We start from the raw sequence: 107094 nt of genomic DNA, 5'->3' as shown, positions 1-107094 counted from the left end.
GTAGCCACGGCCACCAAACCCCCCCACACACACCCCCCCCACCCCCCCCCCCCCCCCCCCCCCCCCCCCCCCCCCCCCCCCCCCCCCCCCCCCCCCCCCACCACCTTGTCCGCATACGTTCTTCACGCTGCGAGCCGTCGAGTGAACGACGGCTCCTCACACGGGAGATCGGGGGTGCGCTCGTGCGCATCGGACTGCTTACGGAGGGTGGCTATCCGTATGTGCGCGGTGACGGCACGCTCTGGTGCGACCGGCTCGTGCGCGGGCTCGAGCAGCACGAGTTCGACGTCTACGCGCTCTGCGCCGACGAGCGCCAGGAGGACGAGGGCTGGGTACCGCTGCCGCCGCACATCGGCCGGGTCCGGACGGCCCCGCTGTGGACGGCCGAGGACGACTCCGTCCGGTACGGGCGCCGGGCCCGCCGCCGCTTCGCCGAGTGCTACGGCGAGCTGGCCGCCGTGCTGTGCGCGGCCACCGCAGGTGAGCCGGCCGGCTCGTCCGAGGAGGCGCCGGGCGCCGAGGCGGACCGTTTCGCCAGTGCGCTGTACGGGCTGGCCGACCTCGCCCGCGACGAGGGCGGGCTGGTGGCCGCGCTCCGCTCGGAGGCCGCCGTTCGCCTCCTGGAGAGCGCCTGTCGTGCGCCCGGCGCGCCTCGCACGGCGCGCGAGGCGCGGGTACCCGATCTGCTCGCCGTCGCCGCGCACCTGGAACGCGTCCTGCGCCCCCTCTCCCTCGACTGGTACCGGCACGACGGGCTCGGTGGCGCCGACCTGTGCCACGCGGCCTCCGGCGGCTCGGCGGCCCTGCCCGGACTGCTCGCCCACCACTTCGCCGGCGTGCCCCTGCTGGTGACCGAGTACGGGGTGCGACTGCGCGCGCACTACCTGGCCTCCGTCGACGCACCGCCCGCCGTGCGGTCGCTGCTCGCGGCCTTCCACGGCAGGCTCGCCGCCGAGATCTACCGCCGGGCGTCCCTCCTCACGCCCGGCAACACGCACGCGCGCCGCTGGCAGGAGCGCTGCGGCGCCGACCGCGCCAAGCTGCGCACGGTCTACCCGGGCATGGACGCCTCCCGCTTCGCCGAGGTGGGCGATTCCCCGGACCGCGCCGACCCCGACACGCTGGTCTGGGTCGGCCGCGTCGACCCCGCCAAGGACCTGATGTCCCTGCTGCACGCCTTCGCGGAGATCCGCAAGGAACAGCCGAAGACCCGCCTGCGCGTCATCGGCGCCCCGGCCGGACCCGACGGCGAGGCCTACCTCGGCCACTGCCGGACCCTCGCCGCGCAGCTCTTTCCCGACGAGGCCGACGGCCCGCACGCTGTCGGGGACAACCCCGTCTCCTTCGAGGAGATCGGCGGTCCGGAGATCCCGGCCCTGCCCGACGCGTACGCCGCGGGCGCGGTGACCGTGCTCTCCAGCGTCGTGGAAGGGTTCCCCGTCAGCCTCGTCGAGGCCATGTTCTGCGCTCGCGCGACGGTGTCCACGGACGTCGGCGCGGTCGTGGAGGTCATCGGCGGCACCGGGCTCGTCGTACCGCCGCGCAACCCGCGGGCGCTCGCCGAGGCGTGCGTGGCGCTGCTGCGCGACCCCGAGCGCCGTGAGCGCCTCGGCGCCGCCGCCCGCGCGCGTGCACTGGAACTGTTCACCGTCGAGCAGAACATCGCCGCGTTCCACGGCCTCTACCTGGAGCTCGTATCGCGCGCTCCGGTGTGCCGGGCCGTCCTCGACGACGCCGCGGAGCCGCTGCCCTTCGCGGTCCCCGCCGAGGCGCATCTCCTCGGGGGCTGGCCCGCACCGGCACCCGCGCGGGTGCCGGCCTGGCTGCCGACCACGGAGGGAGCGCGATGAGCGGCCCCGGAGAACTCGGGCGTCCCGGCACGGCGGAGTCCCCACGTGTGCGCGCCGACGCGGACGCCGTCGCCCCGGCCGGCATTCCCGGCGCCGCCGAGCCGCCCGCCGCCCGTCGGCATTCGTCCGCCCGGCCCCGCGCCGCCGATCCCGTGAAGACGTTGCTGCACCGGCACCGCGAGCTGTGCGAGAGTGCCGTCGACGCGCTGGAGATCGCGGCGGGCCTGGAGGCGCACGGCGTCACCGACCGGACCGCCGCACGCTTCCACCACCGGGACGTCTTCTCCCTCGCCGAGGAGATGTACGTCCGCGCCTCCCACGACAAGGAGTCGCCCCCGCGTCCCGCGGCCGTCGCGGTCCCCGGCGCGCGCACCGACTGGGTCCTGCTGACCCTTCTGCCGGGAGCGCTGTGCGCCGCGACCCTGGCCGGCCTGCGGCTCACCCACGGACAGCCCCGACTCACCGTGGCCGCCGTCGGCGCCCTCGCCGTGTACCTCGGCCTGCGGGCGGCGCTCGCCCGCGGACCGCTCGGCGCGGCGGCCCGGACGGGGGCCGGGCCCGCCGCGCACCCGCCCGGTGCCCGCGCCCGGACCTGCTGGCTCGTCGCCTACGCCCTTCTCGGCGACGGGTTCCTCGGCGCGGCCATGGCCGGCGGCCCCGACGGACCGCCCAACGGCGGCCCCGGCGGCCCCTGGCCTGTCGCCACGGCCCCCGTCCTCGCCCTCGCCCTGTCCTGCGTCCCGGCGGCCTGGTGCGCTCACCTCTTCACCGTGCGGGCCGGCCGCAGGCTGGCAGCGAGCCGCGGCCTGGAGGAGTTCGCCGCCTCCGTACGACCGCTGCTGCTCGGCACGTTCGCGCTGTACCTGTGCGCCCTGGCCGCCCTGCTCGCCGTGTGCGGCGCGGTCCTGGGCGAGCCCGCGGCCTACGCCCAGGCCCTCTGTCTCGGTGCGCTCCTGCTTCTCACCCGCCTCCTCACCGTCCACGGCTTCACCCGCGCCCCCGCCCTCGTCCTCACCGCCGCAGCCGCCGCCGAGGCGGCCGCACCGGTCACCGTCCTCGCGGGGCGCCTGCCCGGGGCCGGATTCCTCGCCACCCCGGTGCGGACCCTGGCCGAGGCATGGGGCCCCGGCTCCATCCCGGCGCTCACCTGCGCGGCGGGCGCACTGACCCTGCTCATCCACGCGACGCGCACCGTCACCCGGGCCTCGGCCCACGCCCCCCGAGGAGAGCAGCGATGACGTCCGCGCCCCACCGGCGTCCCCGCCCTGCCGGCAGCCGTGCCGCACCGGGGCCCGCGCCGCGCGGGTGCCTTCCGCCGAACGCGGCGCGAGCCGACAGCGCCGCGGGCATCACATGACCCCACCGAGCAACACCTGCCGACCCACTGAGCACGACCCGTTGATCACGCCCCACTGAGAAGGAGAACACCAGATGATCACCTCCCGACCCGAACCCTCGGCCCCGGGAGCCGCACGATGAGGGTCCTGCTGATCGGAGCCAACGGCTACCTCGGCCGCTTCGTCGCCGACCGACTGCTCGCCGACCCGGCCGTCCAGCTCACCGCGCTCGGCCGCGGCGACGACGCCGACGTCCGTTTCGACCTCGCCTCGGGCAGCCCCGGCGCCCTGACCCGCTTCCTCGACGCGGTGCACCCCGGCGTCGTCGTGAACTGCGCCGGCGCCATCCGCGGCGGCGCCCGCGAACTGACCCGCCACAACACGGTCGCCGTCGCCACCGTCTGCGAGGCCCTGCGCCGCAGCGGCTGCGGCGCCCGGCTGGTGCAGATCGGCTGCGGCGCCGAGTACGGCCCGAGCCAGCCCGGCTCCTCCACGGCCGAGGACGCCGTCCCGCGCCCCGGCGGCCCGTACGGCGTGAGCAAGCTCGCCGCCACCGAACTCGTCCTCGGCTCCGGCCTCGACGCGGTCGTGCTCCGGGTCTTCTCGCCCGTCGGCCCCGGCACGCCCGCCGGCTCACCGCTCGGCCGGCTCGCCGAGGCCATGCGACGCGCCATGCAGTCCGGCGACGGCGAACTCAAGCTCGGCGGTCTCGGCGTCCAGCGCGACTTCGTCGACGTACGGGACGTCGCCCGAGCCGTGCACGCCGCCTCCCTCTCCGCCGCGCAGGGCGTCATCAACATCGGCTCCGGCCGCGCCGTCCGCCTGCGGGACGCCGCCGCCACGCTCGCCAGGGTGGCCGGATACGGCGGCACCCTGCACGAACTCGACGGCCCGCCCGGCCACCTGCGGTCGGCCATCGGCCACCCGCGCGGCGACGCCGACCACGTGCCCCCGGTGGCGTACCCGTACCCGGACGGCTGCGGCAGCTGGCAGCAGGCCGACGTGCGCACCGCCCGCGACCGGCTCGGCTGGCGGCCCCGGATCAACCTCGAAGAGTCCCTCGCCGACATCTGGATGGAGGCGGCATGCCGCATCTGACCAGCGCCACGAACGGCACCGCGACCACCGGCGTCCGCACCGGGTTCGGCGTCCCCGGCTACGCCCACCCCCTCGTCGCGCCCACCGAATGGGACCTGCTCACCCGCCCCGGCACGCCCCTGCACTGGGTCGTCCTCGACGTCGCCGACGGCCCCGGTATCCGCCCCGACCCGCAGTGCCTGGAGGCCGCGGGACGCCTGCGCAACACGGGCGTCCGCGTCCTCGGCCGCCTTGACGCCGCCCACGGGGCCCGCGCCCTCGCCGAGACGGTCTCCGAAGCCCGCCGCTTCGTCGACTGGTACCAGGTCGACGGCTTCCTGCTGGCCCGCTGTCCCTCCGGGCGCGCCTCGCTCCCCGCGATCCGCCGCACCGTCACCGCGCTGCGCGCGGTCCGTGACGGTGGACACATAGTCCTCGGCCACGGCGCCCACCCGCATCCCGGCTACGCCGAGGACGCCGACCAACTGGTGACCTTCGCCGGCCCCTGGAGTGACTACCGCTGGTCGCAGGCGGCCGAGTGGACCGCGGACCATCCGCCTGAGCGCTTCTGCCACTTCGTCCACGGCGTGCCACGCCGGCACCTGGAGGAGGCCTTGCGCATCGCGCGCTGGCAGGGCGCGGCGACCGTCTGGTTCACCGACCGCACGGACCGCGGAGGGTGCTACGACCCCTGGGAGGGCATGCCCGGCTACTGGGACGACATCGTCTCGCGGGTCGGAACAGGTGTCTCGGAATGAAGATGGCCATGGCACTGTTACACGGAGAACAACCGTAGTGATTGACCGATCAACGGAGTCCCCGTGTCGCTGCCACCCCTGGTCGAGCCAGCTTCTGAGCTCACCGTAGACGAGGTCCGCAGGTACTCCCGCCACCTGATCATCCCCGACGTCGGGATGGACGGGCAGAAGCGGCTGAAGAACGCCAAGGTGCTGTGTGTGGGCGCCGGCGGCCTGGGCTCGCCGGCGCTGATGTACCTCGCCGCGGCGGGCGTCGGCACGCTCGGCATCGTGGAATTCGACGAGGTCGACGAGTCGAACCTGCAGCGCCAGATCATCCACAGTCAGTCCGACATCGGCCGCTCCAAGGCCGAGTCCGCCCGTGACACCGTCAAGGGCATCAACCCGTACGTGAACGTGATCCTTCACGAGGAGCGGCTCGAGGCCGACAACGTGATGGACATCTTCAGCCAGTACGACCTGATCGTCGACGGCACGGACAACTTCGCGACCCGCTACCTGGTCAACGACGCCTGCGTCCTGCTGAACAAGCCGTACGTGTGGGGCTCGATCTACCGCTTCGACGGCCAGGCCTCGGTGTTCTGGTCGGAGCACGGCCCCTGCTACCGCTGCCTCTACCCGGAGCCCCCGCCCCCCGGCATGGTCCCCTCCTGCGCCGAGGGCGGCGTGCTGGGCGTGCTGTGCGCGTCCATCGGCTCCATCCAGGTCAACGAGGCCATCAAGCTCCTCGCGGGCATCGGCGAGCCGCTGGTCGGCCGCCTGATGATCTACGACGCCCTGGAGATGCAGTACCGCCAGGTCAAGGTCCGCAAGGACCCGAACTGCGCGGTGTGCGGCGAGAACCCGACCGTCACCGAGCTCATCGACTACGAGGCCTTCTGCGGCGTCGTGTCCGAGGAGGCCCAGGCGGCGGCCGCCGACTCGACGATCACCCCGAAGCAGCTCAAGCAGTGGATCGACGACGGCGAGAACATCGACATCATCGACGTCCGCGAGCCGAACGAGTACGAGATCGTCTCCATCCCGGGCGCCCGCCTGATCCCGAAGAACGAGTTCCTCATGGGCACCGCCCTCGAGGGCCTGTCGCAGGACAAGAAGATCGTCCTGCACTGCAAGACGGGTGTCCGCAGTGCGGAAGTCCTCGCGGTCCTGAAGGCCGCGGGCTTCTCCGACGCCGTGCACGTCGGCGGCGGCGTGATCGGCTGGGTCAACCAGATCGAGCCGGACAAGCCGGTCTACTGAGCCCACCAGCTCCCGGCGGGGGGGGGGGGGGGGGGGGGGGGGGGGGGGGGGGCAGGGGGGGGGGGGGGGGGGGGGGGGGGCCCGCACGGCGGGCATGGTGGGGGGGGGGTGGTGGGGGGGTTCAACGAGGCAAGCCAGACAAATCCGTTTCCCGGCCCCACCCGCCTCCGGGGGGGGGGCGCGGGGGGGGGGGGGGGGGCCCCCCCCCGCCGTCGTCATGAGCAGACCTTGCCGTCCTCCGGCGCCGTGCCCTTGAGCAGGTAGGCGTTCACCGTGGAGTCGACGCAGTCGCTCCCGCTGCCGTACGCCCCGTGGCCCTCGCCCTTCCAGGTGAGCACCACGCCGACATCCTCGCCCAGCTCGTCGGCCATCTTCTTCGCGCCCTCGTAAGGCGTCGCCGGGTCGCCGGTGTTGCCGACCACCAGGACCGGTGCCGCGCCGGGCGCGCTCACCTCCGGGGTGTCGTACTGCCCGGGCACCGGCCAGTCGTGGCACCAGCCGGCCGTGTCCCAGCCGAGGAAGTCCCCGAACACCGGCGAGACCTTCTCGAACTCCGGCAGCAGCTTCTTCGTCTCCTCCGCGGTCGGCCGCTGCTTGTCGTCCAGGCAGGATATGAGTCGTTGCGAGTGGGTCGTCGTGCCGTAGTGCCCCGAGGCGTCGCGCTCGTTGTAGCCGTCGGCGAGGTCCAGCAGCTCCGAGCCGTCGCCCTGCTCCGCCGACTTGAGGGCGCTGGTCAGCGCCGGCCAGCCGTCCTTGCTGTAGAGCGGCAGGACGATGCCGGTGAGTGCGAGTGTCTGGGTCAGCTCGCGCCCGGACGACGTCGGCAGCGGGTGCGCGTCGATCCTCTTCAGCAGGCCGGCGATCTTCCGCGAGCCCTGCGCCGGGTCCTGGCCGGTGGATTTCAGGTAGTCGTCCAGCGCGCGCTGGAAGCCGCGGGTCTGGTTCATCGCGTGGCCCATGGTGTCGGCGCTCGGGTCGACGACCGCGTCGAGGACCAGCCGCCCCACGTTCCGGGGGAACAGGTGGGCGTACACGCCGCCGAGTTCGGTGCCGTAGGAGATGCCGAAGTAGTGCATCTTCGTATCGCCCAGGACCTGGCGCATCAGGTCCATGTCGCGGGCGGTGTCGGTCGTCGAGACGTGCGCCATCAGCTTCCCGGCGGTCTTCTGGCAGCCCTTGCCGAAGTCGGCGGCGTCCTGGAGGTACGCCTTCTCCTCGGCCGGGTTGTCGGGTGTGACGTCCACGTCCTCCGCGGCCTGGATCTCCTTGTCGCCGCGGCAGCGCACGCCCTCGCTGGCGGCGACCCCGCGAGGGTCCCAGCTCACCAGGTCGTACCGCTCGCGCAGCGGCGAGACCGTGGAGGCGTACGAAGGCATCATGGACACGCCCGAGCCGCCCGGCCCGCCGAAGTTGAACAGCAGCGAGCCGATGCGGTGCTCCCCGCGCGCCTTCGCCCGGATCAGCGCGAGGCCGATCGTCTCGCCGTCCGGCTGCGCCCAGTCCAGCGGCACCCTCAGGGTGGCGCACCGCCAGTAGCCGCCCGGGGCGGGGGAGTCCGCGGTGGCCTTGCAGCGCCCCCAGGCGAGCCGCTGCCCGGTCAGCGAGGAAGGCAGCGCGGCGCTCGCGCCGGAGGCGCCGTCCGACGCGGAGGCCGTCGCGCTCGTGCGGTCGCCGCTCCTGCCGTCGTCGGACCAGCCGCCGCCGCAGCCCGCCACCAGGAAGACGGCGGCGGCCCCGAAGGCCGTCCACCGTGCGAGACGCGCCATGCGCATACCCCCCTCACGAGCCGTCCGCACCGGGCAGCAGACGGCGGTCAGGCCATGGTAGGCGGATCGAGCCGACCCCGTCGGACCCTGTGGATAACCCTCTGACCTGCGCCTTCTTGCGCGTCCGGGCTGGGAGCTAGGAGCAGACGGTCCCGTTCGGCGGGACCCTGCCGTCCAGCAGATAGGAGTTCACCGCCCGCTGCACGCACTTGTTCTTGCTGTCGTAGGCGCCGTGCCCCTGGCCCTTGTACGTCAGCTCGACGCCGACGCCATCGCCCAACGCGTCCACCATCCTCTTCGCGCCCTGGTACGGGGTCGCCGGGTCGCCGGTGTTGCCCACCACCAGAATCGGCGCCGACCCGGGTGCCCTGACGTCGGGGTGGTCGGCGGCGCCCGCGACGGGCCAGTCGGTGCAGCTGATCATGGACCAGGCCAGGAAGTCCCCGAACACGGGCGAGGCGGCGCGGAACGCGGGCAGCCGCTGTTCCACCTGCGCGGGCGTGTAGCGGGGTCTGGCGTCCGCGCAGTTGATGGAGATGTTGGCGGCGGTGAGGTTGCTGTACTCGCCGTTCTGGTTGCGCCCGTTCATCGCGTCGGACAGCAGCATCAGCACCTCCCCGTCACCGTCGTACGCCTGCTGCAGACCCTCGGTGAGGTAGGCCCAGAAGTCCTTCGAGTACAGGGCCTGCGCGATGCCGTTGGTCGCGGCGGTCCGGGTCAGCTCGCGCGGGAAGACGCCGGGGATCGGCTTGCGGTCCAGGGCCTTCAGCAGGCCGGCGATGCGGGCCTCGACGTCCTGGGCGCTGTCGCCGATCGGGCAGGGCTCGGGCTTCGACGTGCAGTCCGCGGCGAAGTTGTCGAGCGCCAACTGGAAACCCGCGGCCTGGCCCAGGGAGCTCTGTTCCGGGTTCTGCGTCGGGTCGACGACCGCGTCGAAGACGGCCCGGCCGACGTGTCTGGGGAACAGGTGGGCGTAGACGCCGCCGAGTTCGGTGCCGTAGGAGATGCCGAAGTAGTGCAGCTTGTCGTCGCCGAGGACCTGGCGCATCAGGTCCATGTCGCGGGCCGCGTCGGTGGTGCGCACGTGCGGCAGCAGCTTCTTGGAGTTCCGCTCGCAGGCGTCGTTGAACCGCCTGGTGTTGTGCAGCAGCTCGGCGCGCTCACGGGTGTCCTCGGGGATCGCGTCCTGCTGGAAGTAGGCGTCGAGCTGCTGGTCGTTCTCGCACTCGACGGGGGCGCTGCGGCCGACCCCGCGAGGGTCGAAGCTGACCAGGTCGTAGCGGGTGCCCAGGGCCGTGTAGTCCTTGGCGAAGGCGGGAAGCGTGGTGACCCCGGAGCCGCCGGGCCCGCCGAAGTTGAACACGAGCGAGCCGATGCGCCGGCTCTTCCCGCCGCTCGCCTTCGCCCGGATCAGCGCGATGCCGATCCTGTCGCCCTTGGGCTTGTCCCAGTCCAGCGGAACCCTCAAGGTGGCGCACTGCCAGCGTTCGCCGTTCGGCAGCGGCGAGGGGGCGCCGCCGCCGCCCTCGGCCTCGGACGGGGCCGGACAGTCCTTCCAGTCGAGCTTCTGATCCGTCAGGTCCGCGTCCCGGGAGTCGCCGCAGCCCGCCAGCACGCAGGACAGCAGTACGGCGGTGGCGGTCACGGCAGCGGCGCGCCGATGGAGCGGGTTGGGCATGAACCCATCCTGCGGTCGGACACGCGTGCGTGCTCGGGGCGCGGGCCGTACGAGGTACCGCCCGCGGCTACAGCGAACCCTTGCGGGTGAGCTGGTTGAAGGCCAGCCAGCCCGGCAGGACCGGCAGCCACAGGGTCAGCAGCCGGAACAGCAGCACGGCCGGGGCCGCGACCTCCTTGGGCAGACCCACGGCGATCAGGCCGACCGTCAGGGTCGCCTCCACCGCGCCCACGCCGCCCGGAGTCGGCGCCGCAGAACCGAGCGCGTTGCCGGCGAGGAAGACGACGGCGACGCTGGCGATGCTCAGCGAGGTCGAGCCGTCGCCGAACGCGCGGATCGAGGCGTCCAGGCACATCACGAAGCAGGCGGTCAGCAGCAGCATGCCGCCGATGCCGGTGACGAGCTTCTGCGGCCGCTGCAGCACGTCCAGCATGCGCGGCACGACACCGGCGAAGAGCGACCGCACACGCGTGACGACGAATTTCCGCAGGAACGGCACCGACGTGACGACCAGCACGAGCACCGCGACCGTGAGCAGACCCGCGATCACCGTCCGGGACGGCGACAGCGACGGCGTCTTCTCGGTGCCGGTCAGATAGCCGAAGGACAGCAGCATCAGGATGTGCGCGCCGAGTCCGAACAGCTGCGACGCGCCGACGCTCGCCACCGCGAGCCCGGGGCGCACCCCCGAGCGCTGCAGGAAGCGCGTGTTCAGGGCGACACCGCCCACCGCGGGCGGCGCCACGATCTTCACGAACGACCCGGCGACCTGCGCCGCCACCGTCCGCAGGAACGGCACCCGCTCGGGCACGAACCCCAGCAGCGCCATCGCCGCCGCGAAGTAGCTGCCCGCCGAGAACAGCACCGCCGCGAGGACCCAGCCCCACTGCGCGCCCGCGACCAGCGGCCCGAACTCGATGTGGGTGAGCTGCGTCAGCAGGAAGTACGCGCCGATGGCGCCCGCGATGAAACTGATCAGGGTGCGCGGCCGCACCCGCTCCAGGCGGGCCGGCTCGACCGGCGCCTGCGGCCTGATCCGCAGCACCTCGTAGCGGATCTGCGTCAGCAGATCCTCCTCGCGCGCCTCTTCCAGCGCCTCGTCGAGGGCCCGCTTCTCGGCCCTGGCCTCCGCGCGCACGGTCTTCTTGTCCGGTTTGCCCGCGGGCTCCGCGTCGCCCGAGCCTTCCTCCAGACGGGCCTGCTTCGCCTGCTGCGACGCCTCCAGGACCGCCTCACGCTCGCGCTGGGCCCGTTCCCGGGCCAGTTTCCGCAGCGTCGCGCGCGTGGAGCGGCTGAGCGCGATGGGCTGCAGCATCGGCAGGCAGTCGGCCACGGCGTCGGGGCCGAGCACGCTCACCGCCGAGGCCACGGCGCGTTCGGCGCCCACCCGCAGGCCGAGCGTCACCAGCAGCTGGGAGATGTCCATGCGCAGCAGCAGGTCGCCCGCCGCGATCTCGCCCACCCGCAGATCGGTGAGGATCACCGCGCCGGACGGATCCACCAGGACCGCGTCGCCCACGAGCCTGCGGTGCGCGATGCGCCGGGACTGCAGCGCCCGCACCTGGCCCCAGGTGTCGTGCAGCAGGTCGTCGGTGATCTCCTCGTCCGGCAGCGAGTCCAGGGTGCGCCCGCCGATGTGCTCGTAGACGAGCATCACCGCGTCGGGGCCGAGTTCGGAGGTCGCGATCAGCTTGGGCGCGTTGGCGCCGGCCGCGATGGCCGCGTACGCCAGCAGCGCCTCCTGCTCCAGCGCCTGGCGCAGCGACTGCAGGCTGCTGCGGGTGGCGAAGCCGCGCAGCGTCAGGTTGCGCCACGCCCGGTAGAAGAACCCCTGCGCCTGCTGTTCCCGGTCCACCACCGTCACGTCCAGCGGCGGGCCGTCCTCGAGCGTGACGAAGTAGCGCCGGCCGCGGTCACCGGTCTCCAGGGTGTCGTGGACCTCCTCGCGGGCCGCGGTGACCGGGTGGAAGCCGACGTGCCGCAGGCCCGCCATCAGCGTCCGTCCGGTCGGCCGGACGTTGGGCGAGCCGACCGCGTACAGCGTCCCGTAGGCGACGGTCCAGCCGATCAGCACCGTGAGGATGATCGAGAACGGGGTCGTGTACCCGGTGACCAGCATCGAGAAGGCGTCGAGGAGGAGCACGATCCACAGCACCGCCCGCCAGCGCGGCCGCCGCGACATGCCGACGGCCGTCATGTACGCGATGACGGGCGCGAGGTAGCCGTGCACGGGGTCGGTGAGGGCGTGGATGTCACCGGGGGAGGGCTGGGTGAGCGCCTCCTGGATGGAGCCTGGGGCGCCTTTGGCGACCCACAGGTCGGTGGCGAGGGTCACTCCGTGCGCGAGGACCGCCGCGAGCACGCCGTCGGCGATGCGGAGCCCGTCGCGTTTGATCAGCCGTTCGATCGCGAAGGCGACCGGTACCAGCAGGATCGCGATGCTGGACGCCAGGCCGGCGATCTTGATCAGCAGGTCGGGCGCCTGACCGGTGCCCTTGTTGATGTCCTGCTCCAGCCCGGAGGTGGTGCCGTGCGCGAACGCGGAGATCGCGAGCAGCACGGCGATCGCCAGCACGCCCACCAGCAGGCGCATCAGGTCGGAGGGGCGGTGCACGCGTGCGGGAAGCAGCGGTTCGTCGCCCTCGACCTCGTCGATGTGCGTCTGCTCGGCCAGACCGGGGCCGCCCCCGGAGGCCGCCCGGCAGGCCGCCTCGCCGCCGTCCGCGGTGCCCGGGCGCGACGAAGCGTCAGAGGTGTTCTCCGCATCCTCCGGGTGCGCACCCTGCTGCTTCATCGTCTCTTCTTGATCTCGTATCACCAGTCACCGCCCGCATGATGGTGGCATGCCCCGCCGACACACGGGGGCATCAGGGTGCAAACGCGGGGGCGCACAGTCTGCCGGACGCGCCGCCCGAGGGCGAGGGCTACGCACGGTCGCGAGCCCGTCGCACTGTCGGTGGGGTGGTGCAGGATGGGCCGGATGAGCGAGGAGAGCCTTTCCCCGGACGCCCGAGCGGAGCACGCCGAGGCGCTGCCGGACTATGCCGAACGGGTCCTCGAGGTGGCCGAGCTCATCCCGCCCGGGCGCGTCATGACCTACGGCGACGTGGCCGAGTGGCTGGAGGAGGGAGGCCCCCGCCAGGTGGGCCGGGTGATGGCCCTGTACGGGGGCGCCGTGCCGTGGTGGCGCGTCGTCCGCGCGGACGGCGTCCTGCTCCCGGGGCACGAGCTGAGGGCGCTGGACCGCTACCGCGCCGAGGGCACACCGCTGCGGGAGGCGAGCCGGGCCGCGGAGGGGCACCTGCCGCGTCTCGACATGAGACGGGCGCGCTGGGACGGCGGCGAACGCACGGAAGGTCACACTTGACAGCTTCCGGCATCCGGCGGGCTCCGGTGTGACGTTTGCTCCGTACGGGTGAAGTGGGGCACATCCGTGACATGACGTACGTTCGTGAGGTGAGGGGCATGCGTGCCCTGAGTGCCCCGGGTGCCTCGTGGGAAGAAGCGGAAGCCCTGCCTCCGGGCCGTCCGTCGGCGTAGCGTCGGCTGCGCGTTTCCCGCTCACCCCCCGACCACCGCCGTGCACGCGGGGTGGCCCGACCACCAGTACGACCACCAGGACCGGCGAACCACGTGAGCTCCTCTTCCTCCACCAGGCACCTGCCGCATCCCCGGACGCGACAGGGGAGCCGTGGCGCTTACCGACTGGTTCGTACCCCGCCGGCCCCGCCGGATCCCCCTCGTCTGGACGCGCCCCAGCGCGCCGTGGTTGACCACCGGACCGGTCCGCTGCTCGTCCTCGCAGGTCCGGGCACCGGCAAGACCACCACCCTGGTGGAGTCCGTGGCGGCGCGGATCGCCCGTGGCGGCGACCCCGGGCGCATCCTGGTGCTGACGTTCAGCCGCAAGGCGGCCGTCGAACTGCGCGACCGCATGGCGCTGCGCATGGGAGCGGCACGCGCCCCCCAGGCGACCACCTTCCACTCGTTCTGCTACGCCCTGGTCCGCGCCCACCAGGACACCGACCTGTTCGTGGAACCGCTGCGCCTGCTGTCGGGCCCCGAGCAGGACGTGACCGTCCGCGAACTGCTCGCCGGCCAGCTCGACCTGCAGCGCCTCGGCCTGGCGCACGTGCGCTGGCCGGACGAACTGCGCGCCTGCCTGACCACCCGCGGCTTCGCCGACGAGGTCCGCGCGGTCCTCGCGCGCAGCCGCGAACTGGGCCTGAGCCCCGGAGCCCTGGACTCCTTCGCCCGCCGCATCGGCCGCCCCGACTGGAGCGCCGCGGCCGCGTTCCTCGCCGAGTACCTGGACGTGCTCGACCTGCAGGGCGTCCTCGACTACGCCGAGCTGGTCCACCGCGCGGTGCTGCTCGCCCACCGCCCCGGTGTCGCCGAGCGGCTGGCCGCGCAGTACGACGCCGTCTACGTGGACGAGTACCAGGACACCGACCCCGCCCAGGTACGGCTCCTGCACGCCCTCGCCGGCGGTGGACGCACCCTGGTCGCCTTCGGCGACCCCGACCAGTCGATCTACGCGTTCCGGGGCGCGGACGTGGGCGGCATCCTCCAGTTCCCGGCGTCCTTCCCACGCGCGGACGGCAGCCCGGCGCCCGTCGAGGTCCTGCGCACCTCCCGCCGCTCCGCGGCCGCCCTGCTCGCCGCGACCCGGCTGCTCACCCAGCGCATGCCGCTGACCCGCCTCCCGGCCGACCGGGTCCGCGCGCACCGCGAGCTCGTCCCGGTCCGCGACGGGGGCCGGGTCGAGGTCTACACGTACCCGACACCCGGCACCGAGCTGGACAACATCGCCGACATCCTGCGCCGGGCACACCTGGAGGACGGCGTCCCCTGGCGTGAGATGGCCGTCCTGGTGCGCGCCGGGTCCCGCACGATCCCGGCGGTCCGCCGCGCCCTCACCGCCGCCGGCGTCCCCCTCGACATCGACGGCGACGACCTGCCGCTGCGGCACGAACCGGCGGTCGCCCCGCTGCTGACGGCACTGCGGGCGGTGGCGGAGGCGGAGGTGGCGCGCCGGCCCGGGGCCGGGCAGACCGGTCGTGGAGCGTCCGGTTCCGAGGGCCCTGGTCCTGAGAAGCCCGGAGCGGGGGAGTCCGGCTCCGAGAAGCCCGTAGCCGGGGAGCCCGGTTCCGAGGGCCCCGGTTCTGAGGAGCCCGCAGTGGGGGAGTCCGGCTCCGAGAAGCCCGTAGCCGGGGAGCCCGGTCCCGTGGGCCCCGGTTCTGAGGAGCCCGCAGTGGGGGAGCCCGGTTCCGAGAAGCCCGTAGCCGGGGAGCCCGGTCCCGTGGGCCCCGGTTCTGAGGAGCCCGCAGTGGGGGAGTCCGGAGCGCGGGACCCCGATTCCGGGGAGTCCAGAGCCGGGGAACCCGGTTCCGAGAGCCCCGGTCCCGGGGAGCCCGGTCCCGAGTCCGATTCGGAGGGCCCCGGTCCTGGGGAGCCCGGTCGCGGCGAGCCCGCTCCCGAGAGCCTCGGTCCCAGCGAGCCCGGTTCCGGGGAGTCCGGTCCCGAGCCCGGGCCCCGGCCGGAGGCCTGCTGGCTCGGCACCGAAACCGCCCTCACCCTTCTCACCTCCCCCCTCGCCGGCATGGACGCCGCCGACCTGCGCCGCCTCGGGCGCGCCCTGCGCGACGAGGAACGGGCCAGCGGCAACCCGCTGCCGCCGCCCTCGGACGAACTGCTCGCGCGGGCGCTGGCCGAACCGGAGCGCCTGGCCGTGCACGATCCCGCCTACGCGCGCGGCGCCCAGCGCCTCGGCGCGCTGCTGCGCACGGCCCGCGAACGCCTCGCGGGCGGCGGCACGGCCGAGGAGGCGCTGTGGGACCTGTGGCAGGGCACACCGTGGCCGACGCGTCTGGAACGGGCCGCCCGGCGCGGCGGCGCGGCCGGCCGCAACGCCGACCGGGACCTCGACGCCGTGTGCGCGCTGTTCGCGACGGCCGCGCGCGCGGAGGAGCGCACCGGCGGCCGGGGCGCCCTGAACTTCCTGGAGGAGATCGAGGCCGAGGACATCGCCGCGGACACCCTCACCCGCCGCGCCGTGCGCCCCGACGCCGTGCGCCTGATGACCGCGCACCGCTCCAAGGGCCTGGAGTGGCGGCTGGTCGTCGTCGCGGGCGTCCAGGAAGGACTGTGGCCCGATCTGCGCCGCCGGGGCTCCCTCCTGGAGGCTGACCGCATCGGACGCGACGGACTCGCCGAGCCGCTGACCCCGGGGGCGCTGCTGGCCGAGGAGCGCCGCCTGTTCTACGTCGCCGCCACGCGCGCGCGTGAACGCCTCGTCGTCACCGCGGTGAAGGCACCCGCCGACGACGGCGACCAGCCTTCCCGCTTCCTCACCGAACTCGGCGTCGGACCCGAGGACGTCACGGGCCGCCCGCGCCGACCGCTGTCGGTCGCCGCGCTCGTCGCCGAACTGCGCGCCACCACGGTCGACCCGCGCGTGTCGGACACCCTCAGGCGGGCCGCCGCCCACCGGCTGGCCCGTCTCGCCGCGCTCGCCGACGAGGACGGCCGCCCGCTCGTCCCGTCCGCCCACCCCTACCGCTGGTGGGGCATGTTCGAGCCGACCGAGAGCAAGGTGCCGCTGCGCGACCGCGAAGAGCCCGTCGTGCTCTCCGGCAGCGCCCTCGACCAGCTCGCCAACACCTGCGCCCTGCAGTGGTTCCTGGGCCGCGAGGTGAAGGCCGACGCACCCGCCACCGTCTCCCAGGGCTTCGGCAACGTGGTGCACGTGCTCGCCGACGAGGTGGCCTCCGGCCACACCCCGGCCGACCTCGCCGTCCTCATGGAACGCCTGGACTCCGTGTGGAACGCGCTCGCCTTCGACGCGCCGTGGAAGTCGGCGCAGGAGAAGGAGAACGCGCGCGTGGCGCTCGAACGCTTCCTGAAGTGGCACGTCATGGATCGCGCCGGCCGCACACCGGTGGCCAGCGAACACGACTTCGACGTCACCCTAGAAGCGGGCGAGTACGAGGTCCGCATCCGCGGCCAGATGGACCGCGTGGAGGCCGACGGAGAGGGCCGCGCGTACGTCGTCGACTTCAAGACCGGCAAACAGGCGCCGACCGCCCGCGAGGTGGAGCGCCACCCCCAGCTCGCCGTCTACCAGCTCGCCGTCCGGGAGGGCGCCGTCGACGAGGCCTTCGGCGGAGCCCGCCCGGAACCGGGCGGGGCCGAACTGGTCCAGCTGCGCCAGGGCGCCGCCGGGCGCGACGGCGGAGAGACGCTGCCCAAGGTGCAGGCCCAGCAGCCGCTGGAGGGGGAGTGGGTCGGCGACCTGCTGGCGACCGCCGCCGGCAAGGTGCTCGACGAGCGGTTCACGCCGACCACCGGCCAGCACTGCACGCACTGCGCCTTCCAGGCGTCGTGCAGTGCCAGGTCCGAGGGACGGCACGTCGTGGAGTGACCCGGCCGGCGGCTCCGGGGCCGGTGACTCGCGTGACATATCGCACCCCGTGGGCTGACCTGCGCTTCTCAGCCCACGGAGCCCGATCACCGCATCCACTGTCAGTACTCGCCGCTAGCCTCTCTGACGTGCCGCCCCGTATCACCGACCCCGAGCAGCTCAAGCAGCTCCTCGGCATCCCGTTCACCCCGGAGCAGACGGCCTGCATCATCGCGCCGCCCGCCCCGCAGGTGATCGTGGCCGGAGCCGGGTCCGGCAAGACGACGGTGATGGCGGCGCGCGTGGTGTGGCTGGTCGGCACCGGCCAGGTCGCCCCCGAGCAGGTGCTCGGTCTGACGTTCACCAACAAGGCCGCCGGTGAACTCGCCGAACGCGTCCGCAAGGCCCTGATCAAGGCGGGCGTCACCGACCCGGACGTGATCGACCCGGACAACCCGCCCGGCGAGCCGGTGATCTCCACCTACCACGCCTTCGCGGGCCGCCTGCTCAGCGACCACGGACTGCGCATCGGCCTCGAGCCGACCACCCGCCTCCTCGCCGACGCCACCCGCTACCAGCTCGCCGCGCGCGTGCTGCGCGAGGCCCCCGGCCCCTACCCGGCGCTGACCCGCTCCTTCGCCGACCTGGTGAGCGACCTGCTCGCCCTCGACTCCGAACTCGCCGAACACCTGGTCCGCCCCGAAGACCTGCGCGGGTACGACACCACCCTGCTGCACACCCTGGAAGGCGTCCGGCTCAGCAACGCCGACCTGCGCAAGGTCCCCGAGGCGGCCGCGGCGCGCCGGGAACTCGCCGAGCTTGTGGTCCGCTACCGGGCCGCCAAGCGCGAACGCGATCTGCTCGACTTCGGCGACCAGATCGCCCTGTCCGCCCAGCTCGCCCGGAACGCCGACGTGGGCCGCATCCTGCGCGAGGAGTTCCGCGTGGTGCTGCTCGACGAGTACCAGGACACCTCGGTCGCCCAGCGCGTCCTCCTCGCCGGCCTCTTCGGCGGCGGCACCGGCCACCCGGTGACCGCCGTCGGCGACCCCTGCCAGGCGATCTACGGCTGGCGCGGCGCATCCGTCGCCAACCTGGACGACTTCCCCGAGCACTTCGCCCACCCCGACGGCCGCCCCGCCACCCGGCAGGCGCTCAGCGAGAACCGCCGCAGCGGCGGCCGCCTCCTCGACCTCGCCAACGGCCTCGCCGAGCCCCTGCGCGCCATGCACGCGGGCGTGGAGGCGCTCCGCCCGGCGCCCGGCGCCGAACGCGACGGCATCGTGCGCTGCGCCCTGCTGCCCACCCACGCCGAGGAGATCGAGTGGATCGCCGACTCGATCGCGCACCTCGTCGGCACCGGCAAGGCCCCCGGCGAGATCGCCGTCCTGTGCCGCACGGCGACCGACTTCGCCGAGATCCAGGGCGCCCTGGTCGCCCGGGACGTCCCCGTCGAGGTGGTCGGCCTGTCCGGGCTGCTGCACCTGCCCGAGATCGCCGACCTGGTCGCCGTCTGCGAAGTCCTCCAGGACCCCGGCGCCAACGCCTCCCTGGTCCGCCTGCTGACCGGCCCGCGCTGGCGCATCGGCCCGCGTGACCTCGCCCTCCTGGGCCGCCGCGCCCGCCGGCTCGTCACCCACGCGCGCGTGGGCGACGACGCCGACCGGGACCGCAGGCTCGCCGAGGCCGTCGAGGGGGTCGACCCGTCCGAGGTGATCTCCCTCGCGGACGCCCTCGACACGTTCCTGGAGATGCCGCTCGACGCCGGGCGCGAGGACGACGGGCTGCCGTTCTCGCCGGACGCGCGCGTGCGCTTCGCCCGCCTGGCCGCCGAGTTGCGCGACCTGCGCCGCTCCCTGGCCGACCCGCTGATGGACGTCCTGCACCGCGTCCTCGCCGTCACCGGCCTGGAGGTGGAACTGTCGGCGTCCCCGCACGCCCTGGCCGCCCGCCGCCGAGAGACCCTGTCGAACTTCCTCGACGTCGCCGCCTCGTTCGCCGCGGGCGACGGCGAGGCCACCCTGCTGGCCTTCCTGGCCTTCCTGCGCACCGCCGCCCAGTACGAGAAGGGCCTCGACAACGCCCTGCCCGGCGGCGAGAACACCGTGAAGGTGCTCACCGCCCACAAGTCCAAGGGCCTGGAATGGGACGTCGTCGCCGTGCCCGGCCTGGTCAAGGGCACCTTCCCCAGCAGCCAGGGCCGCGAGAAGTGGACCGCGCAGGGCAAGGTGCTGCCCCACGGACTGCGCGGCGACGCCGACACCCTGCCCGACGTCGAGGCATGGGACGCGCGCGGCCTGAAGGCCTTCCACGAGGCCATGAAGGAACACCAGCTCACCGAGGAACTGCGCCTCGGCTACGTCACCTTCACGCGTCCCCGTTCCCTGCTCCTCGGCTCCGGCCACTGGTGGGGCCCCAGCCAGAAGAAGCCGCGCGGACCGTCCGACTTCCTGCGGGCCCTCCACGACCACTGCGCGGCCGGACACGGCGAGATCGAGGCCTGGGCGGACGAGCCCGCGGAGGACGAGGAGAACCCGGCCCTCCACCGGGCGAGCGCCGACCAGGTCTGGCCGCTGCCGCTGGACGAGGCGGCCCTCGCCCGGCGTCGGGCGGCCGCCGAGACGGTCCTCGCCCACCTGGACGACCTCGCCTCCCACGACGCGGCCCACCCGCCCGCCACCCACGACCCGGACAGCCACCACGACCCCGAGTGGCCACCGCCGCCGGAGGACGACGAGCCGCCGTACGCGGAGGAACCCCCTTACGAGGAGGAACCCCCTTACGGGGAGGGCCCACGGCACGAGGAGGACCCGGCCGACTGGGACGCCTGGTCCACCGACCGCCCGACCGTCCCGCACCAGGCGGCCGCACCGGACGACACGCAACCCCCGGACCGTCCGAGCGCCCGAGCACAACCGGAGCGCCCCACCCGCCGGACGGCGGACCCGGAGCGGCCGGTCGCCGTAACCGCGCACCCGGAGCGGCCCATCCGCGAACCCGCCCCCGCGCACACCCGCCTCACCCCCGAGGAGGCCCGCACCATAGCCTCCTGGGACCGCGACCTCGACGCCCTCACCGGAGAACTCCTGCGCGCCCGCGACGCCGTCACGGACGTTCCGCTGCCGGCGTCGCTCACCGCGTCCCAGGTGCTGCGCCTGGCCGCCGACCCGGACGGTTTCGCGCAGGAACTCGCGCGCCCCATGCCACGCCCCCCGCAACCCGCCGCACGCCGCGGCATCCGTTTCCACGCCTGGGTGGAGGCCCGCTTCGAAGAGCTGACCCTGCCCATGCTGGAGCCGGAGGACCTGCCCGGCAGCGACGCGGAGATCGCCGACGAACGCGATCTGGAGTCCCTCAAGGCCGCCTTCGAGCGCACCGAGTACGCCCACCGCACCCCCTACCGCGTCGAGGCGCCGTTCCAGATCGTCATCGCCGGCCGCGTGATACGGGGCCGTATCGACGCCGTCTACAAGCACGACGGCGGCGACCGGCCGACGTACGAGATCGTCGACTGGAAGACCCACCGCGCCCTCACCGCCGACCCGCTCCAACTCGCCCTGTACCGGCTCGCCTGGGCCGAGCAGCGAGGCGTCCCCCCGGAGACCGTCGACGCCGCTTTCGTGTACGTCCGCAGCGGCGAGGTCGTACGGCCGGACGACCTGCCCGACCGGGCCGCGCTGGAGCGGCTGCTGCTGGAGGGACCGGCCGCGCAAGCAAACTGTGAGGAACCGCCCAACGAGGATGTCCCCGCGGGCCGATAGGGTCGTGACCATGAGCCAGCCCGTTGACAGTGCCGTCAGCGCCGTCCGTTCGTACATCGAGCAGCACCGCGCCGCCTTCCTCGACGACCTCGTGGAGTGGCTGCGCATCCCCTCCGTGTCGGCCCAACCCGCCCATGCGTCCGACGTGCGACGCAGCGCCGACTGGCTGGCCGCCGCACTCGTGCGGACCGGCTTCCCGGCCACGGAGGTCTGGGAGACACCGGGCGCTCCGGCGGTCTTCGCCGAGTGGCCCTCCGCCGACCCCGAGGCCCCCACCGTCCTCGTCTACGGCCACCACGACGTGCAGCCGGCCGCCCGCGAGGACGGCTGGGACAGCGAGCCCTTCGAACCCGTCGTCCGCGGCGACCGCCTCTACGCGCGCGGGGCGGCCGACGACAAGGGCCAGGTGTTCTTCCACACCCTCGGTGTCCGCGCCCACCTCGCCGCCACCGGCCGCACCGCCCCGGCCGTCAACCTCAAACTGCTGATCGAGGGCGAGGAGGAGTCGGGCTCCCCGCACTTCCGCGCCCTCCTCGAACGGCACGCGGACCGGCTCACAGCCGACGCCGTGATCGTCTCCGACACCGGTATGTGGTCCGAGGACACCCCCACGGTGTGCACCGGCATGCGCGGCCTCGCCGAGTGCGAGATCCGGCTGTACGGCCCCGACCAGGACATCCACTCCGGCTCCTTCGGCGGCGCCGTCCCCAATCCGGCCACCACCGCGGCCCGCCTGGTCGCCGCGCTGCACGATGAGCACGCGCGCGTGGCGATCCCCGGGTTCTACGACGGCGTCGTCGAACTCACCGACCGCGAACGCGAACTCCTCGCCGAACTGCCCTTCGACGAACAGCGGTGGCTGCGCACGGCCAAGTCGTACGCCACGCACGGCGAGGCCGGGCACACCACCCTGGAGCGCGTCTGGGCCCGCCCCACCGCCGAGGTCAACGGCATCGGCGGCGGCTACCAGGGGCCCGGCAGCAAGACGATCATTCCGTCCTCCGCGATGGTGAAGCTGTCCTTCCGCCTCGTCGCGGGCCAGGAACCCGACAACATCGAGAAGGCCGTCCGCGCCTGGGCCGCCGAGCAGATCCCCGACGGGATCCGGCACGAGATCACGTTCAGTGCCGCCACCCGCCCGTGCCTGACGCCGCTGGACCATCCCGCCCTGCAGTCCCTCGTCCGTGCGATGGCCCGCGCCTTCGAAACGCCCGTCCGCTTCACCCGCGAGGGCGGCTCCGGACCGGCCGCCGACCTCCAGGAGGTGCTTGGCGCGCCCGTGCTCTTCCTGGGCATCTCCGTCCCCTCCGACGGCTGGCACGCGCCGAACGAGAAGGTCGAGCTCGACCTCCTGCTCAAGGGAGTCGAGACCGCCGCGTACCTGTGGGACGACCTTGCCGACAGCAGGCGCCGTGCGCCCTGAGCGTCCCGCGCCGCCCGGAGCGGCATCCCCCGCGAGGCACACTGGAAGAGCCGCTCCGCACCACCCGGTCCCCCGGGACCGGGCCGCCTCCTGCCCCACGTCCCGCCGAACCGCCCGCCGAAACAATCCGTTCCATCGGGGGAGTTGCAAGCACCCGTGACCACCTGGACCGACCACACCGCCGACCGACCCATCTCGCTCACCGCCCCCAGCGGCATCGACCGGGCCGCCCACCACCGGCTCGACGAGGCCTGGCTGGCCGCGGCGTGGAGCCACCCCTCGACGCGCTGCTTCGTCGTCTCCGGCGGCCAGGTCCTGATCGACGAGACGCCCGACGGCCGGACCGAACTCGTCATGACCCCTTCCTTCGAGGCCCCCCTCACCGAGGCGCACCGCTACTTCCTGGGCACCGACGCCGACGGCGTCAGCTACTTCGCCCTGCAGAAGGACTCGCTGCCCGGACGCATCGACCAGTCGGCCCGGCCGGCAGGGCTGCGTGAGGCCGGACTGCTGTTGTCGCCGCGGGATGCCGGGCTGATGGTGCACGCGGTCGGCCTCGAGAACTGGCAGCGCACGCACCGCTTCTGCTCCCGCTGCGGCGAGCGCACGGTCATCGCGGCGGCCGGCCACATCCGCCGCTGCCCGGCCTGCGGCGCCGAGCACTACCCGCGCACCGACCCGGCGGTGATCATGGCCGTCACCGACGACGAGGACCGCATCCTCCTCGGCCGTCAGGTCCACTGGCCCGAGGGACGCTTCTCGACACTCGCCGGCTTCGTCGAACCCGGGGAGTCCATCGAGCAGGCGGTGCGCCGCGAGGTGTTCGAGGAGGCCGGCGTCGCGGTCGGCCCGGTCGAGTACGTGGCCAGCCAGCCCTGGCCCTTCCCCTCCAGCCTCATGCTCGGCTTCATGGCCCGCGCGACCTCCACCGAGATCGATGTCGACGGCGACGAGATCCACGAGGCCCGCTGGTTCTCCCGCGAGGAACTCCGCGCGGCGTTCGAGTCCGGCGAAGTCCTCCCGCCGTACGGCATCTCCATCGCCGCCCGCCTGATCGAGCTCTGGTACGGCAAGCCGCTGCCGACGCGGAGCTTCATCTGACGCCGTCGGACCTCGACTCCGACTCCGACTTCGACCCCGCCCGAGAAGAGCGCTGTCCGCGGCGGCCCAGGTCGACGAGAAGGCGGCTCCCGGGAAACCCCGGGAGCCGCCTTCCGCACGCGGAGCGCGAAGCGCTCACACGCCGATCTTCTGCTTCACCTGCGCCAGTGACGGGTTCGTCAGCGTCGAACCATCGGGAAAGAGGACGGTCGGGACGGTCTGTAGACTTCCCTCTTACCTTGTGGCGGCCGGGGAGGGCTGCCCATGTCTTGGGGAGGGGCAAGGGTGAACGACAAGCCCAGGGCGCTTGGTGTGGTCCGTCTGTCCGTAGGTAACGAGAACCAGACCGGTGAGGAGACGCAGCGGACCCGCATCAGCAAGCGGGCGGACGCGGAGGAAATGGAGCTGGTCGACTTCGCCGTCGACATCGATGTATCGGCGTCCATCTCGCCGTGGGTGCGCCCGTCGCTGGGGGACTGGCTCAACAACAAGAAGGACCAGTTCGACCACATCATCATCCTGAAGATCGACCGCATCGCGCGGTCGGTCCGCCACCTCTCGGACATCATCGAGTGGTGCGGGGCGAACGGTAAGGGCCTCATCTCCTGCGAGGAGGGATTCGACCTCTCGAAGCCGTGGGGCAAGACCATCGCCAAGATCCTGGCCGTGGTCGCAGAGGCCGAGCTGGACGCCATCAAGGCCCGCAACAAGGCTTCCCGGGAGACCATGCGGAAGACCGGCCGTTGGCCGGGTGGCCTTGTCCCGTTCGGACGCAGAGCGGTGAAGGGCGATGCAGGCTTCACCCTCGAACTCGACCCCGAGTACGGCCCGACGCTGATCGAGATGATCCGGCGCTTCATCGAGAAGCCGAGCTTCTCGGCCGTCGCCGACTGGCTGAACGAGCAAGGCGTGCCCACGGCTCAGGACATCGCTCGTATCCGCGCGGCGGCAGGCGAGAGCACGACTCGGCTGGCGGACCCGAAGCCTCGGGGAGCCAGGTGGACGCCGACCACAGTGCAAGCCGTACTGGTCAGCCGCTCTCTGCTCGGGGAGTACGTACGCGCCAATGGTGCCGTTGCCCGCAACGACGACGGCACCCCCGTCATGCGGTCTGAGCCGGTGCTGAACGAGGAGGAGTGGGCAAAGCTGTCGGACGCCGTCGCCTCGGTCAAGTACAAGAAGCAGAAGGGCTCCACGTCGCCGACGGTGGGCGTGACGTTCTGCATGCTGTGCGGCAGCTCCCTCTACTTCGTGAAGGGCGACCCGGCCAAGGGCAAGCGCGAGCGGTACCGGTGTCACGGCAACAAGAGCAAGGGCATCCAGGCATGCCCTAAGCAGAGGTTCTGGGCAGAGGACTTGTACCCCTGGCTGGAGTCGGCCCTGTTGGGCGAGATCGGCCACCTGGAACGGATGGAGTCGAAGACGACCATCGACCACAGCCGTGCGGCGAAGCTCGCCGTGATCGACGGCAAGATGAACCAGCTCCTGAAGGAACTCCAGCAGGACGAGATCAGCGCCGTCGCGTACGCCTCGCAAGTTGCCAGCCTTGCCCAAGATCGAGAGAAGGTCACCAGCCAGGAGGGCCCGAAGCCGGTGACCGTGTGGACGGGCACGGGTGAGAGCTACGCGGAGTGGTGGGAGCGGTCGAGTGTCGACGAACGGCGCGAATGGCTGAAGAAGCACAAGGTCAAGGCGCACTTCGGACATGACGTCCTGGCCATTGATCCCGGCGACCTGATCGAGAACATCAAGCAACAGGGCATCTCGTACTGGGACCTGCCCTCCAAGTCATCTCAGGTGCTCTCACCGATCACGCCGATCTCGTTGCACGGAAAGCCCTACGAGAAGCCGAAGCCGCTTACGGGTGCGGAGTGGGAGATCGTCAGCCGCTGGGAGGACTTCGAAGCGGAGCGGACAGCACGGCGGGCGAAGGGCCAGGAGGAAGCCCAGAGGGCAGGGGAGTCCACGGTGGGGGTCTGTGTAGCGAACGGTGGAACTCGGTCGGTTTTCTTCAGCGTCGTCCGGCGGTGAGCCGGCCGTCGAAGGTGATGTCGAAGGCTTGGAGTGCGGCCTTCCAGCGCATGGTCCAGCGTTTGCGTCCGGTGCCGGTCGGGTCCAGGCTCATGACGGCCAGGTAGACGCATTTGAGGGCGGCCTGTTCGGTGGGGAAGTGTCCCCGGGCCCTCACGGCCTTGCGGATCCGCGCGTTGATGCTCTCGATCGCGTTGGTGGTGCAGACGATCTTTCGGATCTCCACGTCGAACCGGAGGAAGGGCACGAACTCCGCCCAGGCCGATCCAGAGCCGGACGATCGCCGGATACTTCCCGCCCCAGGCGTCGGTGAACTCCACGAACCGCCCCAGCGCGGCCTCCTCGGTCGGCGCCGTGTAGACGGGCCGGAGCACCTTCGCGATCTTCTCCCAGTCCTGCCGAGCCGCGTAACGGAAGCTGTTCCTCAGCAGGTGAACGACACAGGTCTGGACGATCGTCGCAGGCCAGACCGTGTTCACGGCGTCCGGGAGACCGGTCAGGCCGTCGCAGACCAGCATCAGCACGTCGGCCGCGCCGCGGTTCTTGATCTCGGTCAGGACCTGGAGCCAGTACTTCGCGCCCTCCCCGCCATCGCCGATCCACAGGCCCAGGATGTCCCGGTGCCCCTCGGCGGTGACCGCCACCGCCATGTAGACGGGCCGGTTGGCGACCTGACCGTCCCTGACCTTCACGTTCACACAATCGATGAAGACGACCGGATAAACGCTGTCCAGCGGACGGTTCTGCCATTCCGTCATGCCGGCCATCACGCTGTCGGTGATCGTGAAGATCGTGGACTTGGAGATCTCCGCCCCATAGACCTCGGCGAGATGCGCGGAGATCTCCCCGTGCGTCAGCCCCTTCGCCGACAGCGACAGGACCATCTCGTCCACCCCGCCCAGACGCCGCTGCCGCTTCTTCACCAGCTGCGGCTCGAACGACCCTGCCCGGTCCCTCGGCACAGCGATCTCGACCGGCCCAGACTCGGTGATCACCGTCTTGGACCGGTGCCCGTTGCGGTAGTTCTCCCGGCCGCCCTCGGCCCGCTCACCGGGCTCGTGCCCCAGATGATCGGTGAGCTCGCCCTCCAACGCGGACTCCAGCACCCGCTTCGTCACCTGCTGCAGCAGGCCGCCCTCCCCGGTGAGCTTCACCCCGCCGGCCTGAGCCCGGGCAACCAGCTCGGCGACCAGCCCGTCATCCACGGCGCTCGCCCCACTCACAGCGGCCTTCCCGGCCTCGGTGTCACTCGTCACGTCAGTCATCAACTGTCGCTTCCAGCTCGGGAGTTACACCACTCACCGTACAGACCCCGGCGTGGGTGTGGCCCCGGTAGTCCTCGGCAGGTGTGAGGGGGATCAGCGCCCGAGCACGTCAGTCCAGCAGCGCGACAGTGAACGTCTCGCGGTGGTCGGCCAGCCAGGCCTGCATGCGGTCCCAGCGTTCCCATCCGCCACGGTCGGCCAGCGCTTGGAGGTAGAGAGGATCACCGTCAGCCACGCGGCGGGCGACGAAGGCCCGGCAGATCTCCGTGGCCTGTTCGATCACGCCGGGCAATGCGGCGCGCTCTCCCGCCGAGAGGCCGTAGCTGTCGGCGAGGATCCGCAGCCGTGCAGGCGCATCCAATCCGGCGGGATATAGGACAGCTGCGGATACCGGATCAAGCATGGGAACCCAGTAGCGGGCGGCCATGGCCACGTCCCAGAGAGGACGGCCCGGAGCCGCCAGGTCGAAATCAATCAAGGCGGCGGCACGACCGTCGCGGAAGACGACGTTGTCCGGGCACACGTCGTTGTGGCACAACATCGTTCCGCCATCCGGGTCGGCGAGGTTCTGGGGCCATTCGACGTCTGTGTCGACGGCGATGGTCGCGCTGGCCCCATGCAGGCGGCGCAGCAGGATCCCCACTGATTCGAGAGCGGTTGTTGTCAGCACCCAGGGCGGGAACGGTGGCAGAGCGACGTCGCCAGGAATGAAGGTCAGCTGCTCACGACCGTCAGCAGTCAGACCCACGGGAGTCGGAGCCGCGTCGAAGCCGTGCTCTTTCAGCGCGAGGAGGTGGGCATGGAGGGCGTGTGCGTTGTGCGGTGCCGGGCGTTCCACCAACGCACCCCGGCGGAAGATCGCGCCCGCGTTCACCATGCCTCCGACCAGCGCCTCGCAGTCCGCCTCGTCCTCGGTCGTCATGTCGATCACGCTACCGCCAGGCCGCCTCGTACAGGCTGGGCACACAAAACCCCCGATCCGGCGCCAGGCCGGTCGGGGGTCGTGGGCGTCATGTGAGTCAGACGCCGAGCGCCTGCTTCACCTGGGCAAGGCTCGGGTTCGTCATCACGACCTCGGCGCCACCAGTGGAGGGAACTACCTGGACAGTCGGAACCGTCTGGTTTCCGCCGTTCGCCTTTTCCACGAACGCGGCGGACTCCGGGTCCTGCTCGATGTTGATCTCGTTGTACGTGATGCCCTCGCGGTCCATCTGGCTCTTCAGCCGGCGGCAGTAGCCGCACCACGTGGTGCTGTACATCGTCACAGTGCCCGGCATGTCTCTGATGCTCCTCAGCTGCGGGGGATGAATACTCGCAGGGGTGGAACGTAGGTGAAACGGCGACCATTCCCGCCCGCGGCGCCTCACCGGACGTGATACCCGCCGCATTCGTACGACTGTCGGACCGTGCCTGTGGACAACGGGCTCACCCGTCTCGGGCGACCTGGCAGCATGGCGGTGTGACAGCAGCAACGCACTCCACCTTCTTCCCGCAGGTACCGGACTCGGCCGACGCGGTGCTCGACGGGCTCGACCCCGAGCAGCGCGAGGTGGCGACCGCCCTGCACGGTCCGGTGTGCGTGCTGGCGGGCGCCGGCACGGGCAAGACACGGGCGATCACCCACCGCATCGCCTACGGAGTGCGCGCCGGCATCCTGCAGCCCTCCAGCGTGCTGGCAGTCACCTTCACCAACCGTGCCGCGGGCGAGATGCGAGGCCGGCTGCGCCAGCTCGGCGCGCAGGGCGTCCAGGCCCGCACCTTCCACTCGGCCGCCCTCCGCCAGCTGCAGTACTTCTGGCCGAAAGCGATCGGCGGTTCCATGCCCCGGCTCGTCGACCGCAAGATCCAGCTCGTCGCCGACGCGGCCGCCGCCTGCCGTATCCGCCTCGACCGCGGTGAGCTGCGGGACGTCACCGCGGAGATCGAGTGGTCCAAGGTCACCCAGACCGTCCCCGCCGACTACGCGCTCGCCGCCGCCAAGGCCGGCCGTGAGGTGCCGCGCGACCCGGCGGAGGTCGCCCAGCTCTACTCCGTCTACGAGGACCTCAAACGGGAGCGGGCCGTCATCGACTTCGAGGACGTCCTGCTGCTGACCGTGGCCATCCTCCAGGACCGGCACGACGTCGCCGAGCAGGTCCGCTCCCAGTACCAGCACTTCGTCGTCGACGAGTACCAGGACGTCAGCCCCCTCCAGCAGCGCCTGCTGGAGCTGTGGCTCGGCGACCGGAACAACCTGTGCGTGGTCGGCGACGCCAGCCAGACCATCTACTCGTTCACCGGGGCGACCCCCGACCATCTCCTCGACTTCCGCACCCGCCACCCCGGCGCCACCGTCGTCAAGCTGGTCCGCGACTACCGGTCCACCCCCCAGGTGGTCCACCTCGCCAACGGCCTGCTCGCCCAGGCCCGCGGACGCGCGGCCGACCACCGCCTGGAGCTGGTCTCCCAGCGGGGGGCGGGCCCCGATCCCGTCTACACCGAGTACACCGACGAACCCGCCGAGGCCGAGGGCGCCGCCCGCCGCATCCGCGACCTCCTCGACGCGGGCGTCCCCGCCAGCGAGATCGCCGTCCTGTTCCGCACGAACGCCCAGTCGGAGACCTACGAGCAGGCCCTCGCCGACGCCGGGGTCCCCTATCAGTTGCGCGGCGCCGAGCGGTTCTTCGAGCGGCCCGAGGTCCGCAAGGCGAGCATCGCCCTGCGCGGCGCGGCCCGCTTCGGCGGCAACGACTCCCTCCTCGACGACACCGTGGACCTGCCCTCCCAGGTGCGCGCCGTGCTGTCCGGGGAGGGGTGGACGCCGCAGCCGCCGGCCGGTTCCGGCGCCGTCAGGGAGCGCTGGGAATCCCTGGCCGCCCTGGTCGGCCTCGCCCAGGACTTCGCCGCCGCCCGGCCCGGCGCCACCCTCGGCGACCTCGTCGCGGAACTCGACGAGCGGATGAGCGCCCAGCACGCCCCGACCGTGCAGGGCGTCACCCTTGCCTCCCTGCACTCGGCCAAGGGCCTGGAGTGGGACGCCGTCTTCCTGGTCGGCGTCGCCGAGGGCATGATGCCGATCAGCTACGCCAGGACCGACGAGCAGATCGAGGAGGAACGCCGCCTCCTCTATGTCGGCGTCACCCGCGCCCGGGAGCGCCTGTACGTCTCCTGGGCCCTTTCCCGCTCGCCCGGCGGTCGGCCGAACCGTCGCCCCAGCCGCTTCCTCGACGGCCTGCGCCCCGGGTCCGGCGCCACCGTCGGCCGTTCGGCGGCGGGCGTGTCCGCGGGCGTCGAGCGCGGCACGACGCGCCGGGCCGACGCCACGCCGCGGCGCACCCAGCGCACCCCGGCCCGCTGCCGGGTGTGCGGACGCACGCTCACCGACGCGGGTGAGATGAAGCTGATGCGCTGCGAGGACTGCCCCTCCGACATGGACGAGGGTCTCTACGAGCGACTGCGCGGCTGGCGTGCCGTCCAGGCGCGGCGCAGCGGACAGCCCGCCTTCTGCGTCTTCACCGACAAGACCCTGATGGCGATCGCGGAGACGGTGCCGGACGACGCGTACGAGCTGGCCCGGATTCCCGGGGTGGGCAGACGCAAGCTGGACCGTTACGGGGCCGAAGTTCTGGCCATCTGCGCCGGTCAGGACCTCGTAGAGGACGGCGACGACGACTGATTCGAACTCGTCGAAAAAATAGTTTGCGCATGCCCGGGCGATCCCCATAGGTTCATAGCCACGGGGACAGAGGCCTTCTCGTAGGCCCTGAATCCGTGATGTACTTGCATTTCCGTCGGACTGGATCACCCCCAGTCCCCCGAGACGCCGAGAGGAGGCGAGTCCAGTGATCAACATCAACGCCGGTTTCATCAGCACCGTCAAAATGACCGATCGCTCGGTCGTCGCCTCCCTGTGCATGCTCGGCGCCTCGAACCAGGGCACCGGTCTGTCCGGCATTCGTGCCGTCCGTCCGGCGTCCTCCGTGTCTCTCGCGGGTCTTCCCGTTCGTGAGCGCGATGAGCGACCGACCAAGGCACTGGAAGCAGTAGCGGCACAGGCGCAGGCCTATGCCTTTACGGCAGCCGGTGCCGGCAGCCGGAAGCAGACGACGCAGCACCACCTGATGTGGGCCTTCCGTGGGCCAGAACCCTGGAGTGATCCAGCCTGATCGTCGATCAGGCCGGCGCCTTCAGGGCCGCGGAACCCCATCCGGGATCCGCGGCCCTTCTGTTTTCCCTCAAGCGGGACGACGGAGCCGAAGGGGCCTCGGGACAAGAAAAGAACCCGGTACCAGCCGCCACCCGGCCCAACAGGGCCGGAACGACCAGACGAGGAAGACGAACCGTGCAACTCGAAGCGCACGCCCCGTCCGTACCGCCTTCCGAAACGATCCCCCCGCCCGGCCTCACGGAGGACTCCGCCTTGACCCCGCTCACCGCGCTCACCGCGCTCGACGACGCCATCGAGAACCTCGGCGTACCCGTCCCCTGCCGTTCCTACGACCCGGAGGTCTTCTTCGCCGAGTCGCCGGCGGACGTCGAGTACGCCAAGTCCCTCTGCCGCACCTGCCCGCTGGTCGAGGCCTGCCTCGCCGGTGCCAAGGAGCGGCGTGAGCCCTGGGGCGTCTGGGGTGGCGAGCTGTTCGTGCAGGGTGTCGTCGTCGCCCGGAAGCGGCCGCGTGGCCGCCCGCGCAAGAACCCGGTCACGGCATGAACACCGCAGGAACCATCGACCGTCCCCTCACGCACGACCCCAAGAAGCAGGCCCCGATGAAGCCGTCCACCACCGAGCCCGCAGGCTCCGCGATCGAAGATTTCACCACCACCGGCGCGACCGACTCGCGTCAGAACAGGACCCGAGAGATGCAACTCATCCAAGAAGCCCTGGCTCGTGCCCATATGCACGACCGGCTGCACGAGGCGGAGCGGGAACGCCGGGCGGTGCGCCTGGCGGCCGCCCGCCGGATGCAGCGCCGGGCCGAGCGCGCCTCGCTGCGCGCCCGCCGGGCGCTCGCCATGGCGGTCATGCAGTGACCCGCCTCGTCTGAGGCAGCGGCCTCCCCGCCAGGGGAGGCGGAGTTTCCCGCGGGGGCCGGTCCGTCCGAACGGACCGGCCCCCCCGGTGCTGTGTCCGCGGGATCCGATCCGCCCACGGCGGCGTGGCGGCGTTATCGTCGCCGGATGACGAGTCCTTCCGGAGACAGTGACGGCGCGGGCTCCCGTGACACGGGCTTCCCTGACACCGGCTCCCTCGACGCGGGTTCCCCCGAGGAGCCGGGCGTGCTGGTGTGCGCCCGCTGCGGCGCCCGGGCCGACGCCCCGCGGCCCACCTGGACCTGCTCCGTGGAGAACGGCGTCCGCCAGTACCTCTGCGACGCCTGCTCCCGGGAGAACCTCAGAGCCATCGAAGGCAGGCTGGACTCCGCCTGGTGGTGAGCCGGGGACATCAGGCCGGGAGAGGTCAAGGCAGGGGAGCCCAGGACCGGCGAGGCGGCCGGAGCCGGGATGCCGGGATGCCGGGATCAGGAGTCCGCGGCCGTGACCTCATGCCTCCGCGGCAGTCTCCTCCTCGTCCAGGTCGTCGTCGGGCAGGAATCCCGGCAGCCACTCCTCCAGTTCCTCGCGCAGCCGCACGGTCGACCCCAGCTGACACAGCACGCCGATCGTGCTGAGCGTCACCCGGTGGATCAGCAGGTAGGCCGGGGGCAGGTTGAGCTGCTTGCCGAGCTGATAGGCGGGGGAGCGGGGGTCCGCGATGCGGGCCGCCTGGCTGCGCATCCAGCCGCGGGTGAAGGTGAACTCGTCGACCTGGGCGGGTTCGATGATCGGCAGGAGGTAGTCGAGGACGGCCGCGGGGTCCAGCTCTATCGAATTCTTGACGAAACCCTCCGCGCAAAGCAGCTCGTAGACGGCCTCCGCCTCGCCGTCGAGGGTCATGCGCAGGGAGTCGCCGATCGGGGCCGGCAGACCGCCCGGGAGGCGGTCGACCGTGCCGAAGTCCAGGACGCCCAGGCGCCAGTCGCCCTCGCCGGAGGGATCGCCGGGCAGCAGGCGGAAGTTGCCCGGATGCGGGTCGGCGTGCAGGAGGCCGGTGCGCGCCGGACCGGAGAACAGGAAGCGGGCCAGGAGCTGGCCGGCGCGGTCGCGCTGTTCCTGCGTGCCCTCCGAGATGATCTCCGACAGCGGGATGCCGTCGATCCATTCGGTGATCAGCACCTGTTCGGACTGGTGGACCACGCCGGGCACCACGACGTCCGGGTCGTCCGTGAACTCGACGGCGTGGACCTGCTGCGCCTGGGCCTCCAGGCCGTAGTCCAGTTCCTCCGAGACACGGTCCCTGAGTTCCGTGATCAGCGGCTTGATGTCCATGCCGGGGATGAGGGGCCCCAGCAGGCGGGCGAAACGGCTCAACTGGTTCAGGTCGGACAGCAGGGCCTCTCCCGCGCCCGGGTACTGCACCTTGACCGCCACCTCGCGACCGTCGTGCCACACCGCCCGGTGCACCTGCCCGATCGAGGCGGCGGCGGAGGGCTTGTCCTCGAACTTCTGGAACAGGTCGCGCCAGTTGTCACCGAGACGTTCGTCGAGCACCGTGTGCACGGTGCGGGTCGGCATCGGGGGCGCCGCCTCCTGCAACTTCGTCAGCGCCGCCCGGTAGGGGCCGGCGACCTCCTCGGGCAGTGCGGACTCGAAGACGGACAGGGCCTGGCCGAACTTCATCGCGCCGCCCTTGAGCTCGCCGAGCACCTTGAACAGCTGCTCGGCGGTGCGCTGCTGCAACTCGCGGCCGACCAGCTCGGCGGACTCGCCGACTATCCGCTTACCGAGGCCCCAGGTCGCCCGCCCGGCGAAGCCGAGCGGGAGCGCGGCGAGCTTGGCGGTCCGGGTGACCGCCTTGCGGGGAAGATCAGACATGCGCCCTCCAGGTCCCAGCCGGCCGCGCCGCGTCCGCCTCACGGCGTGGCTCCTCCGACGACCGTAGCCCCGCCATTGTCTCGTGAGACCCCTCGTCCTTGGAGATGTGTTCCCCCTTACCTTTCTCCGCGGCCCCGCACGGGCATGCCGGGTGCGCGCGGATCCGCCGCCCGCGCCAGCTCAGGTCGGTCAGGGAGACCTCCCAGCGTACGTCGGCGCTGGACGGAACCCGGTCGGTCAGGAAGGCGAGGGCGTGCGCCGCCGCGAGGCCGGCGACGGACGACGCCAGCGTCAGATCGCAGGGCCGCACCTGCCTGGAGCGCCCCGACCCCGAGCGCCATTGCGCGACCAGCCGGGGCCAGACGGGGTCCCGGTCAGTGCGCCTCTCGTGCAGACAGCCCGCGCAGGCTGTCTCACCGGGCAGCACCAGGGGGCCCACGACGCCGGTCCCCTCCACCACACCGGCGTACAGATGCGGTATGCCCGAGGAGACGAGGGGGCCGGCGGTGGCCGGGTCGGGCGCGTGGACGGCGACATCGTCCCGCGGCGCCAGGATCACCAGGGAGAAGCCGGGCTCGCCGGAGCCGGCGGACGAGGACCGGCCGCGGCGCGGGCGGCCGGGCGCGCACCGGCGTACCGCCTGCCGCACCGCCTCGTCCCTGCGGTCGCCGACGGACTCGGCGGGCAGTCCGCCCGGAGCGACGTCCCAGGGCTCGACCCGGCCGGTGTCGCGCACGTCGACCTCGCCGATGCCCGCGCCCGCCAGCAGGCAGGCGATGAGCGCACCGACCCGGCCGGCGCCCCGGACCTGCACGCGCAGTGCGCCGCGGGCGGCCAAGCGTCTGATCGCGTCGCCCGGTGCGGAGGTGACCAGGGACATCGACGCCAGATCCGGGCGCAGCCGGTCGAGGACCGGCTTCCTGGCGCGCAGGGCGTCGGCGGCGGGGCCGCCTCCCTTGGCGTCGTCCAGGAGGCCGGCTCGGGACAGCCGGTCCACCAGTCCGTCGACATGACCGTCGGGCAGGTCCATGCGGCGGCCTTCCTCGCGCAGCAGCGGCATGCCGCGGGTGCCGTCCAGGAGGTCGAGGAAGCTGCCCGTCGCCGTGTCCATCGGGCCCAGCGTCATCGCGTGCGCCGGGGTCATCCCGAACTGCACGGTGTTCAGGTCGCGCCAGCCGCGCCTGAGCGCGGGTTTCACGAGAGGAACCAGCGACCCGGGCGGAGCAGGAGAACCGACCGACTCCGCCGCGTCCACCGCGTCCGCCGACCCCATGGCGTCCATCGCGTACACCGAGTCCGTCGAGTCCGTCGAGTCCGTCGCGTCCACCGCGGTCATCGACGTGCTCGTCCCCGTCGGATCCCTTCCGTCGGTCAGCTGCATGACAGGCCCCCGTAGCCCTCGAAGAACATTCCGGTCTGCCGGTGGAGCCCGGTCGATGGTGGCCGGTCGGGCTCCACCGGCGAGAGCCAGCATGCCCGGGCGGGCCGGCAGCCGCCGAAAGTTGTCCACAGGCGGTGGGTATTCGTCGTACGAATCAGGCGCTCGGTGGGCGCCGGCAGCGAACCGTTCCGGAGTCAGGACTTCCCCCGCGTGCAGCGGGTACGGTCAGGGCGTGCCCGCCGACCCACCGCACCGCGCCGGAACACCACAGCGCAGCACGACGAGCCAGCCGCCGAACGGCTCGGGGACGAGCGCAATCGAGGTCCGCAGGAGCGACCGTCGCCGCAGAACGGTCTCCGCGTACCGCGAGGGCGATCGCACCGTCGTGCTCATCCCCGCCCGGATGTCCGAGGCGGAGGAGCAGCGCTGGGTGAGTGTCATGCTCGACAAGCTGGCCGCGCAGGAGAGCAAACGAGTCCTCGGCGACGACGAGCTGACCGAACGCGCCGCACGGCTGTCGGAGCAGTACCTCGGCGGGCGGGCGCGGCCCGCCTCGGTGCGCTGGGTGACCAACCAGAACACCCGCTGGGGCTCGTGCACCCCGGCCGAGGGCAGTATCCGCCTGTCCCACCGGCTGCAGGGCATGCCCGAGTACGTCGTCGACTACGTCATCGTCCATGAGCTGGCCCATCTGCTGGTGCCAGGGCACGGGCAGCGTTTCTGGCGGCTGCTGGAGGCGTACCCGCGCACCGAGCGGGCCCGCGGCTACCTCGAAGGGGTGGCCGCCGCCGGCCGGCTGCCGCACCCGCCGGCCGCTCACGGCGAGTGAGAGTCACCGCCGGCACCTCGGCCGCGGCGCTGCTGTTGTGTACCGGGTGTGTACCGACCTCCTCCGGTGTCCGAGTTTGCCGTTAGCCTGGCGCGACGCACTCACATTCGGGATGGGGGACGGTCGTAACGCATGGCCAGGGAATTCCAACGCGGCCACAAGGCCAGGATCAGTGACCTCACCGCGGGCACCGATCTGTACGTAGGCGTGCAGATCTCCGGCCCGGGGCTGACCTTCGACATCAGCTGCTTCGGTCTCGACGCCGACGAACGGCTCTCCGACGACCGTTACTTCATCTTCTTCAACCAGCCGAAGTCCCCCGAGGAGTCCATCCAGCTCCTGGGTGCCCAGGCGGGCGACACGGAGTCCTTCCGGGTCACCCTCGACAGGATCCCGCCGCAGATCCAGAAGCTGTCCTTCACCGCGACGATCGACGGCGCCGGCCAGATGTCGCAGGTCGGCCCCGGCTACCTCCGCATCGTCGCGGGCGGCGAGGAGGTGGCCCGGTACTCCTTCAACGGGTCCGAGTTCTCCACCGAGCGGGCCGTGATGCTGGGCGACCTCTACCTGAAGGACGTGTGGCGGTTCGCCGCCGTCGGGCAGGGCTTCGACGGCGGCCTGGAGGCGCTGCTGAAGAACTTCGGCGGCGAGGTCCTGGAGGAGGAGGCCCCCGCGGCTCCCGCGGCTCCCGCGGTCCCGCAGCAGCCCCAGGCCGCCGCCCCCAGCTTCGCGCCGCCCGCGTTCGCCGCCCCGGCCGCCCCGCCGGCCCCGGCGCCCGCGCCCGCCGCCCAGGGCTTCGCGCCGCCGCCCGGCGCCACCCCGCCGCCGCCCCCGGGAGCCACCCCGCCCCCGGCCCCGGCCCCGGCGCCCATGCCCTCGGTGCACGCGGCGCCCACCATCGTCGGGCCGCTCACCCCGCACGGCGGCTCCCCGGTCCCGCCCCCGGCGCCCGCCCCGTACGGCCAGCCGCCGCAGCAGCAGCCGTACGGCCAGCCCCCGGCTCCCGGCCCGGCCGCACCACCGCCGCCGCCCGGCTACGGCCAGCCTCCGATGCCCCACGCGCCTCAGGCCCCGACCCCGCCGCCCGGCTACGGTCAGCCGCCGCAGCCTCCGGGCTACGGCCAGCAGCCCCCGTTCGGCCAGGTCCCGGGCCAGCAGGCGCCCTACGGTGCTCCGCAAGGCGTGCCGCAGGGCCCCGGTGTGACCGCCGCCCTGTCGCAGTACAAGGAGACGCCGACCGGGCAGCGCTGGACGCAGCAGAACCAGAAGCTCGTCCGCGTCGACCTCGGCATCGGGGGGCAGCCCGTGCTGGCCCGGCAGGGCAGCATGGTGCTCTACCAGGGCAAGGTCGACTTCAGCTACAAGGGCGCGGGCTTCGCCGGCCGGATCGTGGGCAACGCGACCGGCCAGGAGATGCAGCTGATGCGCTGCACCGGTCAGGGCCAGGTCTTCCTCGCCGAGAACTCGACCCACCTGCACCCGGTCGAGCTCCAGGGCGACGCCATCTGCGTCTCCGCCGAGAACGTCCTCGCCTTCGACGAGAGCCTCCAGTACGAGGTCCGCCGCATCGAGGGCCACGGCATCCCCGGCGGCGCGCTGTTCACGATGCAGTTCCAGGGCACCGGCACGATCGTCGTCAAGACGCACGGCACGCCGGTCGTGCTGCCCGTCACGCCCACCACGTTCGCCGACGCCAACGCCGTCGTCGCGTGGTCGGCCGCCGCCCAGGTGATCGTCTCCAGCCAGGTGCGGATGCGCCGCAACGCCTACCCCGGCTCCACCGGAGAGAGCGTCAACCTCCAGTTCCGGGCCGCGCCCGGCAGCTTCGTCGTCGTCCAGCCTTACGAGATCTGAGGGAGAGCCCGTCATGAACCAGCCGCTCGCGGGCTACGCTCCCGCACCCGTCACGGCCCGCATGGAGAACCACGGCAACCACATGCTGAAGGTCGCCATGCAGACCGGCAACGACCTCCTCGCGCGCGTGGGGTCGATGGTCGCCTACGAGGGCTTCATCCAGTACGAGCCCAACCCGCCGGCCGTGCGGCAGATCGCCCGCGACTGGGTCACCGGCGAGGGCGCGCCGCTGATGAAGTGTTCCGGCGACGGCCTGCTCTACCTCGCCGACTACGGCGCCGATGTCGTCGTCATCAACCTCAACGGCGACGGGATCTCCGTCAACGCCACGAACCTGCTCGCCTTCGACGCGCACCTGCAGTGGGGCGTGGAGCGGGTCAAGGGCCTGGCGAAATTCGCCGGTCAGGGCCTGTGGAACACCAAGATCTCCGGGCAGGGCTGGGTCGCGCTGACCTCCCGGGGCAAGCCGATCGTCGTCGACTGCGGCGGCGGCGAGGACGAGACGTACGTCGACCCCGACGCGCTCGTCGCCTGGTCCCCGAACCTCAAGGTGAAGGGCAAGCGCAGCTTCAAGGCGCAGTCGCTGATCGGCCGCGGCAGCGGCGAGGCCTACCAGATGGCCTTCTCCGGTCAGGGCATCGTCGTCGTCCAGCCCAGCGAGGACAGCACCGACCGTCTCCGGTTCCGGGGCTGAGGGGGAGCCAGAACAACCATGCAGAGCTCGCTTTTCGCTCACAACGACCAGCAGACCCAGGACCGCTGGAGCCTGCAGAACAACCAGATGCTGCGCGTCACCCTTGCGGGCCAGGACGACGTCCTCGCCCGCAAGGGCACGATGGTCGCCTACCAGGGCCTCGTCGAGTTCGACGCGGAGTACCGCAGCAGCCAGCAGTCACGCGCGCGTGCGCGCACCGGCGAGGGACTGGACCTGATGCGCTGCCACGGGCAGGGCACGGTCTACTTCGCCAACCTCGCCCAGTACGTCCACCTGATGGACGTCGAGCAGGACGGGCTGACGGTCGACAGCAGCTATGTGCTGGCGATGGACTCCTCGCTGCACCACGAGGTCATCGCCGTCGACAGCCAGTACGGCATCTCCGGCTCCGGCAAGTACCAGCTCAACATCACCGGCCGCGGCAAGGTCGCCCTGATGACATCGGGCGCGCCCCTGCTGATGCAGGTGACGCCGGACAAGTACGTCAACTGCGACGCCGACGCGATCGTCGCCTGGTCGACGAGCCTGCGGGTGCAGATGCAGGCGCAGACGCACTCGTCCGGGGTGTTCCGCCGCCGCGGCAACACCGGCGAGGGCTGGGAGCTCAGCTTCATGGGCTCCGGTTTCGCGCTCGTCCAGCCGAGTGAACTGCTGCCGCCGCAGAACGCCCAGATCGGGCAGGGCATCGCCGCCCAGTACGGCATGGGGCAGCAGGGCGTGCGCAGCCAGAACCAGGGCAACGCCTGGAGCTGACCGTGGTCAGGACGTGTGAGGGGTGACCGCCACGGGCGGCCACCCCTCACCTCGTCAGGCCCCTGGACCCGTCACAGCCTGGCGAGCGTGGCCTCCAGCAGGCGCAGGACCGATGCGTCGGCCACGCCCGCCACGTCGTCGTAGGCGAACCAGCGCACGTCCAGCGACTCCTCGCTGACGGCGTGCCGCGCGTCCGCGGGCGCCAGCACCGCGTACTGGACGTCGAAGTGGCAGTGGCACGGCGGCGGGATCGGGTGCCGGTCCAGACGCACCGGGCCGCCCGGCAGCGGCGTCAGCCCTGCGATGCCGGATTCCTCGGTCGCCTCGCGCAGCGCCGCCGCCTCCAGCGAGGCGTCCGCCGGCTCGCAGTGGCCACCCGTCTGCAGCCACATCCGCAGCTTCCTGTGCAGCGTCAGCAGCACCCGGCCGCGCGACGGGTCGACCACCAGGGCGCTCGCCGTGACGTGCCCGGCCGTGCAGGCCTTCCACACGCCGTCGGGATGCGCCGCGAGGTGGTCGAGGTAGGCCTGGCGCAGCTCTTCCTGGCCCTCGTACCCCTTCAGGACGAGGACCGCGTCGTCGTGCAGGCTCACTCGGCGTCGTCGTCCTCCGTGTCGCCCGCGTCGCCCTTCTTGTGCAGGTCGGGCTTCTCCGCCGCCTCGCCGAGCATCTTGTCGAGCTCGGAGAAGTCGATCTGCTCGCGGTGCACGAAGCCGTCCGGGTCGTCCAGGTCTGAGGCCGTCGGCAGCATGTCGGGGTGGGCCCACAGCGCGTCGCGGCCGTCGACGCCGCGCGCGTCCGTGAGCGAGGCCCACAGGCGGGAGGCGTCACGCAGCCGGCGGGGGCGCAGTTCCAGACCGATCAGCGTGGCGAACGTCTGCTCGGCGGGACCACCCGAGGCACGGCGGCGGCGCAGGGTCTCGCGCAGCGCGTCCGCGGACCCCAGACGCGGCTTCGCGGCCGCGTGGACCACCGCGTCGACCCAGCCCTCGACGAGGGCCAGCGCCGTCTCCAGACGGGCCAGGGCGGCCTTCTGCTCGGGCGTGTCCTCCGGCTGGAACATGCCCTGCTGCAGGGCGTCCTGCAGTTGCTCGGGGTTCTGCGGGTCGAACTGGCCGACCACGTCCTCCAGCTTCGCGGTGTCGACCTTGATCCCGCGCGCGTACCCGTCGACGGCGCCGAAGAGGTGCGAGCGCAGCCACGGCACATGGGCGAAGAGACGCTGGTGGGCGGCCTCCCGCAGGGCGAGGTACAGCCGCACCTCCTCCTTCGGCACGCCCAGGTCCTTGCCGAACGCCTCGATGTTCACCGGCAGCAGCGCGGCCTTGCCGACCGGGCTGAGCGGGAGGCCGATGTCGGTGGAGCCGACGACCTCGCCCGCGAGCACGCCCACGGCCTGCCCGATCTGGGTGCCGAACATGGCGCCGCCCATGGAGCGCATCATGCCGATCAGCGGGCCCGCCATGGCCTGCATCTCCTCCGGCAGGACGTCGCCCATGGCCGCGCCGACGCGCTCGGCGACCGGGTCGACGAGCTCCTGCCAGGCGGGCAGCGTCGCCTCGACCCACTCCGCGCGGGACCAGGCCACCGCGGAGCCGGCGCCCGAGGGCAGCGAGGTGACGTCGTCCAGCCACAGATCGGCCAGACGGACGGCCTCCTGCACCGCGGTGCGCTCGGCGGGACCGATGCTCGAGTCCTTCGAACCGTCCGCCGCGCCCTGGGAGACGGTCTGGCGGGCGATCTGCTTGGCCATGTCCCAGTTCACCGGGCCGCCCTCGTAGGAGAGCATCTGGCCCAGCTGCTGGAACGCGGCGCCCAGGTCGGTGGGGTTCAGCGAACCGAACATGGCAGCGAGCGGATTGTCCGCACCGGGGCCGCCGAAGCCCCCGGCGCCGGGCAGCCCGAAACCGAACGGGTTGGCCGGGCCCTGACCACCGCCGCTCTCCTGGTCCTTCTGCTTGCCCTCGTCGCCGTCTTCCGGCTCCTCCGGCGGAAGGCCGAATCCGAATGGGGTGTCACTCACGGGATTCCTCGGCTGGTAAGGCCGCCGGTTGTCCCGACGGCGCGACTGCCCGATAACACCACCCAGCGTAGACACCCCGAGCCGTTCGGGCCTCGGTGCTTCGCCGACTGTCCGCCTGCGGCAGGATGGATGCCACCTGGTACGGACGCGTCACTCGCATCCGTACTGAAGACAACCGCTGGAGACGCCCGGTGAGTTCCCCAGATCCGCAGGTTCGCGCAGCGCGAAACCGGTCAACCAGTCCCGCGACACGCGGGCCCGTCGTCGCGGTCACCGGCGCCGCGTCGGGGGTGGGCGCGCTGCTCACCGAGCGGCTCGCCGCGTCCGACGAGATCAGGCAGGTCGTCGCCATCGACGAACGGCGCGGCGAGTGCGCGGCGGCCCAGTGGCACATCCTCGACGTGCGGGACCCGGCCATCGCCGACAAGCTGCGCGGGGCCGACGCGGTGGTGCACCTGGCCCTCGACCTGGACCTGGAGACCGACTCGGCGGCCCGTTCGGCGTACAACGTGCGCGGGACGCAGACCGTCCTGACGGCCGCCGCGGCGGCCGGCGTCCACCGGGTCGTGCTGTGCACCTCGGCGATGGTCTACGGGGCGCTGCCGGACAACGAGCTGCCGCTGTCGGAGGACGCGGAGCTGCGGGCCACCGCGGAGGCCACCGGGGTGGGGGACCTGCTGGAGATCGAGCGGCTGGCGCGCCGCGCTCCCCGTGCGCACCCGGGGCTCAACGTCACCGTGGTACGCCCCGCCGTGCTGGTGGGCGGCACGGACACCGCGCTGACCAGGTACTTCGAGTCGCCGCGGCTGCTCGTCGTCGCCGGGTCGCGGCCGGCGTGGCAGTTCTGCCACGTCGAGGACCTGTGCGGGGCACTGGAGTACGCCGTTCTGGAGAAGGTCGAGGGGGAGCTCGCCGTCGGCTGCGAGGGCTGGCTGGAGCAGGAGGAGGTCGAGGAGCTCAGCGGCATCCGGCGCATGGAGCTGCCGTCCGCGGTCGCGCTGGGGGCGGCGGCCCGGCTGCACCGCATCGGGCTGACGCCGTCCCCGGCCGGAGACCTCGCGTACACGATGTACCCCTGGGTGGTGAGCGGCAGCCGGCTGCACGACGCGGGGTGGCGGCCGCAGTGGACCAACGAGGAAGTCCTCGCGCAGCTCCTGGAGGAGGTCTCCGGGCGGCACACGGTCGCCGGCCGGCGGCTGGGACGCAAGGACGCGACGGCGGCCGGGGCCGCGGGCGCGACGGTGGCGCTGCTCGGCGCGGCGGCCGTGGTGCGACGGGCACGCAAGGCGCGACGGCGGATCTGAGCGGTGGGTCCCGTCGTCCGCCGCGGCGGGTGTCCGCCGGAGTCGCGGGGCCGTTCCGCGTTGTCGGAGCCGTGAGGCACGATGGGGCCCATGGAACCCACGCACCAGCACCCCGGTGAGCAGGCCGCGGACGACCCCGTCAAGCTCATCGGCGTCCGCGAGACGCCCCTGTCCGTGGACGAGATCTTCCGCGCCGTAGGGGACGACGCGGCCGGCGGGACCGCGCTGTTCGTCGGGACCGTGCGCAACCACGACGGTGGAGCCGACGTCGACAGGCTGGGCTATTCGTGTCATCCGAGCGCCGAGGCCGAGATGCGGCGGATCGCCGAGAAGGTGGCGGCTGAGTATCCGGTGCGCGCCCTCGCCGCGGTGCACCGGGTCGGGGACCTCGCGGTCGGGGACCTGGCGGTCGTCGTGGCCGTGTCGTGTCCGCACCGGGGGGAGGCCTTCGACGCCTGCCGGAAGCTGATCGACGACCTCAAGCACGAGGTGCCCATCTGGAAACACCAGACGTTCTCCGACGGAACCGAGGAATGGGTCGGCGCGTAGCTCGGTCCCCGGCAACGTGTCGTGAATCCTTTTGTACGACCTCGGGTTGCGTGACCCCACCCCCGCCGTGAGCGTTGTCAGTGCGCATGGTTAATCTGCTGATCAGTCAGTTGTTGCGGTCGCTCATCGGGGTCGGGAGGTCGGCATGGGCGTGCTCGTCTGGTTGTTGATTCCTCTGGTGGCTGCGATCGCCGCCGGGCTGTGGGGCAGTTGGGCCAACCGGACCAGAAAGACGCGCAGCGACGGTCCCGAGCTGGACGGGTACGCCCGGTTCCGGGAGGCCATGGAGAAGTCCCACTCGGGTACATGACACTCCGGTACATGACAGGGGTGGGGCTGACGGTGCGCTGACAGAGGCGTCCCGTACTGTCGTGGCATGCCACGCCGCACCGCGACGATGCTCGCCTCCACCCTGATGCTGATCGCGCTCCTGTGCGCGGGAGTGTTCATCCCCGTGCCGTACTCGGAGATGTCGCCGGGACCGACGGTGAACACGCTCGGGGAGCACGGCGGCGAGCCGGTGCTGCAGATCTCCGGTCGCAAGACCTACGCGACCAGCGGTCACCTGAACATGACCACGGTGCGCGTCACCAGCGCCGACTACAAGATGAACCTCGTCGAGGCCGTGTACGGCTGGCTCGCGCACGACAACAAGGTCGTGCCGCACAACACGCTCTACCCGGACGGCAAGACCGAGGAGCAGTCCAACCAGGAGAACGCCGAGGAGTTCAGCCAGTCGCAGGAGAGCGCCAAGGTCGCCGCCCTGAAGGAACTCGGCGTCCCGGTGGCGTCCTGGGTGATCGTCTCGACCGTCGTCAAGGACTCCCCGGCCGAGGGCCGGCTGCACGCCGGCGACGTCATCAAGGCCGTCGACGGCACGGCCGTCAAGGCGCCCGCCGACGTGGCGAAGCTCGTGACCAAGCACAAGCCCGGCCAGAACGTCGTCTTCACGATCGTGCCCGCCAAGGAGCAGGCCGCCGCCGAGAAGCAGCACAAGACGGCGACCCGGACGAAGAACGTGACCATCACGACCAAGGCCTCCGACGACACCGGGGAGAGGCGCGCCATCGTCGGGATCTCCGCGGGCACCGACCACACGTTCCCGTTCACCATCGACATCAAGCTCGCCGACGTCGGCGGGCCGAGCGCCGGCCTGATGTTCGCGCTCGGCATCTACGACAAGCTCACCCCGGGCAGCCTCACCGGCGGCGCGTTCGTGGCCGGCACCGGCACCATCGACGACGCCGGCAAGGTGGGCCCCATCGGCGGCATCGAGATGAAGACGGTGGGCGCGCGCGACAAGGGCGCCCGGTACTTCCTCACCCCGGCCGACAACTGCTCGGCCGCCGCGAAGGACACCCCGGGCGGGCTCACGCTGGTCAAGGTGAAGACCATCGGCGACGCCCTCGACGCGCTGAAGGACATCCGTACCGGCGAGACCTCCGACCTGCCGAAATGCGCGGCCAAGGGCTGACAGCCCAGAAACGCTGGGAAACGCCGAGCAGCGCCGAGAAACCGACGGCCGGGGAAGCGCCGGGAAACGCCGGGAAACCGGCCGGCCCAGAGCCGGCGCACCCGTTCCGGACGGGGCCGGGAGCGCCCCCGCGCTTCCCCGGCCCCGTACCGCGAGACCGTGCCGGGCGCGGTCAGTCCCCGGCGGTCAGTCCTCGAACGTGGCGGCCAGCGCCTGCGCCAGCCCCGGCACCAGGTCGGAGCCCGTCAGAACCTCCGTGGGCGAGTCCTTCTCGCGCAGCCGCAGCGCCGACTCGCGGGCGCCGTCGCGCAGCACCGCGACCGTCATCCGGACCTCCTGGCGCTCCGGGTGCTCGGCCACCCAGCGGGCCAGCCCCTTCTCGTCCAGGTCCTGGGGGACGGACGCCTCCGCCGACGGCGGCAGCATCAGGCGCTCCACGGTGAGCGCGCAGCCGGCCACCGCGTCCGGCCAGGCGATCGTGCCGAGGAACTCGTCCAGCGGCCGGCCCGCGGGGATCTCGTCCTGCTCGATCGGGGTGAGACCGGTGGTCTCGGGCTCGTCCTCCAGGCCGAGCTGGGCAGCGAGGGCAGGTTCATCAGCCCGCAGCCGAGCGGTGTCTACGAGGGCGAAGAGGCGGGCGGGCTGGTCCCAGCCGAGGCCGGAGGCGTACTCGTCGATCTCGAGCACGGCCCGGGTGAGCGGGCTCGCCGCCATGGGTGTGTTGGACATGGTCACAATCCTGCCTCGTTCCCGGGCGGAATCGGGAACCGAGTAAACGGTGAGTAAGTTGCATAGGTGTGGGCCCCCGGATCACGGGGGCCACGCCCGGTCCACGAACACGCGGGCCTGAATTGACGACAGCGACTTCGAGGTGCGCACCTTGGCTTTCCAGATGCCGGACCGCGGCGGAGGCCCCACGGGGCCGCGGATGAGAGTGGGCCGCCCGTCCCGGCGCGTCCGGACCCTGCTCATGACACTGGGCGTGCTTGCCGTTCTCGGCATGGCGTTCACCATGTTCGCGGGCTTCTGGACGGACTGGCTGTGGTACCGGTCGGTCAAATACTCGTCGGTCTTCACGACGACCATGTCGACCAAGATCGGCCTGTTCTTCGTCTTCGGCCTGCTGATGGCGCTGGCGGTCGGTGTGAACATCTGGCTCGCCCACCGCCTGCGCCCGCCGCTGAGCGCCATGTCGATGGAACAGCAGAACCTCGACCGCTACCGGATGGGCATCGCGCCGTACAAGAAGTGGCTGCTGCTCGGGATCACCGCCCTGGTCGGGCTGATCGCGGGCGCCTCCGCCTCCAGCCAGTGGCGGACCTGGCTGATGTGGGTCAACGGCGTGCCCTTCCACCAGAAGGACCCGCAGTTCCACCTTGACGTCTCCTTTTACGCCTTCGACCTGCCCTGGTACCGCTTCCTGCTCGGTTTCGGCTTCGCCGCCGCGATCCTGTCCGTCATCGCCGCCGCGCTCACCCACTACCTGTACGGCGGCCTGCGGATCACCTCCCCGGGCGCGCGTGCCACGTCCGCGGCGACCGGCCACCTGTCGGTGCTGCTCGGCATCTTCGTCGCCCTGAAGGCGGTCGCCTACTGGCTGGACCGGTACGGCCTGGCGGTGAAGTCCAGCGACTTCAAGGCCACCGACAACTGGACGGGCCTGCGGTACGTCGACGCCAACGCCTACCTGCCGGCCAAGACGATCCTGTTCTGCATCGCCGTCATCTGCGCGGTGCTGTTCTTCGCGACGCTGTGGCGGCGCACCTGGCAGCTGCCGGTGATCGGCTTCGGCCTGATGGTCCTGTCGGCGATCCTCATCGGGGGGCTGTACCCGGCGATCGTGCAGAAGTTCCAGGTCCAGCCCAACGAGCAGGCCAAGGAAGCGCCGTACGTCCAGAAGAACCTCAAGGCGACCCGCGACGCGTACGACATCGACGACGCGAAGGTCACCGAGTACTCGGGGACCAGCACCAGCACGAACAAGACCAAGCTGCGCGACGACGTGGACTCCACGGCGAGCATCCGGATCATGGACCCGAACATCGTCTCGCCCACGTTCCAGCAGCTCCAGCAGATCAGGAACTACTACGCGTTCCCGACCAATCTGGACGTCGACCGCTACAGCAAGGACGGCAAGGACCAGGACACCGTCCTCGGTCTGCGTGAGCTGAACCTGAACGGCATCCCGAAGAACAACTGGATCAACGACCACTTCCGTTACACCCACGGCTACGGCGTGGTCGCCGCCAAGGGCACCGAGGCCGACAGCGAGGGCCGGCCCGTCTTCACCGAGTCGGACCTGCCGTCCAAGGGCGACCTCGGCAAGTACCAGCAGCGCGTCTACTACGGCGAGAAGACCACCACGTACTCGATCGTCGGCGGTCCTCAGAAGGAGATCGACTACTCCGACGACAGCGGTGAGAAGACGATCAGCTACACCGGCGAGAGCGGCGTCAACCTCGCCAACCCGGTCAACCGGGCCGCGTACGCGGTGGCGTTCAGCGAGCCGCAGATCCTGTACTCCGGGGCGATCGGCGAGGGCTCGCGGATCCTGTACAACCGCACGCCCAAGGAGCGCGTCGAGGCGGTCGCCCCGTGGCTGACCATCGACGGCGACGCCTACCCGGCGGTGGTGGACGGCCGCATCCAGTGGATCGTCGACGCCTACACGACGACGAACGGCTACCCCTACGCCTCGCGCACGACCCTCGGCGACACCACGGCCGACTCGCTGACCGCGACGAACAACTCCCGCGCGGTGGTGGCCCAGCAGAACCAGGTCAACTACATCCGCAACTCGGTGAAGGCGACCGTCGACGCCTACAGCGGCGAGGTCAAGCTCTACCAGTGGGACACCAAGGACCCCGTCCTGAAGACGTGGATGAAGGCGTTCCCGGGCACGGTGAAGCCCAAGCAGGACATCTCGGGCGACCTGCTGGCCCATCTGCGGTACCCGCAGGACCTGTTCAAGGTCCAGCGTGAGCTGCTGACCCGCTACCACGTCAGGGACGCGCAGACCTTCCTGAGCGGCTCCGAGGTGTGGCAGGTGCCGGACGACCCGACCAACAAGTCGGGCGACGCGGTGCCGCCGTACTACCTCAGCATGAAGATGCCCGACCAGTCCTCCCAGGCGTTCTCGCTGACGACGACGTTCACACCCAACGGGCGTGACAACCTCAGCGGGTTCATGGCGGTCGACGCCGAGGCGGGCACGCCCGACTACGGCAAGATCAGAATCCTGAAGCTGCCGACCAACACGACGGTCAACGGGCCCAAACAGGTGCAGAGCCAGTTCAACTCCGAGCAGAACATCGCCGAGACCATCAGCCTGCTCAGCCGCGGCGACTCCGAGGTCGAGTACGGCAACCTGCTCACGGTGCCGCTCGACGGAGGACTGCTGTACGTGGAGCCGGTCTACGTGCGCGGCGGTGGGCTCAAGTACCCGCTGCTGCGGAAGGTGTTGGTCACCTACGGAGGCAACACCGCCTTCGAGGACACCCTCGACCAGGCCCTCGACAAGGTCTTCGGAGCGGAAGGCGCCACCACCACGCCACCGGACGAGTCCACGACCAAGCCGCCGACATCGGGTAACCCGACGGTCCAAGAGGCGCTCACCGACGCCCAGAAGGCCTTCGACGCCGGCCAGGCGGCCCTGAAGAAGGGCGACTGGAAGGCGTACGGCCAGGCGCAGAAGGACCTGGAGGACGCTCTGCGGCGGGCCGAGGCGGCGCAGGCCAAGGCCGACAAGACCAGCGGCGGCTCCAAGAGCAGCGCCACACCCAGCCCCAGCGGCAGTCCCAGCAGTAGCCCCAGCGGCAGTCCGAGCGGCGGCTGATCGAACGCCCCTCCCGCGCCGTGGTACGGTTGCAACACAACGGCGCGGGGTGGAGCAGCTCGGTAGCTCGCTGGGCTCATAACCCAGAGGTCGCAGGTTCAAATCCTGTCCCCGCTACTGAAGACGAAGGCCCGGATCCTGAAAAGGATCCGGGCCTTCGTCGTGTGCGAACACGTGTGCCGGGGGGCAGGTGACGGCCGCGCCGCCGTGGGGAGTTGGCCGATCTGTGTTTGACTTGTCTCTCTGTGGGCATGTCGACAAAACGCTGAAGTGACCTCACTGGCTGCGGTATACCAGGTGTACCGGGGTAGCAGGTGGTGCGACGATGGACGTTATGGGGGAGAAGGCAACTCTGTTCGAGTCAGGGCGATTTGTGCAGCCTTCCGACGGTGGGGAGGCCGGTGAGGCAGCCGAGGAGGCCGCCGAGGAGGTGCGTCGGAGGCTCGCGGCCGAGGCCGGTGACGTCGAGGCGATGAGCGTCCTCGGGGCCATGCTGCTGCGCCGCGGCGATCTCGACGGAGCCGAGCCACACCTGCGTGCCGCCACCGCCGCCGGCGACCGTGCCGCCGCCAACAACCTGGGAGTCCTCCTCCACCAGCGCGGATACCCCGAGGAGGCAGCCGGCTGGTGGCGCATCGCCGCCGTCGCCGGGTCGGCCGCGGCCGCGCACGCGCTGGGGCGCCACCACCGCGAGCGCGGGGACGAGCCGGCCGCCGAGTACTGGCTGCGGCAGTCCGCCGAGCAGGGGCACGTGCTCGGCGCCTACGCGCTCGCCGACCTGCTGGAACACCGTCAGGACTCCGCCGCCGAGCGGTGGATGCGGGCCGCGGCCGAGCGCGGGCACCGCGAGGCGGCGTACCGGCTGGCCCGCGCGCTCGACCGGAAGGCCGCGCTCGCGGAGGAGTGCGGGAGCGACGGCGGTGCCGCGCTGATGGCGCAGGCCGCGCAGTTCTACCGGCAGTCCGCCGCGCGCGGGCACCGGCGGGCCGCGCTGCACCTCGGGGCGATCCTGGAGAAGCGGGGCGAGCTGAAGGAGGCCGGGCGCTGGTACCTGACCTCGGCCAAGGACGGCGAGGCGCGGGCCGCCTGCGCCCTGGGCTTCCTGCTGCGTGACGCCGGGGACACGGAGAGCGCGGCCGTGTGGTGGCTGCGCGCCGCCCAGGAGGGGGACGGCAACGCGGCCAACGCGCTGGGGGCGCTGCACGCGGAGCGCGGCGAGACCCAGACCGCCGAGCGCTGGTACCGGGCGGCGATGGACGCCGGGGACGACAACGGCGCCTACAACCTCGGGCTGCTGTGCGCCGAGCAGGGGCGGACCGCGCAGGCCGAGCAGTGGTACCGGCGGGCGGCCTACGCGGGGCACCGGGAGGCGGCGAACGCGCTGGCGATCCTGCTGCTGCAGGGCGGTGACGCGACGGGCGCCGAGCCGTGGTTCTCCAAGGCCGCGGAGGCCGGGAGCGTCGACGCCGCGTTCAACCTGGGCATCCTCTACGCCGGCCGGGGCGAGGACGAGGCCGCGCTGCGCTGGTACGAGCGTGCCGCGGCCGCCGGCCACACGGAGGCGGCGCTGCAGGTGGGGATGGCGCGGCTGCGGGAGAGGGACGACCTCGCGGCGGAGCGGTACCTCAGATGCGCGGCCGGGGGCGGCAGCGCGGAGGCCGCCTACCGGCTGGCGACCGTGCTGGACGCGCGCCGGCCGCCGACGGCCGCGCACGAGCTCGGGGAGCCGGTGCACGTCAAGACCGAGTGCGAGGAGTGGTACGAGCGCGCCGCCACCCAGGGGCACCGGCGGGCGCAGGTGCGGGTGGGGATGCTGGCCGCGGCCCGCGGGGACGTCGTGGAGGCGGCCCGCTGGTACCGGGAGGCGGCCGAGGCCGGGTCCCGCAACGGCGCCTTCAATCTCGGGCTGCTGCTGGCCCGGGAGGGCAGCGAGCCGGAGGCGGCGCTCTGGTGGACCCGGGCCGCCGATGCCGGGCACGGCAGGGCGGCGCTGCGGCTGGCCCTCGTCTACGCGCGTCGGGGCGAGCTGGTGGAGGGGCAGCGGTGGGCCGATCGCGCGGTGTCCCTGGGGCCCGGCGAGGTCGCCGAGCGGGCGGCCCGGCTGCGGGACGCGCTGCGTGAGGAACTGTCGGCGTAACGGCCACCGGACCAGCCCCGTAGCGACCGGCCCGCCACGGAGCGCGCGCGGTCTGCCGTGGAGCGCGCCGGCCGCTACGGGAGCAGGCCCGGCGTGCGCCGGGGCGGGCCCGGCCCGCGCCGGAAGTGATTTGCCTCTGTGCACGTCCTTCACGTAGTGTTTCATTCATCGCCGCGGGGTGGAGCAGCTCGGTAGCTCGCTGGGCTCATAACCCAGAGGTCGCAGGTTCAAATCCTGTCCCCGCTACTGAAGGCCGAGGGCCGGAATCCAGATCTTGGATTCCGGCCCTCGGTGCGTTCGGCGGGCGCGTGCGGGTGTGGCTCCCGGGCAGCACAAAGCCCCGGCGTCCGCGAGGGGCCGGGGCTTCGGGAAGGAGTTATGCCGCCGCGCAGCTCGGGCACAGGCCGCGGTAGGTCACCTCGACGTCCGAGACCGTGAAGCCGAAGCGCTCCGAGTCGGGCAGGTCGGCGAGCGGGTTGCCGCTCGGGTGGACGTCCCGGATCGCGCCGCACCCGGCGCAGACCAGGTGCTGGTGCGGCCGGTGCGCGTTCGGGTCGTAGCGCTTGGCGCGCTTGTCGGTGGCGACCTCGAGCACCTCACCGAGGGAGACCAGCTCGCCCAGCGTGTTGTAGACGGTCGCCCGGGAGATCTCGGGCAGCTTGGCGACGGCCCGGGCGTGGACCTCGTCCGCGGTCAGGTGGACGTGCTCGCCGTCGAGAACCTCGGCCACGACCCGCCGCTGTGCGGTCATGCGCCATCCGCGTCCGCGCAGCCGTTCCAAAAGGTCACTCATGCGGGCCAGTTTAACAGCAAGATGCCCAGATCCTGAATAGATGTGACTTTGGAGCCGTGCTTGACTTGGATTTAGTCCAATGTAGGATCAAGCCTGGCTTTGGCCGAGGAACAGAAACAGCAGGAAGTCATGCAGGAGGCGCACGTGACGCAGGGACCGCTCACTACGGAAGCCGGTGCACCGGTGGCCGACAACCAGAACAGCGAGACCGCGGGCGCCGGCGGCCCCGTGCTCGTGCAGGACCAGCTGCTCCTGGAGAAGCTGGCCCGCTTCAACCGCGAGCGCATCCCGGAGCGCGTGGTGCACGCCCGCGGCGCCGGGGCCTACGGCACCTTCACGGTGACCGCCGACGTCACGCCGTACACGCGCGCCGCCTTCCTCTCCGAGGCCGGCAAGCAGACCGAGGTCTTCCTGCGCTTCTCGACCGTGGCCGGCAACCTCGGCGCCGCCGACGCCGTCCGCGACCCGCGCGGCTTCGCGGTGAAGTTCTACACCGAGGAGGGCAACTACGACCTCGTCGGCAACAACACCCCGGTGTTCTTCATCAAGGACGCCGTCAAGTTCCCGGACTTCATCCACACCCAGAAGCGCGACCCGTACACCGGCAGCCAGGAGGCCGACAACGTCTGGGACTTCTGGGGGCTGTCCCCTGAGTCGACCCACCAGGTGACCTGGCTGTTCGGCGACCGGGGCATCCCGGCGTCCTACCGTCACATGGACGGCTTCGGCTCGCACACCTTCCAGTGGAACAACGAGGCCGGCGAGGTCTTCTGGGTCAAGTACCACTTCAAGACCGACCAGGGCATCAAGAACCTCACCGCCGAGGAGGCCGAGGTCCTCGCGGGCCGGGACCCCGACTCCCACCAGCGCGACCTGCGCGAGGCCATCGAGCGGGGCGAGTACCCGACGTGGACCGTGGGCGTGCAGATCATGCCGGCGGCGGACGCGGCGGCCTACCGCTTCAACCCGTTCGACCTGACCAAGGTCTGGCCGCACGCCGACCATCCGGTCGTGGAGATCGGCAAGCTGGAGCTCAACCGCAACCCGGAGAACGTCTTCGCCGAGGTCGAGCAGAGCATCTTCAGCCCCGCGCACTTCGTGCCGGGCATCGGCCCGTCGCCCGACAAGATGCTCCAGGGCCGCCTCTTCGCGTACGGCGACGCGCACCGCTACCGCGTCGGCATCAACGCCGACCACCTGCCGGTGAACCGCCCGCACGCCACCGAGGCGCGCACCCACGCCCGTGACGGCTACCTGTACGACGGCCGCCACAAGGGCGCGAAGAACTACGAGCCGAACAGCTTCGGCGGCCCCTTCCAGACGGACCGGCCGCTGTGGCAGCCGATCCCGGTCAGCGGCGTGACCGGCGACCACGAGGCCCCGGTGCACGCCGAGGACGACGACTTCGTGCAGGCGGGCAACCTCTACCGTCTGATGTCCGACGGCGAGAAGGAACGCCTGATCGGCAACCTGGCGGGCTCCCTCGCCAAGGTCTCGCGCGACGACATCGCCGAGCGCGCGATCGGCAACTTCCGCCGGGCGGACGAGGACTTCGGCAAGCGGCTGGAGGCCGCGTTCCAGGCCCTGCGCGGCTGACAGTGCTGGACCACCGCTTGCCGTAGTGGACGGGCCGGGACATCCCTGCGAAGGGGCCCGGCCCGTCCGTCATGGAGCGTCATGGAGCGTCATGGGGTGCCGCTCGGCGCCGTGTCAGGCCGGCACCTGCTGCCGCGCCGGAGCCCAGCAGCGGATGATGTCGCGGACCGAGACGATGCCGACGGGCTCGCCCCGGTCGCAGACGATGAGATGCCGGAAACCGCCGTGCGCCATGGCGCGGGCCGCCTCCTCCAGCGTCCATGACGGGGCGGCGAACACCACGTCGGTGGTCGTGTGGGCGTGGGCGCGCTCCGTGTCGGGATCCTGGCCGAGGCCGACGGAGTTGAGGATGTCGCGTTCGGTGAGGATGCCGATACCGCCGGCGTCGGGGTCGAGGACCACGGCCGCGCCGATGCGACGGGCGGACATGAGGGCCGCGGCCTGACGCAGGGTGTGCGCGGGGCCGATGGTGAGGACGACTGTGCTCATGGCGTCACGGACGAGCATGGAATGAGCCACCTCCTGAGGGTGCCCCGCAGTTTGTTCATGGATTCACAAATGCACAAGCGGGGGGACTTTCAGAGTGACAGGCAAAGCGCGGGTCAACAAGAGGGCGCGGGGCAGTCATCCCCGAACGGGTGATGGGCGGCCGGCGCACGGTCAGTGCACGGAGAAGCCGCCGTCGACGAAGATCGACTGACCGGTGACGTACGCGGAGGCACGGCTCGCCAGGAAGACCGCCGCGCCCGCGAAGTCCTCGGCCAGGCCGTTGCGCCCCACCATGGTCCGCGCGGCCAGCGCCGCCACCTTCTCCGGGTCCGACGACAGCCGGGCGTTCAGCGGCGTCATGACGAACCCCGGCACCAGCGTGTTGCAGGTGACCCCGTACGGCGACCAGGCCTCGGCCTGGGAACGGGCCAGCGACTCCAGCGCCCCCTTGGACACGCCGTAGGCGCCGCTCTGCACGAACGCCCGGTGCGCCTGCTGGGAGGAGATGTGGATGATCCGGCCGAAGCCCCGCTCGGCCATGCCCGGCCCGAACCGCCGGCCCAGCAGGTGCGGTGCCTCCAGGTTCACGGCCATCGTGGTGTCCCACACGTCGTCGCCCAACTCGCCCAGCGGAGGACGCAGGTTGACCCCGGCGGAGTTGACCAGGATGTCGGGCTCCCCGAACACCCCGGCCGCCTCCTCGGCCGCCGCGCGCACACCCTCACGGCTGCTCAGATCGGCGCTCACCCAGGCCGCCCGGCAGCCGTCGGCCGTCAACTCGTCAACCGTGGACGCCAGTTCCGCCTCCCTGCGGGCCACGACCACCACGCTCGCGCCCGCCCGTGCCAGCGCCCCGGTGATGGCCCGGCCGATGCCGGAGCTGCCGCCGGTCACCACGGCGACCCGGTCGTCCAGCGAGAACAGTTCGGAGAGGTACGTCCGCGAGCTCATGCCCGCACCTTAGGGCCTGTCGTTCGGATCATGCCGCCGACGTCAGTAGCGCTGGTTGAGGTAGCCCAGCAGTTCGTCGTGGAGCAGGCCGTTGGAGGCGGCCGCGTTGCCGCTGTGCGGGCCCGGGCGGCCGTCGAGTCCGGTGAAGGTGCCGCCGGCCTCGGTCACGACGATCGCGTTGGCGGCCATGTCCCACAGGGACAGCTCGGGCTCCGCGCAGATGTCGACCGAGCCCTCGGCGACCATCATGTACGGCCAGAAGTCGCCGTACGCGCGCGTGCGCCACACCTCGCGGGTGAGGTCGAGGAAGCCGTCCAGCCGGCCCTGGTCCTCCCAGCCGGACAGCGAGGAGTACGCGAACGAGGCGTCCGACAGCCGAGACACGCGTGAGACGTGCAGCCGGGTCGCCGAGGACAGGCTGCGCCCGCTGAACGCGCCGTGCCCCTTCGCGGCCCACCAGCGGCGGCCCAGGGCGGGGGCGGAGACGACGCCGACGACGGGTTCGAAGCCGGTCTCGCCGGCCTCCATCAGGGAGATCAGGGTGGCCCACACCGGCACCCCGCGCACGTAGTTCTTGGTGCCGTCGATGGGGTCGATCACCCAGCGACGGGGCCCCGTGCCCTCGACGCCGTACTCCTCGCCGAGGATCGCGTCCCGGGGACGGGCGCGCTGCAGCTGGCCGCGGATCAGCTCCTCCGCTGCCTTGTCGGCCTCGCTCACCGGTGTCATGTCCGGCTTGGTCTCGACCTTGAGGTCGAGAGCCTTGAAGCGGTCCATGGTCGCCGCGTCGGCGGCGTCCGCGAGAACGTGGGCGAAGCGCAGGTCGTCAAGGTAGTCCGGCATGGAACGAACGCTATCCGGCCAGGTCGGTGAGGGGCCACCGGGCCCTGTCGTAGGAGGGGCGGCACCTGGTGTCCGAAGAGTGCCTCCGCCTGCCCCCGCGCACCCTTGACAGTGCTCCCGCACGCGTCAAATCTGGGCGCAGAGCCGCTCGCCCCAGGGAGGCGATGATGCCTGCAGCGCGGGAATCCCTACTGGACGCCGCGTACTCGGCGCTGGCGCGCCGGCCGTGGTCCACCGTGCGGATGGTGGACGTGGCCGCGGCGGCCGGAGTGTCCCGCCAGACGCTGTACAACGAGTTCGGCAGCAAGGAGGGGCTGGCCCGCGCGCTTGTGAGACGCGAGGCGGACGGCTATCTCGCCGGGGTCGAGCGGGCGCTGACCGGCTGCTCCGACGCCCGCGACCGGCTGGTCGCCGTCGCCGAGTGGACGGCGTCGGCGGCCCGCGGGAACGCGCTCGTGCGGGCCGTGCTCACCGGCTGCTGGAGCCCGTGGCTGCCCTCTCCGACGCTGTCGGCGGTGCCCTCGACCTCGGCCGTGCCGGCGCAGCGCCGGGCGGACGGTCCGCTGCCCTCGCCCGGCGACCTGGTGGCGACGGTCCGCGACCGGGCCGTCGCGGTCCTGTCCGGCCCCGGAGCGCCGGGGCCGGACACCGCGGACCTCGCCCGCTCCTGCGAGCTGGTGATACGCGTGGCCCTGTCCTGCGTGACGGCCCCGCCGGGAGAGGGCGGCGTCGCGGACCTCGTACGGACCACGATGCAGCGCCAGTTGACGGCGTGACCGTGTGACGCCGTGACGCCGTGACTGCCTGTCAGGCCGCTCGAGAAGCAGTTCGAGACGTCCAGGCTGTTCAAGCTGTTCAAGCTGTTCAGGCGGTCGGAGAGGGGAGACCGGGCGGCCTCCCGGCCCGGTGTCTCAGTGCGCCGAGCCCGACAGCTGCAGGCCGATGACGCCGAGGATGACCAGACTGATCGAGACAATCTTCAGGGTGGACACCAGGTCGCCGAGGAAGATCATGCCGTAGATCGCGGTGCCCGCCGCGCCGATGCCGGTCCACACGGCGTAGGCCGGGCCGACGTCCAGCTTCCGCAGCGAGAGGGTGAGCAGGCCGAAGCTGCCGAGCGCGAAGACGCAGAAGGCGATCGTGGGCCACAGCCGGGTGAAACCGTGGGACAGCTTGAGGCACACCGCGAAACCGGTCTCCAGCATCCCGGCCACGATGACCAGCAGCCACGCCATGTGCTGTCCTCCCGTTGGTCCGGTTCGGCGATTATGCACTTGCCGGACTCGTGTCCACCCAAACAACGCGGTGGTCAGTCGCCTTCGGTGTGCTCCCGGCTGGCCAGCAGCCGGCGCAGCGAGTACAGGCGGGCGGGATCGGCGTGGCCCTCGGCGACCCACTGGTCCAGCGCGCAGTCCGGCTCGTCGTGACTGCAGGCGCGCGGGCAGTTCTCCGTGCCGGGTCCGAGGTCGGGGAAGGCGAGGATGACCCGGGACGGGTCGACGTGGGCCAGGCCGAAGGACCGGACGCCCGGGGTGTCGACCACCCAGCCGTCCGCCCCGGCGAGCGGCAGGGCGAGCGCCGAGGTGGTGGTGTGCCGGCCGCGGCCGGTGACCGCATTGACGTGTCCTGTCAGCCGCCGCCGGTCCTCCGGGACCAGCGCGTTGACCAGCGTCGTCTTGCCGACGCCGGAATGGCCGACGAACGCGGTGATCTTGTCGGCGAGGTGCTCGCGCACCCGGTCCGCCGCACCGCCGCTCTCCAGTTCCTCGCGGCTGGTGACGACGTAGGGAATGTCGAGGTCGCCGTACAGCTCCAGGAGCTTGTCCGGCGGGGCGAGGTCCGACTTGGTCAGCACCAGCAGCGGGTCGAGTCCGCCGTCGTACGCCGCCACCAGGCACCGGTCGATCAGGCGCGGGCGCGGCTCCGGGTCGGCGAGGGCGGTGACGATCGCCAGTTGGTCGGCGTTGGCCACGACCACGCGCTCGTAGGGATCGTCGTCGTCGGCCGTGCGGCGCAGCAGCGAGGAGCGCCCCTCGATGCGGACTATGCGCGCGAGGGTGTCCTTCTGTCCCGACAGGTCACCGACGATGGCCACCCGGTCGCCGACCACCGCCGCCTTGCGGCCCAGCTCGCGCGCCTTCATCGCCAGTACGGTCCTGCCGTCCACCAGGCAGGTCAGCCGGCCGCGGTCGACGGTGAGGACCATGCCCTCGGCCGCGTCCTCGTGCTTGGGGCGGATGTTCGTGCGCGGCCGGTTGCCCTTGCGGTTCGGGCGGCTGCGGATGTCGTCCTCGTCGGTGTGCTTGCCGTAGCGGCGCATGCCGTCAGCCCCGGCTCTCCACGCCGCCCAGCATCCCGGTCCACAGCTCGGGGAACTCCGGCAGGGTCTTGGCCGTCGTCGCCACGTCCTCGATCTGCACGCCCTCGACCGCCAGGCCGATGATCGCGCCGGCCGTCGCCATGCGGTGGTCCTCGTAGGTGTGGAAGATCCCGCCGTGCAGGCGGCGCGGGCGGATGTGCAGGCCGTCGGCGGTCTCGGTCACGTCGCCGCCGAGTTCGTTGATCTCCTTGGTCAGCGCGGCCAGCCGGTCCGTCTCGTGCAGCCGCAGGTGGGCCACCCCGCGCAGGGTCGACGGGGAGTCGGCGAGGGCGGCGACCGCGGCGATGCCCGGAGTCAGCTCGCCGACCTCGCCCAGGTCCACGTCGATGCCGTGAACAGCACCCGAACCGGTGAACACGAGTCCGTAATCGGTGAGCTCGCAGGAACCACCCATTTCGGTGAAGATCTCGCGGAGCCTGTCGCCGGGCTGGGTGGTGCGCTCCGGCCAGTCGGGCACGACCACCTTGCCGCCGGTGACCAGGGCCGCCGCCAGGAACGGCTGCGCGTTGGACAGGTCCGGCTCGATCGTCAGGTCCCGCCCGAGCAGGGCGCCCGGCGTCACCCGCCAGACGTTCGGCTCGCCGCCCGACTCCGGGGTGTCCACCTGGGCGCCGACCGAGCGCAGCATGTCGACGGTCATCCGGATGTGCGGCAGGGAGGGCAGCGAGGCGCCGACGTGACGGACCTCGACGCCCTGGTTGAAGCGCGGACCGGACAGCAGCAGGGCGCTGACGAACTGGGACGAGGAGGAGGCGTCGACCTCCACCGTGCCGCCGTCCAGCGCTCCGCCGCCGTGCACCGTCAGCGGCAGCGCGCCGCGGCCGTCGTCGTCGATCCGGGCGCCGAGGACGCGCAGCGCGTCGACGACGCCGTTCAGGGGACGCTCGTACGACCTCGGGTCGCCGTCGAAGCGGACGGGGCCGTCGGCCAGCGCGGCGACCGGCGGCAGGAAGCGCATCACCGTGCCGGCGTTGCCGACGTCCACCGTGGCCGGGCCGCGCAGGCCCGTCGGGAGCACGCGCCAGGCCTCCCCGGAGCCGTCGGGGCCGACCCCCTCCTCGATCTCCACGCCCATGGCGCGCAGTCCGCCCGCCATCAGCAGCGTGTCACGGGAGCGCAGCGGGCGGCGCAGCCAGCCGGGCTCGGAGGCGAGCGCGGCGAGCACCAGGGCGCGGTTGGTGACCGACTTGGACCCGGGCACGTGGACCGTCGCGTCGACGGCCCCGCTCGCGTGCGGGGCGGGCCAGAGGGCGGTGGGTGCGGGGTTCTGGGCCATGGGCCCACTCTATAAGCAGCCCGTGCTTCTGGTGCGGCGCCGTTGTGGCTGGTCGGGCCCGCGGGACGCGGTCGTACGGGCCTGCGGGCGCCGTCACGCGGGCCCACGGGGCGCCGCCGCGCAGCCCCACGGAGCGCGCCGCCGCGCGGGCACCTACGAGGGCGCTGATGAGGGCACCGACGAGGGCGCCGACGAACGCGTCGACGGGGACGCCTGCGGTGCGCCCACGCGCCGCGGTAGCCGAGCGGTCGTGCGCCGCCGCGCGACGGCGCGCGGGCGCGCGCTCAGAGCTCCAGCAGCCAGCGCCCGCCCCCTATCAGCGAGCACAGCGACACCGCGTGGAACAGGAACAGCCACAACCCGGCCGGCACGTTCGTCAGCCGGGACAACTGGTCCGCGTCCGAGTCCCCGGCGCCTCCCCGCCTGCGCTTGGCCTGCAGCTCGAACGCCGGACGCACGCCGCCCGCCAGCAGGAACCACACCACCGCGTACGCGAACGCCGCCTGCACCTGGGCCCCCGCCAGCCAGGACACCAGCAGGAACGTGCCGCCCGTCAGCACCACCGTCAGCACGCCGTAGGCGTTGCGGATCATCACCAGCATCGCCAGCAGCAGCGCCGTCGCCAGCCACAGCAGCAGCGTGATGCGGCCGGCCGCCAGCAGCGCGGCGCCGCCCAGACCCAGCAGCGGGGGAGCGGTGTAGCCGGCCGCCGCCGTCAGGATCATGCCGAGACCGTGCGGCTTGCCGCGGCTGACGGTCAGGCCGCTGGTGTCCGAGTGCAGACGTATGCCGGTCAGGGTGCGGCCGGTGAGCAGCGCGACCAGTCCGTGCCCGCCCTCGTGGGCGATGGTGATCGCGTTGCGCGACACCCGCCACAGGCCCGGCGGGACGGTCACCGCGAGCGCGGCGACGAGAGTTGCGATCACCACCCACAGGTCGGGGTCCGGCTGAATGCCGAAGACCTCGTCCCACAGGGACGCGAGCGAGGCGGGTGCGGTGCTGGCGGCGCTGTCCATGGTGGCTCGGTGGCTCCCTCTCCCGGTGCGGAATCTGGCAGTGTGGCACGCATGTGCGGACGGTATGCAGCGAGTCGTGGGGCCGAGGATCTCGCAGGAGTCTTTGAGATCGAGAAGTGGGAGCCCGCGGAGGCTCTCGAGCCGGACTACAACGTGGCCCCCACCAAGGAGGTCCACGTCGTCCTCGACCGCCCGCTGAAGGACACCGGCGACCCGCGCCCCGTCCGCCAGCTGCGCAGGCTGAAGTGGGGCCTGGTGCCGTCCTGGTCGAAGACGCCCGAGGGCGCGGCGCGCATGATCAACGCCCGCGCCGAGACCGTCCACGAGAAGCCGTCCTACCGGCGGGCCTTCGCCACGCGCCGGTGCGTCGTCCCGGCCGACGGCTACTACGAGTGGGTCACCGGCCGGCAGGAGCGGGACCTGGAGGTCGAGGGCAAGCGGAAGCGGCCGCGCAAGCAGCCGTACTTCGTGCTGCCCGCCGACGGGTCGGTGTTCGCGATGGCCGGGCTGTACGAGTTCTGGCGGGACCGGACGCTGCCGGACGACCACCCGCAGGCCTGGTGGGCGACCTGCACGGTGATCACGACCGAGGCGGAGACGACCCCCCTCGCCGTGGCCCCCGCCGAGGGACCGGGCTCGCTCGCCGAGATCCACCCCCGGATGCCGCTCATGCTCACCCCGGACCGCTGGGACGCCTGGCTGGACCCGGCTCGCACCGACCCCGACGAGCTGCGCGCGCTGCTCCAGCCGCCCCCGCCCGGCCTGATGCGCGCCTACCCCGTCTCCACCGCCGTCAGCAACGTCCGCAACAACGGACCGGAGCTGCTGAAGGAGCTCGACGGACCCGAAGCGGGCACACTCTTCTGATGTGACGACCGAGATCATTGGCACGGAGACGGGGGACGCCCGCATCACCTGGCACGAGGCCGGGGAGGCGCGGCTGGTGCTCGCCCTCGGGCACGGCGCCGGCGGCGGTGTGGAGGCCCCGGACCTGCGGGCCCTCGCCGAGGTGCTGCCGGGGCACGGGGTGAGCGTCGCCCTCGTGGAACAGCCCTGGCGGGTGGCCGGCAAGAAGGTGGCGCCCGCGCCGAAGACGCTCGACGCCGGCTGGCGGGGCGTGTGGCCCGCGCTCGCCGCCCCCGGACTGCCGGTGGTCGCGGGCGGTCGCAGCGCCGGCGCCCGCGTCGCCTGCCGCACCGCCGCAGAGCTGGGGGCGCGCGCCGTGCTCGCCCTGAGCTTCCCGCTGCACCCGCCGGGCAGGCCGGAGAAGTCCCGGGCCGGCGAACTGCTCGGCGCGGGGGTGCCCGTCCTCGTCGTGCAGGGCGGAAACGATCCGTTCGGCAGGCCGGAGGAGTTTCCCGAGGGCGACTACGAGCTGATCGAGGTGGAGTACGGGGATCACGGCTTCGCCGTGCCGAAGCGGGCCGCGACCGGACAGGAGCACGCCCTGGAGGTCATCACCGACGGCGTGGCGCGGTGGACGGCCGCACTGGTCTGAGGGGCCGGGAATGCCGCGCGCGCGGCCACTGTTGAGCGGACAGACGTGCTGGACCACCAGCACCGATGTCTCAGGAGAGGAAGTCCGCCGCATGGGTTCGACCTACTGCCCGAGCCGCAGCAGCCGCGCTGACCTGGACTGGACGGTGCTGCATGCGGCGAAGGCCGCTCCTTTTCGAGGGGCGGCGGAGCCGGGTAGTCGTCTATCCTCCGATTCTGGTGGCATCGGTTTCGGTGCTGCCCGGAATCTTGAGGAGGTGGGTCCGGTCACTGGGATCGACGCAGGGACCGACAACGGCCAGGCGGAGCTGCCCGAGGGCCAGGGCATGAGCGCGGAGTCGACGTCGGAGCGCAGCGCGCGCTTCGAGCGGGACGCGCTCGAATTCCTCGACCAGATGTACTCGGCCGCCCTGCGCATGACGCGCAACCCGGCCGACGCCGAGGACCTGGTGCAGGAGACGTATGCCAAGGCGTACGCGTCCTTCCACCAGTTCCGCGAAGGCACCAATCTGAAGGCGTGGCTGTACCGGATCCTCACGAACACGTTCATCAACTCCTACCGCAAGAAGCAGCGGGAACCGCAGCGCTCCGCGGCCGAGGAGATCGAGGACTGGCAGCTGGCCCGCGCCGAGTCGCACATGTCGACGGGTCTGCGCTCGGCGGAGTCGCAGGCACTGGACCACCTGCCGGACTCGGACGTGAAGGAAGCCCTCCAGGCGATCCCCGAGGAGTTCCGCATCGCCGTCTATCTCGCGGACGTCGAGGGCTTTGCCTACAAGGAGATCGCCGACATCATGGGGACACCCATCGGTACGGTGATGTCCCGGCTGCACCGGGGCCGCCGTCAGCTGCGCGGCATGCTCGAGGACTACGCCCGCGAGCGAGGCCTGGTCCCGGCCGGCGCCGGAGAGTCGAACGAAGCGAAAGGCTCGGGCTCATGAGCTGCGGAGAGCCGCACGAGACGGACTGCGGTGAGGTCCTCGACCACCTCTACGAGTTCCTCGACCGCGAGATGCCCGACGTGGACCGCAACAAGTTCGAGCAGCACTTCCAGGAGTGCTCCCCGTGCCTGGAGAAGTACGGTCTGGAGCAGGCCGTGAAGAAGCTGGTCAAGCGGTGCTGCGGACATGACGACGTGCCGACCGACCTGCGCTCCAAGGTGATGGGGCGGATCGACCTGATCCGCTCCGGCCAGGCCGTCCCCGAGCACGACGTGACCGCTTCCCCGGTCACCCCCCAGGAGTCCTGAACCCCCGCCAAGACGGGCCGTCGTCACCCGAACGTGCTAATCCGCGGGCCAACAGCCCGCGGACTCCCCCTCCCCGCCCTAGGCTCCTCAGCCTGAGCAGGCTCGGCCGGGGGGAGAGGCGTGATGGAGGCGGTGTCGGCACGCGCACGCGTGTACGTCGCCTGTGCGGTCCTCGGCGCCGCGTGCTGTCTGCTCCCGCTGTCCGGCCCGCGCACGCCCTGGTGGGCGGTCGCGCTGCCGGCCGCGCTGTACGCCGCCGGCGAGCAGGCCGCCGCCCGATGGCCGTTCGCCGGGACGTTCTACCCCGTGCTCCTCGCCGGGGCCTTCCTGCTCCCGCCGCCCGCCGCCGCCTTGGTGCCGCTGCCCGGCGCGCTGCTCTCGCCGGTCGGCCGGCGCTCACCGTGGCTGCGCCGGACCTGGCGGGCCGCCCAACTGCCCCTCGCCCTGTGCGCCGCCGCCCACGTGCACCGGGCACTGGGCGGACCGGACGCCGTCGCGGCCTCCGACTTCCCCTACGCCCTGCTCCCCGCCGGGACCGCGGTCCTCACCTTCTGCCTGGCGCTGACCGCGCTGGACGGGGGGATCCTCGCGCTGGCCGAGCGGGTGCCGGTGCGGCGGGCCTGGCGGGGGCTGTTCGTGCGGTCCCTCGCGCCGGTCGCCGTGCACGGCCTCGCCGGGCTGATGATGGCCGTGCTGTGGCACAGCCCGTACGGGCCGGTGGCCGCGCTGCTGGTGCTGCTGCCGATGTGCGTGTCGGGGTGGGCGTTCGCGCAGTACCACCGGGAACGGGCCGCCCACCAGGCGACGATCCGGGCCCTGGTGCAGGCCGTCGACATCAAGGACGGCTACACGCGCGGGCACAGCGAGCGGGTCGGGCAGGCGTCCATGATGATCGCGCGCGAACTCGGCATGGACGAGGCGCGCGTCGAGGTGCTGCGGTTCGCCGGGATCCTGCACGACGTCGGCAAGCTCGGCGTCCCCACCCGGCTGCTGCGCAAGGACGGCCCGCTCACCGCACAGGAACGGCGGGTGATCGAACTGCATCCGGAGTACGGGCACGAGATGGTGCGCGGCATCGGATTCCTGGGCGAGGCACGGGCGGCGGTGCTGCACCACCACGAACGGCTGGACGGCAGCGGATACCCGTACGGGCTGGCCGGCGGCCAGATCCCGGAGTCGGCGCGGGTGGTGGCGGTCGCCGACGCGTTCGACGCGATGACGTCCACCCGCTCCTACAGCAGGGCGCGGCCGGTCTCCGCGGCCCTGGAGGAACTCCAGCGGTGCGCGGGCGCCCAGTTCGACCCCCGGATGGTCGGCGCGCTGGTCCGGGCGCTCGCCCGGCACGGCTGGCGCCCGACGGTCACCGCCGAGGAGGACCGCGCGGCCCCGCCCGCGCCGCGCGTCGGCGGCAGGCCCCGGGCGCGCCGGTGAGCCCCCGCCCGCCGCTGACGCTCCTCATCCACACCGCGGCCGCCCTGGTGGCCGCCGGTTCCCTCCTCGCCACCTGCTGGACCGGCCTGGTCGAACGCCCCACCGCCCTCGCCTTCGGCCTGCTCGTCGCCGTCGGCGAGCTCGCCCGGTGGACCGGCGCCCGGGTCCGGGAGGCCGCGCCGCTCGGGGCCGCCGCGGCGCTGTCGTACGCGCTGCTCGGGGACAACGCGGGCCGGCCCACCACCCACGGCGCCGTGCAGGTCGTCACCGTCGTCCTCGCCGCCGCCCTGGCCGGCAACGTGCCGCACATCGCGCGCGGACAGCGGGCGGTGACCGACCACCTCGCCCGGCGGGTGCTCGCCGTCGCCTTCGCCGCCGTGTGCTTCCAGCCGCTGTACGACCGCGGGATGTTCGACACCTGGGTCGGCCCCGCGTACGCGCTGCTGCTGCCGGCGCTGCTCGCCCTGACCGCGCTGTGCGACGCCGTCCTCGCCGCCGCGCTCGCGCACTCCCGCACCGGCTGGCCCTTCGGCCCGCTGCTGCGGGACGAACTGCGCGCGCTGCTCGGCATCGGCTCCGCGGTGTGCGCCACGGGCGCGGTGACCTCGCTCGCGGTCGCCGTCGCGGGACTGTGGGCGCTGCCGGTGTTCTCGCTGCCGCTGCTGCTCACCCAGATGTCCTTCCGCCGGTACGCGGCCGTGCGGACCACCAACCGGCAGACCATGGCCTCCCTCGCCCGCGCCACCGAGATCGCCGGGTACACCCCGGCCGGGCACGCCCGGCGGGTGGCCGCGCTCAGCCGGGCCGTCGGCCGGGACCTGGGGCTGACCAGGCCGGAGCTCGCCGTCCTGGAGTGCGCCGCGCTCATGCACGACATCGGCCAGCTCAGCCTGGTCGACCCGGTCCCGGCGGGCGCCACCGCCGGCCTGCCGGCGGCCGAGCAGCGCCGGATCGCGCTGCTCGGCGGGGCCGTGGTCCGCCAGACCGGCGTCGACCGGGCGGTCGCCGTGGTCGTCGAGCGGCAGGCCGACCCCTACCGGGAACAGCCGGTCGCCGCCCGGATCGTGCGGGCCGTCAACGCCTACGAGGAGAAGGCGCGGGACGCAGGGCCCGGCGGGCCCCTGACGGCGCTGGAGGAACTGCGGCTGGCGACCGCCGCGGACTACGCGCCCGAGGTGGTGGAATCCCTGGCCCGCGTCCTGGCCCGGGACTGTCTGACCGCGTTCCCGGCTGGGTAACCCATGGGTAATGAGCGTGCTTCCAGCCACACGTGGTTGGATGCGAAGAGAGAGAGTGTCCAGGGGCACTGGCCAGCCCCCTGAACGGAACCGGCGGGCGGGAATCGTGAGGATCTTCGGCAAGGGACGGCACCGGCCCTCCGCCTCCTGGCGGCAGGCCACCGACCGTGCGTTCACGCTGATCGGCGACGGCCGGTACGAGGACGCGGGCGCGCTGCTGACACGGGCCGCCGACCTCGAGCCCTGGCTGTCGGAGTCCTGGTTCAACCTCGCCCTGCTGCACAAGTTCCGGCACGACTGGGAGCAGGCCCGCGCGGCCGGTCTGCGGGCCGTGGCGCTGCTCGACCGGGAGACCGGGGCACCCGATTGGTGGAATGTGGGCATCGCGGCCACCGCCCTGCAGGACTGGCCGCTGGCCCGGCGGGCCTGGCAGGCGTACGGGCTGCGGGTGCCGGGCACGGCCACCGCGTCCGGGGAGCCGGTCGGCATGGACCTCGGCAGCGCGGCCGTGCGGCTGTCCCCGGAGGGGGAGGCCGAGGTGGTGTGGGGCCGCCGGCTGGACCCGGCCCGCATCGAGGTGCTGTCGATCCCGCTGCCGTCCTCCGGGCGGCGCTGGGGCGAGGTCGTACTGCACGACGGGGTGCCGCACGGGGAGCGGACCACCGCGGCCGGGCATGCCTACCCGGTGTTCGACGAGATCGAGCTGTGGGCGCCGTCCCCGGTGCCGACGTGGGTGGTTCTGCTGGAGGCCGCCACCGAGGACGACCGGGACGCCCTGGAGCAGCTCGCCGCCGACGCGGGCTTCGCGGCGGAGGACTGGTCGTCGTCCGTGCGGCTGCTGTGCCGGATGTGCTCGGAGTCCCGGATGCCCTCGGACGAGGGCGACGGCGAGCACCTCGACCCGCACGACCACAGTGAACCGGGGCACCCCGGCCCGCTCGGGCACCGCACCGACGGCCAGCTGTGGGTGCCGGAGCGGGAGTGCGGGGTCGCGGCGCCCGCGTCGCTGGTGCGGGGGCTGCTGGACGGCTGGGTCGCGGACAGCCCGGACTCCAGGGACTGGCGCGACCTCGAAGAGGTCTGCTGAACCGGAAGAGGCCGGCCGGACCGGAACCGGAACAGGTCTGCCGGACCAGGGGTCTTGGAACGGGCCGCCTTCCGGTGCACGGCTCCCTTTAGGCTGTACCCGCAGAATTTCCCAGGCTTGCAGGAAGGCGTACGTCGGTCATGGCGCAGCAGGACACCGATCAGCAGCACGCGGGCGTGCTCCCCGTGGACGACGAGGGCTTCGTCATCGACACCGAGGACTGCGAGGAGCGCGAGAACGCCTGGCGCGAGCGCGGCACCTCGCGGCCGATCACGGTGGTGGGCAACCCGGTGCTGCACAAGGAGTGCAAGGACGTCACCGAGTTCGGCGAGCAGCTCCAGCAGCTGGTGGCGGACATGTTCGCCTCGCAGCGCACCGCCGAGGGCGTGGGCCTGGCCGCCAACCAGATCGGCGTCGACCTGAAGGTCTTCGTCTACGACTGCCAGGACGACCAGGGCGTCCGGCACGTCGGCGTGGTCTGCAACCCGAAGCTGGCCGAACTGCCCGCCGATCAGCGCCGCCTCGACGACAGCAACGAGGGCTGCCTGTCCGTGCCGACCGCCTACGCCCCGCTCGCGCGCCCGGACTACGCGGAGGTCACCGGGCAGGACGAGAAGGGCAACCCGGTCAAGGTGCGCGGCACCGGCTACTTCGCCCGGTGCCTGCAGCACGAGACCGACCACCTCTACGGCTACCTCTACATCGACCGCCTCTCCAAGCGGGAACGCAAGGACGCGCTGCGGCAGATGGCCGAGAACGAGCCCCGCTACCCGGTCGTCGCCAACGACTGAGGGCGCACCGCATCCGTCCCGGCACCGCACACGTCCCGGCGCCCGCCCGGCCCGTCGGCGGACGCGCCGGGGGCGTGCCGTGCCGGGGCTCCGGGTGACGGGTCAGGCCACCGCCTCGGACCCCCGGAACGTGCGCCGGTAGGCGTTCGGGGTGGTTCCCAGGGCCCGCATGAACTGGTGGCGCAGCGCGGCCGCGGTCCCGAACCCGGTCCGGCCCGCGATCGCGTCCACCGTCTCGTCCGTCGCCTCCAGCAGCCGCTGCGCCAGCAGCACCCGCTGGCGCAGGATCCAGCGGTAGGGCGTGGTGCCCGTCTCCTGCTGGAACCGGCGCGCGAAGGTGCGCGGGGACATGTGGGCGCGGGCGGCGAGTTGCTCGACGGTGACGTCCTCGTCTAGGTGCCGCTCCATCCACACCAGCACCTCGGCCACCGTGTCGCCCTGGGAGCGGGGCAGCGGGCGCTCGATGTACTGGGCCTGCCCGCCGTCCCGGTGCGGGGGCACCACCATGCGCCGGGCGATCTTGTTGGCGACCTCCGGACCCTGCTCCTTGCGCACGATGTGCAGGCAGGCGTCGATGCCGGCGGCCGTGCCGGCGGAGGTGATCACCGGGTCCTCGTCGACGTACAGGACGTCGGGCTCGACGGTCAGCCGCGGGTACGCCCGGGACAGCTCCTCCGCGTGGTGCCAGTGCACCGCGCAGCGCCGGCCGTCGAGCAGTCCGGCCGCGGCGAGCACGAAGACGCCGGAGCACACGCTCAGCACCCGCGCCCCGCGCTCCACCCCGCGCCGCAGGGCGTGCAGCAGGTCGGGCGGGAACTCACGGGACTCGTAGCCGGCGCAGGCCGGCACGGCGATCAGGTCGGCCGACTCCAGGCGTTCGAGGCCGTGGTCGACGTGCAGGGCGAAGCCGGCCCGTGAGGAGAGCCTCGGGCCCTCGGCGGAGACGACCGCGAAGTCGTACACCGGCAGTCCGTCGTCGCTGCGGTCGATGCCGAACACCTCGCAGACCACGCCGAGTTCGAAAGGGTTCACGCCGTCCAGGACGACGGCGGCCACGTTTTCCAGCATGCCGCCAGTCTGCCTCACCGTTGGCAGCTTTTCGAGGGTCTACGGCAGTCCTGCCACTGTTTGTCAGGAGTCACCGGCGCGACAGTGGTGTCCATGGATACGACACGCATCGAAGGACTGATCGGAATGCTGACCGTTCTCGGGATCCTCGTCCTGCTGATCCTGCCGTCCGTGGCCGGCATCCTCCACGACCGGCGCGTCGACCGGCAGATCCGGGAGGCCGAGCGGGCCCGCGCGGAGGCGGGCGCCCGGCGTCCGGCACGGCGGCCGGGCTACTTCACCACCACGGTGACCCACCACTCCTGAATCCCCTTGCAGGCGATCCGGCCGGTCCGGTCGGCGCACAGCGGCCGCTGCGAGGACAGCCGGGACCGGCCCGCGGAGACGGCCTCGAAGGCGGCGCTCGCGTCGCCCGGCCGCAACACGAAGCCGGCGTTGGTGGCCCGCAGCCCGGTACCGCTCACGGCGACCGGCTTCCAGGGCCGCTCGGCGGTCCCGTCCAGGCTGATGCGGACCGTGCCTCCCACGGCCAGGCAGACGGTACGGCCGCTGTCGGCGGCGTCGAGCCGCGCGGAGTCCGCGCAGCCGGCCGGGGTGGCCGTGGGGGCGGACGGCGAGACCGTGTCACCACCTCCCCCTTTCCCGCTCCCCGCCCCGCTGCCACCGCCACTTCCGCTGCCGTTGCCGCAGCCGGCGACGGCAGCGGCCAGGGTCAGTGCCGCGAGGGCGAGAGCGGTGCGCTGGGTCGTTCGGCCCATGGGTGGCCTCCTTCCCGGTCCTCCCGGTGTTCCCGGTCCTCCAGGTCCTTCCGGTCCTTCAGTCCTCCCGGTCCTCCCGGTCGGACCTCGGTGGGACGTACCACCCGCGTTCCCGGATCCCGGTCAGAAGTCCTCGTCGAGGTCGACCGTGCCCTCCACCGCGACCTGGTAGGCCGACGGGCGCCGCTCGAAGAAGTTGGTCAGCTCCTGGACGCCCTGCAGCTCCATGAAGGGGAAGGGATTCTCCGAGCCGTACACGGGCGCGAAGCCGAGGCGGGTGAGGCGCTGGTCGGCGACGCACTCCAGGTACTGGCGCATCGAGTCGGTGTTCATGCCCGGCAGCCCGTCGCCGCACAGGTCGCGCGCGAACTGCAGCTCCGCCTCGACGGCCTCCCGCAGCATGTCCGTCACCTGCTGCCCGAGCTCGTCGTCGAAGAGGTCCGGCTCCTCCTTGCGCACGGTGTCGACCACGTCGAACGCGAACGACATGTGCATGGTCTCGTCGCGGAACACCCAGTTGGTGCCGGTCGCCAGGCCGTGCAGCAGGCCCCGGCTGCGGAACCAGTAGACGTACGCGAAGGCGCCGTAGAAGAACAGGCCCTCGATGCACGCGGCGAAGCAGATCAGGTTGAGCAGGAAGCGGCGGCGGTCGGCCCGGGTCTCCAGGCGGTCGATCTTCTCCACCTCGTCCATCCACCGGAAGCAGAACCCGGCCTTCTCGCGGATCGACGGGATGTTCTCCACCGCCGCGAAGGCGGCCGTCCGGTCGTCCGGATCGGGCAGGTAGGTGTCCAGCAGGGTCAGGTAGAACTGGACGTGCACGGCCTCCTCGAACAGCTGACGGCTGAGGTACAGCCGCGCCTCGGGAGAGTTGATGTGCTTGTACAGCGTCAGCACGAGGTTGTTGGCGACGATCGAGTCGCCCGTCGCGAAGAACGCCACCAGGCGGCCGATCAGGTGCTGTTCGGCGGGCGTCAGCTTCGCGAGGTCGGCCACGTCCGAGTGGAGGTCGACCTCCTCCACGGTCCAGGTGTTCTTGATCGCGTCCCGGTAGCGCTCGTAGAAGTCCGGGTAGCGCATGGGGCGCAGCGTCAGCTCGAAGCCGGGGTCGAGCAGGTGGTGGGAGCGCATTACTGGCAGGCCTCGCAGGACTCGGGGTTCTCAAGGGAGCAGGCGACGGCTTCGGGGTCGGCCGCCTGCTGTGCGGGGACGGGGGCGGTGGCCGCCTGGGCCCGGGCGGCGCGGGCGATGCGGGTGGCCGGGCGCGAGCGCAGGTAGTACGTCGTCTTCAGGCCCTGCTTCCAGGCGTACGCGTACATCGAGGAGAGCTTGCCGATCGTCGGCGTCTCCAGGAACAGGTTCAGGGACTGCGACTGGTCCAGGAACGGGGTCCGGGCGGCGGCCATGTCGATCAGGCCGCGCTGCGGGATCTCCCACGCCGTGCGGTACAGCCGCCGGACGTCCTCGGGGATCCACGCGAAGTCCTGGACCGAGCCGTTCGCCTCGCGCAGCGCCTCGCGGGTGCGGGAGTCCCATACGCCCAGCTCCTTGAGGTCCCTGACCAGGTACGAGTTGACCTGGAGGAACTCACCGGACAGCGTCTCGCGCTTGAACAGGTTGGACACCTGCGGCTCGATGCACTCGTACACGCCGGCGATCGAGGCGATGGTGGCGGTCGGGGCCACGGCCAGCAGCAGGGAGTTGCGCAGGCCGACCGCGGCGATCCGTTCGCGCAGCGCCGCCCAGCGCTCCGGCCAGGCGAACTCCACGCCGTAGTGGTCGGGGTGCAGCACGCCCCGGGCGGTACGGGTCTGCTCCCAGGCCGGCAGCGCGCCGTTCCGTTCGGCGAGGTCGGCGGAGGCTTCGTAGGCGGCGAGCATGACGCGCTCGGCGATCCGCGTCGAGAGCTCCCGGGCCTCCGCCGAGTCGAAGGGCAGGCGCAGCTTGAAGAAGACGTCCTGCAGGCCCATCACGCCCAGGCCGACCGGGCGCCACCGGGCGTTGGAGCGGGCCGCCTGCTCGGTCGGGTAGTAGTTGACGTCGACGACGCGGTCGAGGAAGGTGACGGCCGTGCGGACGGTGGCGTCCAGCCGCTCCCAGTCGATTTCCCCGCCGGTCTCCCCGCCGTCGACGAAGGCGCCGAGGTTGACCGAACCGAGGTTGCAGACGGCCGTCTCCCCGTCGTCGGTGACCTCCAGGATCTCCGTGCACAGGTTGGAGGAGTGCACGACGCGGCCCGGCTCGGCCGTCTGGTTGGCGGTGCGGTTGGCGGCGTCCTTGAAGGTCATCCAGCCGTTGCCGGTCTGCGCGAGGGTGCGCATCATGCGGCCGTACAGCTCGCGCGCCGGAAGGGTCCTGCGCGCGAGCCCCTCGGCCTCTGCTTTGCGGTAGGCGGCGTCGAAGTCCTCGCCCCACAGGTCGACCAGTTCGGGCACGTCCGACGGGGAGAACAGCGACCACTGCTCGTCGGCGTTCACCCGGCGCATGAACTCGTCCGGCACCCAGTGCGCGAGGTTGAGGTTGTGCGTGCGGCGGGCGTCCTCGCCGGTGTTGTCCCGCAGCTCCAGGAACTCCTCGATGTCGGCGTGCCAGGTCTCCAGGTAGACGGCGGCCGCGCCCTTGCGCCGGCCGCCCTGGTTCACGGCGGCGACCGAGGCGTCGAGGGTCTTCAGGAACGGGACGATGCCGCCCGAGTGCCCGTTGGTGCCGCGGATCAGCGAACCCCGGGAGCGGATGCGGGAGTAGGCGATGCCGATGCCGCCGGCGTGCTTGGAGAGCCGGGCGACCTGGTGGTAGCGGTCGTAGATGGAGTCCAGCTCGTCCAGCGGGGAGTCGAGGAGGTAGCAGGACGACATCTGGGGGTGCCGGGTGCCGGAGTTGAACAGCGTGGGGGAGGAGGGGAGGTAGTCGAGGCGGCTCATGAGCGCGTAGAGCGCGGCGACCTCGTCGGCGGAGCGGACCGTGTCGTCCTCGGCCAGACCGCTCGCCACCCGCAGCATGAAGTGCTGCGGCGTCTCGATCACGCGGCGGGTGATCGGATGCCGCAGCAGGTAGCGGCTGTGCAGGGTGCGCAGGCCGAAGTAGCCGAAGCGGTCGTCCGCCCCCGCGTCCACCAGCGCGTCGAGGCGTGAAGCGTGGACGCGTACGAACGCGGCGGTCCGGTCGGCGATCAGGCCCTCGCGGTGCCCCACGGCGACCGACTCGGTGAACGACGTGACCCCCTGCGAGGCGGCCTCGGCGGCGATGCTGATCGTCAGCAGCCGGGCGGCCAGCCGCGAGTAGGCCGGGTCCTCGGAGATGAGGCCGGCGGCCGCCTCGGTGGCCAGCTCGCGCAGCTCCGTCCCGTCCGCCCGCGCGGACCGGCCGCGCAGCGCGGCGGCGGCGACCCGGCCGGGGTCGGCGTCGGGCAGGTCGGCGGTCAACTCGGTCAGGGTCCGCAGCAGTTCGGCACCGGGGCCGTCGCCGTCCGGCTGGATCGCCGATACCGGATCCTGGGTCGCCGATGCCGGATCGGCTGGCGCGATGGTCACGTGGGGGCTCTCCCTCGCTCGGCACGGGGCCTTGCGGAGGGCAGGGGGCAGCCACGAGCGCACACGACGCCGCGTCCACCGGCCCATTCCACGAGGCCCGGACGTCAGGCACCCGGACCGGACGGCCGGGCGCGCTGTCGGCAGGTCCTCGGACTGACTCCTGTGCACAGGCGTGCACAAGTACACCGTTGCGGGACAGTTCCGGATTCGCACCGGATTCCCCTGCGGCGACAGCGAGCATGAGCATACATCTTGTGCCGTACTGCAGTGTCACCCCCAGATGTTGTGTCGCGGTGGCTTCACAGGGTCAACTCGTAGGCGAGCAGAGTGATGTCGGTCAGGTGCGGGATGGGGTTCCAGTCCCGCTCGGGCGTGCGGGCGAAGCCCACGCGTTCGTAGATGCGGTGGGCGGTGTGCATGGTCCGCTGGGTCGACAGGACGACGCGGACGCAGCCCTCCACCTCCCGGGCGCGGTCCAGACAGGCGCGGACCAGCGCCTCGCCGACGCCCCGGCCGCGGGCGTCGTGCGCGACCGCGAGCATGCGTATCTCGGCCTCGCCGGGCCCGGCGATGTCGGCCATCGGGCCGCCGGACGGCACGAAGGTCACGCCGCCCAGCAGGCGGTCCCCGCGCACGGCGACCAGCACCTCGGCCGCGGCGGCGCGCTTGCCGACGTCCTTCAGCTCCGCGAGGTAGGCGTCGTCCTCCCCGAAGTCGAGGAGACCGTCCCGCAGATATGCCTGGGCGGTGATCTCGCCGAGTTCCTCGTACTCACCGGGATCCACCCGCCGCATCACGATGTCCATGCGGCGAGTGTGCCCGACGGGTACGACAACGGGCCGCCGGTGTCCACACCGACGGCCCGTCGCTCCGTGGTTCCCTAGTGCGCCGGCTCCGCGGTCGCCGGCGGCAGTTCCACCTCGACTCCCGGGTCGCCGGCGTCCGCCGTGTAGTCCTCCGGCTTCGTCTGGTCGACGCCCTCGGGTGCCTTCAGGGCCCGCATCACGAAGGTCAGCACAATGGTCACCGCGACATTGAGCACGAACGCGGTGAGGCCGATGTAGCCGATCTCGCCGATGCCCGGGATCTCCTTCGCCGAGCCGCCGAAGTGCTTCTGCGTCGGCGAGGCCACCCCGTACGCGGCGACCGTGCCGTAGACCATGCCCACCGCCCAGCCGGTGAGCAGTGCCCAGCGGTGGAACCACCGCGTGAACAGGCCGCCGACCAGGGCCGGGAAGGTCTGCAGGATCCAGATGCCGCCCAGCAGCTGGAAGTTGATGGCGACGGTCTTGTCCATCGTCAGGACGAAGACCAGCGCGCCCACCTTCACCAGCAGGGACACGATCTTGGAGACCCGGGTCTCCTCCTTCGGTGTCGCGTCGGGCCTGATGAAGTCCCTGTAGATGTTCCGGGTGAACAGGTTCGCCGCCGCGATGGACATGATGGCCGCCGGGACGAGGGCGCCGATACCGATCGCGGCGAACGCCACCCCCGCGAACCAGTCGGGGAACATGTTCTCGAACAGCTGCGGGATCGCCAGCTGGCCGTTGGTGACCTTCACGCCGGCCGCGATCGCCATGAAGCCCAGCAGGGCCAGCAGGCCGAGCATCAGCGAGTACAGCGGCAGGATCGTGGTGTTGCGGCGGATCACCTCGCGGCTGCCGGAGGACAGCGTCGCGGTGATCGAGTGCGGGTACATGAACAGCGCGAGCGCGGAGCCGAGCGCCAGCGTGGCGTACGTCCACTGGCCCGCCGGGGCCGGCACCAGACCGCCCGCCCCCGCGGCCGCGTACTTCTCGCCCGCCTTCGCGAAGATGTCGTCGAACCCGCCCAGCTTGATCGGGATGTAGATGATCGCCACCGCGATGACGATGTAGATCAGCGTGTCCTTCACGAACGCGATCAGCGCGGGCGCCCGCAGGCCCGACGAGTAGGTGTAGGCCGCCAGCACGCCGAACGCGATCAGCAGCGGCAGGTCCTTCACGAACCAGTTCGTGTTCTCGCCGCCGCCGACGCCCATCACGTCCAGCACCGCCTGGATGCCGACGAGCTGGAGCGCGATGTACGGCATCGTCGCCAGGATGCCGGTCACCGCTACCGCCAGCGACAGGCCCTTGGAGCCGAAGCGGCCGCGCACGAAGTCCGACGTCGTCACGTAGCCGTGCCGGTGCGACACCGACCACAGCCGAGGCAGGAACGTGAAGATCAGCGGGTAGACGAGGATGGTGTACGGCACCGCGAAGAAGCCGGCCGCCCCCGCCGCGTAGACCGCCGCCGGCACGGCGACGAAGGTGTACGCCGTGTACAGGTCGCCGCCGAGCAGGAACCAGGTGATCCAGGTGCCGAACGACCGTCCGCCCAGCCCCCATTCGTCGAGGCTGTGCTCGTTCTCGGCCCGGCGCCAGCGCGCGGCCAGGAAGCCCATCGCCGTGACGGCGAGGAAGAAGAAGACGAAGACACCGAGCGCGGTGCCGTTGACGCCGTCCTTCACTTCGACGCACCGCCCCTCTGCGCGGCGCGGGCACGCCGGTCGCGCTGCCACAGCTTGTACGCGGTCATCGTCAGCGCGGTGGACAGCAGCACCCAGAGCATCTGGTACCAGTAGAAGAACGGGATCCCGGCGAGCGTGGGATCCGTCTCGGCGTAGGAACCGACCCACAGCATCGCCACGAAGGGCGCCGTCAGGCAGACGGCGATGACGATGCGGGCCGGTGTCACCACCGGGGGTCTGGCTTCGGGCGCATTCGACATACCGCGACTCCGTCCCGTCACTGATCACATGTGCAATGCGCAGGCAATCTAGGTCACGGTGTCATGTGAGCGGAAGACCGCGTCGCGAGGTCGGTGTGGCGATTGTGTGCAGTTGCCGCCGCCGGGCCGGCGGCGGCGGAAGTCCCGCGCGGGTTCTGCATCCTGACGGACCGTCGGTATCGCTCGAACGCGCGCCTGAGCGGCGCTCCGGTGTTCGGATCCGGCTGCGCCTGGCGTGCGGGGACGGGCCCCAGGGCCCGCGACGCCGGGGTGATCCAAACGACAGGCCCTAGTCCTGCGGGCGCTTCAGCCTGGCCACGAACTTGTAGCGGTCCCCCCGGTACACCGACCGGACCCACTCCACCGGCTGCCCTTCCCGGTCCAGCGAGTGCCGGGAGAGCATCAGCATCGGCAGGCCCACGTCCGTGCCGAGCAGGCCGGCCTCGCGCGGAGTGGCCAGAGAGGTCTCGATGGTCTCCTCGGCCTCGGCGAGGCGGACGTCGTAGACCTCGGCGAGCGCGGTGTAGAGGGACGTGTACTTGGCCAGCGAGCGGCGCAGGGCCGGGAAGCGCTTGGCGCTGAGGTGCGTGGTCTCGATGGCCATCGGCTCGCCGTTGGCCATGCGCAGCCGCTCGATCCGCAGCACCCGGCCGCCGGCGGTGATGTCCAGGAGCCCGGCGAGGCGGTCGTCGGCGGTGATGTAGCCGATGTCCAGCAGTTGCGACGTGGGCTCCAGGCCCTGCGCCCGCATGTCCTCGGTGTAGGAGGTGAGCTGCAGCGCCTGCGACACCTTCGGCTTGGCGACGAAGGTGCCCTTGCCCTGGATGCGCTCCAGGCGGCCCTCGACGACGAGTTCCTGGAGGGCCTGGCGGACGGTCGTGCGCGAGGTGTCGAACTCCGCCGCCAGGGTGCGCTCGGGCGGGACCGGCGTGCCCGGCGCCTGGGTCTCCGTCATGTCGAGCAGGTGCTTCTTCAGACGGTAGTACTTCGGCACGCGCGCGGTGCGGACGGTCGCCCCACCCTCGTTCTCCGCACTGCTGACGTCGGTGCTCATGGTCTGCCTTCCCGGCTTCGGACGCGGCTCACATCGTGGCACCGCAGCGTACCGGGATCTCCTCCGTACGCTGCGTGATCCCCTCTGTATACCGTCGCCCTCTCTTTTGGTCTAGTCCACCACTGTAAGTGGTCTACCGGGTCGTCGCGCCAGGCGCCCGCGTTTTCGCGGGTTTCTTACTTAAAGGTTCCTGCATATGTAGGTCGCATAACGGCTGGTCGGAGGGGTTCTGGCGGCCTTGACAGGCTTCTTGGTCTGGTCCAAGCTCCCGGTACTGGTCTACACCATTGGTCCAGGTCCCGGCCCAACGCTCGCGCGGGGAGGCAGGGGGGTTGTGTGGCATCCCTGAGGAGGGTGTGGCGTGAAGCGCAAGCTGGCAGCAGCGATCGGTATCGCGGGACTGGTGGTCTCCGTCGCGGCGTGCGGGGGCGGTGACGGCAAGGGCTCGGACAATCAGGGCGCGGACGCCAAGGAGCTGACCGTCTGGCTCACCGTCGACGCCCAGAACAACTGGCCGGAGTTGGTGAAGGCCGCCGACGCGGCGGTGAAGAAGAAGCACCCGGGCATCAAGATCGACCACGAGTACTACGGCTGGCCGGACAAGAACACCAAGCTGGACGCGGTCCTGGCCACGGACAAGGTCCCGGACGTGGTCGAGATGGGCAACACCGAGATGCTCGGCTACATGGTCAAGGGCGCCTTCGCCCCCCTCGACGCCGCGAAGTTCGACAACTCCGCCGCCTGGCTGGACGGCCTGAAGGCCTCGGTCACCTACGACGGCAAGACCTACGGCGTCCCGTACTACGCGGGCGGCCGCGTCGGCAACTGGCGCAAGGACCTCTTCGCCTCGGTGGGCGTGAAGTCCGCGCCGAAGACGTACAAGGAGCTCACCGCCGCCCTCGACAAGGTCCAGAAGAAGGAGGGCGACAAGTTCTCCGCCTGGTACCAGCCCACCCGCGACTGGTACGCGGCCATGTCCTTCGTCTACGACGCCGGCGGCTCCATCGCGAAGGAGGAGGGCGGCCGGTGGAAGGCGAACCTCTCCTCGCCCGAGTCCGTCAAGGGCCTCACCGAGTTCAAGAACGTCGTCGACAGGTACATGCACGGCGACAAGACCAAGGACGAGTCCGACCGCTACATCGTCTACGGCCAGGGCAAGTCCGGCATGATCTTCGGCGCGGCCTGGGAGGGCGCGACCGCCGCCGACCCGAAGAACGACAAGACCGGCAAGCTCAAGGACAACCTCGAGAACTTCGTGATGCCGGGTCCGTCCGGCAAGAACATGCCGGTCTTCCTGGGCGGCAGCGACCTCGCCGTCCCGGTGAAGTCGGACGCGCAGGCCGTCGCCGCCGAGTGGATCAACGCGTTCGCCGGCTCCTCCGGCCAGAAGGGCCTGATGGCCAAGGGCAACCTGCCCAACAACAAGACCGACCTCGCGACCCTGAAGGACGACCCGGCGACGGCCGTCCCGGCCACCGCGGCCGAGTCCAACTGGTTCGTCCCGATGGCCCCCGGCTGGGGCCAGGTCGAGAAGGCCCAGGTCCTGCAGACCATGCTGCAGAACATCGGCACCGGCAAGAAGTCGGTCGAGGCAGCCGCGAAGGAGGCGGACGCCGCGATCGACAAGGTCATCAACACCAAGTGACCCGGAGCGGGACCCCGCCGTCGGCGGGGTCCCGCCGTCCGCCGACCCGAGGGACCGCTGAGGAGCGCGCGATGAGTGCCGCAGACACGACCACCCCCGCCAAGGTGCCGCCGCCGCGGCCGGCGCCGCCACCTCCTGAGCCCTCCCGGCGGCCGCGCAGACGGCGGACGTCGAACCCCGCGGCCACCCCCTGGCTGCTGCTCGCGCCCTGCCTGCTGATCCTCGCCCTGGTCATGGGCTATCCGCTCGTCCGCCTGGTCACCCTGTCCTTCCAGAAGTTCGGGCAGTCCCAGCTGTGGGGCTTCCAGCCGGCCGAGTCGGTCGGCTTCGACAACTTTGCCGAGGTGCTGGGGGACGGCGAGTTCTGGGCCGTCGTGCTGCGCACGATCGTCTTCGCGGGCGGCGCCGTCGTCCTCACCATGGTCGCCGGCATGGCGATCGCCCTGCTGCTGCAGCGGGTCTCCAGGTGGCTGAAGACGCTGATCAACATCGTGCTGGTGGCGAGCTGGGGTATGCCGGTCATCGTGGCCACGACCGTCTTCAAGTGGCTGTTCGACTCCGACTACGGCGTGTTCAACGCGCTGCTCGACAAACTGCCCGGCGTCGAGATGATCGGCCACAACTGGTTCGCGAGCGGTCCCGAGGGGCTGGCCGTGATCATGCTGCTGGTGGTGTGGGGCGCCGTGCCCTTCGTCGTCATCACCCTGAGCGCCGGCCTGACCCAGGTGCCCCGGGAACTGGAGGAGGCGGCCCGGCTGGACGGCGCGAGTTCCTGGGGCGTCTTCCGCTGGGTCACCCTGCCCGTCCTCAAGCCGATCATCGTGATGCTCACGACCCTGTCGGTGATCTGGGACATGGGCGTCTTCCCGCAGGTCTTCGTCATGCGCGGCGGCCACCCGGAGGCCGAGTTCCAGGTCCTCAACACCTACTCCTACGACCGCGCGTTCGTCGTCAACGACTACGCCCAGGGTTCGGCGATCGCCCTGCTCACCGTGGCCCTGCTGCTCGGTGTCGTCGCCGTCTACATGCGCCAGATGCTGAGGATCGGAGAGGTCGAATGAGCGCCCACGTCACCGCCGGGCGCCGCAGGTCGCGGCTCGGGTACAACCTGCTCGGCCTCCTCGTCTTCGTCACCGCCGGCTTCCCCCTCTACTGGATGGTCGACACGGCGTTCAAACCGGCGAAGGACGCCATCGACCCGGACCCGAGCCTGCTGCCGACCGGGATCACGCTCGACAACTTCCGCCGGGCGCTGGACATCGCCGACTTCTGGGGGCCGGTCGGCCGCAGCCTGACCGTCTCTCTCGCCGTGGTCGTGATCGGGATGGTGGTCGGCATGCTGGCCGCCCTCGCCATCTCGCGGTTCGCCTTCCGCGGCCGCAAGATCGTGATCGTCGGCATCCTCGCGGTCCAGATGGTCCCGCTGGTCGCCATGATCATCCCGGTGTTCCTGCTGCTGAACGACCTGGGGCAGTACGACAAGCTCACCGGTCTGATCATCACGTACCTGACCTTCATCCTGCCCTTCACGGTGTGGACGCTGCGCGGGTTCATCGTCAACATCCCGAGGGAACTGGAGGAGGCGGCGATGGTCGACGGGTGCTCACCCACCGGCGCGTTCCTCCGGGTCGTCTTCCCCCTGCTGGCCCCCGGCATGGTCGCCACCTCGGTCTACGGCTTCATCCAGGCCTGGAACGAGTACCTGTACGCCCTGATGCTGCTCAGCCAGAAGAACCAGACCGCGACCGTCTGGCTCGGCAACTTCACCACCAAGCACGGCACCGAGTACGCCCCGATGATGGCCGGCGCCACCATGATGGCCGTGCCGATCGTCGTCCTGTTCCTGCTCGTCCAGCGCAAGATGGCCGCGGGTCTGACCGCCGGCGCCGTGAAGGGATGACGCCACCCGATGACGACGATCACCGACGGTACGGACACCCTCACCCGGGACGCCCTGACCGTCCTGCAGCCCGGCTTCACCGGGACCACCGCCCCCGACTGGCTGCTGCGGCGCCTGGGCCAGGGCCTCGCCTCGGTCGGCCTGTTCGGCCGCAACATCGCCTCCGCCGCGCAACTGTCGTCCCTGACCGCGCAGTTGCGCGCGGAACGCGACGACGTGCTGGTCGCCGTCGACGAGGAGGGCGGTGACGTCACGCGCCTGGAGGTGCGTACCGGCTCCAGCTTCCCCGGCAACCACGCCCTCGGCGCGGTCGACGACGTGGAACTGACGAGGGAGGTGGCCCGCGAACTCGGCCGCCGCCTCGCGGCCTGCGGGATCAACCTCAACTGGGCCCCGTCCGCGGACGTGAACTCCAACCCGTCCAACCCGGTCATCGGCGTCCGCTCCTTCGGCGCCGGCACCGGCCTGGTCGCCCGGCACACGGCGGCCTACGTGGACGGCCTGCAGTCCGCCGGGGTCGCCGCCTGCACCAAGCACTTCCCCGGCCACGGCGACACGGCCGTCGACTCCCATCACGCGCTGCCCCGCATCGACGTGGAGCGGACACTCCTGTGGTCGCGTGAACTGGCCCCGTTCCGTGCGGCGATCGCGGCCGGCACCCACGCCGTGATGAGCGCCCACATCCTGGTGCCGGCCCTGGACCCGGACCGCCCGGCGACCCTCTCGCACCGAGTGCTGACCGACCTGCTGCGCGGCGAACTCCGCTACGACGGCCTCATCGTCACCGACGGCATGGAGATGCAGGCCATCGCGGGCACCTACGGCATCGAACGGGGCAGCGTCCTCGCCATCGCGGCCGGCGCGGACGCGATCTGCGTGGGCGGCGGTCTCGCGGACGACGAGACGGTACGCCGCCTGCGCGACGCCCTGGTCACCGCCGTGCGCGCCGGTGAACTGCCCGAGGAGCGCCTGGCCGACGCCGCGGAACGGGTGCGCCGCCTGGCCCGCTGGACGGCGGCGGCCCGCGCCACGGAGACACGGGGCGCGGCCGACGACGAGGTGGGCCTGCGGGCGGCCCGGCGGGCCCTGCGGCTGACCGGCGCCGACGGCTTCACGCCGCTCACCGAGCCGCCCTACGTCGCCGCCTTCGCCCCCGTCGCCAACATCGCGGTCGGCGCCGAGACGCCCTGGGGAGTCGCCGCGGAACTCGTCCGGCTCCTCCCCGGCACGGAGACCGGCAGCTTCACCGGAGCGGGCGCGGGCCGGGAGGCCCTCACCGCGGCCGGCCCCCGCCGCATCGTCGCCGTCGTCCGTGACGAGCACCGGCACCCCTGGATGGGGGCCGCCCTGGACCTCCTGCTGAGGGCCCGGCCCGACACGGTGGTCGTCGAGATGGGCATTCCGCAGGCCCCGCCCCGCGGCGCCCTCCACATCGCCACCCACGGCGCGGCCCGGGTCTGCGGTCGCGCGGCGGCGGAGGTCGTCGCGGGCGTGTAGTCCGCGCGACGCGGGAGGCGCCGGCGACCCGCTCGGGCACGGCGCATCCCGCGTGTCCGCGGCCGGCTAGATTCCCTGCCAGTCCGGCTTGTTGGCGTAGGCGTAGCGGAAGTAGCCGGCCAGCTTCAGCTTGGACGCGGCGGCCTCGTCGGCCACGACCGTCGCATGCGGGTGCAGCTGGATCGCGGAGGCGGGGCACACCGCCGCGACCGGTCCCTCGACGGTCGCGGCGAGCGCGTCGGCCTTGCCCTCGCCGGTCGCCAGCAGCACCAGGTGCCGTGCCTGCAGGATCGTCCCGATGCCCTGTGTGATCACGTGGTGCGGGACCTGCGCGATGTCACCGCCGAAGAAGCGGGCGTTGTCGACGCGGGTCTGCTCGGTGAGCGTCTTGATCCGGGTGCGGGAGGCGAGCGAGGAGCACGGCTCGTTGAACCCGATGTGCCCGTCGGTCCCGATCCCGAGCAGTTGCAGGTCCACCCCGCCGGCCTCGGCGAGTGCCCTGTCGTACACCGCGCACGCCTTCGGTACGTCCTCGGCGGTGCCGTCCGGCCCCATGAAGGCGTCGGCGGGGATCCCGAGCGGCTCCAGTACCTCACGCCGCAGCACCGAGCGGTAGGACTCCGGATGCTCGGCCGGCAGCCCCACGTACTCGTCGAGCTGCGCGATCCGGGCGCGCGAGGCGTCCACGGCACCGGAGCGGACCTTGGCCGCCAGGGCCTCGTACACCGGCAGCGGGGTCGACCCGGTGGCCACCCCGAGCAACGCGGCGGGCTTGCGCCGCAGGAGTCGCGCCATGGCCTCGGCGACGATCTCGCCACCTGCCTTGGCGTCCGGAACGATGACAACTTCCACGCTGGGCCTGCCGATCTCTGAAGGGACTCAACTGGACTTGACGAACACCACATGTGGTATAGACCAGTCGAGGTCAATTTAGCAGAATCTCCCTCGCCGCAACCCATGGCGACCCCCTCCGAAATTCACTAGCGATCGATACGGAAACGACCGTACGACAGCCCGCCGAAATTTCTCTAGTATCCGCTATACAATTCACTCCATGGTGGTCAGTGAGGGGACGAAGGCGCAGGTCGGAGCCGCGAGCGCCGCAGGGGCCGGCCCGGGGGGCGTCACGGACGACGGCCCGGGGAGCGCCGTGGAGAGCGCCGCCGTGGACGCCCGGCCCGCGCCCAAGCGGCGCGGCCGCCCCCGCTCCTTCGATCGCGAGACCGCTCTGGAGAAGGCCGTCATGGCCTTCTGGCGGCACGGCTACGAGGCGACCTCGGTCTCCGACCTCACCCGGGCCATGGGCATCGGCGCCCCCAGCCTGTACGCGGCCTTCGGTGACAAGCAGGCGCTGTTCGAAGAAGTGGTGCGTGTCTACGGCACGCGTTACGGCTCCTTCGGTACCCGGGCGCTGGCCGAGGAGCCCACCGCCCGGGCGGCCGTCGAACGGATGCTGCGGGAAGCCGCCGTGGAGTACACCGCCCCCGGCCGCCCGCACGGCTGTCTCGTCATCCACGCGGCCACCAACTGCACCAGCCCCGAGGTCGAGGAGTCCCTGCGCGAGCGGCGCAACGCCGACATCGCCGCCGTCGAGAGCCGGATCCGGGAGGGGATCGCCGCCGGGGAGCTGCCGGCCGGCACCGACGCCCGCGCGCTGGCCCGGCACACGGGCGCGGTCGTCCAGGGCATGTCCCAGCAGGCGCGCGACGGCGCGAGCCGGGAGGAGCTCGAAGCGCTCGCGGAAATTGCCCTGACCATCTGGCCCCGCACATGAACCCATAAGGGTTAGGCTGCGTGGTGGATGCCAGGACGTCCGAACAGTTGGGGCCGTAACACCGAAGAACAGCTCCCGACTCATGGACACGCGTAGTGGTCTAGTCCACAATTGAAGCAGTGCGAAGAAGTACCGCAGGCTTCCGCCTTCCCCGCACAGGAGGGCGGGACCGAGGAACCGGAGCTCTCTGCCCTGACTGCCCCGGATCCTCGACATTCGGCCGACCGGGACCGCACACCCCACGGCCGATATTGCTCCGGGCTGCGGTGCCAGGAGGGTTGAGGGTCCCTCCAGGCGCCGCGGCCCGCGGGTGTTCCTCCGGTAGGCCACGCATTTCGGAGTGGGACAAACCCCCAGGTACGCTCGCACACGTGCCCTCCATGAACGAACTGGTCCGCCAGCACACCGCCCTCGACGACTCCGACCTCGAGTGGCTGCACCTGCTGGTCTCGGAGTGGCAGCTGCTCTCCGACCTGTCCTTCGCCGACCTGGTCCTGTGGGTCCCCACCCGCGACGGCACGCGATACGTCTCCGTCGCCCAGATGCGGCCCAACACCGGCCCCACCTCGTACCAGGACGACATGGTCGGCCACCTCGTCCCGCGTGGACGCCGGCCCATGCTGGACGCGGCGCTCGACGAGGGCCGCATCGTGCGCGAGGGCGACCCGGAGTGGCGCGAGGAAGTCCCCGTCCGGGTCGAGTCGATACCCGTACGACGCGAGGGGCGGGTCCTCGGCGTCATCGCGCGCAACACCAACCTGCTCACCGTGCGCACCCCGAGTCGCCTGGAACTGACCTATCTGCAGAGCGCCTCCGACCTCGCGCAGATGATCGCGGCCGGCGCCTTCCCGTTCGCGAACCAGCAGATGGACATGGACGCCGCACCGCGCGTCGGCGACGGCCTGATCCGCGTCGACGCGGACGGCATCGTCCAGTACGCCTCCCCGAACGCGCTGTCCGCCTATCACCGCATGGGCCTCGCCTCCGACCTCGTCGGCCATCACCTGGGCCGGACCACCGCCGAACTGGCCCCCACCCGTGGCCCGGTGGACGAGGCGCTGGCGAAGGTGGCCAGTGGATGGGCGCCCCGCGAGTTCGAGATCGAGGCCCACGACGGGGTCATCCAGTTCCGCGCGATCCCGCTCAAGCCGAAGGGCATCCGCATCGGTTCCCTCGTGCTGCTCCGCGACGTCACGGAACTGCGACGCCGCGAGCGCGAGTTGATCACCAAGGACGCGACCATCCGGGAGATCCACCACCGGGTGAAGAACAACCTGCAGACGGTGGCCGCCCTGCTGCGCCTGCAGGCCCGGCGCATCGAGTCCGACCGCGGCCGCGAAGCGCTCGAAGAGGCGGTTCGCCGGGTCGGCTCGATCGCGATCGTGCACGAGACGCTGTCCCAGAACCTGGACGAGCGCGTGGAGTTCGACGAGATCGCCGACCGGGTGCTGGCCATGGTCGCGGAGATCTCGCCGGGCAAGGTCACCGGCCGGCGCAGCGGCCGCTTCGGCATCCTGGACGCCGAGGTCGCGACGCCCCTGTCGATGGTGCTCACTGAGATCCTGCAGAACGCCCTGGAGCACGGCTTCCGCGAGGGCGACACCGGCACCGTCGAGGTCTCGGCGGTCCGCGGCGGCACCACCAAGGAGGCCCGCCTGCTGGTCACCGTCCAGGACGATGGCGTGGGCCTGCCCGAGGGCTTCGACCCGCACACCGCCGGGAACCTGGGGCTGCAGATCGTACGGACCCTGGTGGAGGGCGAGTTGGGCGGCACGTTCGACATGGTCCCGGCGCCGGAGCGGGGGACACAGGTGATCCTCGACATCCCGGTGCAGCCCCACAAGTGACGCCGGAAGCCCCGGACGACCGCAAGCAGCCCTGGACGACGGCGAAAAGCCCCGGGCGACGGTGAGCAACTCCGGGCGGCAGTACGGAGGGACAGCAAGAAGCCCCGGACCGCGTACGGTCCGGGGCGAATGCTCGTTGCCAGCAAGTGCTGCGCATCGTAGGTACTGCGCGCTGCGGCTCGGGGGCGGGAGATGCGTACTCGCTCGCTACGGATCATCGCCCGTAGGGCACACGCGCCGCCAAGCTCAGGCTGTCAGCAGGGGTGCGAATGTCAGGCGGAGGCCTGACGGGCCCGGTTGCGAGCGGCGCGGCGCTTCATCGCGCGGCGCTCGTCCTCGCTGAGACCACCCCAGACGCCGGAGTCCTGGCCGGACTCGAGCGCCCACTGCAGGCACTGCTCGATAACCGGGCAGCGACGGCAGACGGCCTTGGCTTCCTCGATCTGCAGCAGCGCAGGACCGGTGTTGCCGATGGGGAAGAAGAGCTCGGGGTCTTCCTCGCGGCAAACGGCGTTGTGACGCCAGTCCATGGCTGCTACCTCTCCTTGGTATTACATGCAAGTTGCTTGTGAATGTGAACGCTTTCACGAATCCCTCAACAAGTGAAGGGCCTACCGCCGAGTCTTCCCCGGTGTGGTCCTGTGTTTTGGAGAGGGGTTCCGGTGATCTGTCGAGGCCGGTGTTGCGGGCCGTCCCGATCGCCACGTAGAGACTCGCAAACCTCAGCGGCGGATACAACCCCTTCCGGAAAGTTTTTTTTGATTCCTCGGTGTCGACTAGGTCACAGCCGTACTTCCATGGGGTGGACCCTGGCCTAAACGTTCGAGTGAAAGGACTTTGGGCCCTTCCGCTCACACAATCACACGCAGTGCACGGCGTACGCCTGTGAACGTCACGCTCGTACGCAGTCCGAGGTGGTCGCCGTCCATCTGAAGCGGCAGAGGCACCTTCGAATGCAAGGTGAAGCGGTCCAAGTCATGCAGGGACACCGCGTGCTTGCCGCGGGGTCCGCGCTCGGGGGACGAAGTGAGCAACTGGGTCGCATACCGGGCAACCGCGGCGGTGGACATGCGGCTCAGGCCGAGCACGTCGAGCCCGGTATCGAACGAGGCCTTAGGTGACGCGTACACCGGACGATTGCCCAGATAGGTCCACGGAGCCGTATTGCAGACTATGGACAGCACCAGATCGGTCACCGGGTCCGCGCCCGGCCGTTCCAGCGTGATGGTGCCGTGGCGGCGATTCGGCTCCTGCAGGAATTGGCGTGCGACCTGGCGCAGATAAAGGGAGTGGGTGGACTTCTTTCCCCGCTCGCGCTGCTGCTCGACCCGCCCGACGACGCCCGCGTCGAAACCGAGCCCGGCGCAGAAGGTGAACCACCGGGCCGGCACCGCCTCGTCCTCGGTGCCGGGCGTGCCCTCCGCTATGCCCATGCCGACCGAGCGCTCGCTGCCGTCGCGCAGGGCGTCCAGCAGGGCGCCGGTCGCCTCCACCGCGTCGTTGGGCAGCCCCAGGGCGCGGGCGAAGACGTTGGTGGAGCCGCCGGGGACCACGGCGAGGCGGGGCAGGCGTTCGGGGTCCGGGCCGGAGTGCAGCAGGCCGTTGACGACCTCGTTGACCGTGCCGTCGCCGCCGAGGGCCACCACCAGGTCGATGTCGTCGCTCTCCGCCGCCTGCCGGCCGAGGTCGCGCGCGTGCCCCCGGTACTGGGTGGTCACCGCTTCGAGCTTCATCTCGCTCGCGAGCGCATGGATCAGAACGTCGCGCGTACGTGCGCTTGTGGTGGTTGCCGCCGGGTTGACCACGAGGAGTGCACGCATGGGTTGCAGCGTACCTACTGGGTGGTACCCGGCACAGGCCGAGGTGTGGATCGGGTAAGGATCAGCGCGTGAACCTCGACACGGAGGGCCGCGCGCCGACGGCTACCCTTCAGGGGTGAGCAGTGAGCAGAGCCCCGCAGCCCCGGAGACCACCGCCCCCGCCGGCCCTCGCCCGCGCCGTCTGACGTACGCCGCGGCGCTCACCGCGCTGGAAGGGCTCGCGCTCGTCGTCGGGGGCGTCTGGATGCTCGTCGAGGGGTTCACGGGCGCCCCGGACGACCGGCGGTCCGCCGTCACCGGCGGTATCACGCTGGTCGTCCTCGCGCTGCTGCCGCTGCTGGCCGCGCGCGGACTGCTCGCCCGGCGCGGCTGGAGCCGTGGGCCGGCCGTGATCACGCAGGTCATGGCGCTGCCGGTGGCCTACAACCTGCTGCGGGCCGACAGCGTGGCGATCCCGGCGGGGATCGCCCTGGCGGTCGTCGCCGTCGCGTCCCTGGTGCTGCTGGTCAACGCCGAGACCACCCGGGCCCTCGGGATCCGGGGGCCCGGCGGCACGGGGGACGACAGGGAGTAGCGATCACTCCTCCACGAGCAGCTTCTCCCGCAGCTGCGCCAGCGTCCGGGCCAGCAGCCGGGAGACGTGCATCTGGGAGATGCCGACCTCCTGCGCGATCTGCGACTGGGTCATGTTGCCGAAGAAGCGCAGCAGCAGGATCCGCTTCTCGCGCGGCGGCAGGTCCTCCAGCAGCGGCTTGAGGGACTCGCGGTACTCGACGCCCTCCAGGGCCTCGTCCTCCGCGCCGAGGGTGTCCGCGACCGCCGGGGACTCGTCGTCGGTGTCCGGGACGTCCAGGGACAGCGTGGAGTAGGCGTTGGCCGACTCCAGGCCCTCCAGGACCTCCTCCTCCGAGATCGCCAGCTTCTCGGCGAGCTCGTGGACCGTGGGCGAGCGGCCGTGCTGCTGCGAGAGCTCGGCGGTGGCCGTCGTCAGGGCCAGCCGCAGCTCCTGCAGCCGGCGCGGGACGCGGACCGCCCAGCCCTTGTCGCGGAAGTGCCGCTTGATCTCGCCGACGACCGTCGGGGTCGCGTACGTCGAGAACTCGACGCCGCGGTCCGGGTCGAAGCGGTCGACCGACTTGATCAGGCCGATGGTGGCGACCTGGGTGAGGTCGTCCAGCGGCTCGCCGCGGTTGCGGAAGCGGCGCGCGAGGTGCTCGACGAGCGGCAGGTGCATGCGGACCAACTGGTTGCGCAGCTCCGCGTACTGCGGGCTGCCCTCCGGCAGCGCGCGCAGCTCGACGAACATCGCACGCGCTCCGCTGCGGTCCTGCGGGTCGTGCACCGCCGCCTGCACGCTCGGCGCGCTCGGCGCGTCGTACCCGGCGTTTCGCTCGTGCTCGCTCATCGTCCCGCCCGTTGCCCTTCCCCGAGCCCTGGCCGCTTCCCCCGCCTTCGGCCTGGCTCGGGCGGGGGAACCGCCAGGGGCAGGGGCGACCCCGGCCCGGCCGCCCGGAGGCGTGCTCTGTGCGGCACTTCCCCGATCCCGCTGCCCGTCGCCCAGGCCGGTCCTCGGGGATTCGTCCTCCGGATGCGGCCGGGCCTGCTCGGGAATGCCGTCGACACCGTCCGCCACGTGCCGGGACCCGCCTGTGCCCTCGGCCGGCAGCTCCCGTGTGCCGCGCTCTTCGTCACGCACCGGCCCGTCCCCTGTCCTCACGCCGGCCCGGGTCCCGCGCCGCGCTGTTTGTAGAGGCTGATCGAAACGGTCTTGTCCTCGTCCACGGCGGAGGAGACCTTGCCCGCGAGCGCGGACAGCACCGTCCAGGCGAAGGTGTCCCTGGAAGGGGCGTGGCCGTCCGTGGTGGGGGCCGAGACAGTCACCTCGAGCGAGTCGTCGACGAGCCGGAAGACGCAGCTGAGCACCGAGCCGGACACGGCCTGCTGAAGCAGGATCGCGCAGGCCTCGTCCACGGCGATGCGCAGGTCCTCGATCTCGTCGAGGGTGAAGTCCAAACGGGCGGCGAGGCCGGCAGTCGCCGTACGCAGCACCGACAGGTAGGCACCCGCAGCCGGCAGCCGGACTTCCACGAAGTCCTGGGTCGCGGGCTCGCCTGCGATCTGGGACACCCTCACCTCCATGGTGGTACAAGCTATTCAGGGCCGAGGGTCGCCCCCCGGGGTAACGCGACGTGTGGTTCAGCGGTGACGCTACCGCGCTCTCGACTTTTCTGTCCCCGGGACCCCAACCCGCCGCCGTTACTCACAGTAAAGCTGTGAACACGCTCCGTGTCTAGGGGTCTGCGGGCTCCAAATGGGAAGAAGGTGCGCCGGGTTGACGTACCCAGACGTCAGACCGTCGAACCGTCCGGAAACGGAGCCGTCCGGAGTCACACAAGTACGTGATCCACAAAGCACCAGCGCCAGTTCTCGCCGGGTTCGAAGGTACGCATGACCGGGTGTCCGGAATCCTTGTGGTGCTCCGTCGCGTGCCGTCCCGGCGAGGAGTCGCAGCAGCCGACGTGACCGCAGGTGAGGCACAGCCGCAGCTGGACCGGGTGCGTGCCGTCGCGCAGGCACTCCGGACACGTCTCGCTCAGCGGCTCGGGGTCCGGGTGCGGCAGCGCGTCGGCGTGCGTGCACTGTTTCATGATTGCCAGGTTACGACGCCCACGCGGACAGCCGCGCGGAAAAAAACCCCGAGGGTGGGCGAGGACATGGACGTGATGCCACTGCTGCTGCTCGTGGCGGGCAGCGCCGCCGTCGCGGCGGCCGCGCGACGCACCCCGGTGCCGGCGCCGCTGCTGCTCGTCGCGGCCGGTCTGATGGTGTCGTACCTCCCGGGCGTGCCGGACTACACCCTCGACCCGGACATCGTGCTGCCCCTGGTGCTGCCCCCGCTGCTGCACAAGGAGGGCGTCGAGAGCTCCTACCTCGACCTGCGGGCACAGATACGTCCGGTGGCGCTGCTGTCGGTCGGATACGTGCTGTTCGCGACCTTCGTCGTCGGCTGGGCCGCCTATCTCATCGTGCCGGGGCTGCCGCTGCCCGCGGCGCTCGTGCTGGGCGCGGTGGTGGCGCCGACGGACGCGGTCGCGGCGGCGGCGGTCGCCCGCCGGGTGGGGCTGCCGTCCCGGATCACCACGATCCTGCAGGGCGAGTCCCTGCTGAACGACGCCACCGCGATCACCGCCTACCGGGTCGCCCTGGCGGCGGCCGTCGGCGAGGGCGCCTCCTGGGCGGGCGGGATCGGCGAGTTTCTGCTCGCGGCGGTCGGCGGCGTCGTGGTCGGGCTGGTGCTGATGGCGCCGATCCACTGGCTGCGCACGCACGTGCGTGAGGCGCTGCTGCAGAACACCATGTCCCTGCTGATCCCGTTCGTCGCCTACTCCGTCGCCGAGCAGGTGCACGCCTCCGGTGTCCTCGCGGTCGTGGTCGTCGCCCTCTACATCGGGCACCGCGCGTGGGAGGTCGACTTCGCCACCCGCCTGCAGGAGGAGGCGGTGTGGAGGATGGTCGCCTTCGTCCTGGAGTCGTCGGTGTTCGCGCTCATCGGACTGCAACTGCCCGTCGTCCTGAAGGGCCTGGGCGCGTACGAGGGCGCCGCCGCCGCGGGCTACGCGGGCGCGCTCTTCCTGGTGGTCGTCGCGACCCGTTTCCTGTGGGTGTACCCGGGCACGTTCGTGCCCCGCATGCTGTCCGCGCGGATCAGGGAACGCGAGGAGAACCCCACCTGGAGGGGGCCGATCGTCACGTCCTGGGCGGCGATGCGCGGTGTCGTCTCGCTGGCCATCGCCTTCTCCATTCCGCTCACCGTGCACGGCGGCGCTCCCTTCCCGCAGCGCAACCTCATCCTCTTCCTCACCTTCACCACGGTCATCGGGACGCTGGTGGTGCAGGGCCTCACCCTCGCCCCGCTGATCCGCCTGCTGAAGTTCCCGGCCCGGGACTCCCAGGCCGAGACCCTCGCGGAGGCCAACGCCCAGGCACAGGCCTCCCGGGCCGCCGAACGGCGCCTGGACGACCTGCTCGCCGACGAGCGCAACGCCCTCCCGCCGCCGCTCGCCGACCGTCTGCGCCAGGTCCTCGAACGCCGCCGCAACGCCGTGTGGGAACGCCTGGGCTCGGTCAACCCGGTCAGCGGTGAGAGCGTCGACGACACCTACCGGCGGCTGTCCCGGGAGATGATCGGCGCCGAGCGTGCGGTGTTCGTGAAGCTGCGCGACGGCCGGCACATCGACGACGAGATGCTCCGCAGCCTGCTGCGGCGACTGGACCTGGAGGAGGCGGCGGTCTACCGCGAGACGGCGTAGGCCCTGCCGGGCGGGGCTTGGCTCGGGCGGGCTCGGGTGGTTCAGGGGAAGGGGCGTCCGGTGACGACCGCCGCCAGCGTCGTGCCGGGCGGGAACGCGCCCTCCCGCGCCAGAGCGACAAGTCCGTAGAGCAATTTGGCGACATAGAGACGTTCGACGGGTATGCCGTGGCGGTCCTCGAAGTCCTCGGCGAAGGCGGTCAGTTCGCCGGTGACGCGGGCGTAGCCGCCGAAGTGGAAACGTTCGTCGAGGCGCCAGTCGCCGCGCGGGCCGCCGAAGGCCCGCCGCTGCAGGGTCCGTATCTCGTCGGTGAGGAAACCGCCCTTGAGGACCGGGACGCCGATCGCGCGCTGGCCGGGGGCGAGACCCGCGGCGAGGCCCGCGAGCGTGCCCCCGGTGCCGCAGGCGACGGCGGCGACGTCCACGCGGCCGCGCAGTTCCTCGCCCAGGGCCCGGCAGCCGCGCACCGCCTCCGGGTTGCTGCCGCCCTCCGGGACGACGTACGCCCCCTCGGCCCCGGCCGCGCGCAGGACGGCCGCCAGCGTGTCCGGCTCGGACTTGCGGCGGTAGACCGACCGGTCGACGAAGTGCAGCCGCATGCCGTCGGCCGCGCACCGGGCCAGCGAGGGGTTGAGGGGGCGGTCGGCCAGTTCCTGGCCGCGGACCACGCCCACGGTGGGCAGACCGAGCAGGCGGCCCGCGGCGGCGGTGGCGCGCAGGTGGTTGGAGTACGCGCCGCCGAAGGTGACGACCGTGCGCCCGCCCGCCGCGGTGAGGTTCGGGGCGAGCTTGCGCCACTTGTTGCCGACCAGTTCGGGGTGGATCAGGTCGTCGCGCTTGAGGAGGAGGCGGAGGCCGCGGGCGGCGAACCGGTCGTCGGACACTTCCTGCAAGGGGGAGGGCAGGCGGGGGCGCAGGGTGTCGACGGCGGTCACGGCACCATTGTGACCTGCGGCGTCACTTCAGCCGGTCCCGGATCCGCCCTCGCAGCCACGCCATCGTGAACCCCCGCGGATCCACCTTCCCCGGCTGCCACTCCAGGTGCCCGATGACCGACCGCTGCGTCCAGCCGTGGTGGCGGCAGATGGCCGCCGCGACCTTCTCGATGGCCTCGAGCTGGGCCTCGGGCCAGGGGTCCTGCCCGTCGCCGAGGTTCTCGCACTCGAAGCCGTAGAAGTGGCGGTTGCCGTCGGTGTCGGCCTCGTTGTCCGGCGGGAGTCCCTTCTCCGCGATCACCGCGCGCAGCACGTCGTCGTCGCCGAGGCCGGCGTGGTTGGCGCGGCCGTAGCCGACGAGGTGGACCACGCCGTCCTTGCTGATCACGCCGTGGCACAGCGGGCCGGGCAGGTCGGCGTAGCCCTTGCGGCAGATCTCCACGGTGCGCTCGCTGCCGCTGGTCACCGTGTGGTGGATCATCACGCCGTGGACGGGGCCCCACGGTCCCTTGTGGTTGCGGTTGTGGTGCTTCCAGTCGCCGACCTCGACGACGGTGACGCCCTCCGCTCTGAGACCGTGCAGGAACGCGCTCGCAGACATGGGTGTGGCCATGACCGCCTCCTTCGTGCCGTGCCGTGCCGGGGTCGCCGGGTGCGGCCGCTCATGCCGGGGATGTACCGAAAGTAAGTACGCTGTCACACGTGGTCATGGCATCGGCTGGCGCGATCCGGCCATCTCGCGCCCGCCGGAGCGGTGGACGGGGCCCATACTGCCCGGTGGTCGCTGATCCATTCCCGCTCTTTTGTGTAATGGATTCGGCACGCACAGTGATGGAGAGTTGATCCCGCAGATCGATGCCGCGGCGCACACCGCGCGGGGGCATGACCGGGAGGGCGATTTTCTATGTCGGTAGGCGAAGAGGTCCGGGCGGAACAGGGCAGGCCGCAGCAGAGCCTCGGCACGGCGGCCGCACGGAACCTGGCCACCACGACCAAGTCCGTGCCCCAGATGCAGGAGATCAGCTCGCGCTGGCTGCTGCGCATGCTGCCGTGGGTGGACGTCCAGGGCGGCACGTACCGGGTGAACCGGCGCCTGACCTACGCCGTCGGAGACGGACGCATCACGTTCGTGAAGACCGGCGACCGTGTCGAGGTCATCCCGGCCGAGCTGGGGGAACTGCCGGCGCTCCGGTCGTACGAGGACGAGGAGGTGCTCACGGAGCTGGCCCGTCGCTGCCGACAACGGGAGATCGCTCCGGGGAACGTGATCGCCTCCTTCGGCAGTCCGGTGGAGGAGGTGTACCTCCTGGCGCACGGCAGGGCCGAGAAGGTCGGCACCGGCCCGTACGGCGACGACGCGGTCCTGGGGGTCCTGGCCGACGGCGCGCACTTCGGTGAGGCGGTCCTGCTCGACCCGGACGCCATGTGGGAGTACACGGTCCGCGCGGACACCGCCTGCACGGTGCTGGTCCTGCCCCGCCGTGACTTCGAGCAGGTCGCCGAGCGCTCCGAGTCCCTGCGTGAGCACCTCAGGCAGCGGCGCTCGATCCCCCGGCAACGCACCAACAGGTACGGCGAGAAGGCGATCGACCTCGCGGCCGGCCACTCCGGCGAGCCGGACATTCCGCACACCTTCGTCGACTACGAGGCCAGCCCCCGCGAGTACGAACTGAGCGTCGCGCAGACCGTCCTGCGCATCCACACGCGCGTGGCCGACCTCTACAACCAGCCGATGAACCAGACGGAGCAGCAGATCCGGCTGACCGTAGAGGCGCTGAGGGAGCGTCAGGAGCACGAACTGGTCAACAACCGAGAGTTCGGACTGCTGCACAACTGCGAGTACGACCAGCGGCTCCAGCCGCACGACGGTGCGCCCGGCCCCGACGACATGGACGAACTGCTCAGCAGGCGGCGCGGAACCAAGCTGTTCCTCGCGCACCCGCGCGCGATCGCCGCGTTCGGCCGCGAGCTGAACAAGCGCGGGCTGGTCCCGGAGACCATCGAGATGGCGGGCAACCGCATCCCCACCTGGCGCGGGGTGCCGATCTTCCCCTGCAACAAGATCCCGGTCACCGAGGCCCGTACGACGTCGATCATCGCCATGCGCACGGGCGAAGCGGAGCAGGGCGTCATCGGGCTGCAGCAGGCCGGGATCCCGGACGAGATCGAGCCGAGCCTGTCCGTGCGCTTCATGGGCATCAACGAGCAGGCGATCATCAAATACCTGGTGACGGCGTACTACTCGGCCGCGGTCCTGGTGCCGGACGCGCTCGGAGTCCTGGAGAACGTCGAGACGGGTCGCTGGACGTGACGTCCTCACCCGCGCGGGCGCCCGGTGACGGGCCTACCCTGAGGGCATGGACAGAGGTAGCCCGGTCTGTCCCGTCTGCGGACAGCCCGTGCGGACCGTCGTCGTCGCACGCCACAAGACACTGGGAGCGTGGGTCCCGGTCTGGAAGCCCGGCCCGTGCGAGAACCCGGACTGCGCGGCGTACGGCGGGGAACGCGCGGAACCGGACGCGAGCCCGGAAGAGCAGGGTGCCGCGAAGGAGTCCTGACGGAACACTCGGGCGTCGCGCGGGGCCGCCGGGCGGACCGGAGGGGGCAGAGCCCGGCCGCTCCTAGCCGGTGGAGGGCACGCTTGGGAAGCGTCGACCGCACGCCGGGGAGGGGCCGGAGCCGGAGTGGAGTCAGCGGGGCCGGAGAAGGGTCGGAGGGGGCCAGGGGGCAGGGCGGGCTCGCGGTGGCTGACCGGCGCTGCGGCCGCGGGTGGCGAAGCCGCTCACGCCTCGCGCCGCACGAAGCGCGGCGCATTGCCCGCCGGATCCCGGAACGCACAGTCCCGCACGCCGCGCGGCTGGTTCATCGGTTCCTGCGGTACACAGGCGTCCGACTCCTCGACCCGGGCGAACAGCGCGCCGCGACGTACCGCGGGATCACCGCGCCGGCCTCGGGGGAGCGAGCCCGGTACGCGCTCGGGGTCTCGCCGACCAGCTCGGTGAAGCGCGCGCGGGTCTCGCCGTACGCGGAGCGGGAGCTGCGCCGGAGGTGGCCGGGCGACATCAGCGCGGTGCGGGCCGGCGCCGGCATGCCGAGGGAACACGGCCGCACCCGGCCCGCGGAACACGCCGTGATCGGCGGCCCGCGGACCGGGTGCGGACGAAGAGAGCCCGCGGACGGCACGTTCGCGGGCCGGGGGACCTGATCCTGGATCAGGCCTTCTTGGTCTCCCAGAAGATCTTGTCGATCTGGGCGATGTAGTCCAGGGCCTTCTGACCCGTCGCGGGGTCGGTCGACGCCTTGGCGGCCGACAGGGCCTTCAGGGTGTCGTTGACCAGCTGGTGCAGCTCCGGGTACTTCTCGAAGTGCGGGGGCTTGAAGTAGTCGCTCCACAGCACGGAGACGTGGTGCTTCGCCAGCTCGGCGCGCTGCTCCTTGATGACGGTGGCGCGCGCCTGGAAGTGCGGGTCGTCGTTGCCGGCCATCTTCTCCTGGACGGCCTTCACCGACTCCGCCTCGATGCGGGCCTGGGCCGGGTCGTACACACCGCAGGGAAGGTCGCAGTGCGCGCTGACCTTGACCTTGGGGGCAAACAGGCGGGAAAGCATGAAGCAATCCTTCCTCGTGATCGTCTTCTCAGGTGCGACATTACTCCCTGGGAGAAGCTATTTCGCGAGTGCCCCCACGGGCTTAGGACAAAAGTCCAGGGTGAGACTGAGACTGGTGGACGATCGGACCGGGGAGGTGCCGGTGATGGCGGAGCCGTCGCAGGACGTGGAGCGCACGAGGGCGCTGCTGCCCTTCGGGGTGGCCGAGGTCACCGGTCCGTCCATGGTGCCCACGCTGCGGCACGGTGACCGGCTCGTGGTGCATTACGGCGCCCGCATCAGGCCCGGGGACGTGATCGTGCTGCGCCACCCCTTCCAGCAGGACCTGCTCGTCGTCAAGCGTGCCGCGGAGCGCCGGGAGGGCGGCTGGTGGGTGCTCGGCGACAACTCCTACGCCGGCGGCGACAGTACGGACTACGGGACCGTCCCGGAGGACCTGGTGCTGGGCAGGGTGCGCCTGAGGTACCGGCCGCGTAAGCCGGATCAGCGCTCGCCGTTCGCACTCGCGCGCTGGGCTTTCTCGTCCGCCAGGCCCGTGCTGTCCGACCGGTCGGCCTCCAGGCGCTTGCGGGCGCGGTAGGCGGCCACGTTGGCGCGGGTGGCGCAGCGGTCGGAGCAGTAGCGCCGGGAGCGGTTGGTCGAGGTGTCCAGGTAGGCGTTGCGGCAGGGCGGCGCCTGGCACAGGCCGAGCCGGTCCACGCCGTACTCCGTCAGGTGGAACGCCAGGCCCATCGCCGCTATGGCCGCGTAGCCGGCGGTCGCGTTCGACGGGTGGTCGGCCAGATGCATGTGCCACAGGGGGCGGCCGTCGTCGTCCCGGAAGTCGTGGCCCGAGATCTGCGGGCTCACCGGGAACTCCAGCAGCAGCGAGTTCAGCAGGTCCACCGCCAGCGTCTCGTCGCCCTGGTCCGCCGCCGCGAAGACCGAGCGCAGCCGGGCCCGCACCGAACGGAACCGGGTCACGTCGGCGTCCGTGGCGCGCCGGGCCGCCGACTGATTCGCCCCGAACAGCTCCCGGACCGCCTCGACCGAGGTCAGCGTGTCCTTGCCCCGGGCCGGTTGCTCGCTGTTGACCAGACGTACGGCGTAATCCGAGTAATAGGCCAGTTCCACTTGTAGTCCTTACGGAGGCACTCTATGGTCGTGATGCGGTCGGGTAACAGACGGTCGTGCATTCAGGGTATTACGAGGCCGGCTGAGGAGGGGGATTCCATGGCGACCGACACGGGAACCGACTGGCAGCGGTGGCAGCGCAGTTGGGACCGGCAGCAGGAGTGGTACATGCCGGACCGCGAGGAGCGCTTCCGGATCATGCTCGACATGGTCGAGGCGTTCGCCGGGCCCGAGCCACGCGTCCTGGACCTCGCCTGCGGCACCGGCAGCATCACCGCCCGGCTGCTCGCCCGCTTCCCGCGGGCCACCAGCACCGGCATCGACCTCGACCCGGCCCTGCTCACCATCGCCCGGGGCACGTTCGCCGGCGACGAGCGCGTCACGTTCGTCGAGGCCGATCTGAAGGACCCCGGCTGGCCCGCGCTGCTGCCGCACGACACCTACGACGCGGTCCTGACCGCCACCGCCCTGCACTGGCTGCACACCGAGGACCTCCGGACCCTGTACGGCCGGATCGCCGGGCTCGTCCGCCACGGCGGCGTCTTCCTGAACGCCGACCACATGCCCGACGACACCACACCCCGCATCAACGCGGCCGAGAGCGCCCAGCGGCACCGTCGCATGGACCGGGCCCTGAAGGACGGCGCCCTGGACTGGGCCGAATGGTGGGCCCTGGCCGCCGAGGACCCCGTGCTCGCCGCCCCCACCGCCCGCCGCTTCGAGATCTACGGCGACCACGCGGACGGCGACATGCCGTCCGCTGCCTGGCACGCGCGCGTCCTGCGCGAGCAGGGCTTCGAGGAGGCCCGCGCGGTGTGGTGCTCGCCGTCGGACACGCTGCTGCTGGCGCTCAGGTAGGGCCGCCGAGGGAGCGCACGCGCGAGGGGCGGTACGGAGATCCCGTACCGCCCCTCGTCGCCGCTCCGGTAGCCGGACGGCTCACAGCACCTTGGACAGGAAGGACTTCGTCCGCTCGTGCTGGGGGTCGGTCAGCACGTCGCGCGGGTGGCCGGACTCGACCACGACGCCGCCGTCCATGAAGACGAGGCTGTCGCCGACCTCGCGGGCGAAGCCCATCTCGTGGGTGACCACGACCATCGTCATGCCCGACTCGGCCAGGTCGCGCATGACGTCGAGGACGTCGCCGACCAGCTCCGGGTCGAGGGCCGAGGTCGGCTCGTCGAACAGCATCAGCTTCGGGTCCATGGCGAGGGCCCGGGCGATCGCCACGCGCTGCTGCTGGCCGCCGGAGAGCTGCGAGGGGTAGTTGCCGGCCTTGTCGCCGAGGCCGACCCGCTCCAGCAGCTGCCGTGCCCGCTCCCTGGCCTCGGCCTTGTTCTGCCCCTTGACCTGCACCGGCGCCTCGATGACGTTCTCCAGCGCGGTCATGTGCGGGAAGAGGTTGAAGCGCTGGAAGACCATGCCGATGTCCCGGCGCTTGAGCGCGACCTCGCTGTCCTTGAGCTCGTACAGCTTGTCGCCCCGCTGCCGGTAGCCGACCAGCTCCCCGTCGACGTACAGCCGCCCGGCGTTGACCTTCTCCAGGTGGTTGATGCACCGCAGGAAGGTCGACTTGCCGGAGCCGGACGGGCCGATGAGGCAGAACACCTCGCCGGACTTCACCTCCAGGTCGATGCCCTTGAGGACCTCCACCTGGCCGAAGGACTTGTGGACGCCCTCGGCCTTGACCATCGGGACGCTGGAGTCGCGCACGGGCTCGTCCGCCTTGCTGAGCTTGTCGGTCATGCCGTGACCCCCTTCCGGCTGAACAGGGGAGCCAGGTTCTTCCTGACCCGCTGCCACGGGGTGGGCGGCAGGCTCCGGCTGGAGCCGCGGGCGTAGTACCGCTCGATGTAGTACTGCCCGACGCTGAGCACCGAGGTGAGGATCAGGTACCAGGCGGCGGCCAGGAACAGCATCTCCACCGGGGCGCCGGAGGTCTGGCCGATGTCCTGGGCGTAGCGCAGGAGCTCGTAGTACTGCACCGCCGAGACCAGCGAGGTGGTCTTCAGCATGTTGATGACCTCGTTGCCCGTGGGCGGCACGATCACGCGCATGGCCTGCGGGATGACGATCCGCCGCAGGGTCTTGCCGTGGCTCATGCCGAGGGCGTGGGCCGCCTCGGTCTGCCCCTCGTCGACCGAGAGCAGGCCGGCGCGGCAGATCTCCGCCATGTACGCGGCCTCGTTGAGGCCCAGGCCGAGCAGCGCCGTCAGGAACGGCGTCATGAAGTCCGACCAGTAGTTCTTGTAGATCGGCCCGAGGTTGATGTACTCGAAGACCAGACCCAGGTTGAACCAGACGAACAGCTGGACCAGGACCGGGGTGCCGCGGAAGAACCAGATGTAGAACCAGGCGATGGACGACGTCACCGGGTTCTTCGACAGGCGCATGACGGCGAGCAGGACGCCGCCGAGGATGCCGATGAGCATCGACAGCACCGTCAGGAGCATCGTCTGGCCGACGCCCTTCATGATGCGGCCGTCGAAGAAGTAGTCCGGAACGGCGTGCCAGTTGATCTTGCCCTGGCCGAACGCGTAGATGATCGCGACGAGGAGCCCGATCGCGATGACGGCGGAGACGTACCGCCCGTAGTGCCGGACCGGGATGGCCTTGATGGCCTCCGGCCCGGCCGCGGGAGCGTCTGCCGGACGTGCTGTCTTGCCGATGTCAGCAGTCACGGGTGTTGCCCTTTCGGTGGCCGCGGGCCGCGGTCACTTGCCGCCGTTGATGGTGGCTTCCTTGACGGCGCCGTCGCCGACGCCCCACTTCTGGATGATCTTGTCGTACTCGCCGTTCTTGATGATGGCGTCCAGGGCGGCCTTCAGGGCGTCGCGGAGCTGGGTGTTGTCCTTGGCGACCGCGATGCCGTACGGGGCGGCCTCGACCTGCTCGCCGACGATCTGGAAGTCCTTGCCGCCGCCGGAGGTCTTCACGGCGTACGCGGTCACCGGGAAGTCGGAGGAGCCGGCGTCGGCGCCGCCCGCGCGGACCCGGGTCTGGGCCTGCTGGTCGTTGTCGAAGGACTCGATGGCCAGCTTCTTGCCGCTCGGGCACTTCTTGGCCTCGGACTTGGCGAGGTCCTCGGAGACCGTGCCGCGCTGCACCGCGATCTTCTTGCCGCACAGGTCGGACCAGGTCTTGATGCCCTGGTCGTCACCCTTCTTGGTGTAGATCGAGACACCGGCCGAGAAGTAGTCGACGAAGTCGACGCCCTCGCCGACCTTCTTGCCGGTGTCGGAGTCGATGCCCTCCTGGCGGTCCTTGGTGTCCGTCATGGCCGACATGGCGATGTCGTACCGCTTGGAGCGCAGACCGGTGATCAGGGTGTCGAAGGTGCCGTTCTCGAAGTCGAACTTCACGCCGAGCTGCTTGCCCATGGCGGCCGCGAGGTCGGGGTCGATGCCGACCGTGTTGCCGGAGCTGTCCTTGAATTCGACCGGCGCGTAGGCGATGTCCGAACCGACCTTGATGACACCCTTGTCGCGGACCGACTGGGGAAGCTTGTCGGCCAGCGGCGCCGCGCTCGTCGACGCGCTGCCGCCCTTGTCCTTGTCCTTGGTCTGGTCACCGCAGCCGGTGAGAAGCAGCGTGCCTGCGACCGCGATCGCACCGACCGCTGCCAGACGGTTGTGCGCGGCGGTGGTACGACGGGTGGAGCTTGCGGTCATGGTGAGTTTCCTCCGGCGGAAGGGTGAAGATGCCGATGGGCCGACGAGAACACACACCTTTGGGTGTCGCGACCTCGTGTGATTACGGCATCTTGCCATTCGGACTCCGTCGTTCAGGGGGCCAGCTATGTCAAAATCGGATAACGGGTGACCCCCGAACCGCATCAGGACGGACATCATGACCGGACCATCTGCGGGAATCCTCTCCTCCGGCCGGAAGATCTCCGGCGCATCCCGGGACGCGGACCTGCGGTCCGAGGCGTTGGTCACTGGTCGACGGCTGGTCAAGGGCTTGTCAAGGACTTGTCCCCCCATTTCGGGAGAATCCTCGTCACCAGTGCGTGACCTGACGGTTTCGGGATGTGACCTTGCACTTAATGGACTCGTCGTCGACGCGGTCCGTCGGGTAAGAAGGTTCTTTACACCCCTCATCCGGGGCTCCGGGCGCGTGTGCGGCGCGCCTGTCGCGTATGACCCGTACGCATCAACAGATATCGGGCCTTACGCGGTCCCGCCCACCCCTCACCAGGAGTGGCCACCCTCAACCGATGAAGACTTAAGGGGTAAGACAAAGTGGCAGCGGAGATCGTCAATCCTCGCAGCGACAGCAGTACGGATCAGGACGGCGGGGCCGAGCCCCTCGATTCCTTCGACCCGGCGTTCGCGCTGCACCGCGGCGGCAAGATGGCCGTGCAGGCCACCGTGCCGGTCCGCAACAAGGACGACCTGTCCCTCGCGTACACACCCGGCGTCGCGCGCGTGTGCACCGCGATCGCGGAGCAGCCGGACCTGGTCAACGACTACACGTGGAAGTCGTCCGTGGTCGCCGTGGTGACCGACGGCACGGCCGTGCTCGGGCTCGGCGACATCGGGCCCGAGGCCTCCCTCCCGGTGATGGAGGGCAAGGCGATCCTGTTCAAGCAGTTCGGCGGCGTGGACGCGGTGCCGATCGCGCTGGACTGCACCGGCGTCGACGAGATCGTCGAGACCGTGGTGCGCCTCGCGCCGTCCTTCGGCGGAGTCAACCTGGAGGACATCTCGGCGCCGCGGTGCTTCGAGATCGAGCGGCAGCTCCAGGAGCGGCTCGACATCCCGGTCTTCCACGACGACCAGCACGGCACGGCGGTCGTGACCCTGGCGGCCCTCCGCAACGCCGCGCGGCTCACCGGCCGCGGGCTCGGCGACCTGCGGGCGGTCATCTCGGGCTCCGGCGCGGCCGGTATCGCCATCGCGAAGTTCCTGATCGAGGCCGGCATCGGCGACGTCGCCGTCGCGGACCGCAAGGGCGTGGTCTCGGCCGACCGGGACGACCTGACGCCGGTCAAGCGGGAGGTCGCCGGGTTCACCAACAAGGCGGGCCTGACCGGATCGCTGGAGGCGGCGCTCGAGGGCGCCGACGTCTTCATCGGCGTCTCCGGCGGTACGGTCGCGGAGGAGGCGGTCGCCTCCATGGCCAAGGACGCGTTCGTCTTCGCCATGGCCAACCCGAACCCCGAGGTGCACCCCGACGTCGCGCACAAGTACGCGGCGGTCGTGGCCACCGGCCGGTCGGACTTCCCGAACCAGATCAACAACGTGCTGGCGTTCCCCGGCATCTTCGCGGGCGCGCTCCAGGTGCGCGCGTCCCGGATCACCGAGGGAATGAAGATCGCGGCGGCCGAGGCGCTGGCCGGAGTGGTGGGCGACGACCTCGCCGCCGACTACGTCATCCCGTCGCCGTTCGACGAGCGGGTCGCTCCGGCGGTCACCGCGGCGGTCGCGGCCGCGGCGCGGGCCGAGGGCGTCGCACGTCGCTGACGTGAGTGCCGGCTGAGCGGCCCCGCCCGTCACGGGCGGGGCCGTTCCCTTTCCCGCTGATCCCGGCTGCTTCCCGCTGATCGCCACTGATGGCGACTGATGCCCGCTGATTCCCGGTGACTCCTGCCGTGGCAAGAGGGTGTGTGTCACAGCGCGGCCTGGTTCCGCGCGCCGCCGGGGCCGCCTATCGTCAAGGTCATGTTCGCCGTCTACGCCGCCCGAATCGACCGCGACCAGCCGCTGAACGGCCTGGAACTGGGGGAGCGTCCGGCCCCCGAGGCCCGTCCCGGCTGGAGCACCGTCAACGTCAAGGCCGCCTCCCTCAACCACCACGACCTGTGGTCGCTGCGGGGTGTGGGCCTGCCCGAGGACAGACTGCCGATGATCCTCGGCTGCGACGCCGCCGGCGTCGACGAGGACGGCAACGAGGTCGTCCTGCACTCCGTGATCGGACAGAGCGGTCACGGTGTCGGACCCCGGGAGCCCCGCTCCATCCTGACCGAGCGCTACCAGGGCACCTTCGCCGAGCAGGTCGCCGTGCCGACCTGGAACGTCCTGCCCAAGCCCAGGGAACTCTCCTTCGAGGAGGCCGCCTGCCTGCCGACCGCCTGGCTGACGGCCTACCGCATGCTCTTCACCAACGCCGGGGTGCGGCCCGGCGACTCGGTCCTCGTCCAGGGCGCGGGCGGCGGTGTCGCCACGGCCGCGATCGTGCTCGGCAAGGCCGCCGGCCTGCGGGTCTTCGCGACCAGCCGCGACGAGGCGAAGCGCAAGCGGGCGGTGGAACTGGGCGCCGTGGAGGCGCTGGAGTCGGGTGCGCGGCTGCCGCAGCGGGTGGACGCCGTCATCGAGACCGTCGGCGCGGCCACCTGGTCGCACTCGGTGAAGTCGCTGAAGCCCGGCGGCACGCTCGTCATCTCCGGCGCCACCAGCGGCGACCGCCCCTCGCACGCCGAGCTGACCCGCATCTTCTTCCTCGAACTCAAGGTCGTCGGCTCCACGATGGGCACCAAGGACGAACTCGAGGACCTGCTCTCCTTCTGCGCCGCCACGGGTGTACGTCCCGTCATCGACGAGGTGCTGCCGATGGAGCGGGCCCGCGAGGGCTTCGAGCGACTGGAGTCCGGCGACCAGTTCGGGAAGATCGTGCTCACCAACGGCTGAGAGCCGCTTGCGCCGGCCTCTTTCGCGCCGACGGCCGTCCCGTTCCTCCGGGCCGGCCGTCGGCGTGCTCAGACCTTCGGCGTGCGCAGTATCGCCCCGATGTGTGCCGCCGCCGTCGACAGATGGCGGCGGGCGTCACGGAGCTGGTCGGCTGTGACGCCGTGGTCGCGGGCCGCGTCGCGGATGTCGTCGCGGAAGCGGTCGAGCAGCCGGTCCAGGTCGCGCGCCGGGTCGCCGGTCGTCTCCTCATGGGCCCAAGCCGGCTCGTACCCGGCCGGGAAGTCCTCCGGCGTCTGCGAGTACTCCGGCCCGGACGCCGCCGTACCGGTGCCCGTGCCGCCGCGTCCAAAGCCGAAGTCCTTGCCCAGCCCCGTCCCGAAGCTCTTGCCGAAGTCGCCGAACTCCTTGGCCAGTTCGGTCAGGCCCTCCCGGACTCCCGTCGGCCAGTCGCCCCGCGCGAAGTGGTCCTGCACCTGCTCCTGCACGTGCCGGGCGATGCGCTGCATCTCCTCCTGGGCCTGGGCCCGCGCCCGCTCCTGCGCCTCCTTGGCCTGGCGCCGGGCCCGCTGGGCCTCCTCGCGGGCCCGGCGGCTCTCGTCCTTGGCGCGGCGGGCCTGCTCCTTCCACTCCTGCTTGACGCGCCGCATCTCCTCCTTCGCGGCGCGCCAGGCCTCCTTGTCGCCGAGGTCCCCGTACTCCGCGTACTCCCCGTGTTCACCGAAGGGGCCCTCCGGCCGGCCCTGCGCCGTGCCGCCGCGGCGGGCCTCGGAGGCCGCCGCGCGCATCTCGCGCCGCAGGTCGCCGGCCGCGCCCCGCACGTCGGCCCGGATCTCGGCGGCGAGCTCCGCCACCGACTCGCGGATCTCCAGCTCCAGGTCGGCCAGTTCCCCGCTGCGGTCGGCCAGCTCGGCGCGGCCCGCGTCGGTGATGGCGTACACCTTGCGGCCGCCCTCGGTGGTGTGCGTGACCAGGCCCTCGGCCTCCAGCTTGGCGAGCCGGGGGTAGACGGTGCCCGCCGACGGCGCGTACAGCCCCTGGAACCGCTCCTCCAGGAGACGGATCACCTCGTAACCGTGGCGTGGGGCCTCGTCCAGCAGCTTCAGCAGGTACAGGCGGAGGCGGCCGTGGGCGAAGACGGGAGGCATGTCAGAGCACCTTCTTGTCGGTCGTGCCGTCGGCCGGGGCGCCGGTCGCGCCGCCGTCCCGGCCGGAAACGGAATTCTCCCCCGAGTCCACGCCCGCCGCGCCCGCCGGGCCGCTGTCCCGTGGCGCCGCGTCCCACGGCTCGTCCTCGGCCGAGGGCCGGCGCAGCAGGGCGATCGAGCCCGAGACCGTGGTCGCCTTCAGCCTGCCGTTGCCCGCGCCGAGCCGGCCGGTGATCCGCTTGGCGCCCCACTGCCCGCCGACCCGCAGGTCCTCGAAGGCGTTGGAGACCGTGCCGCCGGCGGTGTTCGCCTCGACCTCCGCGTCCGCCGGATGAGGCAGCCGGATGGCTATCTCGCCCGAGACGCTCGTCAGGGTGACGTCGGTCGGCCGGCCCGTCGCATCGAGGTCGACGATCATCGAGCCGCTCACCGAGTCCGCCCGGACGGAGGAGCCCGCCTCGACGACGGTGAGGTCGCCGGAGACCGAGTTGAACCGGAGGTCGCCGCTGAGGGCCTGCGCCTCCACGTTGCCCGCGACGGTGTCCGCGCGCACCGGCCCGGTGAGCCCCACCAGGGTGGTGTCCCCATTGACGCCCTTCACCTCGACGCGCTCGTCGAGCCCGGAGACGACCGCCGAGGCGCCGACGACCCCCACCTCGACCCGGGTGCGGGCCGGCACGGCGAGGGAGACCACGGCGCTGCGCCGCCACCCCTTGCGGTCGAGCCACTTCAGGAAGCCCTTCCAGGGCAGGTCCTCGTACGCCACGGTGAGCGCGCCGCCCTCCAGGGTGACGAGCAGTTCGGGCCCCTCTATCTCGGAGACCTCCAGGCGGGCGGAGTCCTCGTCCGTGCCCACCACGTTCAACGTGCCGTTGACGATGCGCACGTGGAGCTCCCGCGGGGGCTCGTCGAACGTGAGTTTCCCGGGTTCTCCGACGGACCACTCGGACATGGTGCAGACCTCCCCGCCGTGACACGCCATATCGCGTCTTCTCTCGTTTCACGATATATCGCGGCCGCGGAAAGTCAAGACACCCGATCGGGGACGTCGGTGCTCGTATGCAGACCGCCAAAGTGACCGAACGGGGCAAATCGCCCTAGCGTGTGACCATGGCGACGACGGAAACCTCACGCACCGGCCGCGCTCCCGGCGCCCTCCTGCTCTGCCGGGCCGACGCCGACTCCGTCGCCCCCACCGCCCTCCTGCTGGGCGAGACCATGACGCTGGCCCGGGCCGGTGACGGCTGGAGCGTCCTCGTCCCCGGGGGCGGGCCGTGGTCCGGGGGCGGGGAGACGGTCGACGACGTCCTGACCGGCTGGGCCACCGCCCTGGCCGTCGGCGCTCCCTGGCCGGTCCTCGCGCTGTGGTGGGACGCCGACCGCGCCGGCTACACCCTGGTCTCCGGTTTCCGCCGTCCGGTCGGCTACGTCTGGCTGGCCGACGGCACCCCCGCCGGCCAGGACGAGGCGATGCGGACCTTCGCCGGCCGTCTCGGCCTCGGCCCGGACCTGCCGTCGCTCGACCGTCTCACCGCGTCCGACCGCTGGGCCGACGCCCGCGCCCGCCTGCGCGGCCTGCTGACGGTGCTCACGCACGCCGGCGTCGCCCTGCCGCCGGGCCTCGATCCGGGCGAACCCGCCGACCGCCTCCGCGAGGCGGCCGGCGTCCTGCCGGACGCCCGCCCGGTCACCGGCCGGGTCGCCCCCGCCGCCCGCCGGTTCGAAGGGGCGGACCAGCCGCCGGAAGTGGCGGGTGGGCCGCCCGAAGCGGCGGGCGGGTCACGGACGTCCCGCCCGGCACCCGGCGCCGTCGGGACCGGTCCCGGGAACGCCGCCTGGCTGCCCTGGGCGGGCACCTCGAAGGGACAGACGCTGGCACTGGCCCAGCTCGCTGCCGGGCTGCCCCTCACGGCCTGGGGCGCGTACCGCCACAGCGGCGGCTGGCTGGCGGCGGGGGCGCTGCTGCTGGCGCACGGCGCGCTGGGGCTGGCCTACGCCCCGATGCGCCCCTGGGACTGATCCGGCGTACGGAGCCTGACCCGGCGTACGGAGCCGGATCCGGCGTACAGAGCGCACAGTGCCGCACGGCGCGACGAAGCGCGCCTCACAGGCGCCCCGGCACCCGCCCCGGCACCCGGGCCGACACCGGTTCCGGAATCGGCCAGGGTCCCGCCGGTCCCGCCCTCGAACGACCCGCCTACTCGTCGTCCTCGTCGTCCAGCCGGGCCAGCCACGTCGCCAGCCGCTCCACCGGTACCTCGAAGTCCGGGTTGAGATCGACGAACGTCCGCAGCTGCTCGGCGAGCCACTCGAAGGTGACCTCCTCCTCGCCGCGCCGCTTCTCCAGTTCCTCGATGCCTCGGTCGGTGAAGTACATGGGGCCGCTCTCCTGCAGTCGTACCGGGTACTGGGGACAGCCTACGGAGTCACGCGCGGCCGAGGGAGCCGCCAGGGGCGGCCGGGGACGGCCCGCACCGGCCCGGGCCCCGGCGCGGAAGGGCGGGCGGGAACGCGGTGAGGCCCGGCCCCTGGAAACCGCCCTTCCGTTCTAGTGGTCGTCGCAACACCCCAGCTCAGGGGATGCGATGGACTTCAAGATTCGGGAGCTGCGGACAGTGGCTCAGGGCCGCAAGCA

At 71.7% G+C, this 107094-nt stretch carries 95 protein-coding genes, 2 tRNA genes, 3 pseudogenes and 1 riboswitch; of the genes and pseudogenes, 54 read left to right on the top strand and 46 right to left on the bottom strand.

What is annotated here, in order from left to right; translation table 11 throughout:
• Nucleotides 1-182: 182 nt before the first annotated feature.
• From ACZ5GT_RS08025 to moeZ, 5 genes are all read left to right on the top strand, one after another.
• Nucleotides 183-1850, top strand: a complete 1668-nt coding sequence (locus ACZ5GT_RS08025) for a DUF3492 domain-containing protein (RefSeq protein ID WP_469016625.1) — start codon at nucleotides 183-185, stop codon at nucleotides 1848-1850.
• Nucleotides 1847-3088 carry a hypothetical protein gene (locus ACZ5GT_RS08020; protein ID WP_469016621.1) on the top strand — a complete coding sequence of 414 codons (1242 nt, stop codon included), beginning with the start codon at nucleotides 1847-1849 and terminating at the stop codon, nucleotides 3086-3088. The genes ACZ5GT_RS08025 and ACZ5GT_RS08020 overlap by 4 nt, the downstream gene beginning before the upstream one ends.
• A gap of 237 nt (nucleotides 3089-3325) precedes the next feature.
• Entirely contained in the window at nucleotides 3326-4285 is a 960-nt protein-coding gene (locus ACZ5GT_RS08015) for an NAD-dependent epimerase/dehydratase family protein (protein WP_469016618.1), read from the top strand.
• Nucleotides 4273-5022, top strand: a complete 750-nt coding sequence (locus tag ACZ5GT_RS08010; protein ID WP_469016616.1) for a spherulation-specific family 4 protein — start codon at nucleotides 4273-4275, stop codon at nucleotides 5020-5022. Before ACZ5GT_RS08015 ends, ACZ5GT_RS08010 begins: the two co-directional genes overlap by 13 nt.
• Nucleotides 5023-5085: 63 nt before the next feature.
• The gene (gene moeZ / locus ACZ5GT_RS08005) at nucleotides 5086-6264 is read left to right on the top strand and encodes an adenylyltransferase/sulfurtransferase MoeZ (protein ID WP_469016614.1); all 1179 of its coding nucleotides are present in this window, start codon (nucleotides 5086-5088) and stop codon (nucleotides 6262-6264) included.
• A 215-nt stretch (nucleotides 6265-6479) separates the two neighbouring features.
• Here the strand turns inward: moeZ and ACZ5GT_RS08000 are convergent, their stop codons facing one another.
• The 3 genes from ACZ5GT_RS08000 to ACZ5GT_RS07990 all read right to left on the bottom strand — a co-directional run bounded on the left by ACZ5GT_RS08000 (nucleotide 6480) and on the right by ACZ5GT_RS07990 (nucleotide 12502).
• Nucleotides 6480-8030: an alpha/beta hydrolase gene (locus ACZ5GT_RS08000; protein WP_469016612.1), complete on the bottom strand. Its 1551-nt coding sequence runs from the start codon at nucleotides 8028-8030 to the stop codon at nucleotides 6480-6482.
• Nucleotides 8031-8166: 136 nt separating this feature from the next.
• Entirely contained in the window at nucleotides 8167-9708 is a 1542-nt protein-coding gene (locus tag ACZ5GT_RS07995) for an alpha/beta hydrolase (RefSeq protein WP_469016610.1), read from the bottom strand.
• Nucleotides 9709-9775: 67 nt separating this feature from the next.
• Nucleotides 9776-12502 (bottom strand): lysylphosphatidylglycerol synthase transmembrane domain-containing protein, encoded by a 2727-nt coding sequence (locus ACZ5GT_RS07990; RefSeq protein ID WP_469016606.1) that lies wholly within the window; start codon nucleotides 12500-12502, stop codon nucleotides 9776-9778.
• A gap of 186 nt (nucleotides 12503-12688) precedes the next feature.
• Here ACZ5GT_RS07990 and ACZ5GT_RS07985 point away from each other — a divergent pair, with 186 nt between their 5' ends.
• The 5 genes from ACZ5GT_RS07985 (at nucleotide 12689) to nudC (ending at nucleotide 23394) form a co-directional block, all read left to right on the top strand.
• Complete coding sequence (locus tag ACZ5GT_RS07985; protein WP_469016599.1) at nucleotides 12689-13075, top strand: MGMT family protein; 387 nt, start codon at nucleotides 12689-12691, stop codon at nucleotides 13073-13075.
• A 266-nt stretch (nucleotides 13076-13341) separates the two neighbouring features.
• Nucleotides 13342-17130 carry a UvrD-helicase domain-containing protein gene (locus ACZ5GT_RS07980; protein WP_469016592.1) on the top strand — a complete coding sequence of 1263 codons (3789 nt, stop codon included), beginning with the start codon at nucleotides 13342-13344 and terminating at the stop codon, nucleotides 17128-17130.
• 128 nt (nucleotides 17131-17258) lie between these two features.
• Entirely contained in the window at nucleotides 17259-20870 is a 3612-nt protein-coding gene (locus tag ACZ5GT_RS07975; protein WP_469016588.1) for a UvrD-helicase domain-containing protein, read from the top strand.
• A gap of 10 nt (nucleotides 20871-20880) precedes the next feature.
• Nucleotides 20881-22293 (top strand): dipeptidase, encoded by a 1413-nt coding sequence (locus tag ACZ5GT_RS07970; RefSeq protein WP_469016585.1) that lies wholly within the window; start codon nucleotides 20881-20883, stop codon nucleotides 22291-22293.
• A gap of 156 nt (nucleotides 22294-22449) precedes the next feature.
• Entirely contained in the window at nucleotides 22450-23394 is a 945-nt protein-coding gene (nudC, locus tag ACZ5GT_RS07965) for an NAD(+) diphosphatase (protein ID WP_469016581.1), read from the top strand.
• Between the two features lie 135 nt (nucleotides 23395-23529).
• Here nudC and ACZ5GT_RS07960 read toward each other — a convergent pair.
• Nucleotides 23530-23625, bottom strand: a pseudogene (locus ACZ5GT_RS07960) (NrdH-redoxin); the annotation flags it as partial.
• Between the two features lie 54 nt (nucleotides 23626-23679).
• On the opposite strand from ACZ5GT_RS07960, the gene ACZ5GT_RS07955 reads away from it, so the two are divergent.
• Nucleotides 23680-25425, top strand: a complete 1746-nt coding sequence (locus ACZ5GT_RS07955) for a recombinase family protein (protein ID WP_469016578.1) — start codon at nucleotides 23680-23682, stop codon at nucleotides 25423-25425.
• Here the strand turns inward: ACZ5GT_RS07955 and ACZ5GT_RS07950 are convergent.
• From ACZ5GT_RS07950 to ACZ5GT_RS07940, 3 genes and pseudogenes are all read right to left on the bottom strand, one after another.
• Nucleotides 25406-26690, bottom strand: a pseudogene (locus ACZ5GT_RS07950) (IS256 family transposase). The gene ACZ5GT_RS07955 and the pseudogene ACZ5GT_RS07950 sit on opposite strands and share 20 nt — an antisense overlap.
• A gap of 109 nt (nucleotides 26691-26799) precedes the next feature.
• A complete protein-coding gene (locus tag ACZ5GT_RS07945; RefSeq protein WP_469016574.1) occupies nucleotides 26800-27657 on the bottom strand; it encodes a phosphotransferase in 858 nt (285 codons plus the stop codon).
• Between the two features lie 52 nt (nucleotides 27658-27709).
• Nucleotides 27710-27967, bottom strand: a complete 258-nt coding sequence (locus ACZ5GT_RS07940; RefSeq protein WP_469016568.1) for a mycoredoxin — start codon at nucleotides 27965-27967, stop codon at nucleotides 27710-27712.
• 182 nt (nucleotides 27968-28149) lie between these two features.
• On the opposite strand from ACZ5GT_RS07940, the gene ACZ5GT_RS07935 reads away from it, so the two are divergent.
• The 5 genes from ACZ5GT_RS07935 to ACZ5GT_RS07915 all read left to right on the top strand — a co-directional run bounded on the left by ACZ5GT_RS07935 (nucleotide 28150) and on the right by ACZ5GT_RS07915 (nucleotide 32102).
• Nucleotides 28150-30345: an ATP-dependent DNA helicase UvrD2 gene (locus ACZ5GT_RS07935; RefSeq protein ID WP_469016563.1), complete on the top strand. Its 2196-nt coding sequence runs from the start codon at nucleotides 28150-28152 to the stop codon at nucleotides 30343-30345.
• Between the two features lie 205 nt (nucleotides 30346-30550).
• Nucleotides 30551-30835 (top strand): hypothetical protein, encoded by a 285-nt coding sequence (locus ACZ5GT_RS07930; protein ID WP_469017007.1) that lies wholly within the window; start codon nucleotides 30551-30553, stop codon nucleotides 30833-30835.
• Nucleotides 30836-31011: 176 nt separating this feature from the next.
• Nucleotides 31012-31380, top strand: a complete 369-nt coding sequence (locus ACZ5GT_RS07925) for a WhiB family transcriptional regulator (protein WP_360752754.1) — start codon at nucleotides 31012-31014, stop codon at nucleotides 31378-31380.
• Nucleotides 31377-31700, top strand: coding sequence for a hypothetical protein (locus tag ACZ5GT_RS07920; RefSeq protein ID WP_469016560.1), 324 nt, complete (start codon nucleotides 31377-31379; stop codon nucleotides 31698-31700). Before ACZ5GT_RS07925 ends, ACZ5GT_RS07920 begins: the two co-directional genes overlap by 4 nt.
• A 147-nt stretch (nucleotides 31701-31847) precedes the next feature.
• Nucleotides 31848-32102, top strand: a complete 255-nt coding sequence (locus ACZ5GT_RS07915; protein ID WP_469016557.1) for a hypothetical protein — start codon at nucleotides 31848-31850, stop codon at nucleotides 32100-32102.
• Between the two features lie 108 nt (nucleotides 32103-32210).
• Here ACZ5GT_RS07915 and ACZ5GT_RS07910 read toward each other — a convergent pair whose 3' ends face one another.
• On the bottom strand, nucleotides 32211-33581 hold the full coding sequence (locus ACZ5GT_RS07910; RefSeq protein WP_469016554.1) for an ABC1 kinase family protein: 1371 nt from the start codon (nucleotides 33579-33581) through the stop codon (nucleotides 32211-32213).
• Nucleotides 33574-34791, bottom strand: coding sequence for a TOMM precursor leader peptide-binding protein (locus ACZ5GT_RS07905; protein WP_469017004.1), 1218 nt, complete (start codon nucleotides 34789-34791; stop codon nucleotides 33574-33576). The genes ACZ5GT_RS07910 and ACZ5GT_RS07905 overlap by 8 nt, the downstream gene beginning before the upstream one ends.
• A gap of 403 nt (nucleotides 34792-35194) precedes the next feature.
• Here ACZ5GT_RS07905 and ACZ5GT_RS07900 point away from each other — a divergent pair, with 403 nt between their 5' ends.
• The 4 genes from ACZ5GT_RS07900 (at nucleotide 35195) to ACZ5GT_RS07885 (ending at nucleotide 39113) form a co-directional block, all read left to right on the top strand.
• Nucleotides 35195-35791 carry a M48 metallopeptidase family protein gene (locus ACZ5GT_RS07900; RefSeq protein ID WP_469016548.1) on the top strand — a complete coding sequence of 199 codons (597 nt, stop codon included), beginning with the start codon at nucleotides 35195-35197 and terminating at the stop codon, nucleotides 35789-35791.
• Nucleotides 35792-35923: 132 nt separating this feature from the next.
• Nucleotides 35924-37645: a TerD family protein gene (locus ACZ5GT_RS07895; RefSeq protein ID WP_469016544.1), complete on the top strand. Its 1722-nt coding sequence runs from the start codon at nucleotides 35924-35926 to the stop codon at nucleotides 37643-37645.
• A 13-nt stretch (nucleotides 37646-37658) separates the two neighbouring features.
• On the top strand, nucleotides 37659-38339 hold the full coding sequence (locus ACZ5GT_RS07890) for an AIM24 family protein (protein WP_324787609.1): 681 nt from the start codon (nucleotides 37659-37661) through the stop codon (nucleotides 38337-38339).
• Between the two features lie 18 nt (nucleotides 38340-38357).
• On the top strand, nucleotides 38358-39113 hold the full coding sequence (locus ACZ5GT_RS07885; protein ID WP_469016540.1) for an AIM24 family protein: 756 nt from the start codon (nucleotides 38358-38360) through the stop codon (nucleotides 39111-39113).
• Nucleotides 39114-39184: 71 nt separating this feature from the next.
• Here the strand turns inward: ACZ5GT_RS07885 and ACZ5GT_RS07880 are convergent, their stop codons facing one another.
• Both ACZ5GT_RS07880 and ACZ5GT_RS07875 read right to left on the bottom strand, forming a co-directional pair.
• Nucleotides 39185-39706 carry an NUDIX hydrolase gene (locus ACZ5GT_RS07880; protein WP_469016537.1) on the bottom strand — a complete coding sequence of 174 codons (522 nt, stop codon included), beginning with the start codon at nucleotides 39704-39706 and terminating at the stop codon, nucleotides 39185-39187.
• Nucleotides 39703-41136 carry a zinc-dependent metalloprotease gene (locus ACZ5GT_RS07875; RefSeq protein WP_469016534.1) on the bottom strand — a complete coding sequence of 478 codons (1434 nt, stop codon included), beginning with the start codon at nucleotides 41134-41136 and terminating at the stop codon, nucleotides 39703-39705. The genes ACZ5GT_RS07880 and ACZ5GT_RS07875 overlap by 4 nt, the downstream gene beginning before the upstream one ends.
• Before the next feature lie 191 nt (nucleotides 41137-41327).
• Between ACZ5GT_RS07875 and ACZ5GT_RS07870 the strand changes: the two genes are divergently transcribed.
• From ACZ5GT_RS07870 to ACZ5GT_RS07855, 4 genes are all read left to right on the top strand, one after another.
• Nucleotides 41328-42440 (top strand): SDR family oxidoreductase, encoded by a 1113-nt coding sequence (locus tag ACZ5GT_RS07870; RefSeq protein ID WP_469016530.1) that lies wholly within the window; start codon nucleotides 41328-41330, stop codon nucleotides 42438-42440.
• Nucleotides 42441-42530: 90 nt separating this feature from the next.
• A complete protein-coding gene (locus ACZ5GT_RS07865; protein WP_469016526.1) occupies nucleotides 42531-42989 on the top strand; it encodes a molybdenum cofactor biosynthesis protein MoaE in 459 nt (152 codons plus the stop codon).
• A 178-nt stretch (nucleotides 42990-43167) separates the two neighbouring features.
• The gene (locus ACZ5GT_RS07860; protein ID WP_469017016.1) at nucleotides 43168-43299 is read left to right on the top strand and encodes a hypothetical protein; all 132 of its coding nucleotides are present in this window, start codon (nucleotides 43168-43170) and stop codon (nucleotides 43297-43299) included.
• 66 nt (nucleotides 43300-43365) lie between these two features.
• Nucleotides 43366-44463, top strand: a complete 1098-nt coding sequence (locus ACZ5GT_RS07855; RefSeq protein WP_469016521.1) for a YlbL family protein — start codon at nucleotides 43366-43368, stop codon at nucleotides 44461-44463.
• 186 nt (nucleotides 44464-44649) lie between these two features.
• Here the strand turns inward: ACZ5GT_RS07855 and ACZ5GT_RS07850 are convergent, their stop codons facing one another.
• The gene (locus ACZ5GT_RS07850) at nucleotides 44650-45192 is read right to left on the bottom strand and encodes a PPA1309 family protein (protein ID WP_469016514.1); all 543 of its coding nucleotides are present in this window, start codon (nucleotides 45190-45192) and stop codon (nucleotides 44650-44652) included.
• 163 nt (nucleotides 45193-45355) lie between these two features.
• Between ACZ5GT_RS07850 and ACZ5GT_RS07845 the strand changes: the two genes are divergently transcribed.
• From ACZ5GT_RS07845 to ACZ5GT_RS07830, 4 genes are all read left to right on the top strand, one after another.
• Nucleotides 45356-48298: a UPF0182 family membrane protein gene (locus ACZ5GT_RS07845; RefSeq protein WP_469017001.1), complete on the top strand. Its 2943-nt coding sequence runs from the start codon at nucleotides 45356-45358 to the stop codon at nucleotides 48296-48298.
• 43 nt (nucleotides 48299-48341) lie between these two features.
• Nucleotides 48342-48415, top strand: a tRNA-Met gene (locus ACZ5GT_RS07840).
• Between the two features lie 208 nt (nucleotides 48416-48623).
• On the top strand, nucleotides 48624-50435 hold the full coding sequence (locus ACZ5GT_RS07835) for a tetratricopeptide repeat protein (protein ID WP_469016507.1): 1812 nt from the start codon (nucleotides 48624-48626) through the stop codon (nucleotides 50433-50435).
• A 172-nt stretch (nucleotides 50436-50607) separates the two neighbouring features.
• Nucleotides 50608-50681: transfer RNA gene (locus tag ACZ5GT_RS07830), tRNA-Met, on the top strand.
• Nucleotides 50682-50811: 130 nt separating this feature from the next.
• Here ACZ5GT_RS07830 and ACZ5GT_RS07825 read toward each other — a convergent pair.
• Nucleotides 50812-51228, bottom strand: coding sequence for a Fur family transcriptional regulator (locus ACZ5GT_RS07825; protein WP_324787600.1), 417 nt, complete (start codon nucleotides 51226-51228; stop codon nucleotides 50812-50814).
• Between the two features lie 144 nt (nucleotides 51229-51372).
• On the opposite strand from ACZ5GT_RS07825, the gene ACZ5GT_RS07820 reads away from it, so the two are divergent.
• Nucleotides 51373-52824, top strand: a complete 1452-nt coding sequence (locus ACZ5GT_RS07820) for a catalase (protein ID WP_469016503.1) — start codon at nucleotides 51373-51375, stop codon at nucleotides 52822-52824.
• A gap of 114 nt (nucleotides 52825-52938) precedes the next feature.
• Here the strand turns inward: ACZ5GT_RS07820 and ACZ5GT_RS07815 are convergent, their stop codons facing one another.
• From ACZ5GT_RS07815 to hisN, 3 genes are all read right to left on the bottom strand, one after another.
• On the bottom strand, nucleotides 52939-53331 hold the full coding sequence (locus ACZ5GT_RS07815; RefSeq protein ID WP_469016500.1) for a CBS domain-containing protein: 393 nt from the start codon (nucleotides 53329-53331) through the stop codon (nucleotides 52939-52941).
• Nucleotides 53332-53484: 153 nt separating this feature from the next.
• Nucleotides 53485-54264, bottom strand: coding sequence for an SDR family NAD(P)-dependent oxidoreductase (locus tag ACZ5GT_RS07810; RefSeq protein WP_469016497.1), 780 nt, complete (start codon nucleotides 54262-54264; stop codon nucleotides 53485-53487).
• A 42-nt stretch (nucleotides 54265-54306) separates the two neighbouring features.
• Nucleotides 54307-55107: a histidinol-phosphatase gene (gene hisN, locus ACZ5GT_RS07805; RefSeq protein WP_469016494.1), complete on the bottom strand. Its 801-nt coding sequence runs from the start codon at nucleotides 55105-55107 to the stop codon at nucleotides 54307-54309.
• Nucleotides 55108-55271: 164 nt separating this feature from the next.
• Here hisN and ACZ5GT_RS07800 point away from each other — a divergent pair, with 164 nt between their 5' ends.
• Complete coding sequence (locus tag ACZ5GT_RS07800) at nucleotides 55272-55883, top strand: TetR/AcrR family transcriptional regulator (protein ID WP_469016489.1); 612 nt, start codon at nucleotides 55272-55274, stop codon at nucleotides 55881-55883.
• Between the two features lie 135 nt (nucleotides 55884-56018).
• Here the strand turns inward: ACZ5GT_RS07800 and ACZ5GT_RS07795 are convergent, their stop codons facing one another.
• The 4 genes from ACZ5GT_RS07795 to ACZ5GT_RS07780 form a co-directional block, all read right to left on the bottom strand.
• Nucleotides 56019-56342 (bottom strand): DMT family transporter, encoded by a 324-nt coding sequence (locus ACZ5GT_RS07795; RefSeq protein WP_469016484.1) that lies wholly within the window; start codon nucleotides 56340-56342, stop codon nucleotides 56019-56021.
• A gap of 74 nt (nucleotides 56343-56416) precedes the next feature.
• Nucleotides 56417-57427: a ribosome small subunit-dependent GTPase A gene (gene rsgA, locus ACZ5GT_RS07790; protein ID WP_469016478.1), complete on the bottom strand. Its 1011-nt coding sequence runs from the start codon at nucleotides 57425-57427 to the stop codon at nucleotides 56417-56419.
• Nucleotides 57428-57431: 4 nt separating this feature from the next.
• Nucleotides 57432-58763, bottom strand: coding sequence for a 3-phosphoshikimate 1-carboxyvinyltransferase (gene aroA / locus ACZ5GT_RS07785; protein ID WP_469016473.1), 1332 nt, complete (start codon nucleotides 58761-58763; stop codon nucleotides 57432-57434).
• A gap of 284 nt (nucleotides 58764-59047) precedes the next feature.
• Complete coding sequence (locus ACZ5GT_RS07780; RefSeq protein WP_469016467.1) at nucleotides 59048-59779, bottom strand: M50 family metallopeptidase; 732 nt, start codon at nucleotides 59777-59779, stop codon at nucleotides 59048-59050.
• Between the two features lie 51 nt (nucleotides 59780-59830).
• On the opposite strand from ACZ5GT_RS07780, the gene ACZ5GT_RS07775 reads away from it, so the two are divergent.
• From ACZ5GT_RS07775 to def, 8 genes are all read left to right on the top strand, one after another.
• The gene (locus ACZ5GT_RS07775; protein WP_469016460.1) at nucleotides 59831-60646 is read left to right on the top strand and encodes an SOS response-associated peptidase; all 816 of its coding nucleotides are present in this window, start codon (nucleotides 59831-59833) and stop codon (nucleotides 60644-60646) included.
• A 1-nt stretch (nucleotide 60647) separates the two neighbouring features.
• Nucleotides 60648-61277 carry an alpha/beta hydrolase family protein gene (locus ACZ5GT_RS07770; protein ID WP_469016453.1) on the top strand — a complete coding sequence of 210 codons (630 nt, stop codon included), beginning with the start codon at nucleotides 60648-60650 and terminating at the stop codon, nucleotides 61275-61277.
• 256 nt (nucleotides 61278-61533) lie between these two features.
• On the top strand, nucleotides 61534-62217 hold the full coding sequence (gene sigR / locus ACZ5GT_RS07765; protein ID WP_469016450.1) for an RNA polymerase sigma factor SigR: 684 nt from the start codon (nucleotides 61534-61536) through the stop codon (nucleotides 62215-62217).
• Nucleotides 62214-62525, top strand: coding sequence for a mycothiol system anti-sigma-R factor (rsrA, locus tag ACZ5GT_RS07760; protein ID WP_469016447.1), 312 nt, complete (start codon nucleotides 62214-62216; stop codon nucleotides 62523-62525). The genes sigR and rsrA overlap by 4 nt, the downstream gene beginning before the upstream one ends.
• A gap of 123 nt (nucleotides 62526-62648) precedes the next feature.
• A complete protein-coding gene (locus ACZ5GT_RS07755) occupies nucleotides 62649-63956 on the top strand; it encodes an HD-GYP domain-containing protein (RefSeq protein WP_469016444.1) in 1308 nt (435 codons plus the stop codon).
• A complete protein-coding gene (locus tag ACZ5GT_RS07750) occupies nucleotides 63953-65194 on the top strand; it encodes an HD-GYP domain-containing protein (RefSeq protein ID WP_469016440.1) in 1242 nt (413 codons plus the stop codon). The genes ACZ5GT_RS07755 and ACZ5GT_RS07750 overlap by 4 nt, the downstream gene beginning before the upstream one ends.
• Nucleotides 65195-65300: 106 nt before the next feature.
• A complete protein-coding gene (locus ACZ5GT_RS07745) occupies nucleotides 65301-66281 on the top strand; it encodes a tetratricopeptide repeat protein (protein ID WP_351892211.1) in 981 nt (326 codons plus the stop codon).
• A gap of 140 nt (nucleotides 66282-66421) precedes the next feature.
• A complete protein-coding gene (gene def, locus ACZ5GT_RS07740; protein WP_469016432.1) occupies nucleotides 66422-67072 on the top strand; it encodes a peptide deformylase in 651 nt (216 codons plus the stop codon).
• Nucleotides 67073-67174: 102 nt separating this feature from the next.
• Here the strand turns inward: def and ACZ5GT_RS07735 are convergent, their stop codons facing one another.
• A complete protein-coding gene (locus ACZ5GT_RS07735; RefSeq protein ID WP_469016427.1) occupies nucleotides 67175-68140 on the bottom strand; it encodes a GlxA family transcriptional regulator in 966 nt (321 codons plus the stop codon).
• Nucleotides 68141-68233: 93 nt separating this feature from the next.
• Between ACZ5GT_RS07735 and ACZ5GT_RS07730 the strand changes: the two genes are divergently transcribed.
• Nucleotides 68234-68446: a hypothetical protein gene (locus tag ACZ5GT_RS07730; RefSeq protein ID WP_469016422.1), complete on the top strand. Its 213-nt coding sequence runs from the start codon at nucleotides 68234-68236 to the stop codon at nucleotides 68444-68446.
• Here the strand turns inward: ACZ5GT_RS07730 and ACZ5GT_RS07725 are convergent.
• From ACZ5GT_RS07725 to ACZ5GT_RS07695, 7 genes are all read right to left on the bottom strand, one after another.
• Nucleotides 68413-68898 (bottom strand): hypothetical protein, encoded by a 486-nt coding sequence (locus tag ACZ5GT_RS07725; RefSeq protein ID WP_469016419.1) that lies wholly within the window; start codon nucleotides 68896-68898, stop codon nucleotides 68413-68415. The genes ACZ5GT_RS07730 and ACZ5GT_RS07725 overlap by 34 nt on opposite strands.
• A gap of 123 nt (nucleotides 68899-69021) precedes the next feature.
• Nucleotides 69022-70029 (bottom strand): ribonucleotide-diphosphate reductase subunit beta, encoded by a 1008-nt coding sequence (locus tag ACZ5GT_RS07720; protein ID WP_469016414.1) that lies wholly within the window; start codon nucleotides 70027-70029, stop codon nucleotides 69022-69024.
• Nucleotides 70029-72428 (bottom strand): ribonucleoside-diphosphate reductase subunit alpha, encoded by a 2400-nt coding sequence (locus ACZ5GT_RS07715; protein ID WP_469016408.1) that lies wholly within the window; start codon nucleotides 72426-72428, stop codon nucleotides 70029-70031. Before ACZ5GT_RS07715 ends, ACZ5GT_RS07720 begins: the two co-directional genes overlap by 1 nt.
• 122 nt (nucleotides 72429-72550) lie before the next feature.
• A riboswitch (cobalamin riboswitch) is annotated at nucleotides 72551-72675 on the bottom strand.
• A gap of 52 nt (nucleotides 72676-72727) precedes the next feature.
• On the bottom strand, nucleotides 72728-73234 hold the full coding sequence (locus tag ACZ5GT_RS07710) for a GNAT family N-acetyltransferase (RefSeq protein WP_469016401.1): 507 nt from the start codon (nucleotides 73232-73234) through the stop codon (nucleotides 72728-72730).
• 74 nt (nucleotides 73235-73308) lie between these two features.
• Complete coding sequence (mctP, locus tag ACZ5GT_RS07705; RefSeq protein ID WP_469016398.1) at nucleotides 73309-74919, bottom strand: monocarboxylate uptake permease MctP; 1611 nt, start codon at nucleotides 74917-74919, stop codon at nucleotides 73309-73311.
• Nucleotides 74916-75179, bottom strand: coding sequence for a DUF3311 domain-containing protein (locus ACZ5GT_RS07700; protein WP_469016393.1), 264 nt, complete (start codon nucleotides 75177-75179; stop codon nucleotides 74916-74918). The genes mctP and ACZ5GT_RS07700 overlap by 4 nt, the downstream gene beginning before the upstream one ends.
• Before the next feature lie 289 nt (nucleotides 75180-75468).
• Nucleotides 75469-76233 (bottom strand): GntR family transcriptional regulator, encoded by a 765-nt coding sequence (locus ACZ5GT_RS07695; RefSeq protein ID WP_469016390.1) that lies wholly within the window; start codon nucleotides 76231-76233, stop codon nucleotides 75469-75471.
• Nucleotides 76234-76594: 361 nt separating this feature from the next.
• Here ACZ5GT_RS07695 and ACZ5GT_RS07690 point away from each other — a divergent pair, with 361 nt between their 5' ends.
• From ACZ5GT_RS07690 to ACZ5GT_RS07675, 4 genes are all read left to right on the top strand, one after another.
• The gene (locus ACZ5GT_RS07690) at nucleotides 76595-77878 is read left to right on the top strand and encodes an extracellular solute-binding protein (RefSeq protein WP_469016387.1); all 1284 of its coding nucleotides are present in this window, start codon (nucleotides 76595-76597) and stop codon (nucleotides 77876-77878) included.
• Between the two features lie 71 nt (nucleotides 77879-77949).
• Nucleotides 77950-78939 carry a carbohydrate ABC transporter permease gene (locus tag ACZ5GT_RS07685; RefSeq protein ID WP_469016380.1) on the top strand — a complete coding sequence of 330 codons (990 nt, stop codon included), beginning with the start codon at nucleotides 77950-77952 and terminating at the stop codon, nucleotides 78937-78939.
• On the top strand, nucleotides 78936-79778 hold the full coding sequence (locus ACZ5GT_RS07680) for a carbohydrate ABC transporter permease (RefSeq protein WP_469016377.1): 843 nt from the start codon (nucleotides 78936-78938) through the stop codon (nucleotides 79776-79778). Before ACZ5GT_RS07685 ends, ACZ5GT_RS07680 begins: the two co-directional genes overlap by 4 nt.
• A 9-nt stretch (nucleotides 79779-79787) precedes the next feature.
• On the top strand, nucleotides 79788-81275 hold the full coding sequence (locus ACZ5GT_RS07675) for a glycoside hydrolase family 3 protein (RefSeq protein ID WP_469016373.1): 1488 nt from the start codon (nucleotides 79788-79790) through the stop codon (nucleotides 81273-81275).
• 66 nt (nucleotides 81276-81341) lie between these two features.
• Here ACZ5GT_RS07675 and nagB read toward each other — a convergent pair whose 3' ends face one another.
• Nucleotides 81342-82127 carry a glucosamine-6-phosphate deaminase gene (gene nagB, locus ACZ5GT_RS07670; protein ID WP_469016366.1) on the bottom strand — a complete coding sequence of 262 codons (786 nt, stop codon included), beginning with the start codon at nucleotides 82125-82127 and terminating at the stop codon, nucleotides 81342-81344.
• A gap of 202 nt (nucleotides 82128-82329) precedes the next feature.
• Here nagB and ACZ5GT_RS07665 point away from each other — a divergent pair, with 202 nt between their 5' ends.
• On the top strand, nucleotides 82330-83049 hold the full coding sequence (locus ACZ5GT_RS07665) for a TetR/AcrR family transcriptional regulator (protein WP_469016363.1): 720 nt from the start codon (nucleotides 82330-82332) through the stop codon (nucleotides 83047-83049).
• A gap of 380 nt (nucleotides 83050-83429) precedes the next feature.
• Nucleotides 83430-84896: a sensor histidine kinase gene (locus ACZ5GT_RS07660; protein WP_469016997.1), complete on the top strand. Its 1467-nt coding sequence runs from the start codon at nucleotides 83430-83432 to the stop codon at nucleotides 84894-84896.
• A gap of 272 nt (nucleotides 84897-85168) precedes the next feature.
• On the opposite strand, the gene ACZ5GT_RS07655 is transcribed toward ACZ5GT_RS07660, so the two are convergent.
• Both ACZ5GT_RS07655 and ACZ5GT_RS07650 read right to left on the bottom strand, forming a co-directional pair.
• Nucleotides 85169-85426 (bottom strand): WhiB family transcriptional regulator, encoded by a 258-nt coding sequence (locus tag ACZ5GT_RS07655; RefSeq protein ID WP_003992873.1) that lies wholly within the window; start codon nucleotides 85424-85426, stop codon nucleotides 85169-85171.
• 321 nt (nucleotides 85427-85747) lie between these two features.
• On the bottom strand, nucleotides 85748-86716 hold the full coding sequence (locus tag ACZ5GT_RS07650) for a diacylglycerol/lipid kinase family protein (RefSeq protein ID WP_469016356.1): 969 nt from the start codon (nucleotides 86714-86716) through the stop codon (nucleotides 85748-85750).
• Nucleotides 86717-86831: 115 nt separating this feature from the next.
• Here ACZ5GT_RS07650 and ACZ5GT_RS07645 point away from each other — a divergent pair, with 115 nt between their 5' ends.
• Nucleotides 86832-87290, top strand: a complete 459-nt coding sequence (locus tag ACZ5GT_RS07645; RefSeq protein ID WP_469016350.1) for a hypothetical protein — start codon at nucleotides 86832-86834, stop codon at nucleotides 87288-87290.
• Nucleotides 87291-87293: 3 nt separating this feature from the next.
• Here ACZ5GT_RS07645 and ACZ5GT_RS07640 read toward each other — a convergent pair whose 3' ends face one another.
• The 3 genes from ACZ5GT_RS07640 to ACZ5GT_RS07630 all read right to left on the bottom strand — a co-directional run bounded on the left by ACZ5GT_RS07640 (nucleotide 87294) and on the right by ACZ5GT_RS07630 (nucleotide 89364).
• Nucleotides 87294-88412 (bottom strand): RNA polymerase sigma factor SigF, encoded by a 1119-nt coding sequence (locus ACZ5GT_RS07640; protein WP_469016344.1) that lies wholly within the window; start codon nucleotides 88410-88412, stop codon nucleotides 87294-87296.
• A gap of 17 nt (nucleotides 88413-88429) precedes the next feature.
• The gene (locus ACZ5GT_RS07635) at nucleotides 88430-88843 is read right to left on the bottom strand and encodes an ATP-binding protein (protein WP_161069408.1); all 414 of its coding nucleotides are present in this window, start codon (nucleotides 88841-88843) and stop codon (nucleotides 88430-88432) included.
• 260 nt (nucleotides 88844-89103) lie between these two features.
• Complete coding sequence (locus tag ACZ5GT_RS07630) at nucleotides 89104-89364, bottom strand: UBP-type zinc finger domain-containing protein (protein WP_469016331.1); 261 nt, start codon at nucleotides 89362-89364, stop codon at nucleotides 89104-89106.
• A 66-nt stretch (nucleotides 89365-89430) separates the two neighbouring features.
• Between ACZ5GT_RS07630 and ACZ5GT_RS07625 the strand changes: the two genes are divergently transcribed.
• Nucleotides 89431-91026, top strand: coding sequence for a Na+/H+ antiporter (locus tag ACZ5GT_RS07625; protein ID WP_469016328.1), 1596 nt, complete (start codon nucleotides 89431-89433; stop codon nucleotides 91024-91026).
• 41 nt (nucleotides 91027-91067) lie between these two features.
• Here ACZ5GT_RS07625 and ACZ5GT_RS07620 read toward each other — a convergent pair whose 3' ends face one another.
• Nucleotides 91068-91961, bottom strand: a complete 894-nt coding sequence (locus tag ACZ5GT_RS07620; RefSeq protein WP_469016325.1) for a 1-aminocyclopropane-1-carboxylate deaminase/D-cysteine desulfhydrase — start codon at nucleotides 91959-91961, stop codon at nucleotides 91068-91070.
• Nucleotides 91962-91983: 22 nt separating this feature from the next.
• Complete coding sequence (locus tag ACZ5GT_RS07615) at nucleotides 91984-92574, bottom strand: N-acetylmuramoyl-L-alanine amidase (RefSeq protein ID WP_469016322.1); 591 nt, start codon at nucleotides 92572-92574, stop codon at nucleotides 91984-91986.
• A gap of 291 nt (nucleotides 92575-92865) precedes the next feature.
• Between ACZ5GT_RS07615 and ACZ5GT_RS07610 the strand changes: the two genes are divergently transcribed.
• Nucleotides 92866-94272, top strand: coding sequence for a family 2B encapsulin nanocompartment shell protein (locus ACZ5GT_RS07610; RefSeq protein ID WP_469016319.1), 1407 nt, complete (start codon nucleotides 92866-92868; stop codon nucleotides 94270-94272).
• 46 nt (nucleotides 94273-94318) lie between these two features.
• Nucleotides 94319-94519, top strand: coding sequence for a hypothetical protein (locus ACZ5GT_RS07605; protein ID WP_469016316.1), 201 nt, complete (start codon nucleotides 94319-94321; stop codon nucleotides 94517-94519).
• 224 nt (nucleotides 94520-94743) lie between these two features.
• Here the strand turns inward: ACZ5GT_RS07605 and ACZ5GT_RS07600 are convergent.
• The 3 genes and pseudogenes from ACZ5GT_RS07600 to sodN all read right to left on the bottom strand — a co-directional run.
• Nucleotides 94744-94878: pseudogene (locus ACZ5GT_RS07600) on the bottom strand (VOC family protein); the annotation flags it as partial.
• On the bottom strand, nucleotides 94824-95051 hold the full coding sequence (locus tag ACZ5GT_RS07595; protein ID WP_469016311.1) for a hypothetical protein: 228 nt from the start codon (nucleotides 95049-95051) through the stop codon (nucleotides 94824-94826). The pseudogene ACZ5GT_RS07600 and the gene ACZ5GT_RS07595, both read right to left, overlap by 55 nt.
• 122 nt (nucleotides 95052-95173) lie before the next feature.
• Entirely contained in the window at nucleotides 95174-95569 is a 396-nt protein-coding gene (gene sodN, locus ACZ5GT_RS07590) for a superoxide dismutase, Ni (protein WP_004983535.1), read from the bottom strand.
• 145 nt (nucleotides 95570-95714) lie between these two features.
• Here sodN and sodX point away from each other — a divergent pair, with 145 nt between their 5' ends.
• Nucleotides 95715-96149, top strand: coding sequence for a nickel-type superoxide dismutase maturation protease (gene sodX / locus ACZ5GT_RS07585; RefSeq protein ID WP_469016995.1), 435 nt, complete (start codon nucleotides 95715-95717; stop codon nucleotides 96147-96149).
• Here sodX and ACZ5GT_RS07580 read toward each other — a convergent pair.
• Nucleotides 96053-96682 (bottom strand): CGNR zinc finger domain-containing protein, encoded by a 630-nt coding sequence (locus tag ACZ5GT_RS07580; RefSeq protein ID WP_469016306.1) that lies wholly within the window; start codon nucleotides 96680-96682, stop codon nucleotides 96053-96055. The two genes, sodX and ACZ5GT_RS07580, sit on opposite strands and share 97 nt — an antisense overlap.
• Nucleotides 96683-96781: 99 nt before the next feature.
• Here ACZ5GT_RS07580 and ACZ5GT_RS07575 point away from each other — a divergent pair, with 99 nt between their 5' ends.
• Nucleotides 96782-97540, top strand: a complete 759-nt coding sequence (locus ACZ5GT_RS07575; RefSeq protein WP_469016303.1) for a methyltransferase domain-containing protein — start codon at nucleotides 96782-96784, stop codon at nucleotides 97538-97540.
• Nucleotides 97541-97621: 81 nt separating this feature from the next.
• Here the strand turns inward: ACZ5GT_RS07575 and ACZ5GT_RS07570 are convergent, their stop codons facing one another.
• From ACZ5GT_RS07570 to ACZ5GT_RS07560, 3 genes are read right to left on the bottom strand one after another with little or no spacing between them, the layout of a single operon-like run.
• A complete protein-coding gene (locus ACZ5GT_RS07570) occupies nucleotides 97622-98428 on the bottom strand; it encodes an amino acid ABC transporter ATP-binding protein (protein ID WP_469016300.1) in 807 nt (268 codons plus the stop codon).
• Complete coding sequence (locus ACZ5GT_RS07565) at nucleotides 98425-99363, bottom strand: amino acid ABC transporter permease (protein WP_469016293.1); 939 nt, start codon at nucleotides 99361-99363, stop codon at nucleotides 98425-98427. The genes ACZ5GT_RS07570 and ACZ5GT_RS07565 overlap by 4 nt, the downstream gene beginning before the upstream one ends.
• A 33-nt stretch (nucleotides 99364-99396) precedes the next feature.
• Nucleotides 99397-100353: an ABC transporter substrate-binding protein gene (locus ACZ5GT_RS07560; protein WP_469016290.1), complete on the bottom strand. Its 957-nt coding sequence runs from the start codon at nucleotides 100351-100353 to the stop codon at nucleotides 99397-99399.
• Nucleotides 100354-100926: 573 nt separating this feature from the next.
• Here ACZ5GT_RS07560 and ACZ5GT_RS07555 point away from each other — a divergent pair.
• Entirely contained in the window at nucleotides 100927-102150 is a 1224-nt protein-coding gene (locus tag ACZ5GT_RS07555) for an NAD(P)-dependent malic enzyme (RefSeq protein ID WP_469016287.1), read from the top strand.
• Nucleotides 102151-102348: 198 nt separating this feature from the next.
• Nucleotides 102349-103314 (top strand): zinc-binding dehydrogenase, encoded by a 966-nt coding sequence (locus tag ACZ5GT_RS07550; RefSeq protein WP_351892290.1) that lies wholly within the window; start codon nucleotides 102349-102351, stop codon nucleotides 103312-103314.
• 68 nt (nucleotides 103315-103382) lie between these two features.
• Here ACZ5GT_RS07550 and ACZ5GT_RS07545 read toward each other — a convergent pair whose 3' ends face one another.
• Entirely contained in the window at nucleotides 103383-104459 is a 1077-nt protein-coding gene (locus ACZ5GT_RS07545; protein ID WP_469016276.1) for a PadR family transcriptional regulator, read from the bottom strand.
• Between the two features lies 1 nt (nucleotide 104460).
• The gene (locus ACZ5GT_RS07540; protein WP_469016270.1) at nucleotides 104461-105411 is read right to left on the bottom strand and encodes a DUF4097 family beta strand repeat-containing protein; all 951 of its coding nucleotides are present in this window, start codon (nucleotides 105409-105411) and stop codon (nucleotides 104461-104463) included.
• 158 nt (nucleotides 105412-105569) lie between these two features.
• On the opposite strand from ACZ5GT_RS07540, the gene ACZ5GT_RS07535 reads away from it, so the two are divergent.
• Nucleotides 105570-106478 carry a hypothetical protein gene (locus ACZ5GT_RS07535; RefSeq protein ID WP_469016264.1) on the top strand — a complete coding sequence of 303 codons (909 nt, stop codon included), beginning with the start codon at nucleotides 105570-105572 and terminating at the stop codon, nucleotides 106476-106478.
• 178 nt (nucleotides 106479-106656) lie between these two features.
• On the opposite strand, the gene ACZ5GT_RS07530 is transcribed toward ACZ5GT_RS07535, so the two are convergent.
• Nucleotides 106657-106836: a DUF6104 family protein gene (locus ACZ5GT_RS07530; protein ID WP_003992906.1), complete on the bottom strand. Its 180-nt coding sequence runs from the start codon at nucleotides 106834-106836 to the stop codon at nucleotides 106657-106659.
• Between the last annotated feature and the right edge of the window lie 258 nt (nucleotides 106837-107094).

The organism is Streptomyces sp. NPDC031340 (assembly GCF_055569945.1).
This window is presented reverse-complemented; position numbering and strand designations above follow the sequence as displayed.

Coding starts and splice junctions, on each gene's coding strand:
- ACZ5GT_RS08020 (WP_469016621.1), top strand. CDS start 1,847: ATGAGCGGCCCCGGAGAACTCGGGCGTCCCGGCACGGCGGAGTCCCCA.
- ACZ5GT_RS08015 (WP_469016618.1), top strand. CDS start 3,326: ATGAGGGTCCTGCTGATCGGAGCCAACGGCTACCTCGGCCGCTTCGTC.
- ACZ5GT_RS08010 (WP_469016616.1), top strand. CDS start 4,273: ATGCCGCATCTGACCAGCGCCACGAACGGCACCGCGACCACCGGCGTC.
- ACZ5GT_RS08000 (WP_469016612.1), bottom strand. CDS start 8,030: ATGGCGCGTCTCGCACGGTGGACGGCCTTCGGGGCCGCCGCCGTCTTC.
- ACZ5GT_RS07995 (WP_469016610.1), bottom strand. CDS start 9,708: ATGCCCAACCCGCTCCATCGGCGCGCCGCTGCCGTGACCGCCACCGCC.
- ACZ5GT_RS07990 (WP_469016606.1), bottom strand. CDS start 12,502: ATGAAGCAGCAGGGTGCGCACCCGGAGGATGCGGAGAACACCTCTGAC.
- ACZ5GT_RS07985 (WP_469016599.1), top strand. CDS start 12,689: ATGAGCGAGGAGAGCCTTTCCCCGGACGCCCGAGCGGAGCACGCCGAG.
- ACZ5GT_RS07970 (WP_469016585.1), top strand. CDS start 20,881: ATGAGCCAGCCCGTTGACAGTGCCGTCAGCGCCGTCCGTTCGTACATC.
- ACZ5GT_RS07940 (WP_469016568.1), bottom strand. CDS start 27,967: ATGCCGGGCACTGTGACGATGTACAGCACCACGTGGTGCGGCTACTGC.
- ACZ5GT_RS07930 (WP_469017007.1), top strand. CDS start 30,551: ATGACCGATCGCTCGGTCGTCGCCTCCCTGTGCATGCTCGGCGCCTCG.
- ACZ5GT_RS07920 (WP_469016560.1), top strand. CDS start 31,377: ATGAACACCGCAGGAACCATCGACCGTCCCCTCACGCACGACCCCAAG.
- ACZ5GT_RS07915 (WP_469016557.1), top strand. CDS start 31,848: ATGACGAGTCCTTCCGGAGACAGTGACGGCGCGGGCTCCCGTGACACG.
- ACZ5GT_RS07910 (WP_469016554.1), bottom strand. CDS start 33,581: ATGTCTGATCTTCCCCGCAAGGCGGTCACCCGGACCGCCAAGCTCGCC.
- ACZ5GT_RS07895 (WP_469016544.1), top strand. CDS start 35,924: ATGGCCAGGGAATTCCAACGCGGCCACAAGGCCAGGATCAGTGACCTC.
- ACZ5GT_RS07890 (WP_324787609.1), top strand. CDS start 37,659: ATGAACCAGCCGCTCGCGGGCTACGCTCCCGCACCCGTCACGGCCCGC.
- ACZ5GT_RS07885 (WP_469016540.1), top strand. CDS start 38,358: ATGCAGAGCTCGCTTTTCGCTCACAACGACCAGCAGACCCAGGACCGC.
- ACZ5GT_RS07865 (WP_469016526.1), top strand. CDS start 42,531: ATGGAACCCACGCACCAGCACCCCGGTGAGCAGGCCGCGGACGACCCC.
- ACZ5GT_RS07855 (WP_469016521.1), top strand. CDS start 43,366: ATGCCACGCCGCACCGCGACGATGCTCGCCTCCACCCTGATGCTGATC.
- ACZ5GT_RS07850 (WP_469016514.1), bottom strand. CDS start 45,192: ATGTCCAACACACCCATGGCGGCGAGCCCGCTCACCCGGGCCGTGCTC.
- ACZ5GT_RS07845 (WP_469017001.1), top strand. CDS start 45,356: ATGCCGGACCGCGGCGGAGGCCCCACGGGGCCGCGGATGAGAGTGGGC.
- ACZ5GT_RS07835 (WP_469016507.1), top strand. CDS start 48,624: ATGGACGTTATGGGGGAGAAGGCAACTCTGTTCGAGTCAGGGCGATTT.
- ACZ5GT_RS07825 (WP_324787600.1), bottom strand. CDS start 51,228: ATGAGTGACCTTTTGGAACGGCTGCGCGGACGCGGATGGCGCATGACC.
- ACZ5GT_RS07815 (WP_469016500.1), bottom strand. CDS start 53,331: ATGCTCGTCCGTGACGCCATGAGCACAGTCGTCCTCACCATCGGCCCC.
- ACZ5GT_RS07810 (WP_469016497.1), bottom strand. CDS start 54,264: ATGAGCTCGCGGACGTACCTCTCCGAACTGTTCTCGCTGGACGACCGG.
- hisN (WP_469016494.1), bottom strand. CDS start 55,107: ATGCCGGACTACCTTGACGACCTGCGCTTCGCCCACGTTCTCGCGGAC.
- ACZ5GT_RS07800 (WP_469016489.1), top strand. CDS start 55,272: ATGATGCCTGCAGCGCGGGAATCCCTACTGGACGCCGCGTACTCGGCG.
- ACZ5GT_RS07795 (WP_469016484.1), bottom strand. CDS start 56,342: ATGGCGTGGCTGCTGGTCATCGTGGCCGGGATGCTGGAGACCGGTTTC.
- rsgA (WP_469016478.1), bottom strand. CDS start 57,427: ATGCGCCGCTACGGCAAGCACACCGACGAGGACGACATCCGCAGCCGC.
- aroA (WP_469016473.1), bottom strand. CDS start 58,763: ATGGCCCAGAACCCCGCACCCACCGCCCTCTGGCCCGCCCCGCACGCG.
- ACZ5GT_RS07780 (WP_469016467.1), bottom strand. CDS start 59,779: ATGGACAGCGCCGCCAGCACCGCACCCGCCTCGCTCGCGTCCCTGTGG.
- ACZ5GT_RS07775 (WP_469016460.1), top strand. CDS start 59,831: ATGTGCGGACGGTATGCAGCGAGTCGTGGGGCCGAGGATCTCGCAGGA.
- rsrA (WP_469016447.1), top strand. CDS start 62,214: ATGAGCTGCGGAGAGCCGCACGAGACGGACTGCGGTGAGGTCCTCGAC.
- ACZ5GT_RS07755 (WP_469016444.1), top strand. CDS start 62,649: ATGGAGGCGGTGTCGGCACGCGCACGCGTGTACGTCGCCTGTGCGGTC.
- def (WP_469016432.1), top strand. CDS start 66,422: ATGGCGCAGCAGGACACCGATCAGCAGCACGCGGGCGTGCTCCCCGTG.
- ACZ5GT_RS07735 (WP_469016427.1), bottom strand. CDS start 68,140: ATGCTGGAAAACGTGGCCGCCGTCGTCCTGGACGGCGTGAACCCTTTC.
- ACZ5GT_RS07730 (WP_469016422.1), top strand. CDS start 68,234: ATGGATACGACACGCATCGAAGGACTGATCGGAATGCTGACCGTTCTC.
- ACZ5GT_RS07725 (WP_469016419.1), bottom strand. CDS start 68,898: ATGGGCCGAACGACCCAGCGCACCGCTCTCGCCCTCGCGGCACTGACC.
- ACZ5GT_RS07720 (WP_469016414.1), bottom strand. CDS start 70,029: ATGCGCTCCCACCACCTGCTCGACCCCGGCTTCGAGCTGACGCTGCGC.
- ACZ5GT_RS07710 (WP_469016401.1), bottom strand. CDS start 73,234: ATGGACATCGTGATGCGGCGGGTGGATCCCGGTGAGTACGAGGAACTC.
- ACZ5GT_RS07700 (WP_469016393.1), bottom strand. CDS start 75,179: ATGTCGAATGCGCCCGAAGCCAGACCCCCGGTGGTGACACCGGCCCGC.
- ACZ5GT_RS07695 (WP_469016390.1), bottom strand. CDS start 76,233: ATGAGCACCGACGTCAGCAGTGCGGAGAACGAGGGTGGGGCGACCGTC.
- ACZ5GT_RS07685 (WP_469016380.1), top strand. CDS start 77,950: ATGAGTGCCGCAGACACGACCACCCCCGCCAAGGTGCCGCCGCCGCGG.
- ACZ5GT_RS07680 (WP_469016377.1), top strand. CDS start 78,936: ATGAGCGCCCACGTCACCGCCGGGCGCCGCAGGTCGCGGCTCGGGTAC.
- ACZ5GT_RS07675 (WP_469016373.1), top strand. CDS start 79,788: ATGACGACGATCACCGACGGTACGGACACCCTCACCCGGGACGCCCTG.
- ACZ5GT_RS07665 (WP_469016363.1), top strand. CDS start 82,330: ATGGTGGTCAGTGAGGGGACGAAGGCGCAGGTCGGAGCCGCGAGCGCC.
- ACZ5GT_RS07660 (WP_469016997.1), top strand. CDS start 83,430: ATGAACGAACTGGTCCGCCAGCACACCGCCCTCGACGACTCCGACCTC.
- ACZ5GT_RS07655 (WP_003992873.1), bottom strand. CDS start 85,426: ATGGACTGGCGTCACAACGCCGTTTGCCGCGAGGAAGACCCCGAGCTC.
- ACZ5GT_RS07650 (WP_469016356.1), bottom strand. CDS start 86,716: ATGCGTGCACTCCTCGTGGTCAACCCGGCGGCAACCACCACAAGCGCA.
- ACZ5GT_RS07630 (WP_469016331.1), bottom strand. CDS start 89,364: ATGAAACAGTGCACGCACGCCGACGCGCTGCCGCACCCGGACCCCGAG.
- ACZ5GT_RS07625 (WP_469016328.1), top strand. CDS start 89,431: ATGGACGTGATGCCACTGCTGCTGCTCGTGGCGGGCAGCGCCGCCGTC.
- ACZ5GT_RS07615 (WP_469016322.1), bottom strand. CDS start 92,574: ATGGCCACACCCATGTCTGCGAGCGCGTTCCTGCACGGTCTCAGAGCG.
- ACZ5GT_RS07610 (WP_469016319.1), top strand. CDS start 92,866: ATGTCGGTAGGCGAAGAGGTCCGGGCGGAACAGGGCAGGCCGCAGCAG.
- ACZ5GT_RS07605 (WP_469016316.1), top strand. CDS start 94,319: ATGGACAGAGGTAGCCCGGTCTGTCCCGTCTGCGGACAGCCCGTGCGG.
- ACZ5GT_RS07595 (WP_469016311.1), bottom strand. CDS start 95,051: ATGCCGGCGCCGGCCCGCACCGCGCTGATGTCGCCCGGCCACCTCCGG.
- sodN (WP_004983535.1), bottom strand. CDS start 95,569: ATGCTTTCCCGCCTGTTTGCCCCCAAGGTCAAGGTCAGCGCGCACTGC.
- sodX (WP_469016995.1), top strand. CDS start 95,715: ATGGCGGAGCCGTCGCAGGACGTGGAGCGCACGAGGGCGCTGCTGCCC.
- ACZ5GT_RS07575 (WP_469016303.1), top strand. CDS start 96,782: ATGGCGACCGACACGGGAACCGACTGGCAGCGGTGGCAGCGCAGTTGG.
- ACZ5GT_RS07570 (WP_469016300.1), bottom strand. CDS start 98,428: ATGACCGACAAGCTCAGCAAGGCGGACGAGCCCGTGCGCGACTCCAGC.
- ACZ5GT_RS07560 (WP_469016290.1), bottom strand. CDS start 100,353: ATGACCGCAAGCTCCACCCGTCGTACCACCGCCGCGCACAACCGTCTG.
- ACZ5GT_RS07550 (WP_351892290.1), top strand. CDS start 102,349: ATGTTCGCCGTCTACGCCGCCCGAATCGACCGCGACCAGCCGCTGAAC.
- ACZ5GT_RS07545 (WP_469016276.1), bottom strand. CDS start 104,459: ATGCCTCCCGTCTTCGCCCACGGCCGCCTCCGCCTGTACCTGCTGAAG.
- ACZ5GT_RS07540 (WP_469016270.1), bottom strand. CDS start 105,411: ATGTCCGAGTGGTCCGTCGGAGAACCCGGGAAACTCACGTTCGACGAG.
- ACZ5GT_RS07535 (WP_469016264.1), top strand. CDS start 105,570: ATGGCGACGACGGAAACCTCACGCACCGGCCGCGCTCCCGGCGCCCTC.
- ACZ5GT_RS07530 (WP_003992906.1), bottom strand. CDS start 106,836: ATGTACTTCACCGACCGAGGCATCGAGGAACTGGAGAAGCGGCGCGGC.